General features: G+C 73.7%; 96 protein-coding genes, 3 pseudogenes and 1 riboswitch (2 of these 100 cut by a window edge). Of the genes and pseudogenes, 56 read left to right on the top strand and 43 right to left on the bottom strand.

Annotated features, from left to right (window positions below; genetic code table 11):
* Positions 1–626 carry the 3' portion of a DUF2252 domain-containing protein gene (locus tag ACZ6Z8_RS16985; protein WP_465610431.1) on the top strand. 733 nt of this gene lie to the left of the window's left edge, so only the last 626 of its 1359 coding nucleotides appear in the window; the start codon falls outside the window, past its left edge; it ends in the stop codon at positions 624–626.
* Between the two features lie 311 nt (positions 627–937).
* On the opposite strand, the gene ACZ6Z8_RS16980 is transcribed toward ACZ6Z8_RS16985, so the two are convergent.
* A complete protein-coding gene (locus ACZ6Z8_RS16980; protein ID WP_465610429.1) occupies positions 938–2122 on the bottom strand; it encodes a Cmx/CmrA family chloramphenicol efflux MFS transporter in 1185 nt (394 codons plus the stop codon).
* A gap of 294 nt (positions 2123–2416) precedes the next feature.
* Here ACZ6Z8_RS16980 and ACZ6Z8_RS16975 point away from each other — a divergent pair, with 294 nt between their 5' ends.
* From ACZ6Z8_RS16975 to ACZ6Z8_RS16965, 3 genes are read left to right on the top strand one after another with little or no spacing between them, the layout of a single operon-like run.
* Complete coding sequence (locus tag ACZ6Z8_RS16975; RefSeq protein ID WP_465610427.1) at positions 2417–2779, top strand: DUF6193 family natural product biosynthesis protein; 363 nt, start codon at positions 2417–2419, stop codon at positions 2777–2779.
* A gap of 50 nt (positions 2780–2829) precedes the next feature.
* Positions 2830–3747, top strand: coding sequence for a DUF6891 domain-containing protein (locus ACZ6Z8_RS16970; protein ID WP_465610425.1), 918 nt, complete (start codon positions 2830–2832; stop codon positions 3745–3747).
* Between the two features lie 37 nt (positions 3748–3784).
* Positions 3785–4243 (top strand): hypothetical protein, encoded by a 459-nt coding sequence (locus tag ACZ6Z8_RS16965; RefSeq protein ID WP_465610423.1) that lies wholly within the window; start codon positions 3785–3787, stop codon positions 4241–4243.
* A gap of 77 nt (positions 4244–4320) precedes the next feature.
* On the opposite strand, the gene ACZ6Z8_RS16960 is transcribed toward ACZ6Z8_RS16965, so the two are convergent.
* Entirely contained in the window at positions 4321–5229 is a 909-nt protein-coding gene (locus tag ACZ6Z8_RS16960) for a diacylglycerol kinase (RefSeq protein ID WP_465610421.1), read from the bottom strand.
* On the bottom strand, positions 5226–6848 hold the full coding sequence (locus ACZ6Z8_RS16955) for an FAD-binding oxidoreductase (protein ID WP_465610419.1): 1623 nt from the start codon (positions 6846–6848) through the stop codon (positions 5226–5228). Before ACZ6Z8_RS16955 ends, ACZ6Z8_RS16960 begins: the two co-directional genes overlap by 4 nt.
* Before the next feature lie 20 nt (positions 6849–6868).
* Here ACZ6Z8_RS16955 and ACZ6Z8_RS16950 point away from each other — a divergent pair, with 20 nt between their 5' ends.
* Both ACZ6Z8_RS16950 and ACZ6Z8_RS16945 read left to right on the top strand, forming a co-directional pair.
* Complete coding sequence (locus ACZ6Z8_RS16950) at positions 6869–7459, top strand: TetR/AcrR family transcriptional regulator (RefSeq protein ID WP_465610417.1); 591 nt, start codon at positions 6869–6871, stop codon at positions 7457–7459.
* Entirely contained in the window at positions 7456–9012 is a 1557-nt protein-coding gene (locus ACZ6Z8_RS16945; protein WP_465610416.1) for a glycerol-3-phosphate dehydrogenase/oxidase, read from the top strand. The genes ACZ6Z8_RS16950 and ACZ6Z8_RS16945 overlap by 4 nt, the downstream gene beginning before the upstream one ends.
* A 99-nt stretch (positions 9013–9111) precedes the next feature.
* On the opposite strand, the gene ACZ6Z8_RS16940 is transcribed toward ACZ6Z8_RS16945, so the two are convergent.
* A complete protein-coding gene (locus ACZ6Z8_RS16940) occupies positions 9112–9405 on the bottom strand; it encodes a hypothetical protein (RefSeq protein ID WP_465610415.1) in 294 nt (97 codons plus the stop codon).
* A gap of 261 nt (positions 9406–9666) precedes the next feature.
* Between ACZ6Z8_RS16940 and ACZ6Z8_RS16935 the strand changes: the two genes are divergently transcribed.
* Positions 9667–10242, top strand: coding sequence for a TerD family protein (locus ACZ6Z8_RS16935; protein WP_355672404.1), 576 nt, complete (start codon positions 9667–9669; stop codon positions 10240–10242).
* 57 nt (positions 10243–10299) lie between these two features.
* Here the strand turns inward: ACZ6Z8_RS16935 and ACZ6Z8_RS16930 are convergent, their stop codons facing one another.
* Positions 10300–11610, bottom strand: coding sequence for an FAD binding domain-containing protein (locus tag ACZ6Z8_RS16930; protein WP_465610413.1), 1311 nt, complete (start codon positions 11608–11610; stop codon positions 10300–10302).
* Positions 11611–11825: 215 nt separating this feature from the next.
* Here ACZ6Z8_RS16930 and ACZ6Z8_RS16925 point away from each other — a divergent pair, with 215 nt between their 5' ends.
* Positions 11826–13868, top strand: a complete 2043-nt coding sequence (locus ACZ6Z8_RS16925) for an oxidoreductase (protein WP_465610411.1) — start codon at positions 11826–11828, stop codon at positions 13866–13868.
* A 234-nt stretch (positions 13869–14102) separates the two neighbouring features.
* Complete coding sequence (locus ACZ6Z8_RS16920) at positions 14103–14831, top strand: hypothetical protein (protein WP_465610409.1); 729 nt, start codon at positions 14103–14105, stop codon at positions 14829–14831.
* Between the two features lie 68 nt (positions 14832–14899).
* On the opposite strand, the gene ACZ6Z8_RS16915 is transcribed toward ACZ6Z8_RS16920, so the two are convergent.
* Together ACZ6Z8_RS16915 and ACZ6Z8_RS16910 are read right to left on the bottom strand one after the other, a co-directional pair.
* Entirely contained in the window at positions 14900–16123 is a 1224-nt protein-coding gene (locus ACZ6Z8_RS16915) for an alpha/beta hydrolase family protein (protein ID WP_465610407.1), read from the bottom strand.
* 247 nt (positions 16124–16370) lie between these two features.
* Positions 16371–16733, bottom strand: coding sequence for a hypothetical protein (locus ACZ6Z8_RS16910; protein ID WP_465610405.1), 363 nt, complete (start codon positions 16731–16733; stop codon positions 16371–16373).
* Positions 16734–16925: 192 nt separating this feature from the next.
* Here ACZ6Z8_RS16910 and ACZ6Z8_RS16905 point away from each other — a divergent pair, with 192 nt between their 5' ends.
* On the top strand, positions 16926–17897 hold the full coding sequence (locus ACZ6Z8_RS16905; RefSeq protein ID WP_465610403.1) for a DUF4331 family protein: 972 nt from the start codon (positions 16926–16928) through the stop codon (positions 17895–17897).
* A 64-nt stretch (positions 17898–17961) separates the two neighbouring features.
* Here ACZ6Z8_RS16905 and ACZ6Z8_RS16900 read toward each other — a convergent pair whose 3' ends face one another.
* On the bottom strand, positions 17962–19518 hold the full coding sequence (locus ACZ6Z8_RS16900) for an MFS transporter (protein ID WP_465610401.1): 1557 nt from the start codon (positions 19516–19518) through the stop codon (positions 17962–17964).
* Positions 19519–19648: 130 nt separating this feature from the next.
* On the opposite strand from ACZ6Z8_RS16900, the gene ACZ6Z8_RS16895 reads away from it, so the two are divergent.
* Positions 19649–19987, top strand: a complete 339-nt coding sequence (locus ACZ6Z8_RS16895) for an ArsR/SmtB family transcription factor (protein ID WP_465610400.1) — start codon at positions 19649–19651, stop codon at positions 19985–19987.
* A gap of 81 nt (positions 19988–20068) precedes the next feature.
* On the opposite strand, the gene ACZ6Z8_RS16890 is transcribed toward ACZ6Z8_RS16895, so the two are convergent.
* The 3 genes from ACZ6Z8_RS16890 to ACZ6Z8_RS16880 all read right to left on the bottom strand — a co-directional run bounded on the left by ACZ6Z8_RS16890 (position 20069) and on the right by ACZ6Z8_RS16880 (position 32068).
* On the bottom strand, positions 20069–20596 hold the full coding sequence (locus ACZ6Z8_RS16890) for a hypothetical protein (protein WP_465610398.1): 528 nt from the start codon (positions 20594–20596) through the stop codon (positions 20069–20071).
* Between the two features lie 156 nt (positions 20597–20752).
* Complete coding sequence (locus ACZ6Z8_RS16885) at positions 20753–28723, bottom strand: ricin-type beta-trefoil lectin domain protein (protein WP_465610397.1); 7971 nt, start codon at positions 28721–28723, stop codon at positions 20753–20755.
* 231 nt (positions 28724–28954) lie between these two features.
* Positions 28955–32068 carry a putative bifunctional diguanylate cyclase/phosphodiesterase gene (locus tag ACZ6Z8_RS16880; protein ID WP_465610395.1) on the bottom strand — a complete coding sequence of 1038 codons (3114 nt, stop codon included), beginning with the start codon at positions 32066–32068 and terminating at the stop codon, positions 28955–28957.
* 183 nt (positions 32069–32251) lie between these two features.
* Here ACZ6Z8_RS16880 and ACZ6Z8_RS16875 point away from each other — a divergent pair, with 183 nt between their 5' ends.
* The 3 genes from ACZ6Z8_RS16875 to ACZ6Z8_RS16865 all read left to right on the top strand — a co-directional run bounded on the left by ACZ6Z8_RS16875 (position 32252) and on the right by ACZ6Z8_RS16865 (position 38175).
* A complete protein-coding gene (locus tag ACZ6Z8_RS16875) occupies positions 32252–35737 on the top strand; it encodes an amino acid adenylation domain-containing protein (RefSeq protein WP_465610393.1) in 3486 nt (1161 codons plus the stop codon).
* Positions 35734–36495: a leucyl/phenylalanyl-tRNA--protein transferase gene (locus tag ACZ6Z8_RS16870; RefSeq protein ID WP_465610391.1), complete on the top strand. Its 762-nt coding sequence runs from the start codon at positions 35734–35736 to the stop codon at positions 36493–36495. Before ACZ6Z8_RS16875 ends, ACZ6Z8_RS16870 begins: the two co-directional genes overlap by 4 nt.
* Positions 36496–36573: 78 nt before the next feature.
* Entirely contained in the window at positions 36574–38175 is a 1602-nt protein-coding gene (locus tag ACZ6Z8_RS16865; RefSeq protein ID WP_465610389.1) for a hypothetical protein, read from the top strand.
* A gap of 70 nt (positions 38176–38245) precedes the next feature.
* On the opposite strand, the gene ACZ6Z8_RS16860 is transcribed toward ACZ6Z8_RS16865, so the two are convergent.
* Positions 38246–38392 (bottom strand): hypothetical protein, encoded by a 147-nt coding sequence (locus tag ACZ6Z8_RS16860; RefSeq protein ID WP_465610387.1) that lies wholly within the window; start codon positions 38390–38392, stop codon positions 38246–38248.
* A 138-nt stretch (positions 38393–38530) separates the two neighbouring features.
* Between ACZ6Z8_RS16860 and ACZ6Z8_RS16855 the strand changes: the two genes are divergently transcribed.
* Positions 38531–39292, top strand: a complete 762-nt coding sequence (locus ACZ6Z8_RS16855; RefSeq protein WP_465610386.1) for a serine hydrolase — start codon at positions 38531–38533, stop codon at positions 39290–39292.
* Between the two features lie 47 nt (positions 39293–39339).
* Here ACZ6Z8_RS16855 and ACZ6Z8_RS16850 read toward each other — a convergent pair whose 3' ends face one another.
* The 6 genes from ACZ6Z8_RS16850 to ACZ6Z8_RS16825 all read right to left on the bottom strand — a co-directional run bounded on the left by ACZ6Z8_RS16850 (position 39340) and on the right by ACZ6Z8_RS16825 (position 46053).
* Positions 39340–40476 carry an FAD-dependent monooxygenase gene (locus tag ACZ6Z8_RS16850; protein ID WP_465610384.1) on the bottom strand — a complete coding sequence of 379 codons (1137 nt, stop codon included), beginning with the start codon at positions 40474–40476 and terminating at the stop codon, positions 39340–39342.
* A gap of 37 nt (positions 40477–40513) precedes the next feature.
* Entirely contained in the window at positions 40514–41113 is a 600-nt protein-coding gene (locus tag ACZ6Z8_RS16845) for a GTP-binding protein (protein ID WP_465610382.1), read from the bottom strand.
* Positions 41114–41116: 3 nt separating this feature from the next.
* Positions 41117–41482, bottom strand: a complete 366-nt coding sequence (locus ACZ6Z8_RS16840; protein WP_465610556.1) for a DUF742 domain-containing protein — start codon at positions 41480–41482, stop codon at positions 41117–41119.
* 119 nt (positions 41483–41601) lie between these two features.
* A complete protein-coding gene (locus ACZ6Z8_RS16835; protein ID WP_402815655.1) occupies positions 41602–42048 on the bottom strand; it encodes a roadblock/LC7 domain-containing protein in 447 nt (148 codons plus the stop codon).
* Positions 42045–44936 (bottom strand): sensor histidine kinase, encoded by a 2892-nt coding sequence (locus tag ACZ6Z8_RS16830; protein ID WP_465610380.1) that lies wholly within the window; start codon positions 44934–44936, stop codon positions 42045–42047. Before ACZ6Z8_RS16830 ends, ACZ6Z8_RS16835 begins: the two co-directional genes overlap by 4 nt.
* Before the next feature lie 430 nt (positions 44937–45366).
* Positions 45367–46053 (bottom strand): FadR/GntR family transcriptional regulator, encoded by a 687-nt coding sequence (locus ACZ6Z8_RS16825; protein ID WP_465610554.1) that lies wholly within the window; start codon positions 46051–46053, stop codon positions 45367–45369.
* Between the two features lie 168 nt (positions 46054–46221).
* On the opposite strand from ACZ6Z8_RS16825, the gene ACZ6Z8_RS16820 reads away from it, so the two are divergent.
* Together ACZ6Z8_RS16820 and ACZ6Z8_RS16815 are read left to right on the top strand one after the other, a co-directional pair.
* Positions 46222–47994: a 2-isopropylmalate synthase gene (locus ACZ6Z8_RS16820; protein WP_465610378.1), complete on the top strand. Its 1773-nt coding sequence runs from the start codon at positions 46222–46224 to the stop codon at positions 47992–47994.
* A 7-nt stretch (positions 47995–48001) separates the two neighbouring features.
* A complete protein-coding gene (locus tag ACZ6Z8_RS16815; protein WP_465610376.1) occupies positions 48002–48487 on the top strand; it encodes a YbaK/EbsC family protein in 486 nt (161 codons plus the stop codon).
* Between the two features lie 411 nt (positions 48488–48898).
* On the opposite strand, the gene ACZ6Z8_RS16810 is transcribed toward ACZ6Z8_RS16815, so the two are convergent.
* Positions 48899–49282: a VOC family protein gene (locus ACZ6Z8_RS16810; protein ID WP_465610374.1), complete on the bottom strand. Its 384-nt coding sequence runs from the start codon at positions 49280–49282 to the stop codon at positions 48899–48901.
* A gap of 152 nt (positions 49283–49434) precedes the next feature.
* Positions 49435–50124, bottom strand: a complete 690-nt coding sequence (locus tag ACZ6Z8_RS16805; protein WP_465610372.1) for an alpha/beta fold hydrolase — start codon at positions 50122–50124, stop codon at positions 49435–49437.
* 264 nt (positions 50125–50388) lie between these two features.
* Here ACZ6Z8_RS16805 and ACZ6Z8_RS16800 point away from each other — a divergent pair, with 264 nt between their 5' ends.
* Entirely contained in the window at positions 50389–51018 is a 630-nt protein-coding gene (locus ACZ6Z8_RS16800; protein ID WP_465610370.1) for a hypothetical protein, read from the top strand.
* A gap of 423 nt (positions 51019–51441) precedes the next feature.
* Here the strand turns inward: ACZ6Z8_RS16800 and ACZ6Z8_RS16795 are convergent, their stop codons facing one another.
* The 4 genes from ACZ6Z8_RS16795 to ACZ6Z8_RS16780 form a co-directional block, all read right to left on the bottom strand.
* The gene (locus tag ACZ6Z8_RS16795) at positions 51442–52416 is read right to left on the bottom strand and encodes an SDR family NAD(P)-dependent oxidoreductase (protein ID WP_465610368.1); all 975 of its coding nucleotides are present in this window, start codon (positions 52414–52416) and stop codon (positions 51442–51444) included.
* Positions 52417–52624: 208 nt separating this feature from the next.
* Positions 52625–53179, bottom strand: coding sequence for a hypothetical protein (locus ACZ6Z8_RS16790; protein WP_465610366.1), 555 nt, complete (start codon positions 53177–53179; stop codon positions 52625–52627).
* A 155-nt stretch (positions 53180–53334) separates the two neighbouring features.
* Entirely contained in the window at positions 53335–54234 is a 900-nt protein-coding gene (locus ACZ6Z8_RS16785) for an aldo/keto reductase (RefSeq protein WP_465610364.1), read from the bottom strand.
* Positions 54231–55121, bottom strand: a complete 891-nt coding sequence (locus ACZ6Z8_RS16780; RefSeq protein ID WP_465610363.1) for an NAD-dependent epimerase/dehydratase family protein — start codon at positions 55119–55121, stop codon at positions 54231–54233. Before ACZ6Z8_RS16780 ends, ACZ6Z8_RS16785 begins: the two co-directional genes overlap by 4 nt.
* 99 nt (positions 55122–55220) lie before the next feature.
* Here ACZ6Z8_RS16780 and ACZ6Z8_RS16775 point away from each other — a divergent pair, with 99 nt between their 5' ends.
* Positions 55221–56186 (top strand): LysR family transcriptional regulator, encoded by a 966-nt coding sequence (locus ACZ6Z8_RS16775; RefSeq protein ID WP_465610361.1) that lies wholly within the window; start codon positions 55221–55223, stop codon positions 56184–56186.
* A 16-nt stretch (positions 56187–56202) separates the two neighbouring features.
* Positions 56203–56481, top strand: a pseudogene (locus ACZ6Z8_RS16770) (IS5/IS1182 family transposase); the annotation flags it as partial.
* Here ACZ6Z8_RS16770 and ACZ6Z8_RS16765 read toward each other — a convergent pair.
* On the bottom strand, positions 56462–56929 hold the full coding sequence (locus ACZ6Z8_RS16765; RefSeq protein ID WP_465610359.1) for a hypothetical protein: 468 nt from the start codon (positions 56927–56929) through the stop codon (positions 56462–56464). The pseudogene ACZ6Z8_RS16770 and the gene ACZ6Z8_RS16765 sit on opposite strands and share 20 nt — an antisense overlap.
* 264 nt (positions 56930–57193) lie before the next feature.
* On the opposite strand from ACZ6Z8_RS16765, the pseudogene ACZ6Z8_RS16760 reads away from it, so the two are divergent.
* Both ACZ6Z8_RS16760 and ACZ6Z8_RS16755 read left to right on the top strand, forming a co-directional pair.
* A pseudogene (locus ACZ6Z8_RS16760) lies at positions 57194–58005 on the top strand (nucleotidyltransferase domain-containing protein).
* A gap of 134 nt (positions 58006–58139) precedes the next feature.
* Positions 58140–59396, top strand: coding sequence for a glycosyltransferase (locus tag ACZ6Z8_RS16755; RefSeq protein ID WP_465610357.1), 1257 nt, complete (start codon positions 58140–58142; stop codon positions 59394–59396).
* A 180-nt stretch (positions 59397–59576) separates the two neighbouring features.
* Here the strand turns inward: ACZ6Z8_RS16755 and ACZ6Z8_RS16750 are convergent, their stop codons facing one another.
* From ACZ6Z8_RS16750 to ACZ6Z8_RS16740, 3 genes are all read right to left on the bottom strand, one after another.
* Positions 59577–60509, bottom strand: coding sequence for a hypothetical protein (locus ACZ6Z8_RS16750; protein ID WP_465610355.1), 933 nt, complete (start codon positions 60507–60509; stop codon positions 59577–59579).
* On the bottom strand, positions 60506–61039 hold the full coding sequence (locus tag ACZ6Z8_RS16745; RefSeq protein ID WP_465610353.1) for a SigE family RNA polymerase sigma factor: 534 nt from the start codon (positions 61037–61039) through the stop codon (positions 60506–60508). The genes ACZ6Z8_RS16750 and ACZ6Z8_RS16745 overlap by 4 nt, the downstream gene beginning before the upstream one ends.
* A 120-nt stretch (positions 61040–61159) precedes the next feature.
* Positions 61160–61732, bottom strand: a complete 573-nt coding sequence (locus ACZ6Z8_RS16740) for a GNAT family N-acetyltransferase (protein ID WP_465610351.1) — start codon at positions 61730–61732, stop codon at positions 61160–61162.
* Between the two features lie 94 nt (positions 61733–61826).
* Between ACZ6Z8_RS16740 and ACZ6Z8_RS16735 the strand changes: the two genes are divergently transcribed.
* From ACZ6Z8_RS16735 to ACZ6Z8_RS16690, 10 genes are all read left to right on the top strand, one after another.
* Positions 61827–62585, top strand: coding sequence for an alpha/beta fold hydrolase (locus ACZ6Z8_RS16735; RefSeq protein ID WP_465610349.1), 759 nt, complete (start codon positions 61827–61829; stop codon positions 62583–62585).
* Positions 62586–62700: 115 nt separating this feature from the next.
* Positions 62701–63492 carry a dienelactone hydrolase family protein gene (locus ACZ6Z8_RS16730; RefSeq protein ID WP_465610347.1) on the top strand — a complete coding sequence of 264 codons (792 nt, stop codon included), beginning with the start codon at positions 62701–62703 and terminating at the stop codon, positions 63490–63492.
* 501 nt (positions 63493–63993) lie between these two features.
* A complete protein-coding gene (locus ACZ6Z8_RS16725) occupies positions 63994–64326 on the top strand; it encodes an urea transporter (RefSeq protein ID WP_465610345.1) in 333 nt (110 codons plus the stop codon).
* A 100-nt stretch (positions 64327–64426) separates the two neighbouring features.
* Positions 64427–64732 carry an urease subunit gamma gene (locus ACZ6Z8_RS16720; RefSeq protein WP_465610343.1) on the top strand — a complete coding sequence of 102 codons (306 nt, stop codon included), beginning with the start codon at positions 64427–64429 and terminating at the stop codon, positions 64730–64732.
* 3 nt (positions 64733–64735) lie between these two features.
* Positions 64736–65716, top strand: a complete 981-nt coding sequence (locus tag ACZ6Z8_RS16715; RefSeq protein ID WP_465610341.1) for a sirohydrochlorin chelatase family protein — start codon at positions 64736–64738, stop codon at positions 65714–65716.
* Positions 65717–65739: 23 nt separating this feature from the next.
* Positions 65740–66168: an urease subunit beta gene (locus ACZ6Z8_RS16710; RefSeq protein ID WP_465610340.1), complete on the top strand. Its 429-nt coding sequence runs from the start codon at positions 65740–65742 to the stop codon at positions 66166–66168.
* Positions 66168–67892, top strand: a complete 1725-nt coding sequence (gene ureC / locus ACZ6Z8_RS16705) for an urease subunit alpha (protein WP_465610338.1) — start codon at positions 66168–66170, stop codon at positions 67890–67892. The genes ACZ6Z8_RS16710 and ureC overlap by 1 nt, the downstream gene beginning before the upstream one ends.
* Positions 67889–68593 (top strand): urease accessory protein UreF, encoded by a 705-nt coding sequence (locus ACZ6Z8_RS16700; RefSeq protein WP_465610336.1) that lies wholly within the window; start codon positions 67889–67891, stop codon positions 68591–68593. The genes ureC and ACZ6Z8_RS16700 overlap by 4 nt, the downstream gene beginning before the upstream one ends.
* 26 nt (positions 68594–68619) lie before the next feature.
* On the top strand, positions 68620–69240 hold the full coding sequence (gene ureG, locus ACZ6Z8_RS16695; RefSeq protein WP_465610334.1) for an urease accessory protein UreG: 621 nt from the start codon (positions 68620–68622) through the stop codon (positions 69238–69240).
* Positions 69237–70187 (top strand): urease accessory protein UreD, encoded by a 951-nt coding sequence (locus tag ACZ6Z8_RS16690; RefSeq protein WP_465610332.1) that lies wholly within the window; start codon positions 69237–69239, stop codon positions 70185–70187. Before ureG ends, ACZ6Z8_RS16690 begins: the two co-directional genes overlap by 4 nt.
* On the opposite strand, the gene ACZ6Z8_RS16685 is transcribed toward ACZ6Z8_RS16690, so the two are convergent.
* Positions 70184–70666, bottom strand: coding sequence for a MarR family winged helix-turn-helix transcriptional regulator (locus ACZ6Z8_RS16685; protein ID WP_465610330.1), 483 nt, complete (start codon positions 70664–70666; stop codon positions 70184–70186). The two genes, ACZ6Z8_RS16690 and ACZ6Z8_RS16685, sit on opposite strands and share 4 nt — an antisense overlap.
* A 67-nt stretch (positions 70667–70733) precedes the next feature.
* Between ACZ6Z8_RS16685 and ACZ6Z8_RS16680 the strand changes: the two genes are divergently transcribed.
* Genes ACZ6Z8_RS16680 through ACZ6Z8_RS16670 form a run of 3 tightly spaced genes read left to right on the top strand, consistent with a single transcriptional unit; the run spans position 70734 to position 72616 of the window.
* Positions 70734–71612, top strand: coding sequence for an NmrA family NAD(P)-binding protein (locus ACZ6Z8_RS16680; protein WP_465610328.1), 879 nt, complete (start codon positions 70734–70736; stop codon positions 71610–71612).
* 49 nt (positions 71613–71661) lie between these two features.
* Positions 71662–72258, top strand: coding sequence for a DUF2867 domain-containing protein (locus tag ACZ6Z8_RS16675; RefSeq protein WP_465610327.1), 597 nt, complete (start codon positions 71662–71664; stop codon positions 72256–72258).
* A 22-nt stretch (positions 72259–72280) separates the two neighbouring features.
* The gene (locus tag ACZ6Z8_RS16670; RefSeq protein WP_465610326.1) at positions 72281–72616 is read left to right on the top strand and encodes a hypothetical protein; all 336 of its coding nucleotides are present in this window, start codon (positions 72281–72283) and stop codon (positions 72614–72616) included.
* 13 nt (positions 72617–72629) lie between these two features.
* Here ACZ6Z8_RS16670 and ACZ6Z8_RS16665 read toward each other — a convergent pair whose 3' ends face one another.
* Genes ACZ6Z8_RS16665 through ACZ6Z8_RS16655 form a run of 3 tightly spaced genes read right to left on the bottom strand, consistent with a single transcriptional unit; the run spans position 72630 to position 75294 of the window.
* Positions 72630–73073: a protein-tyrosine phosphatase family protein gene (locus ACZ6Z8_RS16665; RefSeq protein ID WP_465610324.1), complete on the bottom strand. Its 444-nt coding sequence runs from the start codon at positions 73071–73073 to the stop codon at positions 72630–72632.
* An 8-nt stretch (positions 73074–73081) separates the two neighbouring features.
* Complete coding sequence (locus ACZ6Z8_RS16660; RefSeq protein WP_465610322.1) at positions 73082–73921, bottom strand: SDR family NAD(P)-dependent oxidoreductase; 840 nt, start codon at positions 73919–73921, stop codon at positions 73082–73084.
* A 38-nt stretch (positions 73922–73959) separates the two neighbouring features.
* The gene (locus ACZ6Z8_RS16655) at positions 73960–75294 is read right to left on the bottom strand and encodes a helix-turn-helix transcriptional regulator (RefSeq protein ID WP_465610320.1); all 1335 of its coding nucleotides are present in this window, start codon (positions 75292–75294) and stop codon (positions 73960–73962) included.
* 164 nt (positions 75295–75458) lie between these two features.
* On the opposite strand from ACZ6Z8_RS16655, the gene ACZ6Z8_RS16650 reads away from it, so the two are divergent.
* Entirely contained in the window at positions 75459–76388 is a 930-nt protein-coding gene (locus ACZ6Z8_RS16650; protein ID WP_465610318.1) for an NADP-dependent oxidoreductase, read from the top strand.
* Between the two features lie 181 nt (positions 76389–76569).
* On the opposite strand, the pseudogene ACZ6Z8_RS16645 reads toward ACZ6Z8_RS16650, so the two are convergent.
* Positions 76570–76758: pseudogene (locus tag ACZ6Z8_RS16645) on the bottom strand (2-dehydropantoate 2-reductase N-terminal domain-containing protein); the annotation flags it as partial.
* 76 nt (positions 76759–76834) lie between these two features.
* Between ACZ6Z8_RS16645 and ACZ6Z8_RS16640 the strand changes: the two are divergent.
* The 3 genes from ACZ6Z8_RS16640 to ACZ6Z8_RS16630 all read left to right on the top strand — a co-directional run bounded on the left by ACZ6Z8_RS16640 (position 76835) and on the right by ACZ6Z8_RS16630 (position 78544).
* Positions 76835–77218 carry a MerR family transcriptional regulator gene (locus ACZ6Z8_RS16640; RefSeq protein ID WP_465610316.1) on the top strand — a complete coding sequence of 128 codons (384 nt, stop codon included), beginning with the start codon at positions 76835–76837 and terminating at the stop codon, positions 77216–77218.
* 65 nt (positions 77219–77283) lie between these two features.
* Positions 77284–78060, top strand: a complete 777-nt coding sequence (locus ACZ6Z8_RS16635) for a GNAT family N-acetyltransferase (protein WP_465610314.1) — start codon at positions 77284–77286, stop codon at positions 78058–78060.
* A gap of 46 nt (positions 78061–78106) precedes the next feature.
* Positions 78107–78544, top strand: coding sequence for an SMI1/KNR4 family protein (locus tag ACZ6Z8_RS16630; protein WP_465610312.1), 438 nt, complete (start codon positions 78107–78109; stop codon positions 78542–78544).
* A 48-nt stretch (positions 78545–78592) separates the two neighbouring features.
* Here ACZ6Z8_RS16630 and ACZ6Z8_RS16625 read toward each other — a convergent pair whose 3' ends face one another.
* The 4 genes from ACZ6Z8_RS16625 to ACZ6Z8_RS16610 form a co-directional block, all read right to left on the bottom strand.
* Positions 78593–79762 carry a PP2C family protein-serine/threonine phosphatase gene (locus ACZ6Z8_RS16625; protein ID WP_465610310.1) on the bottom strand — a complete coding sequence of 390 codons (1170 nt, stop codon included), beginning with the start codon at positions 79760–79762 and terminating at the stop codon, positions 78593–78595.
* A gap of 163 nt (positions 79763–79925) precedes the next feature.
* Positions 79926–80348, bottom strand: a complete 423-nt coding sequence (locus ACZ6Z8_RS16620) for a MarR family winged helix-turn-helix transcriptional regulator (RefSeq protein ID WP_391491074.1) — start codon at positions 80346–80348, stop codon at positions 79926–79928.
* A 68-nt stretch (positions 80349–80416) separates the two neighbouring features.
* The gene (locus ACZ6Z8_RS16615; RefSeq protein WP_465610308.1) at positions 80417–81676 is read right to left on the bottom strand and encodes a M48 family metalloprotease; all 1260 of its coding nucleotides are present in this window, start codon (positions 81674–81676) and stop codon (positions 80417–80419) included.
* A gap of 175 nt (positions 81677–81851) precedes the next feature.
* The gene (locus ACZ6Z8_RS16610; protein WP_465610306.1) at positions 81852–82664 is read right to left on the bottom strand and encodes a universal stress protein; all 813 of its coding nucleotides are present in this window, start codon (positions 82662–82664) and stop codon (positions 81852–81854) included.
* Positions 82665–82997: 333 nt separating this feature from the next.
* On the opposite strand from ACZ6Z8_RS16610, the gene ACZ6Z8_RS16605 reads away from it, so the two are divergent.
* From ACZ6Z8_RS16605 to ACZ6Z8_RS16570, 8 genes are all read left to right on the top strand, one after another.
* The gene (locus ACZ6Z8_RS16605; RefSeq protein WP_465610304.1) at positions 82998–84134 is read left to right on the top strand and encodes a CapA family protein; all 1137 of its coding nucleotides are present in this window, start codon (positions 82998–83000) and stop codon (positions 84132–84134) included.
* A gap of 29 nt (positions 84135–84163) precedes the next feature.
* The gene (locus ACZ6Z8_RS16600; protein ID WP_465610302.1) at positions 84164–84703 is read left to right on the top strand and encodes a GNAT family N-acetyltransferase; all 540 of its coding nucleotides are present in this window, start codon (positions 84164–84166) and stop codon (positions 84701–84703) included.
* A 283-nt stretch (positions 84704–84986) separates the two neighbouring features.
* The gene (locus ACZ6Z8_RS16595; protein WP_465610300.1) at positions 84987–85766 is read left to right on the top strand and encodes a 2,3-dihydro-2,3-dihydroxybenzoate dehydrogenase; all 780 of its coding nucleotides are present in this window, start codon (positions 84987–84989) and stop codon (positions 85764–85766) included.
* 129 nt (positions 85767–85895) lie between these two features.
* The gene (gene dhbC / locus ACZ6Z8_RS16590; protein ID WP_465610299.1) at positions 85896–87107 is read left to right on the top strand and encodes an isochorismate synthase DhbC; all 1212 of its coding nucleotides are present in this window, start codon (positions 85896–85898) and stop codon (positions 87105–87107) included.
* A 23-nt stretch (positions 87108–87130) separates the two neighbouring features.
* Positions 87131–88780, top strand: coding sequence for a (2,3-dihydroxybenzoyl)adenylate synthase (locus ACZ6Z8_RS16585; RefSeq protein WP_465610297.1), 1650 nt, complete (start codon positions 87131–87133; stop codon positions 88778–88780).
* 32 nt (positions 88781–88812) lie between these two features.
* Positions 88813–89481 carry an isochorismatase family protein gene (locus tag ACZ6Z8_RS16580; RefSeq protein WP_465610295.1) on the top strand — a complete coding sequence of 223 codons (669 nt, stop codon included), beginning with the start codon at positions 88813–88815 and terminating at the stop codon, positions 89479–89481.
* The gene (locus tag ACZ6Z8_RS16575) at positions 89478–89711 is read left to right on the top strand and encodes a phosphopantetheine-binding protein (RefSeq protein WP_465610293.1); all 234 of its coding nucleotides are present in this window, start codon (positions 89478–89480) and stop codon (positions 89709–89711) included. The genes ACZ6Z8_RS16580 and ACZ6Z8_RS16575 overlap by 4 nt, the downstream gene beginning before the upstream one ends.
* A gap of 26 nt (positions 89712–89737) precedes the next feature.
* On the top strand, positions 89738–90538 hold the full coding sequence (locus ACZ6Z8_RS16570) for an AMP-binding protein (RefSeq protein WP_465610291.1): 801 nt from the start codon (positions 89738–89740) through the stop codon (positions 90536–90538).
* 125 nt (positions 90539–90663) lie between these two features.
* Here the strand turns inward: ACZ6Z8_RS16570 and ACZ6Z8_RS16565 are convergent, their stop codons facing one another.
* Entirely contained in the window at positions 90664–91812 is a 1149-nt protein-coding gene (locus tag ACZ6Z8_RS16565) for a M20 family metallopeptidase (protein WP_465610289.1), read from the bottom strand.
* Between the two features lie 118 nt (positions 91813–91930).
* On the opposite strand from ACZ6Z8_RS16565, the gene ACZ6Z8_RS16560 reads away from it, so the two are divergent.
* The 5 genes from ACZ6Z8_RS16560 to ACZ6Z8_RS16540 all read left to right on the top strand — a co-directional run bounded on the left by ACZ6Z8_RS16560 (position 91931) and on the right by ACZ6Z8_RS16540 (position 102263).
* The gene (locus tag ACZ6Z8_RS16560; protein ID WP_465610287.1) at positions 91931–99343 is read left to right on the top strand and encodes an amino acid adenylation domain-containing protein; all 7413 of its coding nucleotides are present in this window, start codon (positions 91931–91933) and stop codon (positions 99341–99343) included.
* Positions 99340–99525 carry an MbtH family protein gene (locus ACZ6Z8_RS16555; protein ID WP_465610285.1) on the top strand — a complete coding sequence of 62 codons (186 nt, stop codon included), beginning with the start codon at positions 99340–99342 and terminating at the stop codon, positions 99523–99525. The genes ACZ6Z8_RS16560 and ACZ6Z8_RS16555 overlap by 4 nt, the downstream gene beginning before the upstream one ends.
* Positions 99522–100904, top strand: coding sequence for a DHA2 family efflux MFS transporter permease subunit (locus ACZ6Z8_RS16550; protein ID WP_465610283.1), 1383 nt, complete (start codon positions 99522–99524; stop codon positions 100902–100904). The genes ACZ6Z8_RS16555 and ACZ6Z8_RS16550 overlap by 4 nt, the downstream gene beginning before the upstream one ends.
* Positions 100905–101096: 192 nt before the next feature.
* Positions 101097–101645, top strand: coding sequence for a Uma2 family endonuclease (locus tag ACZ6Z8_RS16545; protein WP_465610282.1), 549 nt, complete (start codon positions 101097–101099; stop codon positions 101643–101645).
* A gap of 30 nt (positions 101646–101675) precedes the next feature.
* On the top strand, positions 101676–102263 hold the full coding sequence (locus ACZ6Z8_RS16540) for a hypothetical protein (RefSeq protein ID WP_465610280.1): 588 nt from the start codon (positions 101676–101678) through the stop codon (positions 102261–102263).
* Positions 102264–102269: 6 nt separating this feature from the next.
* On the opposite strand, the gene ACZ6Z8_RS16535 is transcribed toward ACZ6Z8_RS16540, so the two are convergent.
* From ACZ6Z8_RS16535 to fhuB, 5 genes are all read right to left on the bottom strand, one after another.
* The gene (locus ACZ6Z8_RS16535) at positions 102270–103127 is read right to left on the bottom strand and encodes an MBL fold metallo-hydrolase (RefSeq protein WP_465610278.1); all 858 of its coding nucleotides are present in this window, start codon (positions 103125–103127) and stop codon (positions 102270–102272) included.
* Positions 103128–103139: 12 nt separating this feature from the next.
* Positions 103140–103208: riboswitch (guanidine-III (ykkC-III) riboswitch) on the bottom strand.
* Positions 103209–103270: 62 nt separating this feature from the next.
* Positions 103271–103468 carry a DUF397 domain-containing protein gene (locus ACZ6Z8_RS16530; protein WP_465610276.1) on the bottom strand — a complete coding sequence of 66 codons (198 nt, stop codon included), beginning with the start codon at positions 103466–103468 and terminating at the stop codon, positions 103271–103273.
* The gene (locus ACZ6Z8_RS16525; protein ID WP_465610274.1) at positions 103465–104280 is read right to left on the bottom strand and encodes a helix-turn-helix domain-containing protein; all 816 of its coding nucleotides are present in this window, start codon (positions 104278–104280) and stop codon (positions 103465–103467) included. Before ACZ6Z8_RS16525 ends, ACZ6Z8_RS16530 begins: the two co-directional genes overlap by 4 nt.
* A gap of 39 nt (positions 104281–104319) precedes the next feature.
* Positions 104320–105471 carry an enterochelin esterase gene (fes, locus tag ACZ6Z8_RS16520; RefSeq protein WP_465610272.1) on the bottom strand — a complete coding sequence of 384 codons (1152 nt, stop codon included), beginning with the start codon at positions 105469–105471 and terminating at the stop codon, positions 104320–104322.
* Positions 105472–105492: 21 nt separating this feature from the next.
* Positions 105493–107658: a Fe(3+)-hydroxamate ABC transporter permease FhuB gene (gene fhuB, locus ACZ6Z8_RS16515; RefSeq protein WP_465610270.1), complete on the bottom strand. Its 2166-nt coding sequence runs from the start codon at positions 107656–107658 to the stop codon at positions 105493–105495.
* Between the two features lie 107 nt (positions 107659–107765).
* On the opposite strand from fhuB, the gene ACZ6Z8_RS16510 reads away from it, so the two are divergent.
* The 4 genes from ACZ6Z8_RS16510 to ACZ6Z8_RS16495 all read left to right on the top strand — a co-directional run.
* Positions 107766–108818: an ABC transporter substrate-binding protein gene (locus ACZ6Z8_RS16510; RefSeq protein WP_465610268.1), complete on the top strand. Its 1053-nt coding sequence runs from the start codon at positions 107766–107768 to the stop codon at positions 108816–108818.
* Between the two features lie 26 nt (positions 108819–108844).
* The gene (locus ACZ6Z8_RS16505; protein WP_465610266.1) at positions 108845–109627 is read left to right on the top strand and encodes an ABC transporter ATP-binding protein; all 783 of its coding nucleotides are present in this window, start codon (positions 108845–108847) and stop codon (positions 109625–109627) included.
* A 179-nt stretch (positions 109628–109806) separates the two neighbouring features.
* Positions 109807–110664 carry a DUF4132 domain-containing protein gene (locus tag ACZ6Z8_RS16500; RefSeq protein WP_465610264.1) on the top strand — a complete coding sequence of 286 codons (858 nt, stop codon included), beginning with the start codon at positions 109807–109809 and terminating at the stop codon, positions 110662–110664.
* Positions 110661–112634, top strand: partial view of a hypothetical protein gene (locus ACZ6Z8_RS16495; protein ID WP_465610262.1) — the 5' end (the start) only. The gene runs 3096 nt beyond the window's last position; 1974 of the gene's 5070 nt are visible here — the first part of the coding sequence; the start codon lies at positions 110661–110663; the stop codon falls past the right edge of the window. Before ACZ6Z8_RS16500 ends, ACZ6Z8_RS16495 begins: the two co-directional genes overlap by 4 nt.

The following is a 112634-nucleotide window of genomic DNA, read 5'->3' as shown; positions in this document are numbered from 1 at the left end:
GGCAGGTGTTCAGCGACTACCGGGCCAGCCTGGCCGAGGACCGGCGGGTCCTGCTCGACCGCCACCGCTTCGTGGACGCCGCGATGAAGGTGGTCGGCGTGGGCAGCGTCGGCACCCGCTGCTACATCGTCCTGCTGGAGGGCCGGGACATCCGCGACCCGCTGTTCCTCCAGCTCAAGGAGGCCGGCCGGTCGGTGCTGGAGGACCACCTGCCGCCCACCCGGGTGGACGCCGAGGTCGCCGTCCACCACGGCGGACGGCGGGTGGTCACCGGGCAGCACCTGATGCAGGCCGCCAGCGACATCTTCCTCGGGTGGACCACCGGTCCCGCCGGGCGGCACTTCTACGGCCGCCAACTGCGCGACATGAAGGGCGCGGTGGAGGTCGGGACGCTGACCCCCTCCGGCCTGCGCGCCTACGCCGACCTGTGCGGGCGCGCCCTCGCCCGGGCCCACGCCCGCACCGGCGACCGCCTGGCCGTGGCCGGCTACCTGGGCGCCGCCGACACCTTCGCCGAGGCCGTCGCCGACTTCGCACTGCGCTACGCGGACCGTACGGCGGCCGACCACCGGGAGCTGATCGAGGCGATCGAGTCCGGGCGGATCACCGCGACCCGGGGCGTGTGAGCTCCGCCAGCCGCTCCAACTGCTCGTACCGGCCCCGGTTACGCCCCCGCCTACCCGGAGAGCCCGCACGCCGTCCTCGGTCCACAGCCGTTCGATCGCCTTCCGGCGCGCTCCGGGGTCCGGTTCCGTCCACAACGCCGCGTAGCGGTCGGCGAGTTGCTGGGCACTGGTGGTCATCGTCGACTCCCTGGGGGCCCGGTCGGTCACGCTGCGCCCCATCCTCGGAGGGGCGCAGCGGTCGGACAATTCCCGTCGGGGAATGGGCCGTTCGGAACAGGTGGTGCGGTCGGCCAGGGTGCTGCGGCGGGGCCTCAGTCGGCCCCGGGCCGGGCGGCGGCGATCAGCAGTGCCGCCGCGACCAGGGCCCCGGCGGCGCAGGCGGGCCCGAGGGCGCCGGCCGCGGTGCCGATCGTCGTCGCGGCGACCAGCGGGCCCACCGTGGCACCCGCGTTGAGGGCGGCCGTCGCGTAGGCGCCGGCGAGGGTGGGTGCGCCGGCTGCCTCGTACAGGACCCGGGTGATCAGCGTGCCGCCGACGGCGAAGGACAGCGCGCCGAGCAGGAACACCAGGGCGAACAGGGCGGCCGGCCGGCCGGCGGTGAGGGCGAGCAGCGGCCAGCCGAGCAGCAGCAGTGGCCCGGCCACGGTGACGACCAGGCCGGGGCGGCGGTCCGCCAGCCGGCCGGCGGCCGTCACGCCGGCGAAGGACCCGGCGCCGAACAGCACCAGGGCGACCGGGACCCACGGCCCGCCCGGTCCAGCGGCCCCGGTCACGAGCGGGGCGAGGAAGGTGAAGCCGCCGAAGGTCGCCGCGTTCACGAGCGCGGCGAGCAGCATCGCGCGGAGCAGCCGGGGGCGGCGCAACTGGCCGAACTCGGCGCCCAGGGCGGGGGCACCGGATATCCCGGCTGCCCCGGCTGCCCCGGACGCCCCGGACGCCCCGGGGGTGGCCGGGGCGGCGGGCAGGCCCCTGGCGATGCCGACGGCGGCGGGCAGGCAGAGCGCGGCCACGGCCCAGAAGGCGGCGCGCCAGCCGAACAGCGCGCCCAGCACCGACCCGCCGGGGACCCCGGCGACCGTGGCCAGTGTCGTGCCCGACAGCAGCACGCCGAGCGCCCGCCCCTTGCGGTCCGGCGGGACCAGCGCGGTGGCGGTGCTCAGTGCGACGGCCAGGAAGCCCGCGTCGGCGAGGGCGGCGACGACACGGCTCGCCAGCAGGACCGGGAAGCTCCCGGTGACCGCCCCCACGACATGGGCCGCCGCGAACAGCAGGACGAACCCGAGCAGACTGCCGCGCCCCGGCCGGTTCCGCGCGAGGACGGCCATCAGCGGGGCGCCGACCACCATCCCGAGCGCGAACGCCGAGGTGAGACCGCCCGCGGCCCCGAGGGGGACACCGAGGTCGGCGGCGAGGGCCGGCAGCAGGCCGGCGAGCATGAACTCCGAGGTGCCCATGGCGAAGACGGCCAGGGCGAGCAGATAGAGCGGAAGAGGCATCGAAAGACTCCGGGAGGACGGGAATCGGGACACGAACGTCCGTCTCGTCATCGCGGCCGGCCCCCGCGGGCACACCTGCCCGCCCGACCGGCCCTTCCCGGGCCCACGGTCGGATCGTCAGGAGCGGATCAGTGGTTCAGGGGGCGGACGGCGTGACCGAAAGCCCCCACCCTGTTCGCCTCAGGACTCGACATGCCCCGGACGCTACCGGACCTTCCGCCCCCGAAGCACCCGGTTTTCCGCTCGTCCGGGGAGTGCGTCACCTAGGCTTTCCCACAAGGAGGTTCGATGCCCATGGACGACGCGACGTTCGCCGCCGAAGTGGCCGAGGAGTGGCGGGCGCGGATCGACTGGGCGCGGTCCTCGGAGTCGCGCGACGAACACTCGCGTGCCATGAGCCGTCTGATCGAGACGGCCGCTGCCGAGCCGGTGCTGCGGGCGCTGTTCCCGTGGACCGCCATGGCCTGCCTGAGCGTCTCCCACTCGGCGGACTGGCGGGTCTGGGGCAGCGAGGGAATTCCCGGCATCGTGGCCTGGGGCACCGGCTTCACCGTGCTCGAACGGCACGGGCGGGACGTCGCGGAGCTGTTGGAGACGGACGACCCGGCGGAAGCCGTTGCCTACCTGGTCGTCCGGCTGCGGGAGCACCGGGCCTGAAGCGCCTGGGCGCCCGGCGGGTTGTCGGTGGCGTGTGCGAGGGTGACGGCATGCTGGCGATCGCGGTGCAGACGAACGACGCGCGGCACCTGAGGGTGACCGCCGAGGAACTGGCGGGGCTGGTCCGGCGCATCGGCGCGGGGGCCGACTCCTTCCTCGTCGTGCAGCGGACACCGGACCTGCCGGACGTCTACATCCAGGTGTGGCACAAGGACGGTGGCGACTACACGCTGGAGCACCGCGACGGCACCGCCGCCCGGCACTTCGAGGTGCGGGTGGACGGGCCCGAGGCGGTGGTCGCGGCGATGACGGGGTGGGCGCGGTACGAACCGGGCTGGGGCGACGGGCTGGCGTGGGCGCCGATGGACTTCGGGCCCGATCCGGAGCCGGTGCCCCCGCTGGTGCTGGAGGCGGACGAACGGCGGCAGTTGGAGGACCGGCTGCGGCTGACCCTGGCCTGCGGTTACACCAACCGGGCGCAGCTCGCCGAGCAGGCGGAGGAGTACCTGGTGTCGGGCGAGCGCCGCCCGCTCTCCCGGTCGCAGGCCGAGCAACTCGCCGACCGGCTCTGGCTGGAGCGGGTCGGCGTGCAGAGCGGCTGGGTCGGCGAGACGGATCCGGAGCGCCTCGCCCGTGCCTTCGCCGCCCTGGAGGGGAGCGGCATCACGGCGCGCGAGGACTTCAGCTGCTGCCGCTCCTGCGGGCAGGCCGAGATCGGTGCGGCCGGGGAGCCGGAGGCCCGGGGCTTCGTCTACTTCCACTCCCAGTGCACCGAGTCCGCCGCCGCCGGGCACGGTCTGAGCCTGCTCTACGGTGGCTTCGACGGCTCACCCGCGACCACCACGGCGGTCGGTGCGGAGGTCGTCGCCGCCCTCACGGCCGTCGGTCTGCCGACGGTCTGGAGCGGCGACCCGTCGGACGCGATCGAGATACGGCCGCTGCTCTGGCGCCGCCGGCTGGTCGGATGAGGCCGGGCGGGCGGACGGGTCGCGGAGGTTCCCGGCGATGAGCGATGACGTGCTGTCGGTGATCCCGACCGACCCCTCCTGGCAGCCCGAGCCGGTCGCCGCGGCGCGGGCGCGAGCGGTGCTGGCCGAGCTGCTGGGGGAGGACGAGGACGCCGAGCTGGAGGTCACCTGGCACGAGCGGACGACGGCGGTCGACTGCGGGGACAACCTGGAGCGGATCGGCTGCCCGCACTGCGGTGGCTCGATCGCCCTGGGGTGGTGGGGCGCTCTGCTGGAGGAGCGCGCCGATGACGGTTTCGCCACGCTCGCCGTGACGGCGCCCTGCTGCGGGGCGGCGACGACGCTGGACGCGCTGGAGTACGACTGGCCGTGCGGCTTCGCCCGGTTCGAGCTGGAGGTCTGGAACCCCGCCCAACCCTGGTTCACCGAAGGGCAGTTGGCGGCGGTGGCCGCCGCGCTCGGCCACCCGGTGCGGCAGATCAGGGCGCACCTGTGACATCCTCCCCGTCCCGCGTGACGGGGATCCGGGCGGGGCGGAGGCCCCCGAGCGGCCGCCGCCGCCCGGGGACCGGCTCAGGGCACCAGCAGTCGCAGTGCCTCCCGCCTGACCGTGACCTCGACCGGGAGGGCGGTGATGAACTCCCCGTCGGCGTAGGCGGTGATGCCCGGGGACTCGATCCGCAGGGATTCGGTGCGGAGCGTGGTGACCTCGGGGTGGTCGATGTGGGTGCCCTTGAAGAGGGTGGGGAAGAAGCGGGCGATCCGCAGGCGGGGCATCGCGTCGACCAGGGTGAGGTCGAGCAGGCCGTCGTCCGGGAGGGCCGCGGGGCTGATCAGCATGCCGCCGCCGTAGCTGCGGGTGTTGCCGACGGCGGCGAGGGTGAGTTCGCGTTCGACGACGGTGCCGTCGGCGAGGGTGATCCGGAACGGCAGGGGCCGCAGGTTGGCGAACTCGGCGAGGATGGCGAGGTTGTAGCGCATCCGGCCGCGGGGCCAGCGCAGTCGGTTGGCGCGGTCGCTGACCAGGGAGTCGAAGCCGGTGGCGAGGACCGAGCCGTACCAGCGGACGGCGCCGTCCGGGCCGGTGATCCGGCCGAGGTCGACGGTGCGGGTGCGTCCGGCGGCGATGACGTCGGCGGCGGCCTCGGGGTCGCCGAGCGGCAGCCCGTACTCGCGGGCGTGGTCGTTGCCGGTGCCGGCCGGTATGACGCCGAGCGGGACGGTGCCGTCGGCGAGGGCCTGGAGGGCGAGGTTGATCATGCCGTCGCCGCCGACCACCACCACCGCGTCCGCCCCGCCGGCCGCCGCCTCGCGGGCGAGGCGGACGGCGTCGTCGGCGGAGCGCCCGGCCTGCGGTTCGACCTCGACGCCGAGAGCGCGCAGCCGGGCGACGGCCCGGTGGGCGGCGGGTTGGGCGTGGCCGGTGCCCGCCGCCGGGTTGGTGAGAACGGCGACCCTGCGGACGGTTCTCGGGCCGGTCACGGGATCAGCTTGCCGGGGTTGAGGATGCCCGCCGGGTCGAGCTCGGCCTTGACGGCGCGCAGGATGCGCACGCCCAGGTCGCCGATCTCCTCGGTCATCCAGGGCCGGTGGTCGACGCCGACGGCGTGGTGGTGGGTGATGGTGCCGCCCGCGCCGACGATGGCGTCGCCGGCGGCCCGCTTGGCGGCGCCCCACTGGGTGAGCGGGTCCTCGCCGAGGGCGGCGACGACGGTGAAGTAGAGCGAGGCGCCGGTCGGGTAGACGTGCGAGATGTGGCACAGGACGAGCGCGCCGGGCAGGGCGCCGGTCAGGGCCTCGGTGACGGCGGCGCGGAGCCGGGCGAGGTCGCTCCAACCGGCCGCCGTCTCCAGGGTTTCGCACAGCGCGCCCGCGTTGAGCAGCGAGTCGCGCAGGTAGGGGGCGCTGAACCGGCCGTGCTCCCAGGCCCGGGCGGGCGCCTCGCCGAGCGAGGTGCCGCCGGCCGCGAGCAGCGCCTCGCGGGTGAGGTCGTGCCGGGCGGCGACCTGCTCGGCGTCGCCCTCGAAGACGGTGACGGCCAGGCAGCCGCTGACCGCCGGGGAGCCGCCGATCTGCTCGGTCATGGCGAGGTTGACCATGGTCTCGGCCTCGTCGGAGAGCCGGATGACGGTCGGGCCGGTGCCCTGCTGCTCGACGGCGCGCAGCGCCGCCGTCCCGGTGGCGAAGTCGGGGAAGCTCCACGCCTCGTAGGCCTTGACGGCGGGCAGCGGGTGGACCCGCAGGCGGACGGCGGTGATCACGCCGAGGGTGCCCTCGGAGCCGAGGAAGAGCTGGCGCAGGTCGGGGCCGGCGGCAGAGGCGGGGCCGCGGCCGAGTTCGAGTGTCCCGGCGGGGGTGACCACGCGCAGGCCTCGGACCATCTCGTCGAAGCGCCCGTAGCCGGCGGAGTCCTGGCCGGAGGAGCGGGTGGCCGCGAAGCCGCCGATGGTGGCGAACCGGAAGCTCTGCGGGTAGTGGCCGAGTTCCCAGCCGCGTTCGGCGAGCAGCGCCTCCGCGGCGGGGCCGGTGAGTCCGGCGCCGAGGACGGCCTCGCCGGAGGTCTCGTCGAGCGCGTGGAGGGAGTCGAGCCGGCGCAGGTCGAGCGAGACGACGGCCTCGAACGAACCGCGTTCGGGGTCCAGGCCGCCGACCACGCTGGTGCCGCCGCCGAACGGCACGACGGCGATCCGGCGTTCGGCGCACACGGCCAGGACGGCGGCGATCTCGGCCTCGTCGCCGGGCACGACCACGGCGTCCGGCGCGTCCTGGGGCTCGCGGCTGCGGCGGCGCAGCAGGTCGGGGGTGGACTTGCCGCCGGCCCGGGGCAGGCGGTCGCCGTCGGCGGCACTGACGTGCGCCGCGCCGACGGCGGCGGCCAGCGCCTTGAGGGCGTCGGCGGTGATCCGGGAGGGGCGCAGCACGACCTCGGCGGCGCTCGGCCCGGGCGCGGCGTCGCCGGTGACACCGAGGGCGGCGGCGAGCAGTCCCTTGATGTCGGCGGACAGCTCCTTGGCGAGGGCCGGGTCGCCCCAGGCGTCCCACTTCATCGGGGGGAGCGGCAGCGCGGCGTCGGCTGCCCCTGCTTGCGTCTCAGGTGCCATGCGTTACAGTTTCACACATCATGTCAAGTAGTAACGCCACGGCCGGAGCGCCGCGCAGCACCGACGACGCGATCCTGGACGCCGCCGCCGACCTCGTCGTCCACCTCGGCGTCCGCCGCACCCAGTTGGCCGAGATCGCGCGCCGCGCCGGGGTCAGCCGCCCGACCGTCTACCGGCGCTGGCCGGACGTCCAGGCGGTGATCGGCGCGCTGCTCACCCGCGAGATCCTGGCCACCCTGGAGGACACCTCGCTGGAGGTGCACGACCGGGAGACCTTCGTGGACCGGGTCGTCGAGGTCGCCGTACGGCTGCGCGACCACCCGGTGATCGGCGCGCTGCTCCACTCCGACGACTCCGACCTGCTGCTCCAGTACGTGGTCGAGCGGCTCGGCGCCAGCCAGCGCGGCCTGCTGGAGGCGCTGCGCACCGGCATCGAGCAGGGGCAGGCCGTGGGCTCGATCCGGGCCGGCGAGCCGACCGAGCTGGCCGCGATGGTCCTGCTGATCGCCCAGTCCACCGTCCAGTCGCACCGCATGGTCGCCTCCCTGCTGCCCGAGTCGGCCTGGCGGCGTGAACTGGCCAGAGCGCTGAACGGATACCTCGCGCCATGACGCCCACCGCAGGACCGTACGCCGGAACCACCCGACTCGACGCCCGGCGCCGAGCGATCGAGCTCGACGCGCTCGCCGACGACCCGCGCGTCGACCTGCTGGTGATCGGCGGCGGCGTCACCGGCGCCGGGGTGGCGCTGGACGCCGCCGCCCGCGGCCTGCGGACCGTCCTGGTCGAGACCCGCGACCTCGCCTTCGGCACCAGCCGCTGGAGCTCCAAACTGGTGCACGGCGGCCTGCGCTACCTCGCCTCCGGGCGGGTGAAGGTGGCCCGGGAGAGCGCCGTCGAGCGTGACGTGCTGATGACCCGCACCGCCCCGCACCTGATCCGCGCGCTGCCCCAACTGGTGCCGCTGCTCCCGGACCTGCTGCGCCCGGGCCAGGCCTCGCTGATCCGGGCGGGCTTCCACGCCGGGGACGCGCTGCGGCTGAGCGCCGGAACGCCGGGGGCCCTGCTGCCCCGGGTGCGCCGGATCGACGCGGCCCGGACGCGCCAACTGGTCCCGGCCGTGCGGACGGACGGGCTGCGCGGGGCGCTGGTCGCCCACGACGGCCAACTCGTCGACGACGCGCGGCTGGTGGTCGCCCTGGCGCGCACCGCCGCGCAGTACGGGGCGAGCGTGCTGACCAGGGTGCGGGCGCGGGAGGTGACCGGGACGTCCGCCCGGTTGGTGGACGCGCTGAGCGGCCAGGAGCTGACCGTCACCGCGGGCGCGGTCGTCAACGCCACCGGGGTGTGGGCGGGCGAGGTGGACACCTCGATCACGCTGAGGCCCAGCCGCGGCACCCACCTGCTGGTGGACGCCGCGAGGCTCGGCCACCCGGTGGCCGCGCTCACCGTGCCCGTCCCCGGCTCCACCAGCCGCTTCGTCTTCGCGCTGCCGCAGCAGCTCGGCCGGGTGGCGATCGGGCTGACCGACGAGGACGCCCCGGGCCCCGTCCCGGACGAGCCGCAGCCGACCGACGCCGAGCTGACCTTCCTCCTGGACACCGTCAACGCCGCCCTCGCCACCGCGCTGACCAGAGCGGACGTCCGCGGCGCCTACGCCGGGCTCCGCCCGCTGATCGACACCGGGGGCGGCAGCACCGCCGACATCTCCCGCGAGCACGCGGTGCTGGAGTCCCCGTCCGGGATGATCACCGTGGTCGGCGGCAAGCTCACCACCTACCGGCGGATGGCCGAGGACGCGGTGGACGCCGCCGTCCGGCTGCACGGTCTGCCCGCCCGGACCTGCTGGACGGCCCGGCTGCCGCTGGTCGGCGCCCCCGGCCACCGTGACAGCCGCCCGGCCCCGGCCGGCGGGGTGCCCGCCGCGCTGCTCGCCCGGCACGGCGGCGCGGCCCACGAGGTGCTGGCAGCGGGGGAGTTGACGCCGCTGGCGGAGGGCCTGGACGTGACCCGCGCCGAGGTCGCCTATGCGCTCACCCACGAGGGCGCGCTGGACGCCGCCGACGTCCTCGACCGCCGCACCAGGATCGGCTTGGTGGCGGAGGACGCCGAGCGGGCCCGGCAGGCGGTCGAGGAGATCGTCGCGGAGTCGGCGGCCCAGTAGCGGCAACGGCGTGACCGTGACGAGGGCCGGTACGGCGATCCGCCGTACCGGCCCTCGTGCTCGCGGCGCCTGCGACTCCCGCAGGGCAGGAGTGACGTGTCAGCGCGCGGTGCGTTCCGGCATCGGGTGCTCGGCGCCCGCCAGTTCCAGCACGCAGGTCAGCGGGTGCTCCGGGAGGCCCGTGCGGTCCAGCCGTACGGACAGCGGGCGCGGCGGTTCCTCGGCGAACTGCCCGGACAGCGTCAGCGGGTAGCTGCCGTGGCCGTGGACGCGGTGGAAGGCGCACTCCTTGCCGTCCACCAGCAGCTCGGTCTCGGTGATCCAGCCGGAGCGGACGTTCACGGCGACCGAGTGCCCGCTCCGGTCGAGGTGGAAGCTGTACCGCTGGCGCATGGGAACCTCCCGCGAAGCCTCGGGACGGGCCAGGGGATCCACCGCCAGTCTAGGGCGGCCTTACCTGCGCGGCGCCCCCGGCGGTACGGTGATCGGTGTGCGCCGGGATCGGGAGCCGGGAGCCTGGATCCGGGCCGGGGGTGATCGGTTCCCCTCCCCGTCCCTGAGAAATCCCCGGGGCGGGCCCCGCCCGCAGGCGGATTCTCGTGATCTCTACAGTGCTGTAGATTCGTCCGCAGGGAGAGATCCGAGGAGGGCATTGTGGGAGTTTCGCTGGCCAAGGGCGGCAACGTCTCGCTGAGCAAGGAGGCGCCCGGTCTGAGCGCCGTGATCGTTGGCCTCGGCTGGGACGTGCGCACCACCACCGGGGCCGACTACGACCTGGACGCCAGTGCGCTGCTGTGCAACGCGCTCGGCAAGGTGGTCTCGGACCAGCACTTCGTCTTCTTCAACAACCTCCGCAGCCCGGAGGGTTCGGTCGAGCACAGCGGCGACAACCTGACCGGTGGCGGCGACGGCGACGACGAGCAGATCAAGGTCGACCTGGCCCGGGTGCCGGCCGACGTCGCCAAGGTGGTCTTCCCGGTCTCGATCTACGACGCCGACGCCCGGCTGCAGAACTTCGGCCAGGTCCGCAACGCCTTCATCCGGATCGTCAACCAGGCCAACGGGCAGGAGATCGCCCGCTACGACCTGAGCGAGGACGCCTCGACCGAGACCGCGATGGTCTTCGGTGAGCTGTACCGCAACGGCGCCGAGTGGAAGTTCCGCGCGATCGGGCAGGGTTACGCCTCCGGCCTGCGCGGCATCGCCACCGACTACGGCGTGAACGTCTGAGCCACCCGGCTCAACGGGCGGACCGGCTCGGCCGGTCCGCCCGTTCGCGTGTCCGCCTCACCTGCTCCGCGCGATCGCGTGCCCGCCGAAGCCGCCGCTGCCGGTGAGCTGGTCCCGCCACCAGGCGGCCATCGCGGGCTCGCCCATGGCCGCCCAGTCCGGCGCCGCGGTGACCTGCGCCCGGCCAAGGGTCCGGCCCAGGTTTACCAACTCCAGCCCGGCCGCCGTCCGTTCGCGGTCGTAGGCGGCCAGCAGGGGTGACCACGAGCCGCCGCCGAGGCGCCGTCCGGCCTGCTCGAAGGAGTGCGCGTCCTGGAGGGCCTTCACCGCGCCGCTGGTGTTGTGCGGGCGGACGACGGTCGCCGCGTCGCCGCCGATGAGCAGCCGCCCGGCGGTACGGTGCGGGGTCGCCAGGTCGTAGACGGGCTGCAGCAGGGTCCGTTCGCGCGGGGTCAGCGCGATCACGCCGGCCCAGTACGGCGGCAGCTGCCGTTCGGCGAACTCCCTCATGCCGTCCAGCTGTTGGTCGCTGAGGGCACCCGCGGCGACGGCGGTCGGGCCGTCCAGTAGCAGCCAGTCCGGGGTGGGCGCGTAGAAGACCCAGTTCACCTGGGTGGTGCCGGGGGTGAGTCCCGGGATGCGGTAGATCACCACCTGGCCGCCGCGGTAGCAGACGGTGATGCACTCCTCCTCCGGCCAGACCCCGGCGCCGCCGGGCAGTTCGGCCAGCAGCGCGGAGTCGAAGCTGCCGCGCCAGCACACGTACCCGGCGTACTCGGGCACGGCCTGGGGGCAGACGGCGGCGCGGACCACCGACCGGTAGCCGTCCGCACCGATCACCAGGTCGTACGAGGTGCGGGTGCCGTCGGCCTCCTCGACCCAGGCGCCGGTGCTCCCGTGGCCTCGGCCGCCCCCGTCGTCGCCGTTCTCACCGCCGTCGTCGCCGCCGTTCACACCGCCGTCGTTGCCGACGGCCGTGACGGTCGTGCCCAGCCGGTACTCCACCGCCGCGGGCGCGCTCTCGCGCAGGGCCTGCCAGAGCACCGCCCAGTGGTGGGAGTGGAAGGGGAAGGGCTGGGCCCAGAGCAGCCGCCCGCGCCCCCGGGTGTCGCCGCCCGGGCCGTCGCCGTGGCCGGAGGGCTCCCGGGTGACCCAGCTGCGCACGGTGAGCCGGTGGCGGCGGGTGTCGGGGGCGAGATGGCCGGCGTCGACCAGTTCGGCGAAGCGGTCGTTGTGGGTGCAGATCCCGAGTCCGCGGTCCTCCAGCCGGCCGGGGCTGCGTTCCAGCACCACGACCCGTTCCGCGCCGAGCCGGGCCGCCGCCCCGGCGAACGCGCTCCCGGCGATGCTGCCCCCGACCACGGCCACCGAGCCACCCCGCACCGCCGCCCCCTCTCCCCGAGCCCGCGATTCCGGCGTTGTCGGGCACGACGATACGCCGCCGGACCGGGGCGCGCGGCCGGTACGGGCATCCTCGCCGGGCAAAACCTATGCAACTAGTTGCATAGCGAGGTGGCCGTCCCCTACCCTGCGGTAACAATCCGGGAGACAACTCCCACCGACCGCCCCCTCAGGAGACGTCGATGAGTGCGACCCCCGGCAGTAGCCGCTACCCGCACCTGCTCAGCCCGCTCGACCTCGGCTTCACCACCCTGCCCAACCGGGTGATCATGGGCTCGATGCACGTCGGCCTGGAGGAGGCTCCCGGCGGCTACGAGCGGATGGCCGCCTTCTACGCCGAACGCGCGCGCGGCGGCGTCGGCCTGATCGTCACCGGCGGCATCGCCCCCAACGAGGCCGGGCGCCCCTGGGAGGGCGGCGCGATGCTGACCACCGAGGAGGAGGCCGACGAGCACCGGGTGGTCACCGACGCCGTGCACGCCGCCGGCGGGAAGATCGCCCTGCAGATCCTGCACTTCGGCCGCTACGCGTACCACCGCGACCTGGTCGCTCCCAGCGCCCTCCAGGCCCCGATCAGCCCCTTCGTGCCCAACGAGCTCACCGCCGAGCAGGTCGAGCAGACCGTCGAGGACTTCGCCCGCTGCGCCGAACTCGCCCGCCGGGCGGGCTACGACGGCGTCGAGATCATGGGCTCCGAGGGCTACCTGATCAACGAGTTCATCGTCGCCGCGACCAACCGCCGCGAGGACGAGTGGGGCGGCCCGTACGAGCGGCGGATGCGCTTCCCGGTGGAGATCGTCCGCCGGGTCCGCGAGCGGGTCGGCGAGGACTTCATCATCGTCTACCGGCTCTCCATGCTCGACCTGGTCCCCGGCGGCTCCACCCTGGACGAGGTCGTCCAGCTCGCCCAAGCCGTCGAGGCCGCCGGGGCCAGCATCATCAACACCGGCATCGGCTGGCACGAGGCGCGCATTCCCACCATCGCCACCTCCGTGCCGCGCGGCGCCTTCGCCTGGGTCACCAAGCGGGTGATGGGCAAGGTCGGCATCCCGCTGGTCACCACCAACCGCATCAACACCCCCGAGATCGCCGAGCAGTTGCTCGCCGAGGGCAACGCCGACCTGGTCTCGATGGCCCGTCCGCTGCTCGCCGACGCCGACTTCGTGGCCAAGGCGCGCGAGGACCGCGCCGACTCGATCAACACCTGCATCGGCTGCAACCAGGCCTGCCTGGACCACACCTTCAACCTCCAGATCACCTCCTGCCTGGTCAACCCGCGTGCCTGCCACGAGACCGAACTCGTCCTGGCCCCCACCAAGTTGCGCAAGGACATCGGCGTCGTCGGTGCCGGGCCGGCCGGCCTCGCCTTCGCCGTCTCCGCCGCCGAACGCGGCCACGCCGTCACCCTGTACGACGCCGCCGACAGCGTCGGCGGACAGCTGAACATCGCCCGGCGCATCCCCGGCAAGGAGGAGTTCAACGAGACGCTGCGCTACTTCCGCACCCGGCTGGCCGAGTTGGACGTCACGCTGCGGCTCGGCGCCCTGGCGACCGCCGAGCAGCTCGCCGGGGCGGGGCACGACGAGATCGTCCTCGCGACCGGCGTCACCCCCCGAACTCCCTCCGACATCCCGGGAATCGACCACCCCAGCGTGCTCGGCTACCTGGACGTGCTGCGCGACGGCGCACCCGTCGGCGAGCGGGTCGCCATCCTCGGCGCGGGCGGGATCGGCTTCGACGTGGCCGAGTTCCTCACCGACCAGGGCGACGAGGCGAGCCTCAACCCGCCGGTGTTCCAGGCGAAGTGGGGCATCGACGCGGAGTACCGCGAGCGCGGCGGCCTGCGTGCACCCGAGCGGCCGACGCCCCCGCGCAGCGTCCACCTGCTGCAGCGCAAGACCAGCAAGGTCGGCGCCGGACTCGGCAAGACCACCGGCTGGATCCACCGCACCGAGCTCAAGCACCGCGGCGTCACCATGGTCGCCGGCGCGACGTACGACCTGATCGACGACGCCGGGCTGCACTTCACCGTCGACGGCGAGCGCCAACTCCTGCCCGTGGACACCGTGGTGCTCTGCACCGGTCAGGAACCGCGCCGCGACCTCGACCAGGCGCTGCGCGAGCGCGGCCTGTCCGTGCACGTGATCGGCGGCGCGGACGTGGCGGCCGAACTGGACGCCAAGCGGGCCATCAAGCAGGGCACGGAACTGGCCGCGACCATCTGACGTCGGGCAGCCGGGGGGCTACCCGGCGCACCGGGGCCCGCAGCCGCGCGCTGCGGGCCCCGACCGCTGCCCCGACCGCTGCCCCCTCCGCGCCGTCCGTCCGCGCCGTCCGTCCGCATCGTCCGTCCGCATCGTCGGCGCTGACCTGCGACGATGCCCGCCCGCGCGCCCCGCCCGGCCCCCGGTGGGAGACTGGTGTCCTGTCCCTGCCCGAACTCTCGACCGGGGGCCAGCATGTCCCTCCCGAGGTCTCTCCGCGCCCTCACCGCCGCGGTCCTGCTCGCGGCGGCCACCGTGGGCCCGGCGGGCGCCGCCGCTGCCGACCCGGCTCCGCCGCTCCCCTCCGCCGACCAGCTGAAGTCGGCGCTGCTCGGCGTGAACGACCTCGGCCCGGACTACACCGAGGCGCCGGCCACCGAGAGCCCCAGCCCGAGCGCCGACCCGACGCCGGTCACCGGCTGCGACGCGCTCAGCGCCCTGATCAACATGCACCCCACCGCTCCCGGCCCCGCGACCCCGCACGCCGAGACCGAACTCGACGGCCCCGACGGCAACCCGATGGTGACCGAGTCCCTCACGGCCGAGGACCAGTCCAGGCTCACCAGCGACTTCAACACCGCCACCGACGCGTTCAGGAACTGCCACACCATCACCTTCAACGCCGGCACCGAGGACTCGGTGACCTTCACCGTCACCCCCGTCACCCTCGGCGACCGCCAGGACGCCCCCGCCGTCCGCCTCGACGGCACCCTCGCCGGCGTCCAGCTCAACGCCTTCGTCGGCATCGAACGCTTCGGCACCGTCGGCATGGTCTACGGCTTCTTCCAGCGCCAGTCCGCCGACGCCCAGACCGCCTCCATGCATTACCGCACCGCCGTCGCCAAGGTCGAACGCACCCTCGGCACCACCGCCGGCAGCACCACCCCACCCACCGCCTCCGCCGCCCAGGACATGTCCGTCTGAGGCCGGCGGCATCGGGCGGGAAGGAGGACGGGCGGCCGCACCCCCGTGGCGGCCGCCCGTCCTGCGTGCTACGGCAGGAACCTGACCTCCGGGAAGCGCGGCGACGGGCCGTCGAGGAGGGAGCCGCGGCGGTGGCGGAGGTGGAGGTCGAAGAAGGCGAGCGGGTAAGCCTGCTGGATGCGGACCGAGCGGTCGGCGGGGAGGGTGCCGACCATCTGCTGGACCTGCTGTTCGGGCAGGCCGAGGAGCGCGGCCACCTGCGGCATCAGCGGCGAGGCGTCGGAGTACGAGCTGTGGCGGACGCCGTCGGCCTGGATGTTGAGCCGCCAGCCGCGCAGGTGGTTCCAGAAGGTGGCGGCCTCCCGGTCCTGGTCGCGGCCGAACTCGGCGGTCAGCATCAGGAACGGGCGGTCGAGGTCGGTGACGGTGATCCCCTGCATCGGCCCGTCGATCGCGAGACCGGCCCGGACGCGGCGGTCGGCCATCATGGCGGCGGCGGTGGCCGAGCCGCCCTTCGACCAGCCGAACATGCCGATGTCGAGCGGGTCGGGGGCGCCGAGCAGGCCCTCGGGCAGGGGCTTGCCGTCGACATCGGGGTTGCGCCCGGCGGCGATGTCCTCGACGCAGTCCAGCACGAAGCGGGCGTCGGCGGCGTAGTCCCGCGGGCCCAGATTGGGCGCGCCCTCGATCCAGGGGGTGAGGACGCGGCCGTCGGGGAACTCGGTGAAGGCGTCCCAGGTGTGGTCGACGGTGACCACGACGTAGCCGTGGCTGGCGAGTTCCTGGACGGTGACGGTGTTGATGGCCCGGTGGGCGTGGGCGCCGTGCGAGTAGACGACGACGGGCAGCCGGTGCCCGGTGCGGTGGACGGGCGCGCCCAGGCGGGCCGCGGTGAGCGGGGTGGCGGAGGGCGGGAGCTTGAAACCGAGGTCGTCCAGGTAGGCCTTCATGGCGCCGTCGCTCATCCAGGGCGCGAGCGGCAGCTCGTCGGCCCGCCGGGCGGGGTACCAGACGCTCGCCATCAGCTCGCGGTAGCGGCCGGCCCCGGCGAACGGGTCCGGCCGGGAGGTGTCACGCAGGTGCAGGGCGATCGTGCCGACGCGGTGCGGGCCGGTGGGCGCGGGCAGGGTGAGCCGCCCGGACCCGGGCGCGGGCGTCGGGGCGGGGGAGGGGGCGTCCGCCCGGGCGGTGGAGGCCAGGCCGAGCGGGGCGGCGGCGCCCAAGACCAGGGCGGCTCCCAGCATGCGACGACGGGTCAGTTCGTTGGGGCTGGTGAACGGCGTGGTGTCCATGCGCCGAACGCTGTCACGCGGCCCGGGAGCCGGACATCGGCCCGCCGGTTGATCTCCCGCCCGCCCGCATTGGTCCACGGGTTTACATCCCGGGGCTGATGCGCGCCCGGTGGAAGCGGGACGTGCGCAAGCGGGGCGTGCGCAAGCGGGGCGTGCGGAAGCGGGACGTGTGGAAGCCCGGGTGCGCGGTGGGTTCCGCGGGCCCGGGCTTCGGGTGCCGGAGGGTTCTCCGGCCTTGCGCGTCAGGTCAGTTGAAGACCACGACGTCGGTGCGCATCGGCAGCGAGCTGCCCCAGTCGATGTTGATCTTGAAGGTCACGACGCCGTTGCCGGGGGCGATGCTCGACACCTGGAAGGCGGCGGCGCCGACGAAGCGGTTCCCGTTGGAGTCGATCTCGGAGGCGGTGATGACGACGGTCGAGTTGACCCCGATGACGTTCCACGGGAGCTGGAGGTTGAAGATCCCGTGCGCCGGGGTCCACGTCCACCAGGCGCGCCAGACGGCGCCGACGTTGCCGCCGATGCTCGCGAGGTTCTCGCTGTGGACGGTGGGCTGGGAGTGGTCCGCGATCTGCGGGATCTCGGAGGCGGAGGATTCGGTTGCGGTCATGGCGGCAACTCCTTGCGCCGGGAGAGCCTCAAGAGCTCTCCGAATACTCCGAGTGTCGGTCAGTATGCGGAGCGTTGCAATCACTCGTGCGGGTGAAGCTGCGGCGCGCCGCCGGGGCCCAGCGGGTCGCCGCGGCGGCGAGCGGGTGTGTCGGTGCGGCCGGGGCGGGCTCCGCCTGCTACCAAAAATCCCATGTCCCATCACCTCAGCGGCCCCAACCTCCGCTCCCCGCGCGGCGACGCCCGCCTCGACATGACCGATCTGTTCGCCTTCCCGGCGGCCGACGCGCCCGACCGCACCGTCCTGATCCTGAACGTCAACCCGTACGCGCCCACCCGGGCCGCCGAGTTCCACCCCGACGCCGTCTACCGGATCAACGTCGACAGCGACGGCGACCACCAGGCCGATGTGGCCTACTCGTTCACCTTCTCCGCCCCCGAGCGCGGCTCCGGCGCGCAGCGCGTCACCGTCCACCGGTCCACCGGCAGCGCGGCCCGGAAGCACGAACCGACCGGCGACGTGCTGTTCTCCGACGCCCCGGTGGCGTTCGGCGACGCGCCCGACGTGATCGAGGCGAACGGCCGCAAACTGTCCGTCGGCCTGCGCAGCGACCCGTTCTTCGCCGATCTCGAAGGCATCGTCAACGACTTCAGCTGGACCGGCAAGGACGCGATGGCGGACGCCAACGTCTTCGGCATCGCACTCGAAGTCCCGGACGCCGACCTCGGCCCGGAGCCGACCATCGGCGTCTGGGGCCGGGTGAGCCTGCGGCAGGACGGTCAGCTGGTCTCCGTCGACCGGGGTGCCCACCCGTCGCTCACCGCGTACTTCAACGTCGAGGAGGTGAAGGACGCGTACAACGCGGGCGAGCCCGCCGACGACTGGGACACCTATCGCGAGGCCTGGACGGCCGTCCTCCAGCACACCGGCGACTACACCACCGAGGCCGCCACCGAGACGCTGAAGCTGGTCCTGCCGGACATCCTCCGCTACGACCGTTCCCGCCCCGCCGGATACCCCAACGGCCGCACCCTGGTGGACGACGTGACCTCGGTCCGGCTCACCATGGTCTCCGGCGGCAAGATCACCAGCGACCACATCGGCCCGCACACCGACCTGCTCCCGGCCTTCCCGTACCTCGGGCACCCGCATCCCGTCAAGTAGGGCTGCTGGCAGTGGAGTTGACCGTCCCGGCTGCGATGTCCCGCGCCGGGCCGGTCGCGTCCGCTCAGGCGGCGGACTTCCGCTCAGCGCGCAGCAGCACCGCGATCACCGCGACCAGCAGCAGGCCGACGGCCGCCAGGCCCCAGAGCACCGAGTGGAAGGCGGAGTCGTAGGCGCGGGCGAGGAAGTCGGCGAAGCCCGTACGGTCGGTCGCGCCCGAGAGCGCGGCGGCGCCGGTGAGCTCGCCCCCGGCCGCCCGATCGGCGACCCGTGCGGCGTCGGTGGCCCCCGGGAACCCGTCGACGCCGTCGCCGACCCGCCGCCCGAGCACGGTGGCCAGCGCCGAGCCGTACACCGCGACGGCCACCGCCTCGCTGCCCAGGCGCAGGGTGTTGAGGAAGCCCGCCGCCATGCCCGCCTTGGCCGGGTCGACCAGCGCCAGCGCCTGGCCGTCGACCAGCCCGGCGGACAGCCCCATCCCCGCGCCGGTGACCAGCATCGGGGCGGCGAGGACCACCACCCCCACCGAGGGGGAGAGCACGGTGAGCGCCAGGTCGCCGAGCAGCAGGCAGGCCAGGCTCAGGAAGATCAGGGTGAGCGGGCGCACGCCGCGGCCGACCAGCCCGGCGGCGAGCATCGGGCAGACCAGCACCGGGGCGGTCAGCAGCAGCATCAGCAGACCGGCCGTGCCGGTGTCCCGGCCGGTGACGGCGGTCAGGTAGCTCGGCAGGTAGGTGAGCAGGGTGACGAAGCCGAAGGAGGCGGCGACCGGGACGAGGCACAGGCCGACGAAGCGGCGCTCGCGCAGCAGGCTCAGGTCGAGCATCGGATGGGCGCTGCGCCGCTCGACGGCGGCGAAGACGGCGAGCGCGGCGACGGCCCCCGCCAGCAGGCCGAGCACCCCCGCACTGCCCCAACCCCACTGGGAACCCTGGACGATGGCGGTGGTCAGCAGCACCATGGCGAGCACGAACAGCGCGCTGCCGGGGACGTCGAGCCGACCGCCGCCGGCCTGCGGCGGCACGGCGCGGGAGAGGGCGGGCAGCGCGAGCAGCACCACGGCGAGCGCGACGGCGTGCGCCGCGAACACCCAGCGCCAGCCGAGCCCCTGCACCAGCGCGCCGGCCAGCGAGGGGCCGACGGCGACGCCGATGCCCGCGACGGTGCCGAACAGGGCGAAGGCCCTGGCCCGGTCGGGGCCGTCGAAGACGGTGGAGAGGATCGCGGCCCCGCAGGAGAAGATCGCCGCCCCGCCGATCCCGGTCAGCGCGCGGGCGGCGTCGAGCAGGAGCACGTCGGTGGCGACGACGCCGGCGAGCGAACCGGCGGCGTAGAGCACCACCCCGGCCGCGAAGGCCTTCACCCGGCCGACGACGTCGGCGACCGAGCCCCAGACCAGGGTGAAGCAGGCGAACGCGACGTTGAAGGCGTTCACCACCCACTGCAGCGGGGCCAGGCCCGCGTGGGTGCTGCCGCCGATGTCGGGGAGCGCGACGGCGGTGCCGGAGATGGACATCGGGACGACGAACACCGCGAGCAGGACGGCCGCGAGGGTGAGCGTGCGGCCGGGGCTCCGTCGAGTGTCCTCCGTGGTGCGCGGGATCGTGCTTGCTGGGCTCATGAGGGCAGCACTCCAGGCTCGGACCGGCCAGGGCATGGCCAGGTACGGGTTTGATCGAACCTTAAGCTGCCATGGCACCGAGGTACGATGCAACCCATACCTCTGCCCCGCCCAGGGAGGACCGGCACCGATGCCCGACGAAGAAGGCCACCCCGCCGTCGACGAACTCGACCTGCGCACCGTGATGAGCGCCCTCGCCGACCCCCTGCGCTACGGGGTCGTCACCGCCCTGCTCCGCGAGGCCGACGGCACCGCCCGCACCTGCGCCTCCTTCAACCTCCCCGTCTCCAAATCCACCCTCACCCACCACTTCCGCGTGCTGCGCGAATCCGGCCTGGTCCGCCAGGTCGACCGCGGCAACAGCCGCGCCGCCACCCTGCGCCGCGCCGACCTCGACACCCGCTTCCCGGGCCTCCTCGACCTGCTGCGCGCCGAGATCCCCTCAGCCGACCCGGCCCATGAGCGGTGAATGATTGGCGCCGACACGCGCGCGGCGAGGCGCCCGAAGACGCCTCGCCGCTGTACTGATTCGGTTCACCCATGGTGAACTTTAGAAGAGCTCCAACAGTGGAGAGTTGAGCATCGGCTCCATATTGGCCGATGTGAAGTAGGCCGCGAATGCGATGACGGCAGGGTCCTGACTCGTGAAGATCCACGTTTTGCCGTTAGTCGTGGCGCATTCTCTTCCTGAACCATCGCGGACGACGTACCGAGGCCATTGCGCGCGGGCCTCAAGTCGGACGTCCCCTGCGGTCATCGCGATGTACCGTCGCGATGACCGCAACCCGCGTGCGCCGTTGAGGCGGCCTGGGATTCCCTGGAAGGCGACGTCGATTCCGGTGGCTACCTGCCTTCTGGCGCCATAGCCGGGTGTGCCCATGTTGTTCACCACGAGGAGTTCGGCTCCGTCTAGGAGGAACTCCCAGCGCTCCAGAATCTGCCCTGAGACATCGAGCTCTCCCATCGGTCCCCGGACAATCTCAAGCACTCCGAGCGGGGAGGTCATCTCTGCGAGTTTTGCTCGCTCCTTCGCCCGTTTCCGCCATTGAGTTGTGGGAACGAGAATCTTGAGTTCCATTGCTACTCCGAATACTTGCCACTGATCTCGACGCTCGGTGGGGCGTACAACCGGACGCCCCACCGAGCAGCCAGGCCATCGGTAGTTCACCGCCACTGATTCAGACGGCGGACTGGTCGAACAATCCGGCGCGACCCTACCCGAGGGGCCCGAACATCAGCTCCACCAACGTTTGATTCGGTTGATCACCAAACCCAACGGAGATGTTCCGGTAACGGATCGGAATCCTCCCGCCCAGCCACCGCCCAGGGCTGACTTGCCGGCGTAGCCACCGATTTCGCGGTCGGAGGGACGGTATCCGAGGAATCCGTCTGCGCCGACGTGTGCGGGCGTTCCCACGACCACGCCGATCACAGCACCCGCTGCGAGCATGCAGCCGAGACCCGCTGTGGCCCCGCAGAAGGCCGCGGCACCTATTCCGGCTACGAAGCCTGTTCCGAAGCTGACGCCGAGGTGGGTGAGGTAGCGCTTGTTCCACCGCTTCTTCACCTGGTTCGAGACCCAGCCCGAGGCTTGATTGCTCCACCTCTTGGCCGTGCTCACGGTCGACCTGGTCCAGGTCTTGGCTGTGCCCGCCGCCGACTTGACCGCGCCTACGGCCTTGTTGAACGTGCGGCCGCCCGCGCAGCCTCCGCCCTTGCGGTACTTCAGGCAGAAGCGACCGTCGAGGTCGTAGTTGTTGATCGGATCGCCGAAGCCGTACTCGTAGGCGTTGGCGCTACCGCCCGGGACCGGGTCGGTGGACAGGAAGCGTCCTGCGGCCGGGTTGTAGAGGCGGACGCCCATCAGGACCAGGCCGTCCTGGGCCTCGCCGGAGCGCTGCTTGCCGCCGAGCCATCCGTAGCGGGTGGCGGGCTGGCCTGCGGCCGGGTTGCCGTACTCGTCGGCGTCGAGGAGGACGGGCTTGGTGAGGGCGGGGTCGGTGGTGAGGACCACCGAGCCGAAGAGGTTGGTGAGTTGGAGCTTGGTCTCTCCCTTGTCGGTGGTGGCGGCGGCGAGGTCGCCGTCGATGCCCGGGACGTTGCGGGTCCAGGCGCCGGTGGTCGGGTCCTCGACGATCCAGCGGGGGCTGTCACCGTCGCCGCCGTAGTGGTTGAGCTTGGTGAGGGTGTTGGACCAGGTGCCGTCGGCCTGCTTCTTGGCGGTGGTGCTGCCGTTGAAGCGGCCGACCGGGTCGACGGTCCAGGTCTGCCGGGTGTCGGCGGTCTCCTGGGAGGCGACCAGGTCGTCGACCCGGTAGCCGATCGCGGTGCCGGACGGCGTGCTCACCGTGCGGCCGAACGCGTCGTACTGATAGCCGGGATCGGTGATCCGGTCGGCGCTGTCGTACGTGGAGGAGGCCGTGGTGGCGCCGGCGGTGGCGCAGGTGCCGTCGCCCGCCGGTCCGGAGACCGCCTTGGCCGTGCGGTTGTAGTGGTTGTCGTAGGTGTAGACCCGGGTGGTGCAGCCGCCGCTGACGGTGCCCTGTTCGGCCTTGACCAGGCGGCCCAGGCGGTCGTAGCCGTAGCTCTTGTTGCCGGTGCCGGTGCTGTCCTTCATCACTTGGCCCTGGGTGGAGACCTCGTTGGTCTGTGCCCAGACCACGGCGCCGTCGGAGGCCCGGGTGTAGGTGCGGGTGACGGCCTTGCCGGAGGCGTTGAGCGTGTCCTTGCGGACGATGCCGCCAGGGTAGGTCTGCTCGACGAGCTGCCCGTCAGGGCTGTACTTGGCGGTGAACTCGCCGGCCTTGCTGTCGGTCACCGAGGTGAGCAGGCCGCGCGGTTCCTTGGCCCGGTCGTAGGTGAAGGACAGCGTGCCGCTGGGGTCGGTGACCTTGACCGGCTTGCCGAACTTGTCGTACTCGGTGGTGGTCGTCGCGCCGTCGCCATCGGTGTAGGAAACAATGTGGCCGAGGACGTCGCGGACCGTGCTGACCGACTGGCCGCCCGTGGTGACCTTGACGGTGTCACCGGTGGCGGGGTCGTACGTGGTCTCGGACTTCGGCACGGCCACGCCCTCGTCGCCGGTGGTCTCCGTGGAGACCGGGCGGTCGACCGCGTCGTACACCGTCACGGTCTTGCGGGTCTTGCCGGCGTTGGTCTCGACGACCTCCTCCGGCTTGCCGCCGCGTGAGTACCGGGTGACCTGCTTGACCGGAAGGGTGGTCGGCATCCGGGCGGAGTCCGCGCCGGTGACCGCTGCCCCCGGGGAGGTGCTGCAGACCAGGCCCGCCCACTCCGGACGGTTGGCGCAGGCGGGGTCGGCCGCGTTGGCACCTGCCGTGTAGTACGCGGTCTTCACGGTGCCGGCGTCCGCGGCGTCGTTGCCCGGCACGCGGGTTTCGACGGTGCGGCCCTGGGCGTCGTAGCTCGTCGTGCTGGTGAGCTTGGCGCCGAGGGCGTCGGTGGTGACCGAGGTGGGCTTCTTCAGCGTCCAGCCGGAGGTGCCGCCGATCGGCGTGGCGTAGCCGTTCCTGGTGACGCGCAGCTCGACGTCATCGGCGTAGCCGTCGATGCGGGCGCCGTCGGTGGCGGTGGTGACCAGGTGGTAGGTCTGGCCGTCGGGCTTCCCTTCGTCGTAGGTGTTGGTGTTGTGGTCCCGGGCCACGACCGAAGTGCCGGCCGGGAGGGTCGGGTTGACGGTCGCCTTGGTGAGCGTGACGGTGTCGATGCCGGTGTGGAAGCGCTCGCCGCTGCTGGCGGCGTTGGTGTCGACCAGGGTGAGCTTGAGCTCGTGGTCGCCGCGCGCCAGGTGCACCGACTGGCCAACGGTGTACGGGGCGATCACGGCGGTGGCGCTGTAGGTGTCGATCGGCTGGCCGACGTTCTGGCCGTCGATCGCCCACTGGATGACGCCGTGGTCGCTGTTTTTGGTGAGCTGGCCGGAGAGGACGTAGTCCCCTTCCTCGGGAACACTGACCCGCATGCTGTCGAACGCGCCCGCCGCCGTTCCGCGGACGCCCAGGTGTGCGCCGCCGGACCAGATCAGGCCGCAGCAGTTGCTGTCGACCTGCACCTTGGTGTTGGTGCCCAGCTGCGGCAGCTTCTCGGCCTCGGAGGTCACGGAGACCGGGGTGGTCTGACCGTTGACCTGCTCGGCGAGCGCGGCACGGTAGACCGGACCGAGGGTCTCCGCCACGTCCTGGCCGTCGGCCGTGTAGACGGTGCGCGAGTCCAGCAGCCGGGCCCGCGAGGCCGAGTCCGTCGGCAGGTTGAGCTCGGCCGCGTACTTGTCGGCGTCCGCGTGGGTGCCGAGGGCGATGGAACGGTTGGTCGCCTCCAGGGTACGTACGACGTGGCCGTAGCGGTCGTACTCCTTGGTGTCGATGTCACCGCCGGGGGTGATCGACGGGGTTGCGGTGTTGACCTCGTTACCGGAGGCGTTGAGATAGTGGACGCTGGCCGGCTTGTAGCCGTCCGGGCCGGGTTTGGCGGCCGAGGCCGTGCTGGTGCCCGGGTCGTCCTCGGCGTCGAACACGGCGGTGGCGTCCGTTGGGGCGTCGGTCTGCGCCCACTTGGCCACCTCGGCGCCCGACAGGTCGTACGGGCCGCCGGCGCCACGGGTCAGCGGCACGTCGTACACGACGGTGGCGGCGGTCTCCCCGACGACCTGGTCCTTCGAGCCCTGCGCCAGCGCGGCACGCCGCACCTTGAGCAGACGGCCCGGGTCCTGGTCGGCGGCGGCCTTGCCGTAGTCGAAGCTCCACGGCAGCTGACCGGCCGGGGTGGCCCGCGTGAGGCGACCGGCGTCGTCGTAGCCGTAGGTGATCTTCAAGGGGGTGGCCAGACGCGGGTTCCACGCCTCGGCCAGGCGGCCACGGTCGTCGTACGCGTAGCGGGCGACTTCGACCGGCTCCTGCTTGGAGGTGGCCGGGTTCCACGACCAGGCCTTCACGGCGCGCACCCGGTCCAGATAGTCACCCGGGGCCGAAGTCGTGGCAGTGGTGACCTTGGCGTAGTCGTACTCAAGGACGTGGCAGCCGCGCGGCAACGGGTCGACCGTGCAGCCGTTGACGTCGTCCACGCCCGGCTCGACAGCCGGGATGACGCGCTTGACCATGGAGCGGCCGTCGGTGGTGTCGTACTGGTACCGGGTCGTCGAGCTGGCCTCCGGGCCGGTCTCGCTGACCACCTGGTAGATGTTCGAGCCGGCCTGGCGGGCGAAGACGGTCCTGGAGCCGTCCAGCTCGGTCAGCTCGTAGGTGGTGCCGGCGGTCTGGACGTCCCAGATCTGGTTCGGTCCCGCCCAGCAGGTCCAGATCGTGCCGCCCTGGTAGGCGTCCAGGCACTTGCCCGAGTGACGGTTCATCACCGTGTTGTCGGTGCGGACCTCCCATTGCTGGTTGTCACCGCCGTTGCAGCCCCACAGGGTGAGCGGGGTGTTGTCGCTGAGCTGGCCCCACGGGTTGTCCAGGCAGTACCCCAGCAGGCGCAGGGTGAGGTCCTCGCCGCGGGTCCACTGCTGGTTGGCGGCGCCGGTGCAGGCGGCCGACTGCAGCCTCGCACCGTTGCCGGCGGCACCGTTCGGCACCTCCAGGCATTGGCCCGAGGCGGACAGGACCATGGCGCCGGACTTGGCCGGGACGGCCTTGAGCGTCATGGACTCGGCGCCGGGCTCGGGGAAGAACGTCCCGTCGTTGCCCTTGGCGAAGGTCAGCGAGCTGTCGTCATTGCCCTTGATCTCGACCAGGTCGGACTGGGGGAAGGAGAGTGAACGCAGTTCCGATCCAGTGCCCGCGTCGGGGCCGCCCGCCCACTGGGGGCCGAAGGGCGCGACGATCTCCTTCAGCGACAGGTCGTCGAAGAAGACCTGCTTGCCTGCCACGGTGAAGCCGTTGTAGAGGCGGAAGAAGGCCTCGGTGGCGTCGGCCGGGACCGTCAGGTCAACGGTCAGCTGCTGCCAGGCGTCGGTGAAGGCCGCCTTCTCAGAGGTGATCTTGCTGTAGCCGGCCGGGGTCTTGACGAAGCCGGCGAGCCGCAGTCCGCGGTCGGCGAAGTCCGGGTTCAGCCCGGTGGCGCCGGGAACGTAGATCCAGCCGGTGAGGCGGTAGGTGCGGCCCGGCTTCATCCCCAGGGACAGGGTGTGGTCGTCCGGACCGATGCTCGCAAAAGAGTCCAGCTGCCCGTTCGAGGTGACCAACAGCGAGTCGGTGGAGCTGTCGTGGCCGCGTGCGGTCGAACGCGAGAGGTTCGCCTGACCGGGCGCGAACCCGCTGGTGTCGGTGCCGACCTGACGCTGGTTGAGCGTCAGCCGCTCGCCCTGGGGCTGCCAGCCGCGGGCGAGGTCGCGCGAGGAGGCGGTGCGGCTCACGGACATGCCGAACTCGCCGGCGTCCGTCGTGCTGGTGGTGAAGTCACCGGTGAGCAGGTTCACCGAACCCGGTCCCACCTGGGTGGTGGCCGCACCGTCCGCGTTGCGGTCCACTGTCATGGTGTTCCAGACGGTGGTGTAGCCGTTGCCCGAACCGTCCTCGGGGAAGAGCACCGCCCGGACCTGGACGACGCCACCGACCTGGCCGAGGGTGTCCAGCACGTTCCAGTTGGCGTGGGTACCGAGGTCCGCGAGGCGCGGCTTGTCCTCGGTGACCGGGGTGTTGTCCGCCTTGGTGAGGTTGGCGCGCGGGACGTTGTACTCCGTGGCGCCGGGGCCACGGCGGTACTGGTAGACCACCCGCTTGAACTGGGTCTGCGCGTCGACGGAGAGCTTGACGCGCTTGGCGGACTGGGTGCCGTTGACCGGCGAGCTGATGCCCGCCTGGCCGACCTGGAACACGTAGGACGCGGGCGGGGACAGGTTGCCCGCACGGTCCTTGGACTGCACGCTGAGCACGCGCCGGCCCTCGGTGGTCGGCGTGATCGACGTGGTCAGGGCGCCGGTGGCGGTGACCGTCACCGGGGTGCCGCCGTCCAGGGTGTAGACGTAGGCCGCGGTGTCGTCGGTGCCCGGGGCGGGCGAGAAGGTGAACGAGCCAGGCTGATTGGTGGTGCCGTGCCAGAGGCCGTCCGACGGGTAGTCCGCCGAACTCACGAACGGCGTTCCGGGCTTGACGGTGTCGGCGACGACGTTGGTGCCCACCCAGCCGGAGCGGGACTTGCCGTCGTCGAGCATGGCCCAGATCGAGTACTGCACGCCCTCATCGAGCCGGGCGATGCCGTAGTCGGAGGGGCGGACGGTCGCGACCGCGCCGTTCGGGGTGTCCCGGACGACGGTGCCGAGGAAGGTGCCGCCGCGCCACAGATCCAGGTAGACCTTCAGCGGGTCGCCGTCGGGGTCGGCCGCCTGCACCTGGAAGCGCGGGTTCGGGTCCGAGGTGTAGCGGGGGTTGCCCTGCTGCGAAGGCAGCACCTCGACGGTGCCGGGGGTGGCCGGGACGGTGTTGTAGGTGATCGAGACGTACGGCGGCCAGTTGCCCTCGGCGGAGCTGAAGCGCTTCCAGGACAGGCTGCTGGATTCGTCCGCCGCCTTGAGGGCGAAGCCGTAGTCGGTGTAGCCGAACCCCGCGAAGTACCGGATCATCTCGGTGACGTCGGCCTTGGCCCAGAACGTTCCGCCGGCGGCGTAGCAGTCGTAGCTGTCACCGTCGCCGGAAACGTCGTAGGTGTCGTTCGACGTCGCCCACTTGCTCTCCATCGCTGGCTGGTTGCCCCAGCGGGCCCACGAGCCCGCGCCGCGAGCGTTCCAGACCTCCCACTGCTTCGGGGTGCAGGACGCGGAGTGGTAGTTGGCGACGTTGAGCGTGGCGCCCAGGATCTGCTTGCCGTTGAACGGGCCGCCCGGGATGGTCAGGAACGACCGGGCCACGACCTTGCCGTCGTAGCTGCCCAGCTTGAGGTCCGTCGACGCGGAGGCGTCGAAGTTCTCGTTGGTCTGGACGTACGTGTCGAAGGTCGTGCCGACGTCCACCACCGGGTCGATGGTGACCGGGAACCGGGTCCTGGAGTCCGCGAGGAAGGCCGCGTCCGGGGTGAACACCAGCTCGGTGTCGGCGCCCTTGCCACGCAGCTCCATCGTGACCGCGCCGCGGTTCAGGTGCTCCTGAGAGGCCGGGTCGACGGTGGCGTCCCACATGACGGGGGTCGGGATCCGGACGGTGACTTTGCCGCTCGTCTTGTCGAGCAGCTGGATCGAGCCGTCCTGCTGCGGGGCGACGGTGAGGCCGGTGGTGTCGAGCGGGATCGTCACGGTGCCGGTCTGGGCGACGGCGGCACGGTCCTTGACGATCAGGAACTGCTCGAAACCGGTCCGGGTGGCTTCCAGGACCAGGTCGACGCCCGGGCGGGCATCGACATACGTGGCCTTGTTGCCCTCCAGCTTGGGCCTGGGCAGCTTGCCGAGCCAGCCGAACTTGACCTGCTGCTCACCGGTACCGATCTTGACCAGCTCGCGCTCGGCGGGCTTGGGGTCGGCAGGCTTCGAGTCGGCGGGCTTGGGATTGGCGGCCGGGGCCGCGGCCAGGCGGGCACCGCTGCGGGAGGCCCGGGTCGCCCCGGCCGACGGCGAGGCTGACGGCGAAGCCGAGGGTGTGGCGGACGCGGTGACCGTCGGTGTCACGCTGGGTGCGCCGGTGGCAGTCGGTGTCGCACTGGGCGTTGTTGCCGTCGGGGCAGGCGCCGGCGCGGTGCTGGGAGCGGCTGTCGGAGTCGTCGTCGGAGTCGTCGTCGGGGCGATACTCGGCAGGCTGTCGCCCACCGCTACCCCCGCGTCGCCGCCCTCGAAGACCACCCCGCCCGGGTGGGCCTTCGGTGTCACCTTGCCGTCGGGCGTCTGCACCAGCGTGGTGTCGACGGGCACCCACGCCTCGCCGACCTTCATCCGGATCGGTCCGGTGGACCGGTCCGAGGTGAGGGTGCCGTCGGGGTTTGCCCACAGGGTGGTGAACTCCGTGCGCGCACCGGTGACTTCGATGCGCCGCTTCTGCAGTCGGGCCGACAGCAGGGCGGACGCCTCGTCGGACGCCTCGGTGGCAGGAGTGACGGGGGGCGCGGGTGGCGTGGGCGCGGCGACCGCCGGGGCGGCGCTGATCGCGTCCACCGCCACGCCGGTCTGAACCAGCAGACCGAGCGTCAGGAGCGCGGCTATTCGGCGCGTCCTACGCGTGGAGAAGGCCCCGTCCGTGGAACCGGACGAGGCCTGAGACCGTCGTGACATCAAGACTCTCTCAAGAGATTGCCATTGTTTTGGATGACTTCCGTAAAAGCCGAGTGACAATCTCTCATTCCTGGCGGACCCTCAATGGCCAGTCAGGATGAAGATTCCGTAACGGATTGCTTCCGCAAGGTGTTCATGGAATGGCGATTCATCAGCAATGCAATGAAATGTCGGAAATGCCGTCAGTGCCGTCAGCGCCCCGTCGGCCTGTGGGGGCGTCCGACCCGTGCGCTACGCCGGTTCGTACGTCGCCCGGCGGACCAGGGCCTGGGCTCGCGTGCCGTCCATGGGGTGGGCGAAGAGGTAGCCCTGGCCGAGGGGGCAGCCCATGGCGGCCAGCAGGTCGCGCTGGTCGGGGTGTTCGATGCCCTCGGCGATGACCTGGACGCCGAGGGTGTCGGCGATGCGGGTGATGCCCTCGACCAGGGCGTACTGCTGGGGGGAGTTGCCGAGGCCGTCGATGAAGGACTTGTCGATCTTCAGCAGGGAGATCGGGAACTCCCGCAGGTAGGAGAGGGAGGAGTAGCCGGTGCCGAAGTCGTCGATGGCGAGGCCGATGCCGAGGTCGCCGAGGGTGTCCATGTCGGCGCGCAGCCGGTCGTCGCGGCGCATCAGGACGGATTCGGTGAGCTCCAGGACGAGGGTGCGCGGGTCGATGCCGGAGGAGGCGAGGGAGCGGCGGACCACGTCGACGAACCCGGCGTCAAGGAACTGGCGGGCGGAGACGTTGACGTTGACCCGCAGCGGGGGGAGCCCGGCGGCGGCGCGGGCGGCCGAGCTGGCGGCGTGCCAGGCGGCGGCCTCCTCGACGGCGCGTTCCAGGACCCAGGCGCCGAGCGGGACGATCTGGCCGCTCTCCTCGGCGAGGGCGATGAACTCGTCCGGCAGCACCATGCCGCGCCGGTCGTGCGGCCAGCGGACCAGGGCCTCGAAGGCCACCAGGTCGCCCGTCCGCAGGTCGACGATCGGCTGGTAGTACAGCTGGAAGGCCGATTCCGCGATGGCGGAGTCCAGGTTCTCGTTCAGCTCGTGCCGCTCCACCAGTCCCGCCTGCAGCGCCGGTCGGTAGTGGCACCACTGGCGGCGGCCGGCCGCCTTCGCCGAGTAGAGCGCGAGGTCCGCGTGGGTGAGCAGTTCGGCGGCGTCCACGCTGTCCTCGGTGGTCGCCACGCCGATGCTGGCGCTGACCCGGACCGCACCCGCGCTGAGCTTGAACGGCTCCGTGAACACCGAGAGCACCGCGCCCGCGATGGTGTCCACGTCGGTCGGGCGCACCGCGTCCTCGACCAGGACGGCGAACTCGTCGCCTCCGAGCCGGGCGGCGGTGTCCGAGCTGCGCAGCGCGGTGGAGATCCGCAGCGAGACGGCGACCAGCAGTTCATCGCCCACCGCGTGGCCCTGGGTGTCGTTGACGACCTTGAAGTCGTCCAGGTCGATGAACAGCACCCCGGTGACGGCCCCGCTGCGCTCGCCGCGCGCGAGCGCGTGGCCGACCCGGTCCTGGAACAGCACCCGGTTGGCGAGGCCGGTGAGCGAGTCGTGGAAGGCCCGGTGGGTCAGCTCGCGCTCCATCCGGCGCTGTTCGGTCACGTCGCGCAGGGTGAGCACCAGTCCGCCGACCGTCGGGTCGTCGCGCAGGTCGGTGTAGCGGACCTCGGCCTCGATCGGGGTGCGGTCCTGGCGCAGCAGCCGCCAGTGCTCGCGCGGCTGGTCGCCCCGGGGCGGGTCGGCGGAGCCGCGCATCCGGGCCAGCGCCTTGCCGACCTCCCGGCTGTCCTCGGGCGGGACGAGGTCGGTCAGCTGGGTGCCGTCCAGATCGGAACGGCCGAGCACGCGCTCGGCGGAGGAGGAGGCGTAGCAGATGCCGTCGTCGGCGTCGAGGATCAGGATGACGTCGCTGGCGTTCTGCACCAGGGTGCGGAAGTACAGCTCGCTGTCGCGCCGGGTGATCTCCTGGCTCAGCACCAGGCGTTCGACGGCCAGGGCGGCCTGGGAGGCGAGGATCTCCAGCGAGCCCCAGAGGCTGGTCAGCTCCTGCTCGGTGCCGGTGACCACGAGCGCGCCGATCAGCGGGTCGCCGGAGAGGCGTTCGGCCAGCATGAGGGGGCAGACCAGAGCGGCGGGCATGCCGCCGAGGTGGGCGGGCAGGTCGACGGAGCCGACGGGCAGCAGGCGGGTCTCGCGGTGGGCGGCGAGGCGGGCGAGGACCTTGTCCTCCTCGGGCGCCGCGGAGCCCACGCCGGAGTCGGGGTCCACGCCGTCCTTGCCGTTGCCGGCCCGCCGGACGTGCAGCACCCCGGACTCGGTGACCGCGAGCAGCGCGACGTGCCCGCGCTCGGCGGGCATCAGGGTGGAGGCGGCGGTCTGGACGGCGTCCGCGACCTCCGCCACGGTGACGGCCGCGGTCAGCCGGGCGCCCGCCTCACGCAGCGTCCGCTCACGGGCCACGGCCTGGCGGCGGGCGTCCACCACGACGGCCAGCCGGGCCAGCACCAGCAGGTAGAGCAGGGCGGAGAAGGCGCCGATCACGCCCGCGTTGGCGGTGTTCCCGGCCAGCGACTCGATGATCAGGATGGCGGGCGCGATCAGCGAGGCCATGGTCAGCAGGGCGAGCCGGGTGGCGGAGAGGTCGGGCTGCTGGGTGGGGACGGGCCTGGTCAGCTCGACCATCGAGGGGTGCAGCGCGGCCGCGCCCCAGGCCGCGTAGAAGGCGGCCCAGCCGAGTTCGATGCCGGTGCCGATCCGCCAGGTGCCGTGCAGCTGGATCAGTCCGTAGAGGACGTCTGAGGTGAGCAGGCCGAGGGCGCCGACGGTGAGCAGCTGCAGGGAGCGGGAGTTGCCGCCGCGGGGCGTCAACAGCCGCAGCAGCAGGGCGAGCACGATCACGTCGCCGAGCGGGTAGGCGATGGAGACGGCCTTCTGGAACCAGGTGAGGTCCGGGTTCAGGGCGTACGGGAGGATCAGGTAGATCCAGACGAGCAGGGCCAGGCCGAGGGTGATGATCAGGGCGTCGAGCAGTCCGGCGCGGTCCTGACGGGCCGTGCGCCAGCGGATGAAGCCGAGCAGGCCGATGGCGTACAGCACGAACTCGGCGAGGTAGAAGCCGTCGGCGACGGAGGGAAACGGGTTGTGCAGGTGCAGGATGTCGAGTTGGAGGGCCTGCACCGCCTCACCGGTGGTGAAGCTGAGGTTGGCCAGCGCCAGCAGGTACCAGAACAGTGGGTGGCGGGGGCGGTTGAGCCGGACGCCGACCACGACGGCGGCGACGCCGCCGAGGCCCATGCCCGTCCACCAGATGATCCGCAGCCCGGGGTCGGCGAAGTAGATGCCGGTGAACAGCACCATCCAGCACAGGTAACACACCATCAGGCGTTGTCGCCGGAGAGTCAACGAGGCTCCCTCCTCCGCGCCGCCACCCCGCCGCAGCGGCGGGGGAGTTCGGGCGGGGACGGGTCTGTCGGGACCGTTCCACCCACGGACCGGCGGCGTCCGGCGGGTTGAGCGCCGGACGTTGTCGGTGTTCCGCGAGTGCGTATAGTCGGAAATGTCGCACCTCCCAGCATTCTGCCGCTTCAGCAAGAGGTCAAGCCGGTGGACGACGCAGCCGACAGCGCAAGGGGCGTACGCCCGGATGTGAACTCCGGGCGTCACGCCGTGGTACGGAACGACGACGGTCAGTATGCGATCTGGCCCGGGGACTTGACGCTGCCGGCCGGGTGGCGGCAGGTGTACGGGCCGACCGGGCGGGCGCAGTGCCGGGCCTGGGTGGAGCGGAACTGGACGGACCGGGACCCGTCCGGGCGGGACCGGGTGGAGCGGGACCGGCAGCAGGCGTTGGCCCGCCGCGCCCCCGTCGGGTCCGCGGAGACGGTGCACGGGCTGTTCCGGGCCCGGGCCGCGCACCATCCGGCGGTGGTCGCGGTGGTGGGGGAGGGCGCCACGCTGAGCTACCGCGAGCTGGACCTGCGCAGCGACCGGCTGGCCGCGGTGCTGCGGGCCCGCGGGGTGGGGCCGGATCAGGTGGTGCCGGTGTGCCTGCGGCGCGGCGTGGAGCTGGTGGTGGCCTGGCTGGCGGTGCTCAAGGCGGGCGCGGCCTTCCTGCCGCTGGACCCGGCGCACCCCCCGCGGCGGCTCGCGGGGCTGGTGGCGGACTGCGGGGCGCGGGTGGCGGTCACGGACGGCGCCGGGTTCGACGGGGTGGCGGCGGTGGAACCCTCGGAAGGGGCTTCGGCGGACGTTCCGGCCGGCGTGCCGGAGGGCGCCTCCGGCGCGGCCGACGTTCTGGCCGACGTTCCGGGCGGTGTTCCGGGCGGTGTTCCGGAGACCGCCTCCGCGCCGGACGACCTCGCCTACCTCATCTACACCTCCGGCACCACCGGCCGCCCCAAGGGCGTGCCGGTCACCCACCGTTCCCTCGTCTTCACTCTGGAGCGGGTCGTCCGCGCCTACGGCCTCGTCCCCGGTGAGCGGGTGCTCCAGCTGGCCGCGCTCGGCGCCGACACCGCTCTGGAGCAGGTGTTCTCCACGCTGCTCGCGGGCGCGACCGTCGTGCTCGGCGGCCGGGACACCTGGGCGCCGACCGAACTGGTCCGGCGGCTGCCCCGGCTCGGCCTGGCGGTCGCCGACTTCACGCCCGCGTACTGGCACCACGTGCTCGACCTGCTCCCGCCCCGCGGGCCCGCCCCGACCGGACTGCGGCTGGTGGTGGTCGGCGGGGACGTGGTGCACGCCGACGACTGCCGGGCCTGCCGGGATCGGTTGCCGGGGGTCCGCCTGCTGAACGCGTACGGGGTGACCGAGGCGGCCGTCACCTCCCTCCACTGCGAGGTCACCCCGGAGCTGCTGGACGCCCCCACCGCGCCGGTGCCGATCGGCCGCCCGCTGCCGGGGGTGCGGGTGCACGTGCTGAACGAACGGCTGCGGCCGGTGCGGCCCGGCGAGCGGGGCGAGATCCACCTCGGGGGGCCGGGCCTCGCTCGCGGCTACTGGCGGCAGGCCGGGCTCACCGCCGAATCGTTCCTGCCCGACCCGTACGCGCCGCTGCCCGGCGAGCGGATGTACCGCACCGGTGACGCCGGGCGCTGGCGGGCGGACGGGCAACTGGAGATCCTCGGGCGCTTCGACGACCAGGTGAAGGTGCGCGGGCACCGGGTCGACCCGGCCGAGGTCGAGGCCGTGCTGGCCGACCACCCGGCGGTGCGGCAGGCCCGGGTCGCCGCCGACGGCAGCGCGCCGGACGGCAGCCGGGTGCTCACCGCCTACTACACGCTCGGGGAGGCCGTCGTACGGCCCGAACTGCTGCGCGCCTTCCTGGCGGAACGGCTGCCGGAGTACCTCGTCCCGGCCGAGTTCGTGCCGCTGGAGGCCATGCCGCTCACCGCGGCGGGGAAGATCGACCGGCGGTCCCTGCCGCAGGCTCCGGTGCGGACGGCCCAGGTGCGGACGGCCGCGGCCGGCGGAGCCGTCGGACCCGGAGCTGTCGGACCCGGTGCCGTGGGATCGGGTGCCGTCGGATCGGGTGCTGTCGGACCCGGTGCTGCCGGACCCGGCGTTGTCGGACCCAGTGCCGTGGAGGCGGCCGTCGGGCACCTCTGGGCGGCGCTCCTCGGCGCCGAACGCGTCGGCCCCGACGACGACTTCTTCGCCCTCGGCGGCACCTCGCTGCTCGCCATGGAGATGCTCGCCCGGGCCCGGATGATGTTCGGCCTGGACGTCGGCCACGTCCGCACCCTCACCCGGGCGCTGCTGCGCTCACCCGTGCTGCGCGACTTCACCGCGGCCCTGCAGGCCGCCCGCACCGGCGTCGCCCACGGCGAGGCCGCCGTCGACTGGCAGGCCGAGGCCCAACTCACCCACGCCGTGAGCCAGTCCTGGAGCCCGGCGCCCTCCCGGGCCGATCCCGCCGAGATCCTGCTCACCGGCGCCACCGGCTTCTGCGGTGCCCACCTGCTGGACGTCCTGCTCGCCACCACCCGGGCGCGGATCCACTGCCTGGTCCGCGCGCCCGACCGGGAACACGCGCTGGAACGGCTGCGCGCCAGCCGGCAGCGCTTCCTGCGACGGGACCTGGCGGACGCCCGGGTGGTGCCCCTGGTCGGCAACCTCGCCGCCGAGCGACTGGGCCTGACGGAGCGTCAGTTCTGCTGGCTGGCGGAGCATCTGGACGCCGTGTTCCACCTCGGCGGGGAGGTCAACTTCCTCTATCCGTACCACCAGTTGCGCGCACCCAACGTCGGCGGCACCCGGGAGGTGGTCCGGCTCGCCGGGCACAGCCGGGGCGTCCCGGTGCACTACCTCTCCACCCTCGCCGTGCTGGCCGGGTTCGGCGCGGCCGGCGTCCGCGAGGTCACCGAGCGCACGCCGCTCGCCCACCCCGAACGGCTGGGCGTCGGCTACGTCGAGAGCAAGTGGGTCGCCGAGCGGTTACTGCACAACGCGGCGGCGGGCGGACTGCCGGTCACCGTGCTGCGCACCAACGACGTGACGGGGGACCTGGTGGCCGGAGTGATGAACACCGGCACCGAACTCTGCGCGCTGATCAAGTACTTCGCCGACAGTGGCACCTGCCCGGACGTGCGGCTGCCGCTGGACTTCGTCCCGGCCGACCGGTTCACTCGTGCGGTCGCCCACATCGCCGCGCACGCGCCTGCCGAGGGGGAGGTCTACCACCTCACCTCGCCGAACCCGGCCGGGCTCCCCGACCTGGCCGACCGGCTCCGGGCGCGCGGCCGGCAAATCACCGAACTCCCGTACCGGGACTGGGTGCAGCGGCTGGTCCGGTTCGCCGCCGGGCACCCGACGCACCCGATCACACCCTTCGTCCCGCTGTTCGTCGACCGGGCACCGGGGGTGGACCTGTCCATCAGCGAGCTGTACTTCCAGCCGGTGTTCCCGCGCTTCGACCGGCGCAACGCGGATGCGGCGCTGGAGGGCAGCGGGATCGAACTGCCGGACGTGGACGGCGCGTTGCTGGACCACTACCTGGCGCGGCTGGCGGACGAGGGGTTCCTGTGACCGTGACCGGCTTCGACGCGCTGGACCTCCGATCCGCGGACGGCGAACGGCCGGTGGCCTTCGGCGGGGAACTCGGACCGGAGCAGCTGCTGACGGCCTATCGGCACGGGCTGTTCCCGCTGCCCGCGGCCGACGACTACACGAGCGCCTACAACGAGGCGCTGCACGGGGACGCGGTCGACGCCGGGGAGGTGGCCCTGCTGCCGGGCGCGGAGGACCCGTACGCGCTGGCGTGGTGGTCGCCGGACCCGCGGCCGGTGCTGCGCCCCGGCCAGGTGCGGCTGCCCCGCAGGCTCGCCCGCCGGCTTCGCGGCCCGTTGGAGTGGTTCACCACCGCGGACGCCGCGTTCGGCGCGGTGCTCGCGGCCTGCGCCGAAGGGCGCCAACCGGCTTGGCTCACCCAGGAGTTGAGAGTGGCGCTGATGGAGCTCAACGCGCGCGGTGCGGCCCACAGCGTGGAGGTGTGGGAGGGGGAGGAGCTGATCGGCGGGGTGTTCGGGGTGGCCGTCTGGCCGGTGCTCAGCCTGGACTCGATGTTCCACCGGCGGCCGGACGCCGCCCGGGTCGCCGTCGCCGACCTCGGTGCGCGGTTCGGCGCCGCGGGCGGGCGGCTGCTGGACGCCCAGTGGGACGGGCCGTACGTGCGCAGCCTCGGGGCGGTGCCGATGGCACGCTCCCGCTACCTCGACGAACTGGCCGTAGCCCCCACGGCGGGCACTCTGCCCACGGACCGGCTGCCGGTCGCACGGCTGGTCTGACCTGCGGTTCCTGCCCCCTCCGGCCCCGCGTCGGCCCGTCTTCGACAAACTTATTCCTCGTCAGTAACATGACGCTGCGTGTTCAAGCCCTCGATAGGCCGGGCCGCGCCCGCAGCCCTGCTCACCCTCATCCTCGCCGGGACGGCCGCGTGCGGGCCCACCAGCCCCGGCAGCACCTCCCGGGCGGCCGGCGAACCCGCCGCCGCCACCAGCGCCACCGACGCCACCGCGACCACCGCCGGGGGCAGCCCGGCGGGCGCCGCGACCACCCCCGGTGCCCCGCGAGCCCGGGCCGGAGTCCCGGCCTCCGGCCGTCCGACCGCCGGCAGTGGCAGCAGTGGGAATGTCGCGGTCGCCCCGGCCGACGACAAGCAGGCCGCCATCGGCAGCCCCGGCAAGGACGGTGGCGCGGTCACGGCTGCGACCAAGGCCCTCCAGCTCACCGCGTACGACCCGGGGAAGGGCACGGCCGTCCTGACCGCCTCGGGCCCGAGCGCCGCGTCCAGCGCTTCCCCGACCGCCTCCCCGACCGCCTCCGCGAGTGCCTCGCCGAGCACGGCCCCGGCCGCCTCCCCGACCGCCTCCGCGAGCGCCTCCCCGGGCACGGCCGCGAGCGCCGCGGCTGCGGCCGCCGTCCAGCCCGGCCAGCTGATCGCCAGCCCGCCCACCGCCGCCGCGCCGCAGGGCGCGCTGGTCGCCGTCACCGGCGTCAAGCCGGGGGCTGGCAGCACCGTCAACCTCACCACCCGGCCGGCCACCCTGTCCGAGCTGCTCGGTGGTACCGAGGCGGACGGCAGCCTCCCGATCGACGTGCACGGCATCCAGGTGACCCCGCTGGTCAAGGACCTCAAGTGGAACGTCGGCGCCGACGGCAACGGCGTGAAGGGCGACGCCTCCGGCACCCTGGGCGTGAACGTCAACGCCCCGGTCCCGCTGCCCGAGGGCGCGAGCCTGAACGCCTCCGGCTCCCTCCAACTGCACCCGGCGGTCCACTTCGCCTACCACGGTGCGCAGGCCACCAGTCCGCGCACCGCCTCGATCGGCTTCGACCTGGGCGCCGAGGCGCACTGGAAGGTCACCGGCGACGTCGCCCGCAACACCGGTGCGGCGCCGATCCGGGTGCCCTTCGCCAAGCTGCAGGCCAGCCCGGTGCTGACCGTGGCGGGCCTGCCCGTGGTGGTCAACCTCGGCCTCACCTGCTACCTGGAGGTCAGCGCCGACGGGCAGGTGCACCTGGAGACCGAGCAGGACGCCACCGGCACCTGGGCCGTGCGCGCCGACTACTCCGGTGACAAGGGCTGGACCTCGGCCACCAACGCCGACACCAAGGTCTCGCCGGTGCACGTCAGCCTCAACGGCAAGGCGTCCGTGCGGGCCGCCCTGGGCGTCGACGCCAGCGTCGGTCTGTACGACACCGTCGGTGTCGAGGCGGCCGTCGCCCCCTACCTGAGCGCCAGGGCCGACGGTTCCCTCGCGGTCGACCTGCCCGGCAAGGGGCCGCAGGCCAAGGGCAGTTGGTCGCTGGTCTGCGGCGTTGACCTCACCGGTGCGCTGACCGCCCACCTGAAGGTCTTCGGCACCCCGCTGTTCGAGAAGCAGATCCCCTTCCCGCCCTTCCACAAGGAATGGCCCCTGATCGCCGGCTCGGCCACCCTCCCGGCGGCGAAGCCCGCGGGCTGACGCGACGCCAGGGGCCCCGGCTGCCGCTCGGCGGATTCCCGGGGGTCGTTGCAACACGTGGTCGGTTCGATCAGGCCGCGACGAGTTGATGCAGGCGCTCGGCCGGGGTTTCCCGGCCGAGCGCTTTGCGTCGGCGGCCGCCGGGTTCGGCGGCGACGGCCACGAGGAGGAGGTCGCCGGCGGAGTGGTCCTGCCACCGCTCTCCGGGCTGGTGCATCAGCGGAAGTGTGCCGAGGCGGCGGATCACTTTCGCCGCCACCGCCGAGGTCTGATCGGACCTCCCTTCACGGCCCACCGCCGCCCCGGCAGTGGGCCGTTGGCGTACTTTCAGCCCGAAATGCCCTACCCTTCCGCCATGCTCTCTGTTGTAGTTGCCCCCTGGGCGGGCGAGGCGGAGCCGGTCTTCATGCGTGCGCCGGATGAACTGCACGACGCCGCGAGCACGATGAAGATCGCGGTGCTCGCCGCACTCACCCGCAGCGGGGCGAACCTCGATGCCGAGGTGCCGGTGGTGAACCGGTTCGAGTCCGTCGTGGGCGGGGAGTTCGGCAACGATCCCGACTGGGACAGCGATCCGCTGCCATGGGAGCTGCTCGGCACCCACGTGCCGCTGCGCCTGCTGGCCGAACGGATGATCACCCACTCCTCCAACCTGGCGACCAATCTCTGCCTGGCCCGTACCGACCGGCGTTCGGTGGCCGAGGTGTGGCGCCGGGCGGGGGCCACCCGCAGCGCGAGCCCGCGCGGGATCGAGGACCACGCGGCGCGCGCCGCGGGCGTGCACAACCGGGTGAGCGCCCGTGACCTGGTCCGGCTGCTGCACTCGCTCGCGGACGAGCCCGAACTCCTCGCCCTGCTGGAACGCAACGACTTCCGGGTGGACCTCGCCGCCGGGCTGCCGCCGGGCACCCGGATCGCGTTCAAGAACGGCTGGCTGCCCGGCGCCCGGCACTGCGTGGGGCTGGTCCACCCGCGCGACTGCCCGCCGTACCTGATCGCCGTCTGCTACACCGGCCCGCTCGCCGACGGCAGCGACCGCACGGACCCGGCGGCCCGGCTGCTGGCGCGGATCTCGGCGGAGGTCTGGAGGCACCGCCGGGCCATCAGCCCGCGTTGAAGGGCAGCGGGGCCCCGGCCCGGTGGCAGGGCCCCGCGGGCGGGACCTCAGTAGGGCTTGACCAGGACGTGGGCCGCGCCGGGGATGCCGATCTTCAGCAGCTCGTCCTCCTCCGGGGTGGTCGGGGTGCCGGTCTCCTGCTTGAGGACCGCCCGGGACAGCGCCTGCACCCACATCGCGCGCGGGCGGCGCCGCTCCTCCCAGGCGGCGAGGGCCGCCGGGACGTCCTCCGCCGCGTCCAGGCTCTGGGCCAGGACGAGGGCGTCCTCGACGGCCATCGCGGCGCCCTGGGCGAGGTGCGGGGTGGAGGCGTGGGCGGCGTCGCCGGCGAGGACGATGCGGCCGACGTGCCAGGGCTCCTCGACGGTGACCTGGGAGATGCGGGAGTAGACCACCGCGGCCGGGTCGGTGACCTGGGCGAGGGCCTCGGCGATCGGGCCGCCGAAGCCGGCCAGCCGCTCCCGGAGCTGCTCGTGGGCGGCCGCCGGGTCCGGGCGGAAGTCCTCGGCCTCGGCGAACACCGAGCCGAGGTACATGAGTTGGTCGCTGATCGGGGTGAGCAGCGCCTTGGCGCGGAGGTTCCCGGTGGACATCACCACGCCCTTGACCTCGGGCGAACGCGGCAGGGTGACGCGCCAGTTGGCGAAGCCGGTGTACTCCGGTGCGTACGTGTCCCCGTACAGGTGCCTGCGCAGCGGCGAGCCGATGCCGTCGAAGCCGACGACCAGGTCGTAGCGGCCGCGGTGGCCGTCGGTGAGGGTGACGTCGACCCCGGAGCCGTCGTCGGTGAGCTCCGAGACGGAGGTTCCGAAGCGGACGGTGGCGCCGGCCGAGGTGGCGGCGTCGGCCAGCACCCGGGCCAGGGCGGGGCGCGGTATGCCGTTGTTGGAGGGGGCGTCGCCCATCCGGGGCTGGGGGATCTGGGCGACGGTGGTGCCGGCCGGGTCGCAGATGGTCAGCACCTCCCACTCGAAGCCGACGGCCAGGCACTCGTCCAGCACACCGATGTCGCGCATCACGTGCAGGGCGTTGGAGGGCTGGATGATGCCGACGCCGAGGGCCTCCAGCCGGTCGCGCAGCTCGGCGACCTCGACGTGGTGGCCGCGCCGGGCGAGGGCGGTGGCGAGGGTGAGGCCGCCGATGCCGCCGCCGTGGACGAGGACGCGCAGGGGAGCGGTGGTCATGAAGGGGCACTCCAGGGGGGTTGAGGCCGCTGCGCTTTCAGCCGACGGGCGCGGCGGCGAGGTCCATCAGGTGGTCGACCAGGGCGAGCAGCAGGTCGCGGCCGAAGCCGCGCTCGCGCACGTCGCCGATCAGCATCGGGACCTGCGGGTCGAGGTCGAGGGCGGCCCGGATCTCCTCCGGGGTACGGGTGTTGTGGCTGTGGAAGCAGTTGATCGCGACCACGAACGGGATGCCCCGGCTCTCGAAGAAGTCGATCGAGGCGAAGCTGGTGTCCAGCCGCCGGGTGTCGGCGATGACGATCCCGCCGAGGGCGCCGTTGACCAGGTCGTTCCACATGAACCAGAAACGTTCCTGCCCGGGTGTGCCGAACAGGTAGACCACCAGCTCGGGGCTGACGGTGATCCGGCCGAAGTCCAGGGCGACGGTGGTGGTGTCCTTCTGGTCGACGCCGGCCAGGTCGTCGACGCCGACGCTGGCCGTGGTCAGGTACTCCTCGGTGCGCAGCGGGGTGACCTCGCTGACCGAGCCGACCAGGGTCGTCTTGCCGACGCCGAAGCCGCCCGCGATCAGGATCTTGACGGCGGCCGGGGCGGCGGCGGGCTCGTCAACGGAACTGCGGGAGTGGGGCGTTGCCATCGTTCAGAGTCTCCGGAGTCCTTCGCGTACGGCCGTGAGCAGGCCGAGGTCCACGCCCCCGGCGGCGCGGGCCACCGAGAGCGGCGCCCGGGCCTTCAGCAGGCCCTGGGCGACCAGGTCGCCCAGCAGGATCTTGGTGACCGAGACCGGGAGGTCCAGGCCGGCCGCCACCTCGGCGACGGCGGCCGGGCGCCGGCAGCGGTCGAGGATCAGCCGGTGCTCGGGCTGGAGGCCGCGGGCACCGGCGCGGCTGCCCCGCGCCAGGGCCGCGTCGGCCTCGGCCTCGGCGGTGGTGAGCACGGTGATCAGGGTGAGGTCGTCGCGCTCGGGAGCGGTCCGGCCGCGGGTGATGGTGTACGGGCGCACCATGACGCCCGTCTCGTCCTCCGCGTCGGGCTCCTCCAGCTCGCTCCAGTGCGGCACCCGGCCGCGCGCCCAGGCGTCCCCCTCACCGCTGGCGGGGCCGCCGCCGTACGGGCCCACCCCGGTCAGCCCCGGTTCCGGGAGGCGAAGGCGTCGAAGGACGCCGGGGCGCCCTCGGCGCGGGCCGGGGTGGTGAGCTTCTGGCCGACCTGCTGCACCAGGGTGTGCATGGCGACGGACATCACCTCGGCGTCCACCTCCTGGGAGGCGACCACGGCCAGGTGGGTGCCCTGGGCGGCGGCGATGACGAACAGCCAGCACTCGGCGAGCTCGACGATCACCTGGTGCACTGGCCCGCCGTCGAACAGCTGGCCGACGCCGCGGGCGAGCGACTGCTGTCCGGTGGCCACGGCGGCGAGGCGCTCGGCGTCGGCCCGCTCGATGCTGCGGGAGTGGCTGACCACGAGGCCGTCGTCGGAGAGCAGCACGGCGTTGCGGGTCCCGGGCACCGAGTCGACGAGTCCGTCCAGCAGCCAGTCCAGGTCCTGGTGGGTGGCGGTCGTGCGGTTCATGACTGGTCATCCGTTCGTGTGGTTCGGGGTTCCGCGGCCGGCAGCGCCCAGGGGGAGGGGGCGGACGCGGAGGCTGGGGGGCCGGCGGGCAGAGCGGGGGGAGCGGGGGGAGCCGGCGGCGTGGCGGGGGCGGGCAGCGGGTGTTCGCCGCTGTCCTGGGCCCGGGCGGCGCGGGACTGGCGCTGGAAGGCGCCGATGGTGGCGCCCGAGCGCCGGACGGGACGCCCGTCGCCGGGCCGTGCGGGCTGGTGGAGCGGGCCGCCGGCGGGTTGTCCGGCGCTCGGGTCGACCCACCGGGCCGGCGGCGGCACCCGCAGCTCGGCGGCCAGGCTGGCCTGCCGGACGCGCTGCGGCAGCGGCGGCTGCCCGCCCTCGACTGGGGTCACCGGTACGGCGGAGGGGTACACGCGCCCCCGGCGCCGCTCGGCCAGCCGGTAGTGGTCGGCCGGGCGGTACTGCTCGTCGGCGTACGGGGCCTCGGCCTCGGTGACCCGGGCGTAGGCGATGTCCGGGTAGGCGGGGGTGGGGGCGTCCGGCGCGGGGGCGTCGGGAACGGAGGCCGGTGCGGCGCCCGTGCCGTGCGGCGCGACGGCCGGGGTGTCCGGGAGGGCGGGCGCGCCGTACCCGGGCGGGGTGGCCGAGTACACCGGCGGCGGGTCGGCGGGGGAGCTGTGCTGGATCGGCTGCTCGGCGGAGCCGGGCTGGAACGGCCGCTCCTGGTAGGGCTGTTCCTGGTCCGGCTGCTCCTGCTGGTACGGCTGTTCCTGCTGGTACGCCGGGTCCTGCCGGTACGGCGGCTCCTGCTGGTACGCCGGCTCCTGCTGGTACGCCGGGTCCTGGAACGCCGTGGCGACGCACCCGACCGGCCTGCTGCCTTCAACGGTCCCGGTGCCCCCGTAGGACCCGGCCTGCCCGAACGCCTCCACCGGCGCGACCGGCGGCGCGAGCGGCCCCACCGGCTGCGGGGCCTCGTCGGAGGCGGAGCGCACCGCCCGGCGTGAGCGCCGGACCAGCGGGATCGGCTCGGCGGGCGCGGTGTCCGGCAGCCCGGCGTCGCCGTCGATGACCAGCTCGTCCGGCACGAGCACGACGACCCGGGTGCCGCCGAAGGCGGACGGCCGGAACTCGATCTTCAGGCCGGTGAGCGCGGCGAGCCGGGCGACCACGTAGAAGCCGAGCCGGATGTCGTCGGCCCGGGCGAGCACGTCGGTGCGCGGCGGGCGGCTCATCAGTTCGTTGGCCGCGTCGTACTGTTCCGGGTCCATGCCGAGGCCGCGGTCCTCGATCTCGACCGCGAGCCCGCGTCCGACCATGGCGGCCCGGACCTCGACCGGGGTGGGCGGCTTGGAGAAGGTGGTGGCGTTCTCCATCAGTTCGGCGAGCACGTGGGCGACCGGCCCGACGGCCCGCTCGGAGAGCCACGGGTGGCCCTCGACGTCGATCACGATCCGCCGGTAGTCCTGCACCTCGCCCTGGGCGGAGCGCAGCACGTCCAGCAGCGGTACGGGCTTGCGCCAGCGCCGCTGCGGCTGGCCGCCGGCCATGATGACGAGGTTCTCCTCGTAGCGGCGCAGTCGAGCGGTGAGGTGGTCGAGGTCGAACAGGCCCTCCAGGACCTGCGGGTCCTCGTGCTTGCGTTCCAGCTCGTCGAGCTTGCGCAGCTGACGTCCGATCAGCAGCTGGGTGCGGCGGGCGATGCGCTGGAGGAGGCGTTCGAAGCCGCGGTGCTGTTCGGCCTGCCGGACGGCGGCTGCCAGGGCGGCGGAGCGGGCCAGGTTGAGGGCCTGGCCGAGGCGGGCGAGTTCGTCGGTGCCGTTGCCGTGCTCGCCGGCAGTGACCTCCCGGCTCTCGGCCCCGGCGTCGACCTGTTCGCCGCAGCCGAGGCGCTCGACCACCTCGGGCAGGGTGCGCTCCATCTCCTCGGCCTGGCTCCGGAGTTCCTTGATCCGGCGGCGCAGCGAGCGGCTGATCCGCCAGGAGGCGATGACCACCGCGACGACGGTGATCAGGCCGATGACGGTGGTCAGCACGACGCGGGTGAGCAGGTCGAGGATGGTGCCCTTGCCGACCTCGACGATGGCGCCGGTGCGGGTCTCGATCGCCTTGACCAGCTGGGGATTGAGCTGGTCGACGGCCTGACGCCACTGGTCCTGGGCGGCCGGCAGTCTGACCGTGCCGTTGGACTCGGCGGCGGTGGGCCGGGTGAGCTGCTGCTCGACGGCGGCCTTGGCCTGCCAGGCGGGGCCGTTCATCAGGTCGCGCCAGGCGGCCGCCTCCCCGTCCGGGACGTACGGGACGACCTGGACGGTGAACAGGTGGTCCTCGGCGCCGATCAGCTGCTGGACCTGCTGGTAGTCGGCGGTGCTGAGCCGGCCGCCGGCCCAGCCGCGGGCCAGTACGGCGTCCTCGCGGGCCAGCATCTCCTTGGCCCAGAAGGAGTTGACCAGGGTCTTGGACACCCAGGTGACCTCGCCCGCGTCCACGTGGCTGAGCGCGGTGAACAGCCGCAGGTCGACGGCGATCAGGTCGGTGTAGTACGTGAAGACGGTCTGCTGGTCGACCGAGCCCTTGTCGACGGCGGCGCGCTGTTCGGCGAGCCTGCCCATCGCCTGCCGGGCCTCGGCGACGGCGCTGCGGACGTCGCCGGGGGCGTTCTCGGTGCTCTCCCCGGAGAGGGCCTGGAACTGGCGCACCGCGTCGTCGGTCAACTGCCGTTGGTGGCGCAGCTGGTCGGTGTTGGCGCCGGGTCGGGCGAGCGCCTCGGCGCTGAGCCGGCGCTCCTCCTGGAGGTTGTAGTAGACGATGTTGGACGGCTGGCCGGCCTTCTGGGCGAGCATGCCCTGGGCGGCCTGGCGCTGGAAGTCGAAGACGGTTTCGCCGCTGGTCACGGCCCAGAGGGCGACCAGGGCGAGGCTGGGGACGACGGCCAGGACGAGCAGCGCCGACCGCAGGGACAGGCGTGGACGCCTGCGGGGGCCCGTCGGCGTCGGGGGCCGCCGATTCGCACGCGCGCGCAGAGCAGACTCCTTGGGGCTGGCGGCCGGCCGGTGAAGGGCGGGCCGTCCGGGCACGGGCTTTTGACGAAGCGATATTAGTCATACCGTGTGATTGGAGTGAAAGCCCGTTCGCCGCCTCGGCCGTACTTGTCCACGAATCGGACACAATGTCACTCGCGCGTTGACGGTTTGTGTCCGAAGCGGCCGGGTGTTGTCCAGCCTGACACAGTGTCGGCCCGGCTCCCGACTGCCGGATGACCGCTGTGTGAAAACTGTGTGACGCTCCATCAGGTCCGTCGTCCAGTCGCCCCGGCCGGGGCGCTCAGGGGCTGAGCAGCCGCGACCGGGTCGACTCCAACTCCGCCGCCAGCACCCGCCCGGCCGCCGCCGGATCGCCGTCGTGCAGCGCCCGGACGAGCTCGGCGTGCGAGGCGTAGCCCTGGTTCGGATCGCCCTCGCGCAGGCCGAACAGGCCCACCAGGGCGACCAGGTGCTCCCGCAGGACCGGGGCGAACTGGGCGAACAGGTCGTCCAGCACGGGGTTGTGGGCGGCGGCCACCACCGCCGTGTGCAGCGCGATGTCGGCGTCCACGAAGGCGGTGTCGTCCGCCCCGCCCGCCGCCAGGCGCGCGGCCAGCGCGGCGTCCACGGCGGCGAGGTCCGCCGCCGTACGGCGCTCGGCCGCCAGCCGGGCCGCCTGCACCTCGACCATCGTGCGCACCTCGTAGACGTGCGCCAGCTCGGCGGCGCGCAGCCGGGTGGTCCAGTCCCCGGCGGCCGGGCGGTCGGCCGTCACGAACACCCCGGAGCCCTGGCGGCTGTGCACCATCCCGGCCGCGGCGAGCGTGCGCAGCGCCTCCCGGACGGTCGAGCGTCCGACGCCCAGCTCCTTGGCGAGCGCCACCTCGCCGGGCAGCTTGCCGCCGACCGGCCACTCCCCGGACCGGATCCGGTCCTCGATCAGGGTGGCGGCCTGTTCGGCGAGGGGGGAGGGGCGGAGCGGGGGCATCGTCGTCACCTGTCAGGTTGTCTGAGTACTTCTGTCGTGGTTACTCTACCCGGCATGCAGCCGTGGAGCGCTCTCCTTCTTGGTGGCCGCAGCGGGGCGTGACCGGACCGGCACCCCGCTGCGGGGCGCCGTCCTGCCGGTCTCCGGACCCGAGTTGAGGACATCCCGATGCGATTCCCGACCCTGCACGCCCCCGCCGACCCCGTCCCGGCCGACGCCCCCGCCTGGAACCCCCAGCGCGGCGGCGCCATGCCCTCCCACCGCTACCGCCCCGCCCACGAGCGGGTGCACGTCCCCGCGCTGCTGCGCCGCTGGCCCGGCCGCCGGATCGAGCGGGCCCCGCTGTGGGTGCCCGTCGACCTGCGGGACGGCAACCAGGCGCTCGCCGAACCGATGGACCCGGCGCGCAAGCAGCGGATGTTCGACCTGTTCCTGGCCATGGGCTTCAAGGAGATCGAGGTCGGCTACCCCTCCGCCAGCCGCACCGACTTCGACTTCGTCCGCCGGCTCGCCGAGCAGCCCGGGGCGGTGCCGGAGGACGTCACCGCCGTCGTCTTCACCGCCGCCCGGGCCGACCTCATCGACCGCACCTTCGAGGCCGTCGAGGGCCTGCCGAACGTCGTCGTCCACCTCTACACCGCCACCGCGCCGCTGTGGCGGGACGTCGTCCTGGGCAAGGACCGGGACGAACTGCGGGCGCTGATCACGGCGGCGGCCGAGCGGATGGCCCGGCTGGCGGAGGGGCGGGACGGCCTGCGCTTCCAGTTCTCGCCCGAGGTGTTCAACCTGACCGAGCCGGACTACGTGCTGGAGGTCTGCAACGGCCTCACCGAGCTGTGGGACGCCTCCCCCGACCGGCCGGTGATCCACAACCTGCCGGCCACCGTCGAGACCGCCACCCCCAACGTGTACGCCGACCAGATCGAGTACGTCGACCGGCACCTGGACCGGCGGGACGCGGTGATCCTCTCCGTCCACCCCCACAACGACCGCGGCACCGGCGTCGCCTGCGCCGAACTCGCGGTGCTGGCCGGCGCCCAGCGGGTCGAGGGCTGCCTGTTCGGCAACGGCGAGCGCACCGGCAACGTCGACCTGGTGACCCTGGCGCTCAACCTCCACACCCAGGGCGTCGACCCGATGCTCGACCTCTCCGACATCGACGGGATCCGGCGCACCGTCGAACACTGCAACCGGCTGCCGGTGCACGAACGGCACCCGTACGTCGGCGACCTGGTGCACACCGCCTTCTCCGGCACCCACCAGGACGCCATCAAGAAGGGCTTCGCCCAGCACGCCAGGACCGCCGCCGAACTCGGCCTGCCCGAACGGGAGGCGCCCTGGTCGGTGCCGTACCTGCCGATCGACCCGGCCGACCTCGGGCGCGACTACGAGGCGGTGATCCGGGTCAACAGCCAGTCCGGCAAGGGCGGGATCGCCTACCTGCTGCAGACCGGCGCCGGGCTCGAACTGCCCCGGCGGCTGCAGATCGAGTTCGCCCGGGTGGTGCAGGAGGCGACGGACGACAGCGGGCTGGAGGTCACCGGCGAGGAGCTGTACCGGCTGTTCCGGGCCGAGTACCTGGACCCGGGGACCGGGCGGGAGTGGCGGGTCGGCGACGACTGGGCCGAGGTGGACGGCCGCCGGGGCACCGGCGCCGGGCCGGTGGACGCGGTGGCGGCGGCGGTGGGGGTGGAGATCCTCTCGTTCAGCGAGCACAAGGTCGGCGGCAGCTCCGACGCGGTCGCGTACGTGGAGGGCCGGATCGACGGTGAGGTGGTCCGGGGCGTCGGGCGGGACGCCTCGGTGCTCACGGCGGGCGTACGGGCGGTGCTGAGCGCCGCCGGGCGGGCCGGCTCCTCAGGGCGGGCCGGGGCCGGGCGCGCTGGCTCCTCCGGGCGGGCCACCTCCGGGCGGGTCACCTCCGGGCCGGGAAGGGCATGATGGGGCGATGAGTCCATCCCTTCCCGTGCGCAGCCTCGCGGTCGCCGAGGCGCTGGCGGCGGCCGGCGTCGCCGGTGAGATCGTCGTCCTCCCCGACTCCGCCAGGACCGCGGCCGAGGCCGCCGCCGCCCTCGGCTGCGAGGTCGGCGCGATCGCCAACAGCCTGGTCTTCAGCTGCGACGGCGAGCCGCTGCTGGTGATGACCAGCGGCGCCCACCGGGTCGACACCGCCTTCCTGGCCGGGCAGTTGGGCGTGGGCGAGATCACCCGGGCCTCCGCCGCCCAGGTCCGCGAGGCCACCGGCCAGGCCATCGGCGGCGTCGCCCCCACCGGCCACCCGACGCCGCTGCGCACGGTCGTCGACACCGCGCTGCGGCAGTACGAGGTGCTGTGGGCGGCGGCCGGGCACCCGCACACCGTGGTGCCGATGACGTACGAGGAACTGCTGCGGGTCACCGGCGGCGCGCAGAGTGCCGTGGTGCCGACGGACTGAGCCGCTCCGCGTCGTGCTTCGGGGCTGCGGTTCAGGACTGCGGTTCGGGGTCGTTGCGGGTTCGGGACGTCCCTGGGGCGAGGTCACCGTCCCAGGGACGCCGGGAACGCCAGAGGGACGCCGTCCGGCTCTCCTGGCGTCTCCCCTCGGCGGCCGGTGCGGCGGACGGGCAACCCTCCCGCGCCCGTGCCTCCCCACCCCTCTCCCGCGCCAGTCCCACCAGTGAGGAACCGTCATGAAACGCATCCCGGCCCGTAGCCCGTAGCCCGCAGCCCGTTGTCATGGCTGTGGGCTGCCGCTCGTCCCAGGACCTCTTCGGGTACTCCCTCGAAGGCCATGTGCAGTCGGAGTGGCCCCAGATCGGCCTGAGCGGCAGCTCGGACGAGGCCGACACGGTGGCCGACATCCTCGCTACGAAGACACCGCAGCCCGGTCGGACTCGCTGCGCAGCACGCAGAACTCGTTGCCCTCCGGATCGGCGAGCACCGCCCACCCCGAGCCGTCGGGGTTCCGCAGATCGCTGACCATCGTCGCCCCGAGCCCCAGCAGTCGATCAACCTCCTCCTCACGCGAGGTCTGCGGCCGCAGGCACAGGTGGACCCGGTTCTTGACCGTCTTCGGTTCCGGCACCTGGTTGAAGTACAGGACCGGCCCGTCCGTCAGCGACACCGCGACCTCCCGGTCCCCCGGCCCGTCCTCCGGGTCCAGCGGACGGCCGGTCACCCGGCTCCAGAAGAGGGCCAGTTCATAGGCGTCCGCGCAGTCGATCGCCACGTTCTGCAATACCGAGACCATGAGCCCGAGCCTTCCCGATTTCCGCTCCGGACGCCACCGCCTTTCCGGACGCCGCCGACCTGCCGGTTGCCGCCGTCCGAGCGACGACACCGGACTCGACGAGCACCTCGGGGACGCTCGCTGTCGCCCGTCGCCCGTCGCCCCAGTCGCGACTACAGGGCGGTGCGGTACGCCTCCAACCGCTCGGCCAGTTCCCTCGGGTGGCCGAGCATCGGCATGTGGTCGCCGGGCATCTCGTCGGGCCGGAAGCCGAGGCGCTCGGCCACCACCCGCCGCATGAACTCCACCGGGAAGAACCGGTCGTCGGCGGACAGCAGGGCCCTGGTCGGTACCTTGGGCCAGCCGGTCAGTGGCCACGGCCGGTCGAACGGCGTGGCGGCCTGTTCCCGCTGGTGGTCGGCGAGCAGTTCGGCGGCGAGGGCGGCCGGGGTGTCGTGGAGGTAGAAGGAGACCGGGTCCTCCTCGGTGCCTTCGGGGACGCCCCGGCGCCGGTCGGCCTCCTGGCGCGCCGGCCCGTATCCGGTGTTGTCCCACCACCGGGCCGGCGACTCGCCCGGTGCCGGAACCTGTGCCTGGAGCATCACCAGCAGGTCGACCGGCACCCGGTCGCACACCAGCGGCCCGGTGAATCCACCGAACGAGTGGGCGACGACAACGAGTTGGGAGCGGCCGCCGACCGCCTCGACCACCGTGTCCGCGTACTCCGCGAGCCCGGCCGACTCGTCGTCGCAGGGCAGGTCCGGCGCCACCACCTCGTGCCCCCGGTCGCGCAACTCGGCGGCCAGTGGCCCCCAGTACCACGCGTCGGCCGCCGCGCCGTGGATCAGTACGTACGTCGCCACCGTGCACCACCTCCGTCGTCCGGAACTCGCCGCTCGCAACCTACTCGGCCGCGGTGACAGCCGCCGGTCCTCCCGGTTCGTCGGCGCGTCCTTCGCCGGCTCGCTGCGGCGCGGGTCGTTCGCCGGGGCCGACCCGGAGCCGTGACCTCCCCCGGGCGGGGGAGCCGGTCCGTTCGCAGGGCGGAGGTGGAACCCCGGCCGGACTGCGATCTTCGAATCGGCAAGGCACCGCACCGATCGGACCCCGGACCGGGAGGACCCCCCATGACCGCTCGCGCCACCCCGGCAAGGCTGCACGGCCGCACTGCGGCGGGTGTACCCCGCTGGGCGGTGTGGGCCGCGTACGCGACCTCTCTGACCGTGCTACCCGCCGGCCTCTGGCGGATCCTGAGCGTCGACCTGCGGTTACCGCTGATGGAGGCCCCGGCCGACGGCCGGCCACCGCCGGACTGGTTCGGCGCCGAGTGGTGGTACGTCATCGCGCTGAGCCTGGTCAGCGAGGCCCTGGCGTTCCTGGCGGTCGGCCTGGTCAGCGAGTGGGGCGAGGTGTGGCCCCGGTGGGTCCCCCGGCTGGGCGGCCGACCGGTTCCGATCCTCGCCGCGGTCATCCCGGCCGGCCTCGGCGCGACCGTCAACACCCTGCTCTGGCCCTACTCGATGACCATGATCAGCCTCGGACGCACGGTGACGGGCGAGGTCAACCCACGGGCGGGCGCCCAGGGCTGGCAGGCCGTGGTCTTCTACGGCGCGTACTGGCCGCTCGCCCTCTGGGGGCCGCTGCTCGGCCTGCTCACCGTGCACTACTACCGTCGTCGCCGCCGCGCCGCCGACTCCGCGGCGGCGGTGCTGCGGCCAACCCGACGGCGCGCCGTCCGTCCTGCCGATGCGGGCTGAAGCAGGATTCGTTGGACGTGATGGCGGCAGTTGCTCAGGACGGCCGCATGACCATCGCCTCCGCCATCGCCTCCGCCATCGCCTCCGCCCTCGGCTCGTTCGGCGTCGTGGCGGGCATGCTGACCGTCATGCCGGGACCGGACACCGCTCCGGTGCTGCGTTCCGCCGTCACCCTCGGCCGCGGCGCCTCGGCGCTGTTCACGGCGTCCTGTGCTGCTGTACGACGCGGTCGGTGTGGCCGGTGCCGGGTACCTGGCGTGGCTGGGACGGCACGGTCCGCCGGACGCACAGGGAACGCGGCCGGTCTGCGGCGGGTGACACCTGACTACGGGCGCGGGAGTGGCGCGAGGAGTGGGAAGTCGGCCCGGCCGACTTCCCACTCCTCCTCGGCGTCCTCGGCCTGAGGCGCGCCGCCTCGGGGCGCTACCCGAGGAGGGTGCCCGGGTCGGTGCCGGTCAGGTCGCGGCTGGCGTCCCACAGGCGGGCCGCGACGGTGGGGTCGGTGAGGTTGGCCCACACCGGTTCGAGGTGGGGCTCGCCGCGCAGGCCGAAGGCACGCGGCCCCCACAGCTGGCCGCCGCGTACGGCCGGGTCCAGCACCGCCCGGACGGCGGGCCAGGCGCCGGCGTGCTTGCCCTGGAGGAGGAGGCCTGCGGGTGCGGCGCCCAGGCGTGCGGTGGTGGTCCGCACATGGACCGGCGGGCGGGAGGGGGTCAGGGAGTCCAGCGCGCCGCCGGGGTGGACCACCACGCTCGCCACCGTGCTGGCGGCGGTGTTGCCGGCGGTGCTGCCGGCCGCGCGGAGTCGGCGGTCGAGTTCGAGGCCGAAGTGCATCTGGGCGAGCTTGGAGCGTCCGTAGGTGCGCTTGGGCCGGTAGTCCTTCCGGGACTGGAGGTCGTCCAGGTCGAGGCGCTCGGACTTCGCCGCGAAGCTGCCCATGGTGACGACGCGGGCCGCCGGGGCGGCGGACAGCAGTGGCATCAGCCAGTGGGTCAGGGCGAAGTGCCCGAGATGGTTCGTGCCGAACATCAGCTCGTGACCGTCCCCGGTCTCCTGACGCGGCGGGTCGTCGAGCGCCACGCCCGCGTTGTGGACCACGGCGTCCAGGCGGTCCACCCCCAGTGCGTCCGGAACCGTCCGCAGCGAGGAGAGGTCGGCGACGTCCAGCCGTACGGCGCGCAGCCGCGCACCGGGGACGCGGGCCCGGATCGAGGCCATGGCGTTCTCGGCCTTCGCGGGGTTCCGACTGCCGAGCACGACGGTCGCCCCGGTCGCCGCCAGCTGCTCCGCGACGAAGTACCCGATCCCGGCGTTGCCGCCGGTGACCAGGAAGATGCTGCCGTCGGCGCGCGGCAGCCGTCGGACGTTCCAGGGCGGGGTGGGGGATGCGGACGACATGGCGGCGGGACTCCCTTGCTGGTCAGGACGGCTGCGGCTGCCCGTGGGCGGCTCGGAACCGACGATTCCGGCAGCCGCCTGCACGCCGCTCACAGATCACTGCCAGCCCTGCCAGGAGGCCGGCATCCCGCCGACAGGGCCGGAGGGCGCGCTCAGGACGGCGCGCTGAGCACGGCGCGCTGAGGAGGGCCCGCTCAGGACGGCGCGCTCAGAACCAGTACGGTTCGCCGATGATCTGCGCGCCCGCCCGGGCGGCGAGCCAGGCCGCGTGTTCCTCCTCGTAGGAGTGGAGGTAGACGACGTGGTCCGGCGTCCACGGGTTGTCGAGGTCGTCGGCCTCGTGGTGGGTGTTCACCTGGAGGTGCGCATGCCTGCGGGTCCACGGGAGTCCGAGCTCCGGGCACCCCGGCCACTCCAGATCGCCCCAGTGGACCTGCATCCGGTCGTGGACGCGCAGCGCCGAGGTCACGGCCCTCCGCGCGTGCTGCCGGGTGGGGAGTTCGAGGTCGACGGTGTAGAGGTCCGCGTACGGGAGGGGGGCGTCGCCCGGGGTTTCCGCGTCCTTCCTGATCTGCTCGTGGACCTTCGCCTCGGGAACCGCTGCCAGCAACTGCCGGAGGTGTCCCCGGCTCGACACCTTGGCCCGGAGCTCGGTGCCACCGTGGGCGGCCACCTCACCCAGCGCGAGGAGCCGGTCGGTGAGCGAGAAGACCGCATCGAGATCGGGGGTGCGGAGCAGGGGAAACGCGAGGTTGTGCGACATGGGCGTCAGTACTACCGCCCAGGTCGTTGGAGCACCATCTGATTTCCGGCCGGGCGTTCACGGTGGCTGTGGTTACTGCGCCTCGCCTGTAGTTACGACAGGTGTAGTTACGACAGCTGTAGTTACTGCTGTTGTAGTTACTGCGGGCGTAGTAACTACAACCGCAGTCCCGCCAGTTCCTCCGCCGACAGCGCCAGCCCGGCCGCCGCCGCCGAGTCGCGGATGGAGGCGGGCCGACGGGCGCCGGGGATCGGCAGGACGGCCGGGGACTGCGCCAGGTGCCAGGCGAGGCAGACCTGCTGCGGGCTGACGCCCCGGGTGCGGGCCAGGGCGTGGAACGGGGTGTCCGTCGCGGGTGCGCCGCTGCCCGGGTCGTCCACGGCGCTCAGCGAGATGCCGCCGAGCGGGCTCCAGGGGAGGAAGGCGAGGCCGAGCCCGGTGCACAGGTCGAGGGTGTCGCGGGTGGCGGTGTACGCAGGGGAGAAACGGTTCTGCACGGAGACGAGACGCGGACCGAGGATCTCCCGTGCGGTCCGGATCTGCTCGCAGTCCACGTTGGAGAGGCCGACCATCCGGATGGTGCCCGCCTCGGCCAGCTCCTGCAGCGCGCCGACGGACTCGGCGAACGGGACGGCCGGGTCCGGCTTGTGCAACTGGTAGAGGTCGATCGCCTCGACGCCGAGCCGGGCGGCCGAGGCCTGGGCGGCCCGGCGCAGGTGACGCGGGTCGCCGTCGACCGTCCAGCTGCCGTCGCCGGGACGGCCCCGGCCGCCCTTGGTCGCCACCAGGACGCCGCCCGCGCCACGCCCGTGAGCCGCCAGGGCGCGGGCGATCAGGTGCTCGTTGTGGCCGACCTCGTCCGCGTGCCAGTGGTAGGAGTCGGCCGTGTCGATCAGCGTCACGCCCGCGTCCAGGGCGGCGTGGACGGTGGCGACCGCCTGCTCCTCGTCGGGGCGGCCCTCGACGGACAGCGGCATCGCACCGAGGCCGATGGCACTGACGGTGAACTCGCCGATGGTGCGGGTGAGGGCGGTCGCCCGGGCGGTGGCGGTCATGCGTGGACCTCCTTGACGGCCTGGGGCAGCCAGTCGGTGACGGCGGAGAAGCGGAAGCCCAGGCGGGCCGACCGCCCGGTGTCCATCGCGTAGCAGCGGTCGAAGGAGAACGGGGAGGGAGGCTCGCCCCCTCCTGTGGTCAGCCGGGGCTCGGTGCCGGTCGCCAGGCCCACCGCTGCACACAACTCCCGTGCGTCCAGGGATCCTTGCGAGGCCGCGTTGACCGGTCCGGTGAAGTCGGCCCCGGCGGTCCAGGCCAGGAAGCGGGCGATCTCCGCCGCGTGGACGAAGGACGCGCGCTGCGGTGCGGCGTGGACGGCCACCGGCAGGCCGCGTCCGATCCGGTCCACGTAGTGGGCCAGCCGCCCGGTGAAGTCGGCGCCGCCGAGGACGTGCGCCGTGCGGACGGTGACGAGGTCGAAGGCTGCCTGCCGGGTGAGCAGTGCCTCCGCCTGGCGCTTGCCCTCGGCGTAGTGGTCGGCGACGAACTGGGTGTCACTCCAGGGGAGTTGCAGATCCACCGGCTCGGCCGGCAGGTCGAGCGCCGATTCGGTGAGCGGCGGGCCGCCGGGCCGGCCGAGGTGGGCGTAGACCTCGACGGAGGAGGTGAGCACGTAGCGCGGGGTGCGGTCGGCGAACACCCGGGCGGCGACGGCCGCCTGGACGGGCGTGTAGCAGACCTGGTCGACGACGGCGTCGAAGTGCCGGTCGGCGAGCGCGGCGCGCAGCGCGGCCTCGTCGTCCCGGTCGGCCCGCAGGTGGGTCACCCCGTGCGGGGCGGGGGTCGAGCCGCGGTTGACGACGGTCACCGCCGCACCCGCGTCGCGGAGTTCCTCGACCACCCGCCTGCCGAAGTAACGGCTCCCGCCGATCACACACACGTCCACGCCCTCGATCCCTTCCCGTCGCTTCCGATGGGGACAGCCTGCCGTGGGCCGGTCGCCAGCAGTAGTGTCGAGATCGGCGGCTCATCATTAGGAGAACTGTTGATCGACGTCCAGCGACTGGCGGTACTACGGGAAGTCTCCCGCCGCGGCAGCTTCAACCAGGCGGCCCTGGCGCTGCACTGCACTCCCTCGGCCGTCTCCCAGCAGGTCGCCGCACTCGAACGCGGCCTCGGTGCGCCCGTGGTGGAGCGCTCCACCCGTGGCGTCACGCTCACCGACGCGGGCCGGCTGCTGGTCGAGGCCGCCGACGCCATCGCCGCCGAACTCACCGACACCCAGCAGCGCATCGCCCGGCTCACCGCCGAGCGGACCACCCTGACCGTCGCCACCTTCGCCAGCGGCGGACGACGACTGCTGCCCGCAGCGCTCGCCGGCTTCGCCGCCGACCACCCGGAGGTGGAACTGACCATCCTGGAGGCGGAACCGGAGGACAGCCTGCCCGCCGTCCGGGAGGGACGCGCCGACCTCGCCCTCGCCTACCACCTCGAAGGCCCGCCGCCCGCCCGGCCCGGTGACCGCTCCGGGCTGGACTGGACCCGGCTCGGCGAGGATCCGCTGCGCGTGGTGCTTCCGCGCCACCACCCCGCCGCCGCCCGCTACCGGGCCCGCCCCGAGGCGCCGCACCTGGCCGAACTCGCCGACCAGCGCTGGATCCTGGGCTGCCGCAAGTCCGCCGGCCAGCTCGCCCGCTACGCCGACCTGGCCGGCGTCGAGCTGCGGATCTCGTGCACGGCGACGGACTACGAGTTCGCCCAGTCCCTGGTCCGCGCCGGGATCGGCATCGCGCTGATCCCCGAGATCGGCCTGGCCAGGCACCCGGAACTGGTCGCCCTCCCACTGGCCGAACCCAGCCCCCGCCGCCACCTCGGGCTGGCCCTCGCCCGCCGCCGCCGCGGACGGGTCGCGCGGCTGGCGGAAGACCTGGCATCCCGGCTGGCCGGGGGAGCAGCAGGGTGCGAGGAGGCTGCTCCGGGCTCGAACCACCCTGACCCGACCGGTCGTTGATGAAGTCCACCCCCAGGTCCTCGCGGACCGCGGTCACGACCACGACAAGTACAGGCGTCCGGTGCGTGACCTCGTCATTCGGCCACTGATCGCGCGCCGCTGCACCGAGCATGGTTCCGGCCTGGGCGTCCATCGGTGGGTGGTCGAGCGCGCGTTCGCGCTCCTGCACCGCCTCCGCCGCCTGCGGATCCGCTGGGAGGTCCGCGCCGACATCCACGAGGCGCTCCTCAGCCTCGGACGCTCCCCCATCTGCCGGCTGAAGCTGCTCAGTTGGATCACGTCTCCCGCCGGGTGATCGGCCAGGGGATCTCCTGGAGAACATCCTCAGGAGTCGGCACCGCGTCCGGGTAGTGCTGGCGGATCTCCCGGAGTACCGAGGCATCCGCGGTGCAGAGGTCCCAACTCGTGCTGTCGAACTCCCGCAGCACCACCCTCAGCTCGTCCCCTGCGTACCCCGCGAAGTCCCCGTCGACAAACTGAACATCCGGCGCGACCAGGGCCAGTAGCTCCAGGGTGCCGATCCCGGCACCGGAGGAAGCCTTCTCGATCTCGGCGAACCTGGTGACCGGTTGAGCATCGTCGATCCACACCTTCCAAGTGAGACCGAGCCCAAAGCTCCCGAGGCGCACGAGGAGTTCCGCCAGCGTGACGTAGTACGGATTGGAGGCGCGGTCCTGCCCAGGAGGACGGTCACGCCAGGCCGCGAACGTGATCGACTGAAATGCCCCGGGGGACCCTGCCATCGATGCGGCTCCGTTCGCTTGCGAGGACCAGCGTGCTCTCACATCATGATCTTCCTCGACTGCAGCTGCCAGATCATTTTGAAACCGTCGGTCAGGTCTTCGTCGAGTCGGACCGGTCGACTTCCTGCTCCAGCCGCTCCAACCACTCCCACCGCTCCGACGGCTCCGACCGCTCCGACGGCTCCGACGGCTCCGACCGCTCCGACCCGCCGTGGAGCCCGAATCCACTGGCTCGGCGCCCGCCCGGCCGCCAGACTTCCCGTCATGCAGGCGATCGACGAACACATCGAGACCATGGCGGCCCGACTCGTGGACGTGCCGGGGGTGGTGGGCGTGATGCTCGGCGGAAGCCGGGCGCGCGGGGAGCACCGGCCGGAGTCCGACTGGGACCTCGGCCTCTACTCCGCGGCGAGCCCGACCTCGCCGCGCTGCGGGCGCTGGCCGGGCCGGGCGTGGAGGTGGCCGGTCCGGGCTGCTGGGGGCCGTGGGTGAACGGCGGGGCGTGGCTGCGCGTCGACGGGGTCGCCGTGGACTGGATCCTGCGGGACCTCGACCGGGTCGAGCGGGTGTGGGCGGACTGCCGGGCCGGCCGGTACGAGGTCGGGGTGCAGGCCGGTCACCCGCTGGGCTTCTGGTCGCCCTGCTACCCCGGCGAGGTCGCGCTCGGTCGCGTACTCGCCGATGCCACAGGGGAGTTGGCGGCCCTCCAGGCGCAGACCGCCCGGTATCCCGAGCCGCTGCGCGAGGCTCTGATGGGTGCGGCGTGGGAGGCGGAGTTCCTGGTCGGCGGCGCGGCGAAGGGCGCGGCCCGGGGCGACAGTCTGTACGTCGCGCTCTGCCTCTCCCGGGCGGTGGGCGTGCTGGTGCAGGCGCTGTACGCGCGGGACCGGCGCTGGTGTCTCAACGAGAAGGGCGCGCTGGCGGTTGCTGCCCAACTGCCGGGTGTGCCGGTGGACTTCGAGTCCAGGGTGGGTCAACTGCTGGGCGCGGCAGGGGAGTCTCCGGAGGCGCTGGCCGCGACGGTGGACCGGGCGCGGGTGCTGGTCGGAGAGGTGATGGCCGGCCTCCGCGGATGACGAGCGGATGGCGACACGCTCTTCCCGCCGGTCTCAACCTACAGCGCAAGGGGGCCCTTGCCGCAAGGCCCCGGTCGTCCCGCACAATCGTCCACTCCAAGGCGGGCCTTGGGTGGAACGGGAGGGATGACGACATGCGAGTGGTGCTGTCCACGTACGGGTCGCGCGGTGACGTCCAGCCGCTGGCGGGGCTCGCGGTGAAGCTGCGGGAGCTCGGCGCGCAGGTGCGGGTGTGCGCGCCGCCGGACGAGGAGTTCGCGCAGCGGCTGGCCGCCGCCGGCGTCGAGATGGTGCCGGTCGGGGACCCGGTGCGGGGGCTGGTCGGGGGAAGGCCGCCGGCGCCGGGGGACTTCCCCCGGCGGGTGGCCGCGCTGGCCGCGAAGTTCCACGAGGCGGTCGCCTCGGTCGCCGAACCGGGCGGCGCGGTGGTGGCCACCGGCTTGTTCCCGGCCGTGGCCGGTGCCCAGGCGGCGGCCGAGGTGGTGGGCGCCCGCTTCGTGTACGTCGCCCTCCAGCCGACCATGCTGCCCTCCCCGCACCACCGGCCGTTCGAGTACCCGAACCAGCCGTACCGGCCCGGGCTGACCGGCAACCGGGAGCTGTGGGAGGACAACGTCCGGACCATGAACGCGCTGTTCGGGGAGCAGGTCAACGCCCACCGGGCGTCGGTCGGCCTGCCGGCCGTGGACAACGTGCGCGACCACGTCTTCACCGACCGTCCCTGGCTGGCCACCGACCAGGTGCTCGGCCCCTGGCCGCAGCCCGCGGACCGCGAGGTCGTGCAGACCGGTGCCTGGCTGCTGGCGGACGGTAGCCCGCTGCCCGCCGAGCTGTCGGCGTTCCTGGAGGCGGGCGAGCCCCCGGTCTACGTGGGCTTCGGCAGCATGCCGCTGCACGGCGCCCCGGACGCCGCCCGCGTTGTCGTCGAGGCGGCCCGGGCGCAGGGGCGGCGGGTCGTGCTCGCCCGGGGCTGGGCGGAGCTGGCTCCGGCCGACGCCACGGACGACTGCTTCGCCGTCGGCGAGGTCAACCAGCAGGCCCTGTTCCCGCGGGTCGCCGCCGTCGTCCACCACGGCGGCGCGGGCACCGTCACCGCGGCCGCGCTGGCCGGCACCCCGCAGGTCGTGGTGCCGCAGATGGTGGACCAGCCGTACTGGGCCGAGCGCGTCGCCGAGTTGGGCATCGGAGCCGCCCACGAGGGGGCCGTCCCGACGGTCGAGTCGCTGACCGCGGCCCTCGGGCGGGCCCTGGCGCCGGACGTCGCCGCGCGGGCGGCGACCGTCGCGGGCGAGATCCGCACCGACGGCGCCGAACTGGCGGCGAAGCTGCTGCTGGGCCGACGCGCGGGCCTGCCGCACCCCGCACGCGCCGGCGCCGCGTCCATGGCCTGACCGAGGCCGGAGAACGGATGCGGCGCAGATCCAACAGGTGCGCAGGGTCAACCGCAAACGCACCGTCACCCAGCGCGTGGGCGTGCTCCGCGACCGGGAGCGGCGGGAGTGGGAAGTCGGCGCCACCGACTTCCCACTCCTCCGGCCCCGCCACGCGCCGCAGGGCGGGGTGGGTCGTGGTCAGCGGGTCAGGAACTGCTCCCCGGAGTCGGGGACGGTACGGCCGTCCCTGTCGAAGTACTCCCAGAGCCTGGCCGTCTTGCCCGCCGGCCGGGCGACCACGGCCTCGCGCAGCGGCGAGTCGCCGACCGTGACCAGCGGCGGCTCGGTGACCGTACCGTCCGTCCAGGTCACCTTCACCCGGGCGATGTCGGGGCCCAGGGTCAGCCCGACGATCTCACCCGGGGCCACCGTGTCCCCCTTTCCCCGGGCGCCCAGCAGGCCGCCTGCGATGTACGTGCCGTCGCGGGGGTCCAGCTTGCCCGGTGCCGGGCAGGTGCCCGCGGCGTCGTGGCTCAGGCGGACCCCGTCCACCGTGAAGTAGGTGTTGGTGACGTCGGCGTCGGGATCGTAGTAGTGGTCGACGAACTCCTTCGTCGGCTTGTCGACCGCCGAGTCGTACGGGCTGCGCTCCTGCCACAGCGCCAGCGCCTGTTCGTACGCCCGCTCCCTCGGGGCCGTCGGCCACACCGCCCGCCACAGCTTCCACTGCTTGCCGTCGGGCGTGGTGCCCTCGCCGACCACCGCCCGCACCGGGGTGAACGGATCCCGTACGGGCGGGGCGGCGGTCGTCGCCGCCGGGGTCGCCGGAGTCGCCTGGTTCGCCGCGGTCGTCGGTGGGCCGCCGGTGCCTGAGCCGTGACCGGCGCCGGCCGGGACCAGCGGGTGGGAGGCGGCCGGCCCCGGCCGCAGCTCGGTGACCGCTCCGCCCGCCAGCACCACCACCGAGGCCAGCGCCAGCGCGCCGACCACCGTTCGGCGGCGGCGCCGGATCCGCCGCCCGCCCGCCAGGATCTCCGCCACCGGCGGCGGGCCGATCCTCGCCGCCGACGCCGCCTCGGCCAGGCCCAGCCCGACCCACAGGTCGGCGCCCTCGTCCGCGTTCGTGCTCATACCGCCCCTCCGATCCCGGTCCTGTCCTTCAGCTCCACCAGCGCGGACACCTGCCGCAGCCGCCCGATGCCCTTCGCCGCGTGGCTGCGCACCGCGCCCACCGAACACCCCATCGCCGTCGCCGTCTGGCTGTCGCTCAGGTCCTCCCAGTACCGCAGCACCACCGCCTCCCGCTGACGCGGCGGCAGGGTGGCGAGCGCGGCCAGCAGCGCACCGCGCTGATCCGAGCGGGCGAAGCCGTCCTCCGAACCCGCCGCGTCCGGCACCGCGTCCACCAGCAGCTCCGGCGGCCGACGGCGCCAGCGGCGGGCGTGCTGGTTCACCAGGATCCGCCGCACATAGGCGTACGGATCGTCCGCCCGGCGCACCTTCGACCAGGCCGCGCAGGCCTTCTCCGCGGCCGACTGCACCAGGTCCTCGGCCGCGTACTGTTCCCCGGCCAGCAGGAACGCCGTCCGCACCAGCCGGGGCCAGGCGGCGACGATGAACGGCTGGAACCCCTCGTCCCGAGCGCTCTTCGCTTCTCCCATGAGCACCTCCTCACCCACCCAGAGCCCGGGAGGCGCCGGAAGCGCTTACTCGGCCTTACCCGGCCATACTCCGCCCTGCTTGCCGCCTGCTTCCGGTCTGCTCCCCGCCTGCTTCCGGCTTCAGAGGTCCAGACCGCGGAGGTACCAGTCGTGCAGCGTCCCGTGCCCGTCCCGCACCTGCCCGGCAGGCCGGAACCCCGCCCGACGGGCCACCGCTGCCGACGCGGCGTTCTCCGGCTCCACCCGGATCACCGCCTCCCGGGCACCGGCCCGCGCCGCGTACCCGGAGGCCAGCAGGACGGCCCGGGTGGCCAGTCCCCGGCCACGCCAGGAGGGGTAGAGGCCGTAGGCGACGTTCACCTGGCCGGGGGCGAGGTCGCTGTGCTCGAAGCGGAGGTCGACCGTCCCCGCCAGCACGCCGTTCCCGCCGCCTCCGCTCCCGTCACCCGCGTGGTTCCCCTCGTTCCGCTCGTTCCCCCCGTCCGCCCTGATCCCGAACGCGCGCAGCGCACCGGCCGTCTCCCACTGCTCGCGACAGTGCCGGAAGTACGCCGCGACGCCCTCCGGAGTGCTGGGACCGCCACTCAGCCACCGCACCAACGCCTCGTCCTCGCCGGCCAGATGGGCCGCCGCGTCCTCCGGCCGCAGTGGGGACAGCGTGATCACTCCGTCGGACAGCTCAAGTTCGCGCATCCGGACATTCTTGGCGCGCCGCCGTCGGCCACGCCATCGGATTCCGCCGGAACTGCCTCGCGCCCGACCGGCCCCGCTGGCTACCATGCGCCGAATGATCCTCTCTCATGACGACTCAGGTACCGGACCGGCTGTTCTCCTGCTGCACTCCTCGGTGTGCGACCGGCGGATGTGGGACCCGCAGTGGCAGGCACTCCTCGACGCCGGCCACCGCGTCGTCCGCTGCGACTTCCGCGGCTTCGGCGACACCCCGCTCCCCGACGGGCCCTACGGCGCCGCGGCCGACGTGCTCGCCCTCCTCGACCACCTGGGCATCGAGACGACGGCCGTGATCGGCGCCTCGTACGGCGGCCGGATCGCCCTCACCGCAGCGGCCCTGCGCCCCCACGCGGTCACCGCACTCGCCCTGCTCGGCGCCGGCCGACCGGGCCACGAATCCTCCGAGGCCATGCTCGCCTTCGGCGCCCAGGAGGACGAACTGCTGGAGGCGGGTGACATCGAGGCCGCCGTCGAACTCAACCTCCGCACCTGGCTGGGCCCGGAGGCCGACGAAGAGACCCGCGAGTTCGTCCGGCGGATGCAGCGCCACAACTTCGACGTACAGCTGGAGGCCACTGGCGGCCCGGAGAAGGAGGAGGTCGACCTCACCCGAGTCACCGCCCCCACCCTCGCGATCGCCGGCGCCCACGACCTCCCGGACTTCCGCCACATCGCCGCCGAACTCCCCGCCATCCTCCCGAACGCCCGCCACCTCGAACTCCCCTGGGCCGGCCACCTCCCCAGCCTGGAACGCCCCGCCGAAGTCACCGCACTCCTCACGGACTTCCTGCGGGCGCCGTCGCCGCGGGTCTGAGCACCAGCAGGCCGCCCTGCCCGACCTCCCGACGGCCGTAGTGGCCGATGCCGGGCACCTCGGCCAGGCCGGGAAAAGGCCGGACTCGAACGTGTGTCGGGCGCATGATGGGTGGGTGCACTTCACTTCGGAGACCAGCGCGGACGGCGTCACGGAACGCCTCTTCGTCCATGACGGCGTGCCCGGCGTGCTCTGGCACCCCGCCGGATCGGCGCCCGGCGGACGGCCGTTGGTGCTGCTGGGGCACGGCGGCGGGCAGCACAAGCTGGGGCAGCGGGACCGGGCCCGGGGGTGCGTGGCGCGGTACGGGTGGGCGGCGGTGGCGCTCGACGCGCCCGGGCACGGCGAGCGGGAGCGCACCGCGCAGGACGAGCGGTTCGTCACCGAGATCGGGGAGTTGCTGGCGGCCGGGCGGCCGGTCAGCGCGTGGGTGGCGCGGTACACGGCGGCGCTCGCGGAGCGGGCCGTGCCCGAGTGGCGGGCGGTGCTGGACACGCTGGAGGGTCCGGACGGGACGGGTGGGGGCCTCGGGCCGGTCGGGTACTGGGGGTTGTCGCTCGGTACGGTGATCGGCGTCCCGCTCGCAGCGGCCGAACCCCGCATCGGCGCCGCCGTGTTCGGGCTGGCGGGCCACACCTCGCTGATGGAGCCGGCGGGACGGGTGGCCGTGCCGGTGCAGTTCGTCCTGCAGTGGGACGACGAGCTCCAGCCGCGGGAGGCGTCGTTGGCGCTGTACGGCGCCCTGGGTTCGCGGGAGAAGACGCTGCACGCCAATCCCGGGGGCCACCTGGGGGTGCCCGAGTTCGAGTCGGCCGCCGCGGAACGCTTCCTGCTCGGGCACCTCGGACGGGGAATCCCCGAGGCCCCGGCCGGACCGATTCCCCACGCAGGCCCGGAGGCGGCCTGACCGTCCGCGCGGAGGCCACCGCCGCATTCGGATGCGACCGCACCCGAAGTGGTCACGTTTCCATCACATGGACCCCGCGCCTCGCAGCATCCTCACAGCTTTCCCGCAGCTTCACGCGTCCGTATTGCCGGGATGGCCAGAATTTGTCGGGGATTGCTTGGCATGGTCGTATTCCGGCGATTGTCCACGGCGAGTAAAACTTCGCAAAGAATTGCCCTCGTCAACCACTTCGCCACACCGAAGTTTCAACAGAATGTTGCAGATCAGGGCCCATGTCGTCACGCTCGGTCGATTTGACGTAACGCCATGTTCCCATCCCGCTCACGAATCCGCAGGAGTACGGTTCCCCACGAATCGCCGAACGGGCTCCCGAGCAATCTCCCGAGCCCACTCGGCCGTACCGGGGAATTGGTGCGCCGTATGGGCCGTATGGGTCAACAAATGGGTGGGGAAGGGGCCCCGGAAGGGGCTTCCGCGGCCGCTCGTCCGATATCCGTCGAGTTGGCCGTCGAAGTCCTGCGCGGAGTCGCCGAGTTCGATTTCATGCCGTCCGCCGGGTGCGGGCTCTTCGCGCCGGGCGAGTCCGTCGGGCAGGGTCTGCTCGGCTACAGCGGCGTGCTGGTGGCGTTGGCCTCGTGCGGGATGTTCCTCGCCCCCGACGGCTGGAGCGCGGCATACGCCGTGCTCGGTGCGGCCGCCGCGACCGTGCTGACCCCGGCGGTCGGCGCGATCACCGAGCCGTTCGGCGGCCACGCCTTCACGTGGCCGTTCGTCCTGACCACCATGCTGTTCCTGGCGGCGGTACCGGCGATTCCCCGGCTGCGCCGGATCTGATCCCGCAGGCGCCCGACCCCGGTATTGCCACACGCCCAACTGTGCTTCATTTCATCGGACTCACATGACGTCGGTTTCTCGGAAAGGAGGAGTGGTTCCCGTGAATCTCTCCCCGCGTGAGATGGACAAGCTCTACATCTACGTCGTGGCCGATCTGGCCCGCAAACGCCGCGACCGCGGCGTCAAGCTCAACTACAGCGAGGCCTGCGCGCTGATCAGCGAGGCCATCATGGAGGGCGCCCGGGACGGCCGCACCGTCGCCGAGTGCATGGAGATCGGCAAGCAGGTCGTCAGCAGCGCGGACGTCATGCCCGGCGTGCGCGAGATGCTGCCGCTGCTCCAGGTCGAGGCCGCGTTCCTGGACGGCACCAAGCTGGTCTCCTGCCACGACCCGGTCGGTGCCTGAGCGATGACCGCACCTCAGCCTGCGGTCGTCGTCCTGGCCGGCGGGCACGAGAGCGACGGCGGCCGCGACCTGGCGGCCCTGGTCACCCCGCTCCACGGCGGGCCCGCCGGGCACGGCCCGGTCGTCCACGCCGCGGCACCCGCCGGACGGCCGCTCGCCGAAGCCGTCCGCTCGGCCCTGGCGGCGTGGGAGGACGCGCCGGTCTGCGTCGTACCGATGACCCTCGGACGGGACCCGAAGCTGGTCGCCGACACCGCCCGCGCCCTGCGCTGGCTCGCCGCCGGTGAGGCCCGCGGACGGCTGGCGCTCACCGCGCCCTTCGGTGCGGCCGAGCACCTGATCGGCTGGCTGCGCGCCGCCGCGGGCTCCGCCGCCGGGACCTCAGCCGCCACGACCTCCGCCACCACGGCCCCGGCCGGCAGCGGCGAGGCCGTCCTCGTCACCGCCCCGGCGGCCGGCCCGTTCGAGGACGCCGAACTGTTCCGGATCGCCCGCCTGGTCCGCCAGTACGGGCGGCACCGCCTGGTCGAGGTGGCCTTCGCGGGCGGCGACCCCGGCCCGGCCGAGGGCGTCGAACGCTGCCGCCTGCTCGGCGCGGACCGGATCACGGCCGTCCCGGCCTCCTTCGGTCCGGCCCTGCCGGAAGCCCTTCGAGACGGCGGTCTCCGAGACAGCGGTCTCCGAGGCCGCGGCGTACGGGACGGCGGCGTACGGGACGGCGGCCCGCTGCTGCGGCCGTCCGCGATCGCCGGCGTGGTCGCGGCCCGCACGGCGGCGGCGCTGCACCTGCTCGGCCACGGCGAGGACGGCATCCTGGCCGGCCTCGACGCCGAGCACGGCCACGGCTACGCCCACAGCCACGGCCCGGGCGAGGACCACCACGGCCACCACCACGGCCACCACCACGGCCACCCCCACAGCAGCAACCACCTCCACACCCCCACCCCCACCCCCGCAAGCACCCCCGCACACACCCCCCACTGAACCGGCAGAGAGGAAGCCCGACCATGTCTGGTGGCGCCGCATACCTGTACGGCGACGACCCGGTGGAGATCAACGCCGGCCGAGCCAAGGCCACGATCACGGTCAGCAACACGGGCGACCGGGCGATCCAGGTCGGCTCCCACTACCACTTCTTCGAGGCCAACCGCGCCCTCGACTTCGACCGCAACGCCGCCTTCGGCAAGCACCTCGACATTCCGGCCGGCACCGCGGTCCGCTTCGAGCCCGGCGACACCAAGGACGTCACGCTCGCCGAGTTCGGCGGCCACCGCCGCCTGGTGGGCTTCAGCAACCTCGTGGACGGCGGCGTCACCGCGCGCGACACCCGCGCCCGCGCCATCGACCGGGCGATCGCCCGCGGCTTCAAGGGCGCCAACCTCGACCACAAGGACGACGAGCCCTTCGCGGGCTTCCGGAACGAAGGCGACCGCTGATGGCCATCCTGTCCCGCAAGCAGTACACCGACCTCTTCGGCCCCACCGTCGGTGACCGTTTCCACCTCGCCGACACCAACCTGGTGGTCGAGGTCGAGCAGGACTTCAACCAGGGCCACTACGGCGACGAGGCCGTCTACGGCGGCGGCAAGGGCATCCGCGACGGCATGGCCCAGGACCCGGCCGCCACCGCCGTCCAGGGTGCGCTCGACCTGGTCATCACCAACGTCGTCGTGCTGGACCCGGTGCTCGGTGTCGTCAAGGGCGACATCGGCGTCAAGGACGGCTTCATCACCGCCGTCGGCAAGGCCGGCAACCCGCACACCCAGAGCGGGGTGCACCCCAAGCTGGTGATCGGCCCCGGCACCGAGGTGATCTCCGGCGAGCACCTGATCGCCACGGCCGGCGGCATCGACACCCACATCCACTTCATCGCCCCGCAGCAGGCGCAGGAGGCGCTGAGCAACGGCATCACCACCCTGATCGGCGGCGGCACCGGCCCGTCCGACGGCACCAACGGCACCACCTGCACGCCCGGGCCCTGGAACATCGGCCGGATGTACCAGGCGGTCGAGGACCTCCCGGTCAACGTCGGCCTGCTCGGCAAGGGCAACGGCTCGCTGCCCGGCGCGCTGCGCGAGCAGGTCGAGGCGGGCGTGTGCGGCCTCAAGGTGCACGAGGACTGGGGCAGCACCCCGGCCGCGATCGACAGCGCGCTCGGCGTCGCCGACGAGTACGACGTGCAGGTGGCCATCCACACCGACACCCTCAACGAGTCCGGCTTCTTCGAGGACACCCTGTCCGCGATCGACGGCCGCACCATCCACACCTTCCACACCGAGGGCGCGGGCGGCGGCCACGCCCCCGACATCATGCGGATCGCCGGCGAGCCCAACGTGCTGCCGTCCTCCACCAACCCGACCCTGCCCTACACCGTCAACTCGGTGGACGAGCTGCTGGACATGGTGATGGTCTGCCACCACCTCAGCCACGACATCCCCGAGGACGTCTCCTTCGCCGACTCCCGGGTGCGCGCCGAGACCATCGCCGCCGAGACGGTGCTGCACGACGAGGGCGTCATCTCGATCTTCTCCTCCGACTCCCAGGCCATGGGCCGGATCGGGGAGTCCTTCACCCGCGCCTTCCAGACCGCCCACCACTGCAAGGAGCAGCGCGGCAAGCTGGCCGGCGACAGCGAGCGCAACGACAACTTCCGGGTGCTGCGCTACCTCGCCAAGCTCACCATCAACCCGGCGATCGCCTCGGGCACCGCCGAGCACATCGGCTCGCTGGAGCCCGGCAAGCTGGCCGACATCGTGCTCTGGCCGATCAACTCCTTCGGTGCCAAGCCCAAGATGGTCATCAAGGGCGGCATCATCAACTGGGCGCTGATGGGCGACCCGAACGCCTCGCTGCCCACCCCGCAGCCCGTCTACTACCGCCCGATGTACGGCGCGTTCGGACGGGCCAAGCAGGCCACCCGGGTCACCTTCATGTCCCGGGCCGCCGTCGACCTCGGGGTGCCGGCCCGGCTCGGCCTGGACAGCCGGGTGCTGCCGGTGCGGCACTGTCGCTCGGTCGGCAAGCAGCACATGCTGCGCAACGACGCCCTGCCGAAGATCGCGGTCGACCCGGAGACGTACAAGGTCACCCTGGACGGCGAGCCCGCCACCATCGAGCCGGCCCGCGAACTGCCCCTCAACCACCTGTTCTACCTCGCATGAGCTGCCTCCCGGGAGACGGGCTGGACGCCCTGCTGGTCAGCCTCCAGCTGACCGACTCCGCCTTCCCCAGCGGCTTCTACACCCTCTCGCACGGTCTGGAGGGCTACGCCCAGGCGAAGGCCGTCACCGCCGACACCGTGCCCGAGCTGCTCGCCGACCTGCTGCGGCACAGCGTGGGGCCGTCCGACGCGACGGCGCTGGCGCTGGCCCACCGGGCGGCGTCGGAGGGCGCCTGGGAGCTGCTGGTCGAGATCGACCAGCGGCTGCACGCCACCAAGCTCAACCGCGAGCTGAGGCTCGCCGCCACCCGCACCGGCCGCCAACTCCTGGACATCGCCCGGGAGTCGGTGGGCGGCGAGCCGCTGGAGCGGTACGCGGAACTGGTCGCCGACAAGCGCGCCCCCGGCTGCCAGGCGGTGGCCGCCGGGGTCGCGTACGCCTCGGCCGCCGTACCGGTCGAACAGGCCGTCGCCAGCGACCTGTTCGCCTTCTGCACCAGCTTCGTCGGCGCCGCGCTGAGGCTGCGGCTGACCGACCACCGCAGGGCGCAGGTGGTGCTGCGGGCCGCCGCCCCGGTGATCCGGGAGGTGGTCGCGGCCGCACTGGTACGGGAGTCGGCCGACCTCGGGGGTTGCGTACCGGTCGCGGACGCGATGTCCGGGCGGCACGAGCGGGCCGAGGCCCGGCTGTTCGCAAGCTGAACACACCTACGACTGAAGGGAATCGCATGACCGACAACGTGCTCCGGGTGGGCATCGGCGGACCGGTCGGCTCGGGCAAGACGGCGCTGATCGAGGCGCTGGTGCCGGTGCTGATCGCGCGCGGCCACCGCCCGGCGGTCATCACCAACGACATCTACACCCAGGAGGACGCCCAGCACGTCCGCCGTACCCTCGCCGGGGTGCTCGACCCCGAGCGGGTGGTCGGCGTGGAGACCGGCGCCTGCCCGCACACCGCCGTACGGGACGACCCGACGATGAACCTCGCCGCCGGGGCCGAGATGCTGGAGCGCTTCCCGGACGTCGACACCCTGCTGTTCGAGTCCGGCGGTGACAACCTCACCCTGACCTTCAGCCCGGTGCTGGTCGACCTCTTCCTGTTCGTCCTCGACACCGCCGAGGGCGAGAAGATGCCCCGCAAGCGCGGCCCGGGCATCACCGAGTCGGAGCTGCTGGTGATCAACAAGATCGACATCGCCCAGTACGTCCGCGCCGACCTCGGCATCATGGAGTCCGACGCCCGGCGGGTGCGCGAGGGCCGGCCGGTGGTGCTCACCAACTGCCTGACGGGGGAGGGACTGGAGTCCATCGCCACCTTCCTGGAGACCTTCCGGAAGGTCCCGGCGTGACGGCTCCACCGGAGGCCGCCCCGCCCCGGCTCGACCCCCGGCACTACGAGCCGGCCCGCGTCCCGCCGCAGGTCCGCCGGTACGCCGGGACGCCCGACACCCTCGCGGTCGGGCGCCCCGGCAAGGTGGGGCTGCTGGAACTGGCCTTCGAGCGGATCGGCGGACGCACCGAACTCACCGGCCACTACCAGAAGTCGCCGCTGCAGATCATGCGCCCGCTCTACTTCGACCCGGCCCGCCCCGACCTCGCCGTCACCCTGCTGATGTCCACCGGCGGCGGCATCCTCCAGGCCGACCGGCTGCGCACCGACATCCGCTGCGGCGCCGACACCGCGGTCCACCTGACCACCCAGGCGGCCACCAAGGTCTACCGGATGGAGCACGACTACGCGACCCAACTGGTCAACCTGGAGGCCGGGCCCGGCGCCTACGTGGAGTACCTGCCCGAGCCGGTGATCCCCTTCGTCGACTCCCGCTTCTACCAGCGCACCGTCCTCACCGTGGACCCCGGGGCGACGGTGCTGGCGGGCGAGACCGTCCTGGCCGGCCGCCTCGCCCGGGGCGAGCGCAACGCCTACCGGGTGTTCGTCTCGGACCTCGAAGTGCGCCGACCGGCCGGGGAGTTGGTGGCCCTGGACACGGTGCGGCTGGAGCCCGCCGACGGCGGTGTGACCGGCCCGGCCGTACTCGGCGGGCACGACGTGATGTCCAGCCTGTACGTGCTCAGCCCGCTCGCCCCGGCGGCCCGGATCGCCGACGTGCTGCACGAGGTCCTGGCGGAGCGCGGGCTGCTGTACGGGGTCAGCGTGCTGCCGCAGGACAGCGGCGCCTGGCTGCGGTTGCTCGACTCCGACACCCGGGCCTGCGCGGCCGCGCTGCGGGCGGCCTGGGACGCGGTGCGCCGGCTGCTGATCGGGGTGCCGGCGCCGGACCTGCGGAAGACCTAGTTCCCGTCCTGGAGGTCCTTGTCGGCGAGCCGGGCGATCTGCCGGTGGCTGAGCTCGACCGTCCGGTTCATGTGCCGTAGCAGGAAGGCGAGTTCGTCCTCGCTGTCCTCGGCGAAGACGGCCGCCCAGTCGTTGCCGAGGCTGCGCCACACCTCCCCGAAGCGGGTCAGCGCCTCGGGGAGGACGGCGACCAGGACGCGGCGGCGGTCGGCCTCGTCCCGCTGCCGGGTCACCAGGCCGGCCTTCTCCAGCCGGTCGACCAGCCGGGTCGCCGAGCCGCTGGTGAGTCCGGTCAGCTCGGCGATCCGGCCGGTGGTGACCGGGCCGTCCTCCAGGGTGAGCAGGTTGAGGCACTGGACGTCGGTCGGGTGCATGCCGAGGTGGTCGGCGACGGCCTGGTTGAACAGCACGTAGGAAGCCAGGTACCGGCGCGAGACCGGCCACAGCCTGGCCATCAGTTCGTCGCGGGTGGGCGTCATGGGGCCAGGGTAACCGGCCCCGCCAAAAAAGTTGCGCTACGCAGAGATCTATTCCACTATTGGCTGCATGACGCAGATAACTGATCGTGCGCAGCTTCCCGTCGCCGTCACCGGTGCCACCGGCGCCCAGGGCGGCGCGACCGCCCGCGCCCTGCTCCGGGCCGGACGCCCGGTCCGCGCCCTCACCCGGGACCCCGACGCCCCGGCCGCCCGCCAACTCGCCCTACTCGGTGCCGAGTCGGTGCGCGCCGACTTCGACGACCCGGCCTCGCTGGCGGCCGCCCTCGACGGTGCCGGCGCGCTGTTCGCCATGTCCACCCCGTTCGGGACGGACCTCGACACCGAGGTCCGCCAGGGCACCGCCCTGCTCGACGCGGCAGCCGCCGCCGGCCTACGGCACGTGGTGTTCACCTCCGCCACCAACGCCGACCGCTCCACCGGCATCCCGCACTTCGACTCCAAGCAGCGCATCGAACGGCACCTCGCCGGTCTCGACCTGCCCTGGACCGTCATCGGCCCGGCCGCCTTCCTGGACAACTACGCCAACGACTGGACCCTCCGATCCCTGCGCGAGGGCGTCTTCCACCTCCCCATGCCGGCCGGCACCCCCCTCCCGGTGATCGCCGCCGAGACCATCGGCGCCTTCGCCGCCCACGTCCTCGCCCACCCGGACGCCTACACGGGCCGGCGCATCGACATCGCCTCGCAGTGGTGCACCGGCGAGCAGATCGCCGCGGCGATCGCCGCGGCCAGCGGCCGCCCGGTCCGCTGCGAGGAGGTGCCGCTGTCCGTCGTCGAGACCTACTCCGCGGACCTCGCCGCCATGTTCCGCTACTTCCAGGAGGTCGGCCTCGACATCGACACCGCCGCCCTGCACGCCGAGCACCCGACCGTCGAGTGGCGCACCCTGGAGGACTGGGCCGCCGGGCAGACCTGGGACCTGTGAGACGTCCCGCACAATCAGGTCTAGCCTCGTCCGTGAGGGGGTGACCACCATGCGGCTTCCACGCTCAGCCCACACCCGACAGCCCTGGCGGATCCACGAGTTCACCCGGGACTTCCGGATCGAGGACGTCTGGTCCTTCCGCACCCCGGGCGCCGGGCCCGACGACTTCCCGGTCATGCTCGCCGCCCTGCGCGCCGCACCCGGCCCGGCGTCGCAGTCCCTCCCGACCCGCGTCCTGTTCGCGATCCGCCGGGGACTCGGCGCCCTCCTCCACTGGGACGACCCCGACAACGGCCTCGGCGCCCGCGTCCCGTCCCTGCGCGACCGCCTCCCGCAGGACCTGCGCGACACCGTCCACCCCGCCGACGGCCTCGGCCTGCCGCTCACCCCGGTGTACGCGACCGACACCGAGTACGTCGGCGAGATCGCCAACCGCACCGTCCACGGCCTGATGCACCTCGGCTGGGTCGCCCTCCCCGACGGCCGCCACGAACTGCGGATGGCCGTCCTGGTCACGTGCAACGGCCGCCTCGGACGCCTGTACATGGGCTTCATCGCACCGTTCCGGCACTACGTCGTCTACCCCGGGATGACCCGCCAGTTCGAACGCGCCTGGCGGGACCGGGCGATGCCCCCCACCGGCTGAGGCGCGGGCGTATCGTCGTCGGATGAGATCGAGGACACCGCGCCGCATCCAGGTCGACGGCCGCGACTACCGCTGGGTGGTCCGCCTCCGCGACAGCGCCCACGTGGACGTCCGCGTCTGGCTCGACCGCCCCGGTGGGCCGTACCGGCCGCTCGTCACGACGCGCCGCTTCGACGACCCGTGGCTGCACTACGGGATCCTGCTGACGGCCCCGCCCGAACGCGTCCGCGAGGTCCTCCAGTTGGAGCCCGTCAAGCCCGCCCTCGTCGCCGACCTGGTCCGGGCCGGCCTCGCGGCCGGCTGGCAGCAGGAGGAGAAGGGCGCGGCCCTGTACACGGAGTCCGACGGCGGGTCGTAGCGCCGGACCGGCCCTACGCCCGCCGCTCGACGAACTTCCGCTGCCAGGGCGTCTCCACCGCGTGCCGGCTGTAGTGCTCGCGGACGTACGCGACGGCCTGCTTCGGCGGCACGCCGTCCAGGACCGCGATGCAGGCGAGGGCCGTGCCGGTACGGCCGCGGCCGCCCGCGCAGGCGAGTTCGACGCGTTCGGAGGCGGAGCGTTCCCAGGCCTGGCGGAAGGCGTCGGCGGCGTCCGCGCGGTCGGCGGGCAGCCGGAAGTCGGGCCAGCGGACCCAGCGGCTCTCCCAGGGGAGAGGGGCGGGCTCGCGCCCCAGCAGGTAGACGCCGAAGTCGGGGGAGGGGCCGGGCGGGAGCGGATTGCGGACGCCCCGGCCGCGCAGGAGGCGTCCGGAGGGGAGGCGGAGTACACCGGGGGCGGCCGGGTCCCAGGTGGTCGGGAGCGGGCGGTCGGTCATGTCACCTCTCAGATGTCGGCGTGGCCGACGAGCTCCAGGCTGCGGTCCCACAGCTCCGCCCGGGCCCGCGGGTCGTAGGCCTGGCGGTCGGCCCGGGCCTCGCGCGTGCGGTCGTAGTAGCGGCCGGTGACGCCCGCGAGGGCCGGGTCGGTGACCAGCCGGTGGGTGGCGGTGACGCCGTCCTCCAGGCTGTCGACGCTGTAGCCGATCTCCTGCAGCACCATCTTGGTCGGCATGTACGTCGACGGGTGGAGGCTGTTGACGGTCACCTCGGCGGCCGGTACCCGCGAGGCGAGTTCGAAGCCGCAGGCGATCTGGGCGAGCTTACTGCGGCAGTACGCGCGGGTGCCGTCGTAGCCGCGTTCCAGCATGAGGTCGTCGAAGTCGACGGCCTGCTGCCCGGCCGAGGCGACGTTGACGATCCGGGCGGGGGCGGAGGCGCGCAGCAGGGGCAGCAGTTCGAGGCTGAGCAGGAACCCGGCCAGGTGGTTGACGGCGAAGCGCAGTTCGTGGCCGTCGGCGCTGGTGCGGCGGGTGCGGCCGTCGGGTTCGCCGCTGCCGACACCGGCGTTGTTGACCAGCACGTCGAGCCGGTCGGTGGTGGCACGGACCTCGGCCGCGAGGGTGCGGACCTGGGCGAGGTCGGCCAGGTCCGCGCACAGGGTGACGGGGCGTTCGGTGCCCTGGACCTCGGCGATCTCCTGGGCCGTGCGGTCGAGCCGGGCCCGGTCGCGACCGTGCAGGAGGACGGTGTCGCCCTCGCCGGCCAGGCGGTGGGCGAGGGCGCGGCCGAGGCCGTCCGTGGCGCCGGTGACGAGGACGGTCCGCGGCGTGCTGGGCGGGGTCATCGGGACTCCTGTGGCCGAAGGTGCGGGGCGGAACCGGTTCAGGATGCCACGTGCAGGCGCGCGGGGCCGGGCATCCCGGCACGGTGGGCGAGGGCCGCCGCCTCGCCGCGCGAGCTGACGCCCAACTTGGCCAGGATGTTGGCGACATGGAACTTCACCGTGGATTCGCTGATGTGCAGCGCCGCGGCGATGTCCCGGTTGCGGCGGCCCTGCGCGAGCTGGTCGAGCACCTCCAGCTCGCGCGGCTGGAGCCCGTCGACGGGATCGGTCGCCTCGGCGGGCGAGCGCAGGCCGAGCGGCAGTTCGACGGTCACGGTGGTCCCCCAGCCGGGGACGGACTCGACGTCGTAGCGGCCGCCGAGGGCGGCGATCCGCTCGGCGGTGCGGTGAACGGTGAGGGCGTCGGCGGCGAGCAGGCCGAGGCCGTCGTCGCGCACCACCGCGCGCAGCCGGCAGTCGGCCGTGAACTGCCAACTCACGTGCAGCCGCGTGGGTTTCTCCTGCTCCAGCATCAGCATCACGGCGACCCGGAGGGCGTCCCGGGCGGTGTGGGCGGTGTCCGCCGGGACGGACCGCGCGGCGTCCGCCGGGGGCGCGAGGTCGAGCCGGACCCGGGTGTGCCGCAGCAGCGGACGCAGCTCGCGGCCGAGCCGGGCGAAGGCCGCGTCCGCGGGCTCCTCGCTGAGGGCGCGGTCGAGGTCGGCGGCGCGGCGCAGGTCGAGCAGGGCGGTGACGGCGAGTTCGGTGGCGGCGCGCCGGGCGGCGGCGTCGTCCAGGTCGGTGGACCGCAGCGGGGCGAGCACGGCGCTGAGCGCCGCGCTGTGGGTGCCGGTGAACTCGGTGATCGTCCGGGCGCGGGCGTTGGCGGCGGCCCGGGAGACCGCCGCGTGGGTGGGCCCGGCGTCGGTGGCGCGGTGGTCGGAGTGGGCGACGGCCAGCTCCCAGAACTGCTGGAGCACAGCGAGCGCGGGCTCGGGCACGGGTTCGGAGTGCGTCCGGACGAGGACCAGGACGGCGCTGCCGCCGCCCGGGGCGGCCGCGGCGGTCACCACCGTCACCGGCCGGGTGGCTCCGGCGAGTTCGGCCTCGCCCTGCCAGGGGCGGCCGGTCGCGCTCGCCCCCGCGGTGCGCTCGGCCAGCCGCGAGAGGTCCAGGCCGGTGATCCGCTCGGCCAGTTCGGGCCGGCCGTGGGCATGCGTGGGGCAGACCGTGCAGACGCCGTTGAGCTGCGCGATCACCTCGAACGGCACGAGGGTGGCGATCACCTCACCGAGCCGTTGCAGCAGCTCGGGCCGGGGGGTGCGCAGCACCTCGACGGCCCGCGCCAGCGCATGCTCGGGGCGGCCCCAGTTCTCCTGCCAGGTCTCGTCCATGGTGTCGACCCTATCCCGCGGCGGCTGGCCGCGACCCGTCCCTTCGGCCAGGTCGAACCCTCCGAAAGACCGGCCGGATGCCCGGCCGCGGCGCCGCAGCATGGAAGGCGTCGGAAGTAACCGTCTCCCGGGAGAACTCCCGGAAAGCCCAGAGGATTCCAGCCATGACCAAGGCCATCGCCTTCTCCGAGTACGGCGGCGCGGACGTGCTGCGCACCATCGACATCGAGCTGCCGGCCCCCGGCTCCGGCCAGGTCCGGGTCGCGGTCCGCGCGGTGGGCGTCAACCCGATCGACCGCAAGCAGCGCAGTGGCGAACTGGACGCGCTCTTCCCGGCCGTCTTCCCGGCCGTCCCCGGCTACGAGGTGTCCGGCGTGGTGGAGGCCGTCGGCGCGGACGTGACCGAATTCGCGCCCGGCGACGAGGTGTTCGGCGGCCTGATGGGCGGCGGCTACGCCGAGCACGCGCTGCTCGACGCGGACCTGCTGGCGCACAAGCCCGCCACGCTGAGCTGGGAGGAGGCCGCCGCGATCCCGGTGGCGGCCGAGACCAGCGAGCGGGTGCTGGGGGTCCTCGGTGTACGGCCGGGGGAGACCCTGCTGGTGCACGGCGCGGCCGGCGGGGTCGGCACCGTGCTGCTGCAGTTCGCCCGGGCACGCGGCATCACCGTGGTCGGCACCGCGAGCGAGGCCAACCACGCGTACCTGCGCGAGCTCGGCGCGATCCCGGTGACATACGGCGAGGGACTGGCCGAGCGGGTGCGGGCGGTCGCTCCGGACGGCGTGGACCGGGCGCTGGACGCGGTCGGCAAGGGAGACGTGCTGCCGCTGTCCGTCGAGCTGACGGGCAGCGCGGAGCGGGTGCTGACGATCGTGGACTTCGCCAACGCGGCGCGGTACGGCGTCCGCTTCAACGGCAGCGCGGGCGAGGACGAGTCGTACCACCGGCGCGCCTACGCGGCCGCGCTCGCCCTGCACGAGGCGGGCACCCTGCGGCTGCCGCTGCACCGGGTGCTGCCGCTGGCGGAGGCGGCCGAGGCGCAGCGGATCAGCGAGCAGGGGCACCTGCGGGGGAAGATCGTGCTCACCGTCTGACGTCGGGCCGTCGGGGGTGACCGCGGGCCCGACTCCGGCGCTCGCGCGCGGCGTCCGGGCGCGGTGGCCGCGCCCGCGGTGGCCGTGAGCGCGGTGCCCACGCCCGCCACGCGAACGTCCCGCGGAAGACCGGTCCCCGTCCCGCCGCGCTCGGTAGCGAGGGCGGCGTCCAGGACGGGGTGTCCGGTCCGCGGGCCTGGGCGCCCTGTGCGAGCAGTTCGGCGTCCCGGCCCGGTGTGCGGTTCCAGACGGTGACGTCGTGACCGGCGGCCGGCAGCGCCCCGGCCGGCGCCCGACCCACCGGACCCGGGCCGAGCACGGCAACGGCGGTACCGGGAAAGGGGGTTGAGGAAGACCGTTGGTTCGGCACGGCGGTTACGCTGGACCCTCACGCCGACGGCAGAGTCAAGCCCGGAGCCCGTCGGCCGGTCGATGGGGGTGCCGCGATGCGGATCGGAGAGCTCGCCCGGCGGACCGGGGTCACCCCGCGTGCCCTGCGCTACTACGAGGAGCAGGGCCTGCTCACCCCCGAGCGCCGCCCCAGCGGCTACCGCGAGTACGGCGACCGGGACGTGGACGCCGTCCACGGCATCCGCACCCTGCTCGCGGCCGGTCTCAACACCGCCGTGATCGCCGAGATCCTCCCCGGCCTGCCGAAGCCCGGGCAGCGCCCGGCCGGGCCCACCTGCCCGGAACTGCTCGACGGCCTGGCCCGGGAGCGGGCCCGGATCACCCGGCAGATGGACGAACTCGCCGCCGCCCGGGCGATGCTGGACGCCGTCATGGGCGCGGCGGCGCCGAGCGAGGTGGTCCGCACGCCCAGGGCGTGAGCCGGGGCGGGGAGGCGGACGGAAATCCGTTGCCGCACAACCTTGGGACGTGCTGAAGTGGCCGGATGGATCGTGATCATGTACTCGCCCTGTTCGACCAGCGGATCCGGCGCGGCGCGCGGCCGGACGGCCCCGGAGTCCGCGTCGAGCGCGACGGCGCCGTGGTGCGCCTGGTGGGCGGGGAGCACGCCTGGAACGGCATCGTCTGGTCCGGTCTGGACGAGGCCGGAGCGGACGCCGTGATCGCCGCGCAGGTGCGCCACTTCACCGAGCTGGGGCTGGAGTTCGAGTGGAAGACCTACGCCCATGACCGCCCCGCCGACCTCGGCCGGCGGCTGCTCGCGGCCGGGTTCACCGCCGAGCCGGACGAGGCACTGATGATCGCCCGGATCGAGGATCTGCCCACCGCTCCGATGCTGCCCGAGGGCGTCCGGCTGGAGGCCGTGACCGACCCGGCCGGGGTGGACCTGATGGTCGAGGCCCACGAACAGGCCTTCGGCAGGGGGATGCCCGGCCTGCGCGAGCGGATCCTCGACCACCTGCGGCACGACGCGGACACCCTCAGCCTGGTTGTCGCGATGGCCGGCGACCAGCCGGTGAGCGCCGCCCGGATGGAGCTGACCCCGGGCACCGGGTTCGCCGGCCTGTGGGGCGGCGGCACCGTCCCCGCCTGGCGCGGCCGGGGCATCTACCGCGCCCTGGTCGCCCACCGCGCCCGCCTCGCCGCCGAGCTCGGCTACGAGTACCTCCAGGTCGACGCGAGCGACCAGAGCCGGCCCATCCTGGAGCGGCTCGGCTTCGTGCGGCTGAGCACCACGACGCCGTACGTGTACCGGTCCTAGCCGGCGGCGGCCGGAGGGCGGCCGGAAGGGCCTTAGGCTCTGGGCCATGTGGAGACGAGCGGTTCAGGAGATCTTTCCCGGGGCGGGCTTCAGGGCGCCGGTGGCGGCCTCCGCTCTCGCCGAAGCCGAGGAGCGGCTCGGGCGGCGGCTGCCGACGGAGCTCGGGCAGGTGCTGCTCGAAAGCGACGGGGTGACCGGGCGCGGCTCGGTGGACACCGTCTGGGCCCTGGAGCGGATCGTCGAGCAGAACCTGCTCCTCCGGTCCGACGAGTCCTTCGCCCGGCTGTACATGCCGTTCGACCCCTTCCTGTTCTTCGGGGACAACGGCGGCGGTGACCTGTTCGCCTTCGTGCGGAAGCCCGAACGGCCGGACGTCTTCGTCTGGGAGCACGAGAGCGACAGCCGCCGGTGGGTGGCCAACGACCTGCGGGACTACCTCGGCCGCTCGCTGCGCACCGGCGGGGACGACTGGTACCAGGGGTAGGCCGGTCCGGTTCGCGGGCGCCGCCGCCCGCCCACGCCGGAGCGACTGCTACCGGAGCCGCTCGACCACGACCATCGCCGCGTCGTCGTCCAGTCGGCGGCCGACGTGGGCGAGCAGGTCGCGGCGCAGGTGGTTCAGCAGGACGGCGGGGCGCTCGGTCTGCCAGGCGGTGACCCGTTCGGTGAGCGGGTAGAAGCGGCGCTGGGCGTCCCGGGCCTCGATCACGCCGTCGGTGTAGATCAGCAGCCGGTCGCCGGGGCGGAACGGGAAGGTCTGCACCTCGTAGCTGACCGGGGCGAGCTCGCCGAGGCCGAGCGGCGGCGCGGGGTTCCGGGTGGAGAGGGTGGTGAGGCCCTCGGGGCGCAGCAGCAGCGGGGGCGGGTGGCCGCAGTCGATCAGGTGGACGAGTTCGCCGTCGTCGGGGATGTCGAGCAGGACGGCGGTGATGAAGGACTCGCCGCCCTCGTCCGGCGCGCCCTCGGGCCGGGGCAGGGGCGGGGACGGGCGCTGGGGCCGCCGTTCGGGGTGTCCGGGCACGGCGCGGCGGCTCTCGGTGCGGCGGCTCTCGGTGCGCCGGCTCTCGGCGCGCCGGGCCTCGGCCAGTTGGGCGAGGTCCCAGGAGACGCTGCCGTCCAGGTACGCCGCCAGGCTCGGCAGGTCGGTGTGGAGGTGGGCGGCGGCGCGGAAGGCACCGAGCAGCAGGGCCGCGTCGCCGAGCGAGGAGAGCCCCTTGCCGCGGACGTCGCCGACCAGCAGCCGGGTGCCGGTGGTGGTCCGCGCGGCCGCGTACAGGTCGCCGCCGACCTGGGCCTCGGCCTCGGCGGCCAGGTAGACGGAGGCCAGGTGCAGCGGCCCGATCCGTTCCGGCAGCGGGCGCAGCAGCACCCGCTGGGCGGCCTCCGAGACGGAGCGCACCCGGGCCAGTTCGCGTTCGTGCCGCTCGCGGAGCACCCGAAGGCCGACGATCAGCGCCGAGACGATCAACTGGGCGCTCAGCTGGCTCTGGATGTTGATGGTGGTCAGGCTCTCCCGTACGGAGCCGATGACGGTGAGCGCGGCGAGGGCCAGCAGAGCGACCCCGGCGGTGGCCCTGGGCCCGGCGAAGGAGGCGGTGAGGGCGGGGGCGACGATCAGCAGCGGGCCGAGGTGGACCGCCGGTGGGGACAGCACGTCGACGACGGTGATCAGGACGATCAGTGCGAGCGGCAGCGCCGTCATCACGCGGGGATCGGGCCGCCAGGGGCGGGGGCGGACGCGCGGACGCGGCTCATCGGGACGCTGCCGGAAGGGCACCCCTCCTCTGTACACCGTGGTGGTGCCGAGGCGCACCCCGAGCGGGTCCCGGGCGGGTCCCGGGCGCGCCCCGAGCGGTCCGCGTTGGTCAGCCCTCCTCGCCGTAGCGGGCGAGGTACGCGGCGAAGCGGGCGACGTCCTCGTCGGACCAGTCGGTGAAGCGGGTGGTGAAGGCCGTCCGGCGCTGCTCGTTGGCGTCCCGCAGCAGGGTGAGCCCGGCCTCGGTGGCGCGCAGGATCTGGCCGCGCTGGTCGTCCGGGTCGGCCTCGCGGCGGAGCAGCCCGAGCCGCTCCAGGGCGGTGACCTGGCGGCTGACGGTCGACTTGTCGAGCATGAAGTGCGCGGCCACGTCGGCGGCCCGGCAGCCGCCGCGCTCGGTGATCAGGTCGAGGATGCTGTAGGTGACCAGCGAGAGGTCGGGGTGCAGCTGGGAGGCCTTGTGACGGGCACGGCGGGCGAAGGCGGTCAGCTCGCGCTGGATGGTGTCGATGGACGACTGGCGGCCGGGCACGGCGTTCCTACCTCCTTGGGGCTTGTTGCACCGTTCGGGGCACACGGGCGCGCCCCAAATTTGTTGCACTATACAACGGATTCGCCCGGAGTGGTGCGCGTCTCCGCCGCGGGCCCACCGGCCGAGGCGTCCGCCGCCCGTTCCCGTTCGGCCTGCCAGGCGCGGGCCGCCGCGATCCGGCGGGTCGCACTCGGGTGAGTGGCGAACAGTAGCTCAAGCACCCGCGGCGGGTCGACATCCGAGACGTTCACCACGGCCAGTCTGCGCTGCATCGCGGCGAACTGCTCGGCGTCCCCGGTCAGTTCGAGCGCGTGCCGGTCCGCCCTGGCCTCGATCCGGCGGCTCACCGCGCACTGCACCGGGCCCGACAGGGCACCGATCAGCGCCGCCGACGCGGCCAGCAGCGGCAGTGCCCGGGGGTCGGACGCGTCCGAGGCGCCGGCGGCCGACAGCAGCGGCTGCCAGTCGGCCAGCAGGCCCAGCACCGCGACCGCCACCGCTGCGCCCACCGCCCCGAGCGCGGTGCCGACCGGCACGTCCCGGTGCTTGACGTGCCCCAGCTCGTGCGCCACCACCAGCTCCACCTCGCACGGCTCCGCCGCCGACAGCAGCGTGTCGTACGCGACGATCCGGCGGGTCGCGCCGAACCCGGAGACGTACGCGTTCAGCGCGGTGGTCCGCCGGGAGGCGTCCGCCACCAGGACGTCCCGGACCCGCACGCCGTCCCGCTCGGCCAGCGCCAGCAGGGCGGAGCGCAGCTCGCCCTCGGGCATCGGCGAGAAGCGGTTGAACACCGGCTCGATCAGCAGCGGGTGGAGGAAGGACAGGGCCGCCGTCAGCAGCGCCGCCGCGCCCGCGGCCGGGAACCACCAGTGCCGGGGCGACCAGGCGGTGAGGGCCAACAGGCCGAGCACCAGCGGGAGGACGAGCAGCAGGGTCAGCGCGAGCGACCGGACGGCGTCCATCGCCCAGCCGGCCCAGCCCTGGGTCACCAGCCCGTACCGGGCCCGGACCGCCCGCGACCCGGCGCCGAAGGGCAGCTGCAGCGCCTGGCCCAGCAGCACCAGGGCCGCGCCGCCGGCCAGCACCTCGGCCGTCCGGGAGCCGCCGAACCAGCGGCCGGTCGCCGTCACCAGGGCGGCGCCGGCCGGGGTGAGGCCGAGCACCAGGGTCAGGGCCAGGCCCGCCAGGCGGCCGCCGAGTGCCCAGGGCAGCTGGGCACGGCGCAGTGCGCGGCCGCGGGCGCGCTCGGCGGGGGTGAAAGCGTCGTGGGCGGTGTTGTGGGCGGTGTCGGGGCTGGGGTCGGGGTCGGGGTCGGGTGTGTTCATCGGCGGGTGAACTCCGGCGAGGGGGCGAGGGGGCGAGGGGCGAGGGGCGAAGGAGCGAGGACGAGGGCGAGGGCGAGGGGCGAGCGCTGACGGGTAGGGGGCGAAGGCTGAGGGGCAGGCGGGCGTCGCGGTTCAGCATCTCCTACCGCGCACGGCCTGTGCCCACTCGGGCCGCTCATTCCTCCGCCGGGTCGGTGGCACCGTGGACGCCGGCGCGCAGCAGCTGGTGGCCGAGGTCGACCAGGGCGCGGCCCACCGCGAAGTCGTCGCCGACCGCCGGGGCCGGGGTGTCGCGGGGGTTGCGGCGGGACAGCGCGTCGCTGTGCAGAACCTTGCCGTCGGCGTCCAGCACGGCGTGCACCTGGGTGGTGTCCCGGTCCTCGACCACGTGCAGGCTGAGCTGCCAGTCCTTGGTCCGGACGGCCTGCGGAGCCTGCTCCCCGGCCGCCGCCGTGCTCGTGCTCGCGGCCGTGCTCGCGGCAGTGCCGGCGGATGCGGTCGCCGAGGGTGGAGTCGCCGGGGGCGGAGGGGAGGAGGCCGTACCGTCCGAGCGGACGATCACCACCGGGCAGGCCCCGTGCACCGCGCAGCGGGTGGACACCGAGCCGAGCAGGGTCCGGGCGAAGGTGCCCCGGCCCCGGCTGCCCAGCACCAGCAGGTCCGCGCCCTCGGCGGCCTCCAGCAGCACCTCGGCGGCGTGCCCGAGCACCAGGCTCTCCCGGATCACCACCGGGCGCTCCGGCCCGATGACCTCGTCGACCTCGGCCGTCAGCGTGCGGCGGGAGGCCTGCTCGAAGTCCTCGTCCACCATCGGCGCGAACCAGCCGTACAGCGAGGGGTACTCCCAGGCGGCCACCGCGTGCACGGTGGCCCCGGTGAGGACCGCCTGGCCGACCGCCCAGCGCAGCGCCGCCTTCGACGGCTCCGATCCGTCGATCCCGACCACGATCCGGCGCTCCGCGCCGGGGGCGGGTTGGTCGCTGGCCATCACGTGCCTCCTGCGGCGCGCAGGCGCGACCTGACCGCGCAACCTGCCGCCTCCTCTCCACGCTGCCGCGCCGCCCGGCCGGGGCGCCAGGGACACGGTGGCCAGGTGGGGCGGGGGATCGGGACGGGCGGGCCCGGTGGGGCGTGGTGTTCCTGCCCGGCTCCGTGCGGCCGCTCCGCGCCGCCGCTCTGCGCTGCTGCTCTGTGCCGCCGCTCTGCGCTGCGGCTCCGCGTGCGCGCTTGTGTCCGGAATGTTGCGGGTGCGGGCTCAAGTGGTGGTGATTCGGTGGCGTAGGCTGACCGCTCTTGCACCGACCTCCGGGGGGAACCACTCATGCGCCGTGCCGCGGCCGCCGTCGCCGTGTTCGTCGGGCTGACCGCCGTCGCCGCCTGCGGGCCGGACGACCCGGCGCCCGCTCCGGCGAAGTCCGCCCCGCCCGCCGCGGCACCCGCCTCCTCCGCCGCCGCACCCTCCGGCACCGCCGCCCCAGCGCCCACCAAGGGCGGCGCGCCCCGCCCGGACGGCACCATCACCGTCGCCTTCGCCGGGGACGTCCACTTCGAGGGCCGCACCCAGTCCCGGCTGTCCGTCCAGCCGCCCGAGACGGCCCTCGGCCCGATCTCCCGCAACCTCGCCGACGCCGACCTGTCCGTGCTCAACCTGGAGACCGCGATCACCGGGCGTGGCGCGCCGGAGCCGAAGACGTACACCTTCCGCACCTCGCCCAAGGCACTGTCCGTCCTCAAGGACTCCGGCGTCGACGTCGTCTCGATGGCCAACAACCACGCCGTCGACTTCGGTGCCGACGGCCTCGCCGACACCCTGGCAGCCAAGGACTCCTCGCCCGTCCCGGTGCTCGGCGTCGGGCACAACGCCAAGGAGGCGTACGCCCCGTACGTGACGACCGTGCGCGGTGTGAAGGTTGCGGTGGTGGCCGCCAGCCAGGTCGAGGACATCACCAACCAGAAGTGGCGGGCCGGCGCCAACAAGCCCGGCATCGCCTCGGCCCTGGACGTTCCCGCACTGGTGTCGGCGGTACAGGCGGCCAAGCAGCAGGCCCCGGTGGTGCTCGTCTACCTGCACTGGGGGGAGGAGGGCAAGGCCTGCCCGACGGCCGCGCAGACCACGGTCGCCAAGAAGCTCGCCGCCGTCGGAGCGTCCGCGGTGGTCGGCACCCACGCCCACACCATGGTCGGCTCCGGCATGCTCGGCAACACCTACGTGGGGTACGGCTTCGGCAACTTCCTCTGGTACGGCACCTCCAACTACGCCTTCTCCAACGAGACCGGCGTCACCACCCTCACCCTCTCCGCCGACGGCAAGGTCACCGGCGAGGCCTTCGCCCCGGCCACCATCGACGACAAGGGCATCCCCCAGCCGGTCACCGGCGCCGCCGCCGAGGCGGCCCTCAAGCGCCGTGACGGCCTGCGCGGCTGCGCCGGGCTCACCCCGCCCCCGGCGGCGCACTGAGGTCCACCCGTCGCCCGTACGATCAACGGGTGAGCGGACACCAGGAACTGACCATCCGTCGGCTGTCGCTTCGCCGCCCGACCGAGGGCGACGTCGACGCCCTCCTCGCCGTCCATCGCGACCCGGCGGCCTGCCTCCACAACCCCTCGGACGCCCTTGCCACGCGCTCGGAGGCCGAGGAGCGGTACGGCCGCTGGGACGCCCTCTGGCAGGCCCGCGGTTTCGGCTACTGGACGGTCCGTGTACGCGGGGCCGCGCCGGTGCTGGGCTTCTGCGGCGTCAAGCCGATGGATCTGGCGGGCCGACCGGTCCTCAACCTCTTCTACCGCTTCGCCCCCGCCGCCTGGGGTCGGGGCTTCGCCACCGAGGCTGCCACGGCCGTGGTCCGCTGGTCCGCCGCGCACGTTCCCGAGCTGCCGCTGATCGCCCGGGTCCGCCCCGACAACCTGCCCTCCCAGGGCGTCGCCCTGCGGGCCGGCCTGCGGCGGGCCGAGCACCTGGACGGGCCGGGGTACGACGGCTTCGACTGGATCTACGTCTCCGAGGGCAGTGGGAGCTGGACCGCATGAGCCTCGCCCGGCGGTCCTGAGGGAGCGTTCGAGGCCGCCCGTCCCCGCGCCGGGGGCGGGCGGCCTCCTTGTGTCCGGGGTGAGTTGACGGCCGTACGGGTTCGTGGGCCGTGGACCTCGGGCCTCGGGCTGCGGGTCGGGGGGCGTGGGTCGTGCGGCGTGGGGCATGGGGCGTGGGGCGTGGGTCGCAGGGCGCGGGTCTCGCGTCTCGGCGTAGGCGAACCATTGTGTTAGGTTAGGCTTACCTAATAATGCTTCCAGTGCTGGTCGGAGGGGATGTCCTGTGGAGCGGTCCGAATTCTCCGGTGTCGTCGCGATGGTCACCGGGGCCGGGCAGGGCATCGGTGCGGCCGCGGCCCGGGCCTTCACCGCCCAGGGGGCCGTCGTCGCGGCGGTGGACCGCAATCCCGGCCCGCTCGGCGAGCTCGCGGCGGACTGCGCGGCGGTGCACCCGTACGTGCTGGACGTTGCCGACGCCCGATCGGTCGACCAGTTCGTGGAATTGATCGAGCGTCAACTCGGACCATTGGGCGTACTGGTGAACGTCGCCGGGATCCTGAGGCCCGGACCGGTGGTCGAACTCGCCGACGCCGACTGGGCGGAGACCTTCGCGGTCAACACCACCGGGGTGTTCAACACCGGTCGTGCGGTGGGCCGTCGGATGGCCGACCGGGGGAGCGGCGCGATCGTCACCGTGGGCTCGAATGCCGCCGGGGTGCCGCGCGCCGGGATGGCCGCCTACGCGGCGTCCAAGGCGGCGGCCACCATGTTCACCCGCTGCCTCGGGCTGGAGCTGGCACGGTCCGGGGTGCGCTGCAACGTCGTCTCGCCCGGGTCCACCGATACCGAGATGCAGCGCGCGCTGTGGGGCGAGGACGCCGAGGCGTCCCAACGTCGGGTGATCGACGGCGACTTGGCGGCCTGGCGGGTCGGCATCCCGCTCGGGCGGATCGCCGTCCCCGCGGACATCGCGGAGGCAGTGCTCTTCCTGGCCTCCGACCGGGCCCGGCACATCACGATGCACGACCTGTACGTCGACGGCGGCGCCACCCTGCGCGCCTGACCCGCCGTCGCCGTCCGCTCCCCGCCCCCCGCAGTCCTCCTCCCCGTAGTCCTCCTCCCTGTAGTCCTCCCGTAGCCCTCCTCCCGCCTTCGGCGGACCGTAGACCCGTTCCAGACTGGAGAGACCGCCGTGACCACGGTGCACCACGCCCCGCCGACCCCCGTCGACGACGGCCCCGACCGGGACGCCATCGGCGCGGCCAGCGGCCTGCTCGGCCAGTACCGGGCCGGCGCCGACGAGGCGTTCTTCGCCTCGCCCACCCGCACCCTGCTCGCCGCCGGGGTGCGCGCCCGGGTGCCGCAGGACGGCCGCCCGCTGCCCGTCCGGGTCGCCGGAACGCTGGCCGCGGCACGCCGCGCCGGAGTCGAACGGCCTCTGGTGGTCGGAGCGGTGGCCTTCGACCACGGCGCCCGGGCCGAGCTGGCCGTTCCGGACCGGGTCCGAACCGCCGGGGCGCTGCGCGACGACCCGCTGATCGCGCTGCCCGCGCCGCGCTCCGTCGGGGCCGACTGGCGGATACGCCCGGTCCCGGAGCCGGAGGCGTACGGCGCGGGCGTCGCGGCGGCCGTCGAGCGGCTGCGCGGCGGGGAGTTGAACAAGGTGGTACTGGCCCGGACACTGGAGCTGAGCAGCGGCCGGCCGGTGGACCTGCCGGCCGTCCTGCAGCGACTGGCCCGGCGCGACCCGGGCGGCTACACCTTCGCCGTACCCGCCGGCGGCGGCCGCACCCTGATCGGCGCCAGCCCCGAACTCCTGCTCTCCCGGCGGGGTACGGCCGTCCTGGCCAACCCGCTGGCCGGCTCGGTGCCGCGCAGCGAGGACCTCGGCGAGGACGTGCGCCGGGCCGCGGCCCTGCTGGAGTCGCCCAAGGACCTGCACGAGCACGCCGTCGTGGTGGACGCCATCCGCGCGGCGCTGGCGCCGTACTGCCGCAGCCTGGACGTGCCGGAGCGGCCCACCCTGGTGCGGACGGCCGCGATGTGGCACCTGGCCACCTCGATCAGCGGCGAGCTGGCCGATCCGGCCGTCTCCGCACTGGAGTTGGCCTGCGCGCTGCACCCGACCCCGGCTGTCTGCGGCACGCCGACGGACGTCGCGCGCCGGGTGATCGGTGAGGTCGAGCCCTTCGACCGGGGCCTGTACACCGGAATGGTCGGCTGGGCCGACGGGACGGGCGACGGCGAGTGGGTGGTGACCATCCGCTGCGCTGAGGCGGACGAGCGGACGCTGCGCGTCTACGCGGGCGCAGGAGTGGTCGAACAGTCCAGTCCGGAGGCCGAACTGGCCGAGACGAGCGCCAAGTTCCGCACTTTCCTGGACGCTGCTGGGGTGGCGCTGTGACGCCGGCGGACGGGCTCACGCCGATGGACGGATTCACGCCGTACCCCGAGGAGTTCGCCGAGCGCTACCGGGCCGCCGGTTACTGGCGCGGCGAGACCTTCGGGCGGATGCTGCGTGAGAGGGCGGCCGCCCATGGTGAACGGATCGCTGTCGTCGACCCGGGCGGCCACTCGGTGGCGGCGGGGGAACGGCGCTGGACGTACGCCGAACTCGACCGCCGGGCCGACCGGATGGCCGCCGGGCTGCTCGCCCGGGGCGTCCGGGCCGGGGACCGGATGGTGGTCCAACTGCCCAACGCCGCCGAGTTCTTCGAGGTGGTCTTCGCCCTGTTCCGGATCGGCGCGCTCCCGGTCTTCGCGCTGCCCGCGCACCGGTACGCGGAGATCTCGCACTTCTGCTCGTTCACGGGTGCGATCGGCTATGTCGTCCCGGGCGTCGAGGGCGGCTTCGACCACCGCGAACTCGCCTCCCGGGTACGGGCGGAGAACCCCGCGCTGCGGCTGGTGCTGGTGGCGGGCGACGACCCGGGCGAGCACGTCCGGCTGGCCGACGTGCCCTGCGACGGGCCGGGGCCCGTTTGCGAACCCGAGCCCGGGGACATCGCCTTCCTCCAGCTCTCGGGCGGCAGCACCGGCGTGCCGAAGCTGATCCCGCGCACCCACGACGACTACATCTACTCGCTGCGCGGCTCGGTCGAGCTGTGCGCGCTGGACGGGCGCAGCGTCTACCTGTGCGCACTGCCCGCCGCCCACAACTTCCCGCTCAGCTCCCCCGGTTCGCTGGGGACGCTGTACGCGGGCGGCCGGGTGGTGCTGTGCCCGCAGCCCAGCCCGGAGACGGCCTTCCCGCTGATCGGGCGCGAGGGCGTGACGGTCACCGGCCTCGTCCCGCCGCTGGCGCTGCTCTGGCTGGACGCCGCCAAGCGCGGCGCTCGCGGGTACGAGAGCCTGGAGGTGCTGCTGGTCGGCGGCGCCAAGTTCGGCGCGGAGGCGGCCCGGCGGGTGCGCCCGGTGCTGGGCTGCACGCTGCAGCAGGTGTTCGGGATGGCGGAAGGCCTGGTCAACTACACCCGGCTGGACGACCCGGAGGAGCTGATCACCACCACCCAGGGCCGTCCGATCTCCCCCGACGACGAGGTCCGGGTGGTGGACGACCAGGACCGCGACCTGCCCGACGGCACCACCGGCCACCTGCTCACCCGTGGCCCGTACACCATCCGCGGCTACTGGAACGCGCCCGGGCACAACGCCGACTCCTTCACGGCGGACGGCTTCTACCGCACCGGTGACCTGGTGCGCCGGCTCCCCAGCGGCCACCTGGTGGTCGAGGGGCGGGCGAAGGACCAGATCAACCGGGGCGGGGAGAAGGTCGCCGCCGAGGAGATCGAGAACCACCTGCTCGCCCACCCGGCCGTGCACGACGCGGCGGTGGTGTCGATGCCCGACCCGTACCTGGGCGAGCGCACCTGCGCGTACGTCGTCCTGCGCGCCGAGCACCGCGAACAGCCGCCGAAGGGCGTCGAGTTGAAGCGCTTCGTTCGGCAGCGCGGGCTGGCCGACTACAAGGTGCCGGACCGGGTGGAGTTCGTCGACGCCTTCCCCGCCACCGGAATCGGCAAGGTGAGCAAGAAGGACCTGCGGGCCGCCGTCGCAGCCTCCCTCACCCATTCCTGAAGTCCTTCGTCCAGTTGAGGAGTTCGACCATCGTGGGCCTGCCCCGCATTCCCCGCTATCCGCTGCCCGCCGCCGAGGAGCTGCCCGCCAACCGGGTGTCCTGGACGGTCGACCCGGCACGTGCCGTCCTGCTGGTGCACGATCTGCAGAACCACTTCCTGGACGCCTTCGACCGTGCGGCCGCTCCGGTGCCCGAACTCCTCGCCCATGTCGCCGAGTTGACCGAGGTGGCCGGTGCCCATGGCGTGCCGGTCGTCTACTCGGCGCAGCGCGGCGGGCAGAGTCCGGCCGAGCGCGGACTGCAACAGGACTTCTGGGGGCCCGGCCTCCCCGACGACCCGCGCGCCACGGCGATCGCCGAGGCCGTCGCCCCGGCGCCGGGGGACACCGTGCTCACCAAGTGGAAGTACAGCGCCTTCGTGCGCACCGAGTTGGAGCGGCTGCTGCACGAGCAGGGTCGGGACCAGCTGGTGATCACCGGGGTGTACGCCCACATCGGCGTGCAGGCCACCGCCTGCGACGCCTGGATGCGGGACGTCCAGGCCTTCGTGGTGGCCGACGCGGTGGCCGACTTCGGGCCGGCCGAGCACCGTGCGGCGCTGGAGTGGATCGCCGGGCGGTGCGGGGTGGTCACCACCACCCGATCCGTGCTCGGGATGCTGGAGGCGGCGGACGCTCCGGAAGGGAAGGACGCGAAGTGACGGGTACGGGCTTCACCGTGGAGCGGATCCGGGCCGAGGTCGCCGACCTGCTCGGCGAGGACCCGGCGGACATCCCGCCGGACGAGAACCTGGTCGACTGGGGGCTGGACTCGATCCGGCTGATGGCGCTCGCCGAGCGCTGGCGGGCCGAGGGCGCCGAGGTGGCGTTCGTCCGGCTGGCGGAGCGTCCGTCCGTCGAGGCCTGGGCCGAACTGTTGGGTGCGGCCTGATGGGGTCGGCGGAGGCGGCTGAGGCAGTGGAGACGCTGGAGGCCGTGGAGGCCATGGAGGCCGTGGAAGCGGTCGTGCGCGAGTCGGCGGGCGCGGGAGAAGTCCGGGGCGGAGCGGCGGAGACGGCAGGCGTGGCGGGGACGGGTCGGTCGTGGGTGCTCCCGGCGGAGGGGCTCGTGCTGCCGGAGGCGGTGCGGACGGGACCGGCGGTCGAGCACCCGGCCACCACCGTGGTGGGTCCGGTCGAGGCGCAGGCGGCCCGGACCCCGGACGCCCCGGCGCTGGTGCTCGCGGACGGCGGGGTGGTGACGTACCGGGAGCTGAACGCCTCGGCCAACCGGCTGGCGCGCGCGCTGGCCCGGCGCGGAGCCCGGCCGGGAACGGTGGTCGGTCTGGCAGCGGCCGGGAGTCCGGAGGAACTGCTGACGGCGCTGCTCGCGGTGGCCAAGTCGGGAGCGGCCTACCTGTCGCTGGACCCGGCCGACCCGCCGGGGCGGCGGGAGCGGCTGCTCGCCGAGAACGAGTTGGTGTGCGTGCTGGGGGAGGGGATACCGGGGGCGCTGTCCGGGCTCGACACCGCCGGCGAGCTGGACACCGACCCGCCGCGCGCACTCACCCCGCAGCACCTGCTCTGCGTCGAGTACGGCCCGGGCGGGCGCCCGGCGGCGGTCCGGCTGACCCACGGCGAGGCGGACCGGCGGGTGCGCGAGCTCCAGGCGGCCCACCCGCTCGGGCCGGGGGACCAGGTGCTGCAACTGCGGCTTCCGCACTGGGGGTTCCTCTGGCCGCTGCGGACCGGCGCGGCGGTGGTGCTGAACGGCGGGTGAGGGCCGGGGGAGCAGCGAACGGGAACGGGGGAGTAGCGAACGGGGAGGGCGAACAACGAACAGCGAACAGATTTCAGCGAACAGATTATGAAATCTGTTCGCTGAAATCTGTTCGCTGAAAGTTGTCAGCCGTCGACTGACACCCCGTTCGCCCGCCCCGCCAGGTCCACCGCCGTCCAGGCCATCGCCACCGCGCCGTCCAACAGTGCCCGTTCGGCCTGCGCCGCCACCGCCGCCTCCGCGAACGCCGCTTCGTGCGGTGCACAGGCGCCCCCGGTGATGTCCAGCACCGGATGGATCGAGGGCACCACGTGCGACACGTTCCCCATGTCCGTGCAGGCGAACGGTCCGCGCTCCTCCGGCTCCGGCCGTCCCAGCGCTGCCGCGTTGGCGCGCCACAGCGCGAGCAGCGCCGGATCGGAGCGCATGTCCAGGTAGTCCGGTTCGGGCCGGGTCAGTTCCACCTCGCAGCCGGTGGCCAGCGCTCCGGCCCGGAAGCAGTCCTCGACGCGCGCCCGCAGCTGCGCCAGGTCCTCGGCCGCCGAGGTCCGGATCTCGTACTCGGCGCTCGCGCTGTCAGGTATCAGGTTCGGCGCCGTCCCGGCCGCCGTGGTGATGCCGTGCACCCGCCATAGCGGCGGCAGTTGCTGGCGCAGCAGCCCGAGCGCGACCTGGGCGAGGGTGAGCGCGTCGGCGGCGTTGCGCCCTTCGTGCGGGTTGAGGCTCGGGTGGGCGGCGCGCCCGGTGTAGCGGACGGACAGCGTGCCGAGTGCGAAGGATCGGAAGTCGGCGATCTCCACCGGGCAGGGGTGGACCATCATCGCCGCGTCCACTCCCTCGAAGGCCCCCGCCTCCAGCAACAGCGCCTTGCCCGCCCCGCGTTCCTCGGCCGGCGCGCCGATCACCCGCACGGTGAGCCCGAGCCGTTCCGCGTACGGGGCGAGCCCGACTGTCGCGCCGACGCCCGCGGCGGCGATCAGGTTGTGCCCGCAGGCGTGCCCGAGTCCGGGCAGGGCGTCGTACTCGCAGACCAGCGCGACGGTGACCGGTCCGCTGCCGAGGCTCGCGCTGAACGCGGTCTCCAGACCGTGGGCGGGCGCGGTGACCGAGTAGCCGTGGGAGCGCAGTAGTTGGGCGCACCAGGCGGCGGCCCGGTGCTCCTCGAAGGCGGTCTCGGGGTGAGCGTGGATGCGGTGGCTGAGTGTCAGCAGCTCCGATCGATGTGCGTGGACGCGGTCGCGGACGGCCTGCTTGGCGGATTCGGTCTGTGGCACGGGGCGCCTCCGGGGTGTCAGGGCTGCGGCCACTCCGGGCCGTTGACCAGTTCAGATGAAGTAAGGTTAGGCTAACCTAAGTAAGGCGTTCCGGATTCCCCGAGGAGCTCTCCGCACCATGCCCGCCGACATCCCGCTGCTCGCCGCCCAGGCCGCCGTCTGGTACGCCCAGTCCCTCGACCCCGCCAGCCCGGTCTACAACACCGGCGACGCCGTCGAGATCGACGGACCGCTCGACGAGGAAGCGTTCGAAGCGGCCCTGCGGCAGGCGGTCGACGAGGCCGAGGCCCTCGGCGCGGTCGTCGTCACCAGCCCGGACGGCACCCCGCACCAGCGGCTGCGCCGCGGCCACCGCTGGCCGCTGCACCACCTCGACCTGCGCGCCGCCCGTGACCCGGACGCCGAGGCCGAGGCCTGGATGCGCGCCGACCTCGCCCGCCCGGCCGACCTCACCACCGGCCCGCTGTTCACCCAGGCCCTCATCCGGCTCGCCGACGACCGACGCCTCTGGTACCGGCGGATCCACCATCTCGCCGTCGACGCCTACGCGTTGACCCTCCTTGGCGAGCGGGTCGCCGCCCTCTGCGCCGCGCGCGCCACCGGCGCCGAGCCCGGCCCCAGCCCCTTCGCCGGCCTTGCCGAAACCGTCGCCGAGGAGGCCGCCTACCGCGCGAGCGCGGACTACGCGGCCGACCGCGCCCACTGGTCCGCCCACCTCGCCGGCGCCGAAGCGCCCGCCACCCTGCCGGGAGTCCTCGCAGCCCCCGGCGACGTGCCCGCCGAAGCGCCCACCGACAACCCCCGGCGCACCGACACCCGGCCCGCCGACGCCCCCCGGCCCGGGCCCGTCCCGCTGCGCCTCACCGCCACCCTCCCCGCCGGTACCCGCACGCGCCTGGAGCGCGCCGCCGCCACCGCCCGCGCCACCTGGGCCGAACTCCTCCTCGCCGCCACCGCCGGCTACCTGCACCGTCTGACCGGCGCCCAGGACGTCCTGCTCGGCCTACCGCTCGCCAACCGCCGCGGCCCGTCCGCCCTGCGCACCCCCGTCGCCACCGCCAACGTCCTCCCGCTGCGCCTGACCGTCCGCCCCGCCGACACCGCCGGCGCCCTGCTCCGCCAGGTGGTCCGCGCCCTGCGCGCCGCCCACCGCCACCAGCGCTACCCCCTGGAGGACCTGCGCCGCGACCTCGGCCTCACCGGCGAACGCCGCGCCCTGTTCGGCCCGGTGGTCAACATCAAGGCCTTCGAGGGCGACCTCGACCTGGCCGGTCTGCCCGGCAGGGTCCGCAACCTCGCCGCCGGCCCCGTCGACGACCTCGCCGTGAACGTCTCGCCCGGCCCGGACGGCGCCCTGCGCCTGGTCCTCGACGCCGACCCGGCCCGCCACAGCGCCGTCTCGCTCGCCACCCACCGCGACGGTCTGATCCGCTACCTCGACGCCCTCACCGAGCTGCTGCTCGCCGACCCGCGGACTCCGATCGCCCGGATCGACCTGCTGGACGCGGACGCCCTGCACCGCGCGACCGAAGGCCGCACCGAGCCCCCGGTCGAGCGGACCGTCCCCGAGCTGTTCGCCGCCCAGGCCGGCCGCACCCCGGATGCCGTCGCCGTCCGCTGCGGCCCGACCGCCGTCACCTTCGGGCAGCTTGAGACCCGGGCCAACCGCCTCGCCCACCGCCTGGCCGCCCTCGGCCTCCGGGCCGGGGCGCCGGTCGCGCTCGCCCTGCCGCGCAGCGCCGACACCCTGGTCGCGATGCTCGCCGTGCTCAAGGCCGGCGGCGCCTGCGTCAGCCTCGATCTCGCCCACCCCCGGCAGCGGCTCGCCGCCGTCCTGGCCGACGCCCGCCCGGTCTGCGCCGTCGGCACCCCGGAGGCCCTCGCCGCCCTCGACCTGCCGTCCGACCTGCCCGCCGTACGGCCGCAGGACGCCGAGGGCGAGCCGGACACCACCCTGCCCGCCCCACAACTCGACGACCCCGCCTACGTGTTGCACACCTCCGGCTCCACCGGACGGCCCAAGGGCGTGGTGGTCACCCACGCCTCGCTCGCCAACCTGCACGCCGGCCTCGGCGAGGACCACATCGTCCCCGCCCTGCGCCGCACCGGCCGCGAGCGCCTGCGCATCGCCCACAGCGCCTCGTTCGCCTTCGACGCCTCCTGGGACCCGGTGCTGTGGATGGTCCACGGCCACGAACTCCACCTGCTGGACGACGCCACCTATCGGGACCCCGCCGCCCTCGCCGCCCACCTCCACCGCGAGCGCATCGACTACCTCGACCTCACCCCCTCGTACCTCGAAGTCCTGCTCGGCGAAGGCGTACTGGACGAGGGCCGGCACCGCCCCGCCGTCCTCGCGGTCGGCGGCGAGGCCACCCCGCCCGCCCTCTGGCAGCGCCTGACCGCCGTCCCCGGCCTGCACCCGGTCGACCTCTACGGCCCCACCGAGACCACCGTCGACGCCTACGCCTGGACCCCGGGCCCGGACGGCGCCCCGGTCGGCCGGGTGGTGCGCGGCTCCCGGGCCTACGTCCTGGACGGCTCGCTGCGACCCGCCCCCGACGGCGTCACCGGCGAGCTGTACGTGGCCGGCGCCTGCCTGGCCCGCGGCTACCTCGGCCGCCCCGACCTCACCGCCGAACGCTTCCTCGCCGACCCCTTCGGCCCGCCCGGCAGCCGGATGTACCGCACCGGCGACCTCGCCCGCCGCCGCCCCGACGGCACCCTGGAGTTCCTCGGCCGGGCCGACGACCAGGTGAAGATCCGCGGCTTCCGGATCGAACCCGGTGAGATCGCCGCCGTCCTCGCCCAACTGCCGGGCGTCGCCCAGGCCGTGGTGATCGCCCGCCCCGGCCCGCAGGGCAAGCGGCTGCTCGGCTACGCCGTCCCCCTCCCCGGTGCCGCCCCCGACCCGGAGGCGCTGCGCGCCGCCCTCGCCGCCCGGCTGCCCGCCCACATGGTCCCGGCAGCCGTCCTGCTGCTGGACGAACTGCCGCGCACCGCCCACGACAAGCTCGACCACCGCGCCCTGCCCGAGCCCACCGCCGCGACCCCCGGCACGGCCGCGGCCACCCCGCAGGAGGAACTGGTCTGCGGGCTGTTCGCCGAGGTCCTCGGCCTGCCCGCGGCGCCCGGGCGGGAGGACTCCTTCTTCGACCTCGGCGGGCACTCCCTGCTCGCCGGCCGCCTGGCCGCCCGGCTGCGCGAGACCTTCGCCACACCGGTCGCCTTCGCGGACGTCTTCCGCCACCCGACCCCGGCCGCCCTCACCGCCCTGCTCGGGACCGGACCGCGGAACGCACCGCAGACCGGTGCGCAGACCGGTGCGCAGATCGGTGCGCAGGCCGGAACGCCGAACGGACCACGGAACGGAACCCGGCCCAGTGCGGAGCCGGAGCCCCGCCCCGCGCTGGTGCCCGTACCGCGCGCCGAACGGCTCCCGCTCTCGCCCGCCCAGCGCGGCCTCTGGTTCCTGCACCGCCTCGAAGGCCCCAGCCCCACCTACAACATCCCGCTCGCCCTCACCCTCACCGGCCCGCTCGACCGCGCCGCGCTCACCCTCGCCCTCGGCGACCTCACCGCCCGGCACGAAGTCCTGCGCACGGTCTACGGCGAGGAGCCGGACGGCACGCCCTACCAGCGCATCCTGCCCCCCGCCCCGGTCGAACTGCGCGACGGCGCGGGCGACCCCACCGAGGCCGTCCGCCACGCCTTCGACCTGACCGCCGAACCGCCGCTGCGCGCCACGCTGTTCCGGCACGGGCCCGAGCGGCACACCCTGCTCCTGCTGCTCCACCACATCGCGGGCGACGGCGCCTCCACCACCCCGCTGCTGCACGACCTCGCCGCCGCCCACACCGCCCGGCAGTCCGGTCGGGCACCCGAACTACCCGCGCCCGACGTCCAGTTCGCGGACCACGTGGCCTGGCAACGGCAGCTGCTCGGCACCGCCGACGCGCCCACCCCGCTCGCCGTACGGCAGACCGAGCACTGGCGCACCGCACTCGCCGGACTGCCCGACCAGCTGGAACTGCCCACCGACCGACCCCGCCCGGCCGTCGCCGGCCACGACGGCGCCACCGTGCCGTTCGCGCTCGGCGCGGAGGCGCACGCCGCCCTCGCCGCGCTCGCCCGGGCCACCGGCAGCACCGTCTTCATGGCCGTCCAGGCCGGACTCGCCGCCCTGCTCACCCGGCACGGCTGCGGCACCGACATCCCCGTCGGCACCCCGTTCGCGGGCCGCGAGGACGAGCGGACCGCCGCCCTGGTCGGCTACTTCGTCAACTCGGTGGTGCTGCGCACCGACACCTCGGGCGACCCGTCCTTCCGGGAGCTGCTGGGTCGCGTGCGCGGCACCGTCCTGACCGCGCACGAGCACGCCGACCTGCCCTTCGACCGCCTGGTCGAGGAGCTCAACCCGGCCCGCTCGCTGGCCCGCCACCCGCTGTTCCAGGTGATGCTCGCCTGGCAGAGCCGGCCCGACCGGCCCACCGACCTCGGCGGCGGCCTGACCGCCGAGGTCACCGCGATCCCCAGCGGCACCGCCAAGTTCGACCTCACCCTCAACGCGGGGGAGCGGCCCGGTGGCGGGATCGGCGGGTTCCTGGAGTACCGCACCGACCTCTTCGACGCCGCCACCGCGACCGCGCTCGCCGAACGCCTCACCCGACTGCTCACGGCGGCCGCCGCCGAGCCGGACACCCCGATCGGCAGGCTGCCGCTGATCAGCGCGGAGGAGTGGCGGCGCGCCCTGGTCGACTGGAACGGCACCGCCGTTCGGGCGACGCCGTGCGCCACCCCCGTTCCGTCGGTGCCGAGCGCCACGCCCGTTCCGTCGGCGCCGAGCGCCACGCCCGTTCCGGCGACGCACGCCGCGACCCTGCCCGAGCTCTTCGAGGCCGCAGCCGCCGCCAACCCGACGGCGGTGGCCGTCAGCTGCGAGGACGAACAGCTCGACTACGCCGAACTCGCCGCCCGTGCCGACCGGCTGGCCCGGCTGCTGGCCGCCCGAGGCATCGGCCCCGGCGCCGTCGTCGCCCTCGCCCTCCCCCGCTCGCTCCAACTGGTCGTCGCCCTGCTGGCGGTGGTCAAGTCCGGTGCCGCCTACCTCCCGCTCGACCCCGAATACCCGGCCGACCGCCTCGCCTACATGCTGGCCGACGCAGCCCCCGCCGCCCTGCTCACCGACGCGCCCACCGTGCCTCGGCTGCCCGCCCACTCGGTGACCCAACTCCTGGTCGACGGGCCCGAGTCGGACGGGTTCCCGGCCGTTCCGCTCGCCCAGCACGAGCGCACCCGCCCACTGCGCGCCGAGGACACCGCGTACGTCATCTACACCTCCGGCTCCACCGGCCGCCCCAAGGGCGTGGCCGTCACCCACCGCAACGTGGCCCGGCTGTTCGGCTCCACCGACCACTGGTTCGGCTTCGGCGCCCAGGACGTCTGGACCCTCTTCCACTCCTACGCCTTCGACTTCTCGGTCTGGGAGCTGTGGGGCGCCCTGCTGTACGGGGGCCGGCTGGTCGTCGTCCCCCACCTGGTCAGCCGCGACCCGGCCGCCTTCCTCGACCTGCTCGCCCGCGAGCGCGTCACCGTGCTCAACCAGACCCCGTCCGCCTTCTACCAGCTCAGCGCCGCCGACCGGGACCGTCCCGGCGCCGAACTGGCCCTGCGCTACGTGGTGTTCGGTGGCGAGGCGCTCGAACTCGCCCGCCTCGACGACTGGTACGCGCGCCACCCGCAGGACGCGCCCACCCTGGTCAACATGTACGGCATCACCGAGACCACCGTGCACGTCTCGTACATCGCCCTCGACCGGGCGGGCGCCGCCGCGACCGGCAGCAGCACCATCGGCGTCAACATCCCCGACCTGCGGGTCTACGTCCTCGACCAGTACCTCCAGCCCGTCCCGCCCGGCGTCACCGGCGAGATGTACGTGGCCGGGGCGGGCCTGGCCCGCGGCTACCTCGGCCGCCCCGAACTCACCGCCACCCGCTTCGTCGCCGACCCGTACGCCGAGCTCTTCGGCGAGAGCGGCACCCGGATGTACCGCTCCGGAGATCTCGCCCGCCGCCGTGCCGACGGTGTGCTGGAGTATTTCGGCCGCGCCGACCAGCAGGTCAAGCTGCGCGGCTTCCGGATCGAACTCGGTGAGATCGAGGCCGTGCTGGCCGCCCACCCGGCGGTCGCCGACGCCGCCGTGGTGGTTCGCGAGGACACGCCCGGTGACCAGCGGCTGGTCGGCTACGCGGTCGCCGCCGCCGGTTCGGGTGCGGGTGCAGGTGCGAGTGCCACCGCCGGTACCGGTTCGGGCGCCGGGTCGGGAGCCACCCCGGGCGAGCTGCGCGCCCACGCCTCCGCCGAACTGCCCGCCCACATGGTGCCTTCGGCCGTGGTCCTGCTCGACCGGCTGCCGCTGACCGCCAACGGCAAGCTCGACCGCCGCGCCCTGCCCGCCCCCGAGGCCCCCGCCGCCGGATCCGGCCGCCCACCGCGCAGCCCGCGCGAGCAGCAGCTCTGCCAACTCTTCGCCGAGGTCCTGGGGTTGGCGGAGGTCGGGGTCGAGGACGACTTCTTCGCGCTCGGCGGCCACTCCCTGCTGGTGGTCCGGCTGGCCGGCCGGATCCGCGAGGTGCTCGGTCTGGAGGTCGGAATCGGCACCCTGTTCCAGGCACCCAGCGTGGCCGCGCTCGACGCGGCCCTGTCGGACGGTGGCCGGGGAGCCGACGCGCTCGACGTCCTGCTCCCACTGCGGCCCACCGGCCCCGGCCGGCGCGCCCCGCTGTTCGCCGTCCACCCGGCCGGCGGACTGAGTTGGTGCTACACCGGCCTGATCCGCCACCTCCCGGCAGACGTACCGATCTACGGCCTCCAGGCGCAGGGCGTCGGCGCCGCCACCGCCGGCGAACCGCTGCCGGGCACGCTGGAGGAGCTGGCCGCGCACTACGCGGACCGGCTGCGCGAGGTGCAACCCGAGGGCCCCTACCGGCTGCTCGGCTGGTCCACCGGCGGGATCATCGCCCACGCCGTGGCCGTACGCCTCCAGGAGCTGGGCGGGCGCGTCGAGTTGCTCGCCGTCCTGGACGCCTACCCGGCCGAGGGATTCCGTGAGCTGCCCGTTCCCGACCGGGCCGAGGCGCTGGAGGCGCTGCTGACCATGGGCGGCTTCGAGCCGGCCGACCTCGCCGGGCAGCCACTCGAACTCGACCCCGTCATCGAACTGTTGGGCCGCGAGGGCAGCCCGCTGGCCGGGCTCGACCGGGCCACCGTGACGGCACTCAACGAGATCTACCTCAACACCAACCGCCTGGTGCGCGGCTACGACCACCGCCGCTTCGACGGCGACCTGCTGTTCTTCCGCGCCACCGTCGACACCATCGACGACAGCCTGGTGCCCGAACTCTGGGCCCCGTACGTGTCCGGCCGGATCGACAACACCGATGTGGCCTGCTCGCACAAGGACATGACCCTGCCCGCCCCGATCGCGCACATCGCGAGCGTGATCGCCGACCGACTGGAGAGCTCCCGATGAGCGACGCCCCCGTCAACCCCTTCGACGCCGACGGTGAGTTCCTCGCCCTCGTCAACGACCAGGGCCAGCACTCCCTGTGGCCCGTCTTCGCCGCCGTCCCGGCCGGCTGGCGGGTCGCGCACGGCCCGTGCGAGCGCTCCGCCGCCCTGGCCTGGATCACCGCCCACTGGACCGACCTGTGACTCCTCCGGCCGTCCGGACCCCGGCGCGCCCCCTGCTCGCGGGGCGCGCCGCGGTGGTCGTCGTGTACACCGCCGCGATGTGCATGAACGGCCTCGACTCGACCATCGTCAACCCTGCGCTGTACCGCATCGCCGAGGACTTCGGCCGGCCCGTGGCGGCGGCCAACGCCGTCGAGACGGCCTTCCTGGTCGGTCTCGCCCTCGGCCTGCCGGTGGCCGGCTGGCTCGGCGACCGGTACGGCGTGAAGCGGGTCTTCCTCGGCGCGCTCACCGTCTTCACCGCGGCCTCCGCGCTCTGCGCCGCCGCCCCCGGCCTCGGCGCGCTCGCCGCCGCCCGCGCCGTCCAGGGCGTGGCGGGCGGACTGCTCACACCCGTCGGGATGACCCTGCTGTTCCGGGCCTTCGAGCCGCACGAGCGGGCCGGCCTGAGCCGGATCCTGATCGTGCCGACCGCACTGATGCCCGCCCTCGGACCGCCCCTCGGCGGCTACCTCACCGAACACCTCTCCTGGCACTGGCTGTTCCTGGTCAACCTGCCGATCGGCGCCGGCGCCGTGACGATCGGCCTGGTCGCGCTGCGAACGTCGCCGGAACCCCCGGCCGGCCGCTTCGACACCCGCGGCTTCCTGCTCGCCACCCCGGGCCTCGGTCTGCTCACCTACGCCCTCGGCTTCGGCCCGGCCCACGGCTGGTCCTCCCCGGCGGTCTGGCTCGGCGGTCTGGGCGGCCTGGTCCTGCTCGGCGCGGCCGTACGCGACCAACTCCGCACGCGCGAACCGCTGGTGGACCTGCGACTGCTCGCCGACCGCGGCTACGGCGCGGCGAGCTGGCTCGCCCTGCTCACCTCCGCCGGGCTGATGGGCGCGCTGTTCGTCCTCCCGCTGCTCTACCAAGCCGTCCGCGGGGCCTCGGCGTTGGACGCCGGTCTCAGCGTCTTCCCCGAGGCGATCGGGCTGATGGCCGCCTCCCAGGTGGTCGACCGGCTGCTGCCCGGCCTCGGCCCGCGCCGTCTCGCCCAGCCCGCCCTGCTGCTGGCCGCGGCGGTCCTCGCGGCCCTCGGCTTCACCGAAGACCCCTGGACCGTACGGGCGTTGATGTTCGCGGTCGGGCTGGTCCTGGGCACCGCCGTGCTCACCGTACAGATCACCGGCTTCGCCGACGTTCCGCCGGCCGCCATGGGCCGGGCGATGGCCCTCTTCACCATCCTGCGCACCCTCGGCGGCGCCCTCGGCATCGCCGTGACCGCCGCCGTGATCGGTGCCCTCGCCGACGGACCCGACCCCACCCCCTACCGCATCGCCCTCGCCCTCACCGCAGCCCTGGTCGCCGCCGGCGCCCTGCTCACCCGACGCCTGCCGGTCGGCTCCGCCGCGGACTGAGGGTCAGCCGGTCCGGCCGGGCGCCACCACCGCCCGGCCGGACCACCACACCGAGGCGAACAGCATCGCGCCGGGCACGATCCCGGCCACCAGCGCGACCACGGCCGAGTCGGATGCCCGTTCGGACCGGCGGGAAGACCCGCCCGGCTGCCGCTACTGTCGTACGGTGGCAGGACCATTGGAGGAGAGCGCATGAATCCCGAGCACTACCGTCTTCTCGAAGAGGTCCGACAGAGCCTCCCGGATGGCTTCAAGGTCGAGCTTTCCGGCGACGTCATCGTCATGCAGGCGTCGCCGTCCTCGATCCATCAGCTGAACCTTGCGATTGTCCAGCGTCAGTTCGAGGCGCACTGCCCGCCCGGCTACTTCCCGACCGGGAACAGCGACCTCTCGTCGCCCGAGGTCGGCTCCGTCCGGAACCCCGACCTCACCTACCTGCCCGAGGACGTCATCGAGCTGGGCCGAGAGATCCCCGCCGAGCTGGCGCTGATCGCGGTCGAGATCGTATCTCCGTCCAACCCCGACAACGACTGGAACGGGAAGGTCCGCGACTACCCGCGCATGGGCTTCCCGCTCTATCTGATCGTGGATCCGCGGCAGAAGACGGTGACGCTGTTCTCCGAGCCCAATCGCGACCGGTACCACACCCGGACCGAACGGGAGTTCGGCGAGGTGATCCACATTCCCGACCCGTTCGGCTTCGACCTGGACCTGTCGCGCCTCGTCCCCTACCGGGACTGAGCCCGAGCGCCGATGCGGCATGATCGACCGGTGACGAACCCCGCTTCCTTCCGCGACCCGGTCAACTGGTGCGGCGGCTTCTACGAGCTGGCCGTCGAGGTCGGCCCGGCCGGCGACGACGAGCTGGTCAACGCCGTGCTGCGCGCCCTGTGGGCCTCGGCCGGTGTCGAGGGGTGCTACGCGCGGCGGGACGTCGAGCCGGAGGAGCAGCAGCCCGTGCCGTGCTCGATCCGGTCGTTCGACGCGACCGGCCACCTCCAGGGCCGGGTCAGGCTGCCCGGCGGCGAGCGGGTCGTCTGCGGCTGTGTCGTGAGCCGGGAGGAGGACGGCAGCGACTGGGTCGACTTCTACGTTCCGCTCGGCGCGCTGGAGCAGGCCGGGGTGTCGTACGGCGGCGGGCGGCAGATCACCAGGTCCGCGGTGTTGGACGACTGGCTCGCCGGTGTCGGCGCCGAGGTGTACCGGGCCGTGCCGTTCAGCCTCGGGCTGATCGGGTGGGAGGTGTCCGACTGCACCGATGCGGCGGCGCCGGGCGGTCGCGCCCCGGACGTCCGGCAGATCGGCTACCTGCTCCCGCAGCCCGGCGGCGACGTGCGGTACGCCGCAGCCAACAGCTGACGGACGCTACTCGTTCGGCCAGAGGACGAGGTCGTCCATCCGGTGGCGGCGGGGCCGGTCGCCCAGTTCGGTGACGGCCGCGTGGATGCGGCGCAGGTGGTCGACGGTGAGCTGGAGCGGGGGTTCGTCGGGCTGGTAGGTGGTGCGGATCGGGTAGTCGACGCCGGGGGTGCGGGTCATCTCGATGTGGCAGCCGAGCACGTGCGTCACCGGGCGGCTCTCGGCGAAGGCGACCAGGCGCTCGACGGTGCGGCCGAAGGCGGGCCAGTCGTCGATGTAGAGCCGGCCGGGGTAGACGGTGTCGCCGGTGAGCAGGAAGCCCGTCCACGGGTCGTAGTAGGTGACGGCCGCCTCGTGGTGCCCCGGGGTGGCCAGGCACTCCAGCACCCGCCCGCCGCCGAGGTCGACGTGGGCGACGGCCCCGGCGTCCCGGTCGAAGCCGAAGTACGCCCAGGCGTCGGGAAGTTCGGCGCCGACCACGGTGGTGCCGGGCCGGTCGGCGAACTGCCCGTCGCCCGCGATGTGGTCGCCGTGCGGGTGGGTGTGGAGCACCAGCAGCGGGTAGTCGTCGCGGGGGTCGTGGGCGCGCCGTCGTGTGAGCAGCTCGTCGACGACGGCGCGCAGTGGGAAGTACTCGGGCTCCGCCGTCGCCCCCGTGTCGATCAGTACGGCCCGTTCCGTCCCGAAGAGCAGGAACAGGAACGGCGCCTCGTAGTTGACCGCCTTGTTCTGCCGCAGGATGACGGTGTGCTCGTCGTAGTCGTGGACCTGGATGTCCGGGTCCGTGTTGTGCTTGGCGGACGGCGAGCCGTGGATCCACCGCACGTCCAGCGGACGGGCGATGGGGGTACCGACAGCAGCCATGACGCCTCCAGGGGTGCGTCGTCTTGGCGGGCCGGGTACGGCGCACATCTCGTCCGGGGCAGCGCGCCGACGCGCTGCCTCGGGGACGCTAACACGAGTGGTTCGGTGGCTGGCAGCGGAATCTCCCGGCCTTGCCGGTGGATTCAGCGGTCCAGAGAGGAAGCGTCTCCGGCGAGCTGGACGAAGGCGGCCCAGGCCTCACGAGTGAAGGAGAGTTGCGGGCCGGTCCTGTCCTTGGAGTCGCGTACGTGGACGGTTCTGGGGCGGATGGCGACCTCCACGCAGGCGCCGCCCTCGGTGTTGCTGTAGCTGGACTTGAACCAGGTCAGCGCATCGTTCATAGCTCCTCCAGCAGCTCGTTGATCAGCTTGGCCGAGGCCTCGGGATCGAGTGCCTGCCGGAGGATCATTTCATGGCGATGGCTGAGGACGCTTACCCTGGCGGGGTCTGCGTGGAGCATGCCCAACGCCTGGCCCTCCTCATACGCGAGCCGCTGGTGCTCGGCTGTTTCCAGAAGGATGAATTGCCCGTTCAGGCCAGGGTGGATTCCTCGGGATGGAACCACTTGAACTGTGATGTGACGCGCCCCGCTGACAGCCAGGACGTGGCGCAACTGTCGGTGATGGGCTTCGATAGTCGTCAGGGGCCGTCGGAGGACGCCTTCTTCGATCAGAAAGTTGAAGGCCCTCGTCTGTACCTTCAGGATATCCTGGCGTTCCAACCTAGCAGCGACACGCGTCTCGACGGTCTCGTCATCGAGTGGTGGCCAGTGGGAGTTGAGGAGTGTTCTTACGGTCTCCTCGGTCTGCAACAGACCCGGAAAGAAGTGGTTCTCGTACCAGTTGAGTGCTACGGCCTCGGCTTCGTACAACATGTAGTCCTCGGCGGACGACGGATATTTCTCAGGCTTCAGGTAGTCCGCTCCCGCTGCCAGAATTCCCTTCGCGTCGCACATCTCGTCTGCCACCTGCAACAGATGCGGAGAGGGCTTTCGCCGCCCCGCCTCCATCGACCGCAGGCTCTCGTAGCTGTACCCGGCCTGGGTCGCCAGGTCCTCGCGGCTGACGCCGGCGCGCGCCCGCCACAACTTGATCTGGTTGCCGCAGTACTGCCACGACATCGGCGGCGGCGTGGCGGACGAGGACGCGTTCATCGCTGACCCCCCAAGGTCATCCGGTGTGGACTCCCGACGTTAGGCGTCCGATGACTCGAAGGTGTGCGAACCGACCGAAACCGTCCATGTGGGTGACCCCAGCAGGTGCGCCAGCCCGTCGGCCAGGCCGCCGCGCCAGCAGGCGTAGTCGTGGCCGCCGTTGAACTCGCGGTACTCGACGTCGTAGCCGCGGGCGGTGAGGACATCGCGCAGGTGCCGGTTCTCGGTGAGCAGCATCCATTCCTGCAGCCCGACTTCGAGGTAGAAGCGGGCCTCGCGCCGCTGCTCGGCGGCGAAGCGACGGGTGAGCCACTCGCTGCCGGAGTCGAACTCGGTGCCGTCCGGCCACCAGAAGGAGCCGGACTGGGAGAGCGCGTTGCCGAACCGATCCGGCCGTCGGTACGCGGCGAAGGCGGCGGTGAGCCCGCCCGCGCTCTGGCCGGCGATCACGGTGCGGCGCGGGTCCGTGGTGGCGCCGAACTCCCTTGCGGCCCAGGGGAGGAGGCGGTCGGCGAGCAGGTCGACGAAGACGGGATTGCAGCTGAGGTCCCCCGGTCGCCCGGGCCCCATGGTGTGCACCAGCAGCGCCACCGTGGGCGGGATCGCTCCGTCCGCCGTCAGGTTGTCCAGGGTGTCGCCGACGGAGAGCACCTCGCCCCACATCTCGCCGTCGAGCAACACCGCTACGCAGTACGGCCCTTGGCGCTGCCATCCAGCCGGGAGATGGACGTCCACCCGCCGTCCGGCGACCTCGTGCGGCAGCGTCCGTCCGCGCCGTACCCCTTCCCGCCGCCGGACGTACGGCTGGGCGGGGGCCTCCGGCAGGCTGAGCACCGAGGACGGGTGGCGTCCGTCGCGGGCGGGCAGCCGGGGTTCGGTGTCGTGCGGGTCGGGCCGGGCGCGGTCGAGGACGTGCAGCCAGTCGGCCCGGGTGGTGCCGGGGGCCTCGCCCCGGAAGGGGTGGAGCTGGTAGGAGGCCCGGTGGTCGGCGCGCAGCCGGTGGGTGAGCTCCCAGCGGCCGTTGCGGCGCCGCATCAGGTGCGGGGTGAGGTCACCGGCGTGCCGGTCCTTGTCGGTGACGGTGTGCACCAGGGCGAGCACCCCGTCGCAGTCCCGCTCGTCGGAGACGAAGGTGACCAGCCGGTACGCGGGGTCGTCCGGATCGGTTTCGATCAGCGGGAAGGCGTCCAATGTTCCTACTCCTCAGGTGACTTACGCGGCGCTCGGGCGCCGGCCGAGCAGCACCCAGAGCAGGAAGGGTCCGCCGAGCACGGTGGTCACGATGCCGACCGGGATCTCGACCCCGCCGATCAGCACCCGTCCGACGGTGTCCGCGAGGACGACGAGCAGCGCGCCGGTCAGCGCCGAGCCGAGCACGGGCACGCGGGAGGGGCCGGCCAGCCGTGCGGCGATCACGGGTGCGGCGAGGGCGACGAACCCGACCGGTCCGCAGACCCCGACCGCCAGTCCGGCGAGCGCGACGGCCAGCAGCAGGCAGGCGAGCCGGACCCGGCCGGGGTCGACGCCCAGCGAGGCGGCCACGCTGTCGTCGAAGCGCAGCACCGCCAGCCGCCTGGCCGCCGCCAGGGCGAGCGGCACCAGTACGGCGAGCCCGACCAGCATCGGCGTCGCGACGGCGTAGTCCCGGCCGTTGAGGCTGCCGGAGGTCCAGATGTACAGCGAGCCGGCCGAGTTGAGCGAGCGCCGGGCCAGCGCGACCTGGATGAGGGCCGAGGCGAGGGCGGACATCGCGAGCCCGACGACCAGCACCCGGTAGCCGCGCGCGCCGAGCCCGCCGGAGACCAGGGTGACCGCCAGGACGGCGGCCAGGGCGCCGAGCGGCCCGGCCCACCAGGCGCCGAAGGTACCCGAGGCGGTGGTGGAGACCAGAACGGCCGCTGTGGCGCCGTCGTTGACGCCGAGCAGTTCGGGAGTGGCCAGGCGGTTGCGGGCGAGGGTCTGGGTGAGGCAGCCGGCCAGCCCGAGGGCGGCTCCGGCGGCGAGCCCGGCGACGATCCGGCCGAGCCGGAACTTCTGCACCAGCAGGACGTCCAGCCGTTCGCCGTAGCCGAACACGGCCTGGAAGGTCGTGCCGAGGCCGAGTTCGCTCTGTCCGGCGTGCGCGGAGACGACCACGGCGGCGAGCAGTGCGGCGGCCAGCCCGAGCCCGGCGAGCAGCGGCCGGCGCGGGACCAGCAGTGACCAACTGCCGTACCGGAGAACGGAGTCTGGGCGACCGGGGGCCGGTTGGGCGCGCCGTGCGGGCGGTGCCGCGGCCTCGGCCGGGTCGCTGAGGGCCGGCGCGGCGGAGCGCCGGGAGCGGACGACGGCGATCAGCGCGGGGGCGCCGATCAGGGCGACGATCACCGACACCGGTGCCTCGAAGGGCCGGGCCACCAGCCGGGCCAGCACGTCGGCGCCGGTGAGCACTGCGGCGCCGAACAGCCCGGCGAGCAGGGTGAGTCGGCCGATCCGGGGGCCGGCCAGGGCGCGGGCCAGGAATCCGGCGAGCAGGCCGAGGAAGGAGATCGGGCCGGCCAGTGCGACGGCCGAGGCGGTGAGCAGGGTGACCGCGAGGGCGACCGCCGCGCGGGTGGCGCCGGGCCGGTGGCCGAGGCCCCGGGCGAGGTCGTCGCCGAGGGCCAGCGCGGTGAGCGGCCGGGTGGTGAGCAGGGCGAGCAGGAAGCCGGCGCCGAGGACCGGGGCGAGTCGGCGCAGGGTGTCCCAGCCCTCCACCCCGGCGAGTGAGCCGAGCACCCAGACCCGGTAACGGTCGTAAGCCTCGGGCGAGTTGACGATCAGCACGCCGGTGATCCCGCCGAAGGTGGCGCCGACGGCCGAGCCGCCGAGGACCAGCCGCACGGGGGAGCCGCCGCCCCGGCTGCCCGCGATCAGCAGCACCAGGGCGCTGGCCAGGACGGCGCCGCCGAAGGCGAGGGCGAGGTGGCCGTAGGAGGTCTGCACGCCGAGGACGGCGATGCCGAGCACGACGCCGAGCGAGGCGCCCGCGTTGACGCCGAGCAGTCCGGTCTCGGCCAGCGGGTTGCGGGTGACGGACTGGAGCTGGGCGCCCGCGACGCCGAGTGCGGCGCCGACCAGCAGGGCGGTGAGGGTGCGGGGCAGTCGCAGTTCGCCGACGACGAGGGCGAGCCGACCGTCGGCGCGGGCGCCGTCGCGGTTCAGCAGGTAGTCCAGCACCCGCCCGGGCCCGACCTCGCCGGCGCCGACGGACAGTGAGAGCGCGGCGAGGACGAGCAGGACCGCGACCGCTGCGACGGGCACCGGCCAGGCCCGGCGGTGGGTGCCCGGCGGCGGGGGAGGGGCGCCGGGCGCGGTGGCGGCGGGCGGTTCGTGGACGCCCACTTGCGACGATGTCATAAGGTAAGGCTAACCTAACGTCCAGGCCCGTCCCCTGGGGCGCCGGCGTCACGCCGAGCTGCCCGGACGCCGCCCAACTCCCGTACCACCCCTGCCCGGAGGCACTCATGCGCCACGCCCACAGCCCGCTCCGACCCGTCCGCCGCCGTGCGGCCCAGGCGCTGGCCGTCACCGGGGCCGCCGCCCTGCTGCTCACCGGCTGCGGCTCCTCGGGGTCCTCGTCGTCGGCCGCGGAGGGCAAGCCCGGGGAGAGCAAGGCCGGTGAGGGCAAGGCCGGGTCGAGCGGGGCAGGGGAGGCGAAGGCGGCGGCCGGCGGCAAGCGGACCGTCAAGGACGCCACCGGCACGGCCGTCGAAGTTCCCGCCGAACCCAGGCGGATCGTCACCCTCACCCAGGAGGACCTCGACGCGGTGCTCGCCCTGGGCGTCCAGCCGGTGGGCATCACCAACGGCCAGGGGCTCAACGAGCCGCCCGCGTACCTCAAGGACAAGGTCAAGGGCGTGCCGGTGGTCGGCAACCTGCTGCAGCCGGTGATGGACAAGGTGATCGCCGCCAAGCCCGACCTCATCCTGGCCGGGGACATGCAGGACGAGCAGGTGCTCAGGCAACTGCGCGAGATCACCCCCGCCACCCTGGTCACCATGGCGCCCACCGACGACTGGAAGCTCGCCTTCCGGGGCATCGGCAACGCCGTCAACAAGCTCGACCGGGCCGACAAGGTGATCGACGACTACCAGGCCAAGGCCACCAAGGCCGGCGCCGACCTGGGGAGGAACAAGGGCGCCGCCGTCTCCATCGTCCGCTGGAACCCCACCGGCCCGAGCTGGATGGAGAAGAGGCAGTTCGCCGGCGGCGTCGCCCTGGACATGGGCCTCACCCGCCCGGCCGCCCAGGACAAGGACGGCAACGCCCACAGCCCGGCGCTCAGTCTGGAGAAGCTCTCCGAGATCGACGGCGACTGGCTGTTCCTGTCCACCCTCACCGACGACGGCAGGGCCGCACTCAAGGACGTCCAGTCCAAGCCCGCCTACCAGGAGCTCAACGCGGTGAAGAACCACCACACCGTCACCGTGGACGGCTCGGTCTGGTCCACCCGGGGCGGCCCGCTCGCGGCCGACGCCGTCATCGGCGACCTCGGCAAGGCGCTGTCCGCGTCCTGAACGCGACCGAACCGGGGGAGCCCGACATGGAGTTGACGATCCAGGGCGTCACCGCCGGGTACCGGCCGGGGCGCCCGGTGCTCGGCGGCATCGACCTCACCGTGCCCGCCGGGCGGGTGGTGGCCGTGGTCGGCCCGAACGGCTGCGGCAAGTCCACCCTGCTGCGGGCGGTGGCCCGGCTGCACCGGCCCGACGGCGGGCGGATCCTGGTCGGCGGCGAGGACATCTGGCGGCTGCGCCCGCGTCGGGCCGCCCACCGGGTCGCGCTGCTCCCGCAGAGCCCGCAGGCCCCCGAGGCGGTGACCGTCGCCGGCCTGGTCCGCTACGGGCGCCACCCGCACCAGGGACTGTTCCGCCAGTGGTCGCCCGACGACGAACGGCTCACCGCCGAGGCCCTGCGCGCCACCGGCGTCGACGCCCTCGCCGACCGCCGCCTCGACCAGCTCTCCGGCGGCCAGCGCCAGCGCTGCTGGCTCGCCATGGTGCTCGCCCAGGACGCCCCGGTGGTGCTGCTGGACGAGCCGACCAGCGCGCTCGACCTCGGGCACGCGGTGGAGGTGCTGGAACTGGTCCGGCAGGTCGCGGCGGGCGGGCGGACGGTGGTGATGGTGCTGCACGACCTCGCGGCGGCCGCCCGCTACGCCGACCTGCTGGTCGCCCTGAGGGACGGCGCGGTGGTCGCCTGCGGGCCGCCCCGGGAGGTGGTGGACGCGTCGCTGGTGCGGGCGCTGTACGACATCGACAGCCATGTGCTGCCCGCGCCCGACGACGGGGCACCGGTGATCGTCCCGCGGGCGGCGCCGGCCTGACGACCCGGCGGCCGCCCGCCCCGTGCCCCGTCATCGATCACTCGTTCGAGTGGTTTCGACTCCGCAGCTCACCGCCGACCTCCCCCCGCCCGCCGAGTTGTCAGTACCGCTCGCTACGTTCCTCGCATCGCTGGTCAGCACGTGATCAGAACGTCGTTCCCGGTGGGAGGAGTACGGCCGTGGCATGGGTGGAGACGGACGCGGGAGGGTACCGCGTCGCGCTCGACGAGGACGGCAGGGTGGTGTGCCGCAACGCCGCGGGGCGCGCGCTCAAGACACTGCCGCCGAAGCTCGGTGACGACCCGGTGGTCACCCAGCTCAAGCAGCTCTCCGAATGGCTCGCCGCGCACGAGCGCCGCTGCCAGGAGGACGTCGAGCGGTGGATGGTGCGCTCGCTGCCGGTGCCCGCCGCCGTGCTCGCCGCCGTCTGGCCCGACGAGGCCTGGCGGGCCGTCCTGCGGGACGTCGTGGTCACCGGACCGGACGGCGCCGTCGCCGGCTTCCTGCGCGACGCGGACGCCGAACGCGGCCTCGGCCTGGTCGACCTCGACGGCGACACCGTCCGCCTCACCGACGGCGAGGTCCTGATACCCCACCCGGTGCTCCTCCCGGACCTCGACGACCTGCGCGAGTTCGCCGTCGAACTCGGCGTCTCCCAGCGCGTCCAGCAGCTCTACCGCGAGGTCTGGCACCGGCCCGACGAACCGTCGGCCGGCACCGAGGTCACCACCTACGCCGGCGGCCGCTACCGCGAACTGCGCGAACTGGTCGGGCGCTGCACCCGGCTCGGCTGCCGGGTCCGCGGCGGCTCCGCGGTCCAGCCGATCACCGAGGGCGGCCGCACCGTCGAGGCCCGGGTGTGGGTCGGCGACTACTACGAGTACGACGCCTGCGAGACGGGCGCGCTCAGCTGGGCCGGCCCCGACGGCCGCGCCCTGCCGCTCGCCGAGGTCGGACCGGTCGCCTGGTCCGAGGGCATGAGGATGGCCGCCGCCCTGTACGCGGGCCGCACGATCGAAGGGGAGGAAGCCGCATGACCACCACCGTCCCGAACCCGGGCGCCGCGACGCCCGAGGCGCTGCTCGACGCCGGCGCCGTCCTCCCGCCCGGCACGCTGCCGGACGCCGGACGCCCCGACAGCGCCGCCGACGTGCTGACCGCCCGCGGCTACGCCCACCCCGCCCTGGACGGCCGCCGGATCGTCCGGCTGGTCCCCGGTGCGCTCGGCCGCGCCGAGGACCTCGCCCTGGAGTTCCTCGGCCTCGCCCCCGAGGGCGAACCCGCCGAGGTCGGCCAGGTCCGCCAGGAGGCCCTCGGCTTCCCGGCCTGGGCGCTGGTCCACGACCCCGCCAACGGGCACCACGCGCTCGCCCTGGTCAAGGACCTGGAGCGGCTGGCCCGCCAGGCCCGGTCCAAGCCCGGCGCCGCCAAGGACGGCTTCGACGCGCTCGCCACCCGGCTCGGCCGCGCCGTGCCGCACTTCCTGCCCACCTTCTGCGAGGAGGTCGGCCGGATCTTCCTCGCCCACGACAACCGGACGTACGCCGCCGCCTGGTTCGGCAAGGCCCGCGAGGCCGAGCGCACCCACAACCTGGCCGTGGACGAGGAGCGGCTGCGCGCCGTCTTCCTGGAGTTCGCCCTGGCCGGCGCGCTCACCGTCAAGTCCCTGCGCCAGTACGTCAAGGAGCTCGCCCAGCGGCTCGACCCGCTGACCGCCTGGCAGCGCTTCCGCCAGCTGTGCACCGAGCGCTCCGCGGCCGGCATGGCCCCGTACGCCGGGGTCGCCGAGGACGCCCGCGCGCTGCTCCGGGCCGCCGGACTGGACCGCACGGAGCACGAACGGGCGCTGCTCGCCGAGCTCCTGGACTCCCCGGCGGTCAACCGCGCGCCCGCCGCGTTCTGGAAGTCCTGGCACGGCGCGCTGATCGACCTGGGCCGGAACGACGCCGCGGTCCGCACCCGCCTGCTGGAGCTGCTGCCCGACCCGGCCGCCTCCGGCACCGACTCCGCGCCGCACGACACCGCCTGGCTGGCCGTCCTGGCCGAGACCGGCGCGGAGGAACTGCTCACCGGCCCCCGCGCCGAGGGCGCCGAGCCCGCCGCCGCCTGGCTCCAGCGGTGGTGCCACCACCTCGGCCGCGGCTGGCGCAGGAGCCCCAGCTGCCCGGCCACCCTCGCCCTGGCCGGGCGGATGGTCGAGCGGCTGCGCGCCGACGCCACCCCGGTCGACCTGTTCACCGGCATCCGTGTCAGCCACACCCGGCTCGACCTGCTGAACCTGCTGCTCGCCGAAGGCGTCCCGGTCGCCGACCCGCCGGCCGGCCTGGGCTTCGACCTGCGCGAATGGGTCGGCCAGAGCGGCCAGGACGCCGCCGCCCTCGCGGCCGTCGCCGCCGACGAGCGCTTCCGGCCGCTGCTGCGCCGCGCCGCCCCGACCGCCTGGGAGCCGGCCGTCCAGCGCCGGGCCGCCGTCCTGCCGCTGCTGAACGAGCTGTTCACGGAGTGGGCCGAGGAGCGCGCCGACGAACTCGCCACCGTCCGCGGCCTGGCCGGCGCCGACGACCTGGTCCGCTCACTGGCGCAGTTCCGCACCGCCATCCGCACCGTCGCCCCCGCCGCCGCCGAGCGGATCGCCGCGCTCGACGTCACCGGGCTGCTCACCCGCGCCCTCGGCGCCGGCATCCTCGACGAACTCGGCTGGCCCGCCCTGGAGGAGGCACTCGGCCGGCTCGCCGACCCGCCCGCCCCCGACGCCCTCCCGGACACCGCCCCCGGCCACCGCCCGCACGGCCTGAACGACCTGATCGTCGAGGACGCCTGGCCGTACCTCATCCTCGCCCGCCACGACCGCGCCCTCGTGGTCGGCCCCCAGGGCATCGTGCTGGAGCACACCCTGCGGCTGCCCACGGCGGACCGGATCCGGAACCGGAACCGGCCCCGGCTGCGCTTCGTCGACGGCGAACTCCTCGTCGTCTGGTACCAGGAGGGGAAGCAGCAGGCGTACTGG

It is taken from the genome of Kitasatospora sp. NPDC101108, assembly GCF_055584725.1.
This window is presented reverse-complemented; position numbering and strand designations above follow the sequence as displayed.

Coding starts and splice junctions, on each gene's coding strand:
- ACZ6Z8_RS16980 (WP_465610429.1), bottom strand. CDS start 2,122: ATGCCTCTTCCGCTCTATCTGCTCGCCCTGGCCGTCTTCGCCATGGGC.
- ACZ6Z8_RS16975 (WP_465610427.1), top strand. CDS start 2,417: ATGGACGACGCGACGTTCGCCGCCGAAGTGGCCGAGGAGTGGCGGGCG.
- ACZ6Z8_RS16970 (WP_465610425.1), top strand. CDS start 2,830: ATGCTGGCGATCGCGGTGCAGACGAACGACGCGCGGCACCTGAGGGTG.
- ACZ6Z8_RS16965 (WP_465610423.1), top strand. CDS start 3,785: ATGAGCGATGACGTGCTGTCGGTGATCCCGACCGACCCCTCCTGGCAG.
- ACZ6Z8_RS16955 (WP_465610419.1), bottom strand. CDS start 6,848: ATGGCACCTGAGACGCAAGCAGGGGCAGCCGACGCCGCGCTGCCGCTC.
- ACZ6Z8_RS16950 (WP_465610417.1), top strand. CDS start 6,869: ATGTCAAGTAGTAACGCCACGGCCGGAGCGCCGCGCAGCACCGACGAC.
- ACZ6Z8_RS16945 (WP_465610416.1), top strand. CDS start 7,456: ATGACGCCCACCGCAGGACCGTACGCCGGAACCACCCGACTCGACGCC.
- ACZ6Z8_RS16940 (WP_465610415.1), bottom strand. CDS start 9,405: ATGCGCCAGCGGTACAGCTTCCACCTCGACCGGAGCGGGCACTCGGTC.
- ACZ6Z8_RS16925 (WP_465610411.1), top strand. CDS start 11,826: ATGAGTGCGACCCCCGGCAGTAGCCGCTACCCGCACCTGCTCAGCCCG.
- ACZ6Z8_RS16920 (WP_465610409.1), top strand. CDS start 14,103: ATGTCCCTCCCGAGGTCTCTCCGCGCCCTCACCGCCGCGGTCCTGCTC.
- ACZ6Z8_RS16915 (WP_465610407.1), bottom strand. CDS start 16,123: ATGGACACCACGCCGTTCACCAGCCCCAACGAACTGACCCGTCGTCGC.
- ACZ6Z8_RS16910 (WP_465610405.1), bottom strand. CDS start 16,733: ATGACCGCAACCGAATCCTCCGCCTCCGAGATCCCGCAGATCGCGGAC.
- ACZ6Z8_RS16905 (WP_465610403.1), top strand. CDS start 16,926: ATGTCCCATCACCTCAGCGGCCCCAACCTCCGCTCCCCGCGCGGCGAC.
- ACZ6Z8_RS16900 (WP_465610401.1), bottom strand. CDS start 19,518: ATGAGCCCAGCAAGCACGATCCCGCGCACCACGGAGGACACTCGACGG.
- ACZ6Z8_RS16895 (WP_465610400.1), top strand. CDS start 19,649: ATGCCCGACGAAGAAGGCCACCCCGCCGTCGACGAACTCGACCTGCGC.
- ACZ6Z8_RS16890 (WP_465610398.1), bottom strand. CDS start 20,596: ATGGAACTCAAGATTCTCGTTCCCACAACTCAATGGCGGAAACGGGCG.
- ACZ6Z8_RS16885 (WP_465610397.1), bottom strand. CDS start 28,723: ATGTCACGACGGTCTCAGGCCTCGTCCGGTTCCACGGACGGGGCCTTC.
- ACZ6Z8_RS16880 (WP_465610395.1), bottom strand. CDS start 32,068: ATGGTGCTGTTCACCGGCATCTACTTCGCCGACCCCGGGCTGCGGATC.
- ACZ6Z8_RS16860 (WP_465610387.1), bottom strand. CDS start 38,392: ATGCACCAGCCCGGAGAGCGGTGGCAGGACCACTCCGCCGGCGACCTC.
- ACZ6Z8_RS16855 (WP_465610386.1), top strand. CDS start 38,531: ATGCTCTCTGTTGTAGTTGCCCCCTGGGCGGGCGAGGCGGAGCCGGTC.
- ACZ6Z8_RS16850 (WP_465610384.1), bottom strand. CDS start 40,476: ATGACCACCGCTCCCCTGCGCGTCCTCGTCCACGGCGGCGGCATCGGC.
- ACZ6Z8_RS16845 (WP_465610382.1), bottom strand. CDS start 41,113: ATGGCAACGCCCCACTCCCGCAGTTCCGTTGACGAGCCCGCCGCCGCC.
- ACZ6Z8_RS16840 (WP_465610556.1), bottom strand. CDS start 41,482: ATGGTGCGCCCGTACACCATCACCCGCGGCCGGACCGCTCCCGAGCGC.
- ACZ6Z8_RS16835 (WP_402815655.1), bottom strand. CDS start 42,048: ATGAACCGCACGACCGCCACCCACCAGGACCTGGACTGGCTGCTGGAC.
- ACZ6Z8_RS16825 (WP_465610554.1), bottom strand. CDS start 46,053: ATGCCCCCGCTCCGCCCCTCCCCCCTCGCCGAACAGGCCGCCACCCTG.
- ACZ6Z8_RS16820 (WP_465610378.1), top strand. CDS start 46,222: ATGCGATTCCCGACCCTGCACGCCCCCGCCGACCCCGTCCCGGCCGAC.
- ACZ6Z8_RS16815 (WP_465610376.1), top strand. CDS start 48,002: ATGAGTCCATCCCTTCCCGTGCGCAGCCTCGCGGTCGCCGAGGCGCTG.
- ACZ6Z8_RS16810 (WP_465610374.1), bottom strand. CDS start 49,282: ATGGTCTCGGTATTGCAGAACGTGGCGATCGACTGCGCGGACGCCTAT.
- ACZ6Z8_RS16800 (WP_465610370.1), top strand. CDS start 50,389: ATGACCGCTCGCGCCACCCCGGCAAGGCTGCACGGCCGCACTGCGGCG.
- ACZ6Z8_RS16795 (WP_465610368.1), bottom strand. CDS start 52,416: ATGTCGTCCGCATCCCCCACCCCGCCCTGGAACGTCCGACGGCTGCCG.
- ACZ6Z8_RS16790 (WP_465610366.1), bottom strand. CDS start 53,179: ATGTCGCACAACCTCGCGTTTCCCCTGCTCCGCACCCCCGATCTCGAT.
- ACZ6Z8_RS16785 (WP_465610364.1), bottom strand. CDS start 54,234: ATGACCGCCACCGCCCGGGCGACCGCCCTCACCCGCACCATCGGCGAG.
- ACZ6Z8_RS16765 (WP_465610359.1), bottom strand. CDS start 56,929: ATGGCAGGGTCCCCCGGGGCATTTCAGTCGATCACGTTCGCGGCCTGG.
- ACZ6Z8_RS16755 (WP_465610357.1), top strand. CDS start 58,140: ATGCGAGTGGTGCTGTCCACGTACGGGTCGCGCGGTGACGTCCAGCCG.
- ACZ6Z8_RS16750 (WP_465610355.1), bottom strand. CDS start 60,509: ATGAGCACGAACGCGGACGAGGGCGCCGACCTGTGGGTCGGGCTGGGC.
- ACZ6Z8_RS16745 (WP_465610353.1), bottom strand. CDS start 61,039: ATGGGAGAAGCGAAGAGCGCTCGGGACGAGGGGTTCCAGCCGTTCATC.
- ACZ6Z8_RS16740 (WP_465610351.1), bottom strand. CDS start 61,732: ATGCGCGAACTTGAGCTGTCCGACGGAGTGATCACGCTGTCCCCACTG.
- ACZ6Z8_RS16735 (WP_465610349.1), top strand. CDS start 61,827: ATGATCCTCTCTCATGACGACTCAGGTACCGGACCGGCTGTTCTCCTG.
- ACZ6Z8_RS16715 (WP_465610341.1), top strand. CDS start 64,736: ATGACCGCACCTCAGCCTGCGGTCGTCGTCCTGGCCGGCGGGCACGAG.
- ACZ6Z8_RS16710 (WP_465610340.1), top strand. CDS start 65,740: ATGTCTGGTGGCGCCGCATACCTGTACGGCGACGACCCGGTGGAGATC.
- ureC (WP_465610338.1), top strand. CDS start 66,168: ATGGCCATCCTGTCCCGCAAGCAGTACACCGACCTCTTCGGCCCCACC.
- ACZ6Z8_RS16700 (WP_465610336.1), top strand. CDS start 67,889: ATGAGCTGCCTCCCGGGAGACGGGCTGGACGCCCTGCTGGTCAGCCTC.
- ureG (WP_465610334.1), top strand. CDS start 68,620: ATGACCGACAACGTGCTCCGGGTGGGCATCGGCGGACCGGTCGGCTCG.
- ACZ6Z8_RS16685 (WP_465610330.1), bottom strand. CDS start 70,666: ATGACGCCCACCCGCGACGAACTGATGGCCAGGCTGTGGCCGGTCTCG.
- ACZ6Z8_RS16680 (WP_465610328.1), top strand. CDS start 70,734: ATGACGCAGATAACTGATCGTGCGCAGCTTCCCGTCGCCGTCACCGGT.
- ACZ6Z8_RS16675 (WP_465610327.1), top strand. CDS start 71,662: ATGCGGCTTCCACGCTCAGCCCACACCCGACAGCCCTGGCGGATCCAC.
- ACZ6Z8_RS16670 (WP_465610326.1), top strand. CDS start 72,281: ATGAGATCGAGGACACCGCGCCGCATCCAGGTCGACGGCCGCGACTAC.
- ACZ6Z8_RS16665 (WP_465610324.1), bottom strand. CDS start 73,073: ATGACCGACCGCCCGCTCCCGACCACCTGGGACCCGGCCGCCCCCGGT.
- ACZ6Z8_RS16660 (WP_465610322.1), bottom strand. CDS start 73,921: ATGACCCCGCCCAGCACGCCGCGGACCGTCCTCGTCACCGGCGCCACG.
- ACZ6Z8_RS16655 (WP_465610320.1), bottom strand. CDS start 75,294: ATGGACGAGACCTGGCAGGAGAACTGGGGCCGCCCCGAGCATGCGCTG.
- ACZ6Z8_RS16650 (WP_465610318.1), top strand. CDS start 75,459: ATGACCAAGGCCATCGCCTTCTCCGAGTACGGCGGCGCGGACGTGCTG.
- ACZ6Z8_RS16640 (WP_465610316.1), top strand. CDS start 76,835: ATGCGGATCGGAGAGCTCGCCCGGCGGACCGGGGTCACCCCGCGTGCC.
- ACZ6Z8_RS16635 (WP_465610314.1), top strand. CDS start 77,284: ATGGATCGTGATCATGTACTCGCCCTGTTCGACCAGCGGATCCGGCGC.
- ACZ6Z8_RS16630 (WP_465610312.1), top strand. CDS start 78,107: ATGTGGAGACGAGCGGTTCAGGAGATCTTTCCCGGGGCGGGCTTCAGG.
- ACZ6Z8_RS16625 (WP_465610310.1), bottom strand. CDS start 79,762: ATGACGGCGCTGCCGCTCGCACTGATCGTCCTGATCACCGTCGTCGAC.
- ACZ6Z8_RS16615 (WP_465610308.1), bottom strand. CDS start 81,676: ATGAACACACCCGACCCCGACCCCGACCCCAGCCCCGACACCGCCCAC.
- ACZ6Z8_RS16610 (WP_465610306.1), bottom strand. CDS start 82,664: ATGGCCAGCGACCAACCCGCCCCCGGCGCGGAGCGCCGGATCGTGGTC.
- ACZ6Z8_RS16605 (WP_465610304.1), top strand. CDS start 82,998: ATGCGCCGTGCCGCGGCCGCCGTCGCCGTGTTCGTCGGGCTGACCGCC.
- ACZ6Z8_RS16585 (WP_465610297.1), top strand. CDS start 87,131: ATGGACGGATTCACGCCGTACCCCGAGGAGTTCGCCGAGCGCTACCGG.
- ACZ6Z8_RS16560 (WP_465610287.1), top strand. CDS start 91,931: ATGCCCGCCGACATCCCGCTGCTCGCCGCCCAGGCCGCCGTCTGGTAC.
- ACZ6Z8_RS16555 (WP_465610285.1), top strand. CDS start 99,340: ATGAGCGACGCCCCCGTCAACCCCTTCGACGCCGACGGTGAGTTCCTC.
- ACZ6Z8_RS16545 (WP_465610282.1), top strand. CDS start 101,097: ATGAATCCCGAGCACTACCGTCTTCTCGAAGAGGTCCGACAGAGCCTC.
- ACZ6Z8_RS16535 (WP_465610278.1), bottom strand. CDS start 103,127: ATGGCTGCTGTCGGTACCCCCATCGCCCGTCCGCTGGACGTGCGGTGG.
- ACZ6Z8_RS16530 (WP_465610276.1), bottom strand. CDS start 103,468: ATGAACGATGCGCTGACCTGGTTCAAGTCCAGCTACAGCAACACCGAG.
- ACZ6Z8_RS16525 (WP_465610274.1), bottom strand. CDS start 104,280: ATGAACGCGTCCTCGTCCGCCACGCCGCCGCCGATGTCGTGGCAGTAC.
- fhuB (WP_465610270.1), bottom strand. CDS start 107,658: ATGACATCGTCGCAAGTGGGCGTCCACGAACCGCCCGCCGCCACCGCG.
- ACZ6Z8_RS16510 (WP_465610268.1), top strand. CDS start 107,766: ATGCGCCACGCCCACAGCCCGCTCCGACCCGTCCGCCGCCGTGCGGCC.
- ACZ6Z8_RS16505 (WP_465610266.1), top strand. CDS start 108,845: ATGGAGTTGACGATCCAGGGCGTCACCGCCGGGTACCGGCCGGGGCGC.